The sequence below is a fragment of the Variovorax sp. VRV01 genome (assembly GCF_014852545.1).
GTDB lineage: Bacteria > Pseudomonadota > Gammaproteobacteria > Burkholderiales > Burkholderiaceae_C > Variovorax > Variovorax beijingensis_A.
Window position 1 is genome coordinate 225,574 of sequence record NZ_JACVBS010000002.1, and the last position, 113,910, is coordinate 339,483.

At 63.7% G+C, this 113,910-nt stretch carries 111 protein-coding genes and 2 pseudogenes (2 of these 113 cut by a window edge); 44 read left to right on the top strand and 69 right to left on the bottom strand.

The annotated features are described in order from the left end of the window. The 28 genes and pseudogenes from IB278_RS04745 to IB278_RS04880 all read right to left on the bottom strand — a co-directional run. Positions 1-108, bottom strand: a pseudogene (locus IB278_RS04745) (IS5 family transposase); its annotated part reaches 764 nt to the left of the window's first position; the annotation flags it as partial. A 473-nt stretch (positions 109-581) separates the two neighbouring features. Beyond that, a complete protein-coding gene (locus IB278_RS04750) occupies positions 582-845 on the bottom strand; it encodes a DUF2274 domain-containing protein (RefSeq protein WP_192322808.1) in 264 nt (87 codons plus the stop codon). Then, complete coding sequence (locus tag IB278_RS04755; protein ID WP_192322809.1) at positions 842-2,155, bottom strand: TrbI/VirB10 family protein; 1,314 nt, start codon at positions 2,153-2,155, stop codon at positions 842-844. Before IB278_RS04755 ends, IB278_RS04750 begins: the two co-directional genes overlap by 4 nt. Beyond that, positions 2,152-3,192 carry a P-type conjugative transfer protein TrbG gene (trbG, locus tag IB278_RS04760; protein ID WP_192322810.1) on the bottom strand — a complete coding sequence of 347 codons (1,041 nt, stop codon included), beginning with the start codon at positions 3,190-3,192 and terminating at the stop codon, positions 2,152-2,154. Before trbG ends, IB278_RS04755 begins: the two co-directional genes overlap by 4 nt. Next, complete coding sequence (gene trbF / locus IB278_RS04765; protein ID WP_192322811.1) at positions 3,189-3,905, bottom strand: conjugal transfer protein TrbF; 717 nt, start codon at positions 3,903-3,905, stop codon at positions 3,189-3,191. Before trbF ends, trbG begins: the two co-directional genes overlap by 4 nt. A 26-nt stretch (positions 3,906-3,931) precedes the next feature. Further along, a complete protein-coding gene (trbL, locus tag IB278_RS04770) occupies positions 3,932-5,266 on the bottom strand; it encodes a P-type conjugative transfer protein TrbL (RefSeq protein WP_192322812.1) in 1,335 nt (444 codons plus the stop codon). Positions 5,267-5,270: 4 nt separating this feature from the next. Next, positions 5,271-5,579 (bottom strand): EexN family lipoprotein, encoded by a 309-nt coding sequence (locus IB278_RS04775; RefSeq protein ID WP_192322813.1) that lies wholly within the window; start codon positions 5,577-5,579, stop codon positions 5,271-5,273. 9 nt (positions 5,580-5,588) lie between these two features. Then, positions 5,589-6,353, bottom strand: a complete 765-nt coding sequence (gene trbJ, locus IB278_RS04780; protein ID WP_145745749.1) for a P-type conjugative transfer protein TrbJ — start codon at positions 6,351-6,353, stop codon at positions 5,589-5,591. After that, on the bottom strand, positions 6,350-8,848 hold the full coding sequence (gene trbE / locus IB278_RS04785) for a conjugal transfer protein TrbE (protein WP_192322814.1): 2,499 nt from the start codon (positions 8,846-8,848) through the stop codon (positions 6,350-6,352). Before trbE ends, trbJ begins: the two co-directional genes overlap by 4 nt. A 19-nt stretch (positions 8,849-8,867) precedes the next feature. Then, positions 8,868-9,152 carry a VirB3 family type IV secretion system protein gene (locus IB278_RS04790; protein ID WP_145745751.1) on the bottom strand — a complete coding sequence of 95 codons (285 nt, stop codon included), beginning with the start codon at positions 9,150-9,152 and terminating at the stop codon, positions 8,868-8,870. Next, a complete protein-coding gene (locus IB278_RS04795; RefSeq protein WP_192322815.1) occupies positions 9,149-9,481 on the bottom strand; it encodes a TrbC/VirB2 family protein in 333 nt (110 codons plus the stop codon). The genes IB278_RS04790 and IB278_RS04795 overlap by 4 nt, the downstream gene beginning before the upstream one ends. Beyond that, positions 9,478-10,533, bottom strand: coding sequence for a P-type conjugative transfer ATPase TrbB (gene trbB / locus IB278_RS04800; protein ID WP_410000808.1), 1,056 nt, complete (start codon positions 10,531-10,533; stop codon positions 9,478-9,480). Before trbB ends, IB278_RS04795 begins: the two co-directional genes overlap by 4 nt. Beyond that, a complete protein-coding gene (locus IB278_RS04805) occupies positions 10,517-10,984 on the bottom strand; it encodes a CopG family transcriptional regulator (protein ID WP_145745753.1) in 468 nt (155 codons plus the stop codon). The genes trbB and IB278_RS04805 overlap by 17 nt, the downstream gene beginning before the upstream one ends. Continuing rightward, on the bottom strand, positions 10,981-12,981 hold the full coding sequence (locus tag IB278_RS04810; RefSeq protein ID WP_192322816.1) for a conjugal transfer protein TraG: 2,001 nt from the start codon (positions 12,979-12,981) through the stop codon (positions 10,981-10,983). Before IB278_RS04810 ends, IB278_RS04805 begins: the two co-directional genes overlap by 4 nt. 263 nt (positions 12,982-13,244) lie before the next feature. After that, entirely contained in the window at positions 13,245-14,180 is a 936-nt protein-coding gene (locus IB278_RS04815; RefSeq protein ID WP_225612720.1) for a LysR family transcriptional regulator, read from the bottom strand. A 73-nt stretch (positions 14,181-14,253) separates the two neighbouring features. Then, complete coding sequence (locus IB278_RS04820; RefSeq protein WP_192322980.1) at positions 14,254-15,717, bottom strand: APC family permease; 1,464 nt, start codon at positions 15,715-15,717, stop codon at positions 14,254-14,256. Positions 15,718-15,913: 196 nt separating this feature from the next. After that, positions 15,914-16,510 (bottom strand): nitroreductase family protein, encoded by a 597-nt coding sequence (locus IB278_RS04825; RefSeq protein ID WP_192322817.1) that lies wholly within the window; start codon positions 16,508-16,510, stop codon positions 15,914-15,916. Between the two features lie 6 nt (positions 16,511-16,516). Next, positions 16,517-17,992 (bottom strand): NAD-dependent succinate-semialdehyde dehydrogenase, encoded by a 1,476-nt coding sequence (locus IB278_RS04830; RefSeq protein ID WP_192322818.1) that lies wholly within the window; start codon positions 17,990-17,992, stop codon positions 16,517-16,519. A gap of 25 nt (positions 17,993-18,017) precedes the next feature. After that, on the bottom strand, positions 18,018-19,445 hold the full coding sequence (locus IB278_RS04835; protein WP_192322981.1) for an NAD-dependent succinate-semialdehyde dehydrogenase: 1,428 nt from the start codon (positions 19,443-19,445) through the stop codon (positions 18,018-18,020). A 13-nt stretch (positions 19,446-19,458) separates the two neighbouring features. Next, on the bottom strand, positions 19,459-21,141 hold the full coding sequence (locus IB278_RS04840) for a bifunctional 3-(3-hydroxy-phenyl)propionate/3-hydroxycinnamic acid hydroxylase (RefSeq protein ID WP_192322819.1): 1,683 nt from the start codon (positions 21,139-21,141) through the stop codon (positions 19,459-19,461). A 26-nt stretch (positions 21,142-21,167) separates the two neighbouring features. Next, positions 21,168-21,464, bottom strand: coding sequence for an NIPSNAP family protein (locus IB278_RS04845; RefSeq protein ID WP_145745758.1), 297 nt, complete (start codon positions 21,462-21,464; stop codon positions 21,168-21,170). Then, a complete protein-coding gene (locus tag IB278_RS04850) occupies positions 21,461-22,330 on the bottom strand; it encodes an alpha/beta fold hydrolase (protein WP_145745759.1) in 870 nt (289 codons plus the stop codon). Before IB278_RS04850 ends, IB278_RS04845 begins: the two co-directional genes overlap by 4 nt. Positions 22,331-22,339: 9 nt before the next feature. Next, positions 22,340-22,945 carry an amino acid synthesis family protein gene (locus IB278_RS04855; protein WP_192322820.1) on the bottom strand — a complete coding sequence of 202 codons (606 nt, stop codon included), beginning with the start codon at positions 22,943-22,945 and terminating at the stop codon, positions 22,340-22,342. A 50-nt stretch (positions 22,946-22,995) separates the two neighbouring features. After that, the gene (locus tag IB278_RS04860; protein WP_145745761.1) at positions 22,996-23,475 is read right to left on the bottom strand and encodes a VOC family protein; all 480 of its coding nucleotides are present in this window, start codon (positions 23,473-23,475) and stop codon (positions 22,996-22,998) included. Further along, on the bottom strand, positions 23,468-24,523 hold the full coding sequence (locus IB278_RS04865; RefSeq protein WP_145745762.1) for a WD40/YVTN/BNR-like repeat-containing protein: 1,056 nt from the start codon (positions 24,521-24,523) through the stop codon (positions 23,468-23,470). The genes IB278_RS04860 and IB278_RS04865 overlap by 8 nt, the downstream gene beginning before the upstream one ends. A 23-nt stretch (positions 24,524-24,546) precedes the next feature. Beyond that, positions 24,547-25,341: an SDR family NAD(P)-dependent oxidoreductase gene (locus IB278_RS04870; RefSeq protein WP_192322821.1), complete on the bottom strand. Its 795-nt coding sequence runs from the start codon at positions 25,339-25,341 to the stop codon at positions 24,547-24,549. A 52-nt stretch (positions 25,342-25,393) separates the two neighbouring features. After that, the gene (locus IB278_RS04875) at positions 25,394-26,953 is read right to left on the bottom strand and encodes an acetolactate synthase large subunit (RefSeq protein ID WP_145745764.1); all 1,560 of its coding nucleotides are present in this window, start codon (positions 26,951-26,953) and stop codon (positions 25,394-25,396) included. Positions 26,954-26,966: 13 nt separating this feature from the next. Next, positions 26,967-27,956, bottom strand: a complete 990-nt coding sequence (locus tag IB278_RS04880) for a Bug family tripartite tricarboxylate transporter substrate binding protein (RefSeq protein ID WP_192322822.1) — start codon at positions 27,954-27,956, stop codon at positions 26,967-26,969. Between the two features lie 321 nt (positions 27,957-28,277). Here IB278_RS04880 and IB278_RS04885 point away from each other — a divergent pair, with 321 nt between their 5' ends. Further along, positions 28,278-29,012: an IclR family transcriptional regulator gene (locus IB278_RS04885; RefSeq protein WP_145745766.1), complete on the top strand. Its 735-nt coding sequence runs from the start codon at positions 28,278-28,280 to the stop codon at positions 29,010-29,012. A gap of 68 nt (positions 29,013-29,080) precedes the next feature. Here IB278_RS04885 and IB278_RS04890 read toward each other — a convergent pair whose 3' ends face one another. From IB278_RS04890 to gstA (IB278_RS04900), 3 genes are read right to left on the bottom strand one after another with little or no spacing between them, the layout of a single operon-like run. Beyond that, complete coding sequence (locus tag IB278_RS04890) at positions 29,081-30,079, bottom strand: Bug family tripartite tricarboxylate transporter substrate binding protein (protein WP_225612721.1); 999 nt, start codon at positions 30,077-30,079, stop codon at positions 29,081-29,083. A gap of 52 nt (positions 30,080-30,131) precedes the next feature. Next, positions 30,132-31,187 carry a cyclase family protein gene (locus IB278_RS04895; RefSeq protein ID WP_192322823.1) on the bottom strand — a complete coding sequence of 352 codons (1,056 nt, stop codon included), beginning with the start codon at positions 31,185-31,187 and terminating at the stop codon, positions 30,132-30,134. Between the two features lie 21 nt (positions 31,188-31,208). Continuing rightward, the gene (gene gstA, locus IB278_RS04900; protein WP_192322824.1) at positions 31,209-31,835 is read right to left on the bottom strand and encodes a glutathione transferase GstA; all 627 of its coding nucleotides are present in this window, start codon (positions 31,833-31,835) and stop codon (positions 31,209-31,211) included. 213 nt (positions 31,836-32,048) lie between these two features. Between gstA (IB278_RS04900) and IB278_RS04905 the strand changes: the two genes are divergently transcribed. The 21 genes from IB278_RS04905 to IB278_RS05005 all read left to right on the top strand — a co-directional run bounded on the left by IB278_RS04905 (position 32,049) and on the right by IB278_RS05005 (position 53,198). Continuing rightward, positions 32,049-32,879: an IclR family transcriptional regulator gene (locus IB278_RS04905; protein ID WP_192322825.1), complete on the top strand. Its 831-nt coding sequence runs from the start codon at positions 32,049-32,051 to the stop codon at positions 32,877-32,879. A 114-nt stretch (positions 32,880-32,993) separates the two neighbouring features. Next, complete coding sequence (locus IB278_RS04910; protein WP_145745770.1) at positions 32,994-33,980, top strand: Bug family tripartite tricarboxylate transporter substrate binding protein; 987 nt, start codon at positions 32,994-32,996, stop codon at positions 33,978-33,980. A gap of 119 nt (positions 33,981-34,099) precedes the next feature. Continuing rightward, complete coding sequence (locus IB278_RS04915) at positions 34,100-35,080, top strand: tripartite tricarboxylate transporter substrate binding protein (protein ID WP_145745771.1); 981 nt, start codon at positions 34,100-34,102, stop codon at positions 35,078-35,080. Positions 35,081-35,162: 82 nt separating this feature from the next. Continuing rightward, positions 35,163-35,810: a glutathione transferase GstA gene (gene gstA, locus IB278_RS04920; RefSeq protein ID WP_145745772.1), complete on the top strand. Its 648-nt coding sequence runs from the start codon at positions 35,163-35,165 to the stop codon at positions 35,808-35,810. A 426-nt stretch (positions 35,811-36,236) separates the two neighbouring features. Then, positions 36,237-37,691 (top strand): aldehyde dehydrogenase family protein, encoded by a 1,455-nt coding sequence (locus tag IB278_RS04925; protein ID WP_192322826.1) that lies wholly within the window; start codon positions 36,237-36,239, stop codon positions 37,689-37,691. A gap of 36 nt (positions 37,692-37,727) precedes the next feature. Further along, positions 37,728-38,399, top strand: coding sequence for a cytochrome b (locus tag IB278_RS04930; protein ID WP_192322827.1), 672 nt, complete (start codon positions 37,728-37,730; stop codon positions 38,397-38,399). A gap of 89 nt (positions 38,400-38,488) precedes the next feature. Beyond that, on the top strand, positions 38,489-40,609 hold the full coding sequence (locus IB278_RS04935; RefSeq protein WP_225612722.1) for a TonB-dependent receptor: 2,121 nt from the start codon (positions 38,489-38,491) through the stop codon (positions 40,607-40,609). 215 nt (positions 40,610-40,824) lie between these two features. Next, the gene (locus IB278_RS04940; protein WP_209499599.1) at positions 40,825-41,172 is read left to right on the top strand and encodes a DUF6152 family protein; all 348 of its coding nucleotides are present in this window, start codon (positions 40,825-40,827) and stop codon (positions 41,170-41,172) included. A gap of 61 nt (positions 41,173-41,233) precedes the next feature. After that, complete coding sequence (locus IB278_RS04945; RefSeq protein WP_209499600.1) at positions 41,234-42,001, top strand: hypothetical protein; 768 nt, start codon at positions 41,234-41,236, stop codon at positions 41,999-42,001. Positions 42,002-42,073: 72 nt separating this feature from the next. Beyond that, positions 42,074-43,555 carry an alpha/beta hydrolase domain-containing protein gene (locus tag IB278_RS04950; protein ID WP_209499601.1) on the top strand — a complete coding sequence of 494 codons (1,482 nt, stop codon included), beginning with the start codon at positions 42,074-42,076 and terminating at the stop codon, positions 43,553-43,555. Then, positions 43,545-44,111, top strand: coding sequence for a DUF6644 family protein (locus tag IB278_RS04955; protein WP_318646669.1), 567 nt, complete (start codon positions 43,545-43,547; stop codon positions 44,109-44,111). The genes IB278_RS04950 and IB278_RS04955 overlap by 11 nt, the downstream gene beginning before the upstream one ends. Positions 44,112-44,150: 39 nt before the next feature. Further along, positions 44,151-44,642, top strand: a complete 492-nt coding sequence (locus tag IB278_RS04960) for a DUF6644 family protein (RefSeq protein ID WP_145745778.1) — start codon at positions 44,151-44,153, stop codon at positions 44,640-44,642. 119 nt (positions 44,643-44,761) lie between these two features. After that, positions 44,762-45,412, top strand: coding sequence for a hypothetical protein (locus tag IB278_RS04965; RefSeq protein ID WP_192322830.1), 651 nt, complete (start codon positions 44,762-44,764; stop codon positions 45,410-45,412). Continuing rightward, entirely contained in the window at positions 45,409-46,341 is a 933-nt protein-coding gene (locus IB278_RS04970) for a metal ABC transporter solute-binding protein, Zn/Mn family (RefSeq protein ID WP_192322831.1), read from the top strand. The genes IB278_RS04965 and IB278_RS04970 overlap by 4 nt, the downstream gene beginning before the upstream one ends. 13 nt (positions 46,342-46,354) lie before the next feature. Continuing rightward, positions 46,355-47,032, top strand: a complete 678-nt coding sequence (locus IB278_RS04975; RefSeq protein ID WP_192322832.1) for a metal ABC transporter ATP-binding protein — start codon at positions 46,355-46,357, stop codon at positions 47,030-47,032. A gap of 11 nt (positions 47,033-47,043) precedes the next feature. Beyond that, entirely contained in the window at positions 47,044-47,949 is a 906-nt protein-coding gene (locus tag IB278_RS04980; RefSeq protein ID WP_145745781.1) for a metal ABC transporter permease, read from the top strand. Positions 47,950-47,959: 10 nt separating this feature from the next. Beyond that, entirely contained in the window at positions 47,960-48,949 is a 990-nt protein-coding gene (locus IB278_RS04985) for a metal ABC transporter substrate-binding protein (protein ID WP_209499602.1), read from the top strand. A gap of 28 nt (positions 48,950-48,977) precedes the next feature. Further along, positions 48,978-49,298, top strand: a complete 321-nt coding sequence (locus IB278_RS04990; protein ID WP_192322833.1) for a hypothetical protein — start codon at positions 48,978-48,980, stop codon at positions 49,296-49,298. Between the two features lie 8 nt (positions 49,299-49,306). Then, positions 49,307-50,134: a DUF4198 domain-containing protein gene (locus IB278_RS04995; protein ID WP_225612723.1), complete on the top strand. Its 828-nt coding sequence runs from the start codon at positions 49,307-49,309 to the stop codon at positions 50,132-50,134. 46 nt (positions 50,135-50,180) lie between these two features. Continuing rightward, complete coding sequence (locus IB278_RS05000; RefSeq protein WP_192322835.1) at positions 50,181-51,710, top strand: PepSY domain-containing protein; 1,530 nt, start codon at positions 50,181-50,183, stop codon at positions 51,708-51,710. Positions 51,711-51,890: 180 nt separating this feature from the next. Next, positions 51,891-53,198 (top strand): alginate export family protein, encoded by a 1,308-nt coding sequence (locus IB278_RS05005; RefSeq protein WP_192322836.1) that lies wholly within the window; start codon positions 51,891-51,893, stop codon positions 53,196-53,198. Between the two features lie 190 nt (positions 53,199-53,388). Here IB278_RS05005 and IB278_RS05010 read toward each other — a convergent pair whose 3' ends face one another. Further along, a complete protein-coding gene (locus tag IB278_RS05010) occupies positions 53,389-54,354 on the bottom strand; it encodes a helix-turn-helix domain-containing protein (protein WP_192322837.1) in 966 nt (321 codons plus the stop codon). Positions 54,355-54,641: 287 nt separating this feature from the next. Between IB278_RS05010 and IB278_RS05015 the strand changes: the two genes are divergently transcribed. After that, positions 54,642-54,896 (top strand): transposase domain-containing protein, encoded by a 255-nt coding sequence (locus tag IB278_RS05015; protein WP_192322838.1) that lies wholly within the window; start codon positions 54,642-54,644, stop codon positions 54,894-54,896. A gap of 286 nt (positions 54,897-55,182) precedes the next feature. Here the strand turns inward: IB278_RS05015 and IB278_RS05020 are convergent, their stop codons facing one another. The 12 genes and pseudogenes from IB278_RS05020 to IB278_RS05070 form a co-directional block, all read right to left on the bottom strand. Then, complete coding sequence (locus IB278_RS05020; protein WP_192322839.1) at positions 55,183-55,719, bottom strand: GNAT family N-acetyltransferase; 537 nt, start codon at positions 55,717-55,719, stop codon at positions 55,183-55,185. A 499-nt stretch (positions 55,720-56,218) separates the two neighbouring features. Further along, entirely contained in the window at positions 56,219-57,589 is a 1,371-nt protein-coding gene (locus IB278_RS05025) for an aspartate aminotransferase family protein (protein WP_192322840.1), read from the bottom strand. Positions 57,590-57,806: 217 nt separating this feature from the next. Then, positions 57,807-59,777 (bottom strand): DUF3363 domain-containing protein, encoded by a 1,971-nt coding sequence (locus IB278_RS05030; protein WP_192322841.1) that lies wholly within the window; start codon positions 59,775-59,777, stop codon positions 57,807-57,809. Between the two features lie 453 nt (positions 59,778-60,230). Then, positions 60,231-60,743, bottom strand: coding sequence for a S26 family signal peptidase (locus tag IB278_RS05035; RefSeq protein ID WP_192322842.1), 513 nt, complete (start codon positions 60,741-60,743; stop codon positions 60,231-60,233). Next, positions 60,740-61,270, bottom strand: coding sequence for a DUF2840 domain-containing protein (locus IB278_RS05040; RefSeq protein WP_192322843.1), 531 nt, complete (start codon positions 61,268-61,270; stop codon positions 60,740-60,742). Before IB278_RS05040 ends, IB278_RS05035 begins: the two co-directional genes overlap by 4 nt. Further along, the gene (locus tag IB278_RS05045) at positions 61,267-61,530 is read right to left on the bottom strand and encodes a chromosome partitioning protein ParB (RefSeq protein ID WP_192322844.1); all 264 of its coding nucleotides are present in this window, start codon (positions 61,528-61,530) and stop codon (positions 61,267-61,269) included. Before IB278_RS05045 ends, IB278_RS05040 begins: the two co-directional genes overlap by 4 nt. Then, positions 61,527-62,288, bottom strand: a complete 762-nt coding sequence (gene parA / locus IB278_RS05050) for a ParA family partition ATPase (RefSeq protein ID WP_225612724.1) — start codon at positions 62,286-62,288, stop codon at positions 61,527-61,529. The genes IB278_RS05045 and parA overlap by 4 nt, the downstream gene beginning before the upstream one ends. Before the next feature lie 200 nt (positions 62,289-62,488). Next, positions 62,489-63,313 (bottom strand): annotated as a pseudogene (locus IB278_RS05055) (replication initiator protein A); the annotation flags it as partial. A 26-nt stretch (positions 63,314-63,339) separates the two neighbouring features. Continuing rightward, positions 63,340-63,636 (bottom strand): helix-turn-helix transcriptional regulator, encoded by a 297-nt coding sequence (locus IB278_RS05060; RefSeq protein ID WP_225612725.1) that lies wholly within the window; start codon positions 63,634-63,636, stop codon positions 63,340-63,342. A gap of 92 nt (positions 63,637-63,728) precedes the next feature. Further along, the gene (locus tag IB278_RS05065; RefSeq protein WP_261380369.1) at positions 63,729-64,271 is read right to left on the bottom strand and encodes a DUF2285 domain-containing protein; all 543 of its coding nucleotides are present in this window, start codon (positions 64,269-64,271) and stop codon (positions 63,729-63,731) included. 67 nt (positions 64,272-64,338) lie between these two features. Further along, complete coding sequence (locus IB278_RS33825; protein WP_225612727.1) at positions 64,339-64,524, bottom strand: transcriptional regulator domain-containing protein; 186 nt, start codon at positions 64,522-64,524, stop codon at positions 64,339-64,341. A 125-nt stretch (positions 64,525-64,649) separates the two neighbouring features. Continuing rightward, entirely contained in the window at positions 64,650-64,991 is a 342-nt protein-coding gene (locus IB278_RS05070; RefSeq protein WP_192322846.1) for a DUF2958 domain-containing protein, read from the bottom strand. Positions 64,992-65,135: 144 nt separating this feature from the next. Between IB278_RS05070 and IB278_RS05075 the strand changes: the two genes are divergently transcribed. Next, positions 65,136-65,453 carry a helix-turn-helix domain-containing protein gene (locus IB278_RS05075; RefSeq protein WP_145745795.1) on the top strand — a complete coding sequence of 106 codons (318 nt, stop codon included), beginning with the start codon at positions 65,136-65,138 and terminating at the stop codon, positions 65,451-65,453. A 12-nt stretch (positions 65,454-65,465) separates the two neighbouring features. Here IB278_RS05075 and IB278_RS05080 read toward each other — a convergent pair whose 3' ends face one another. Together IB278_RS05080 and IB278_RS05085 are read right to left on the bottom strand one after the other, a co-directional pair. Continuing rightward, positions 65,466-65,813, bottom strand: a complete 348-nt coding sequence (locus tag IB278_RS05080) for a DUF2958 domain-containing protein (protein WP_192322847.1) — start codon at positions 65,811-65,813, stop codon at positions 65,466-65,468. Positions 65,814-66,407: 594 nt separating this feature from the next. After that, positions 66,408-66,716 carry a DUF736 domain-containing protein gene (locus IB278_RS05085; protein WP_145745991.1) on the bottom strand — a complete coding sequence of 103 codons (309 nt, stop codon included), beginning with the start codon at positions 66,714-66,716 and terminating at the stop codon, positions 66,408-66,410. A gap of 175 nt (positions 66,717-66,891) precedes the next feature. Here IB278_RS05085 and IB278_RS05090 point away from each other — a divergent pair, with 175 nt between their 5' ends. Continuing rightward, positions 66,892-67,275: a hypothetical protein gene (locus IB278_RS05090; RefSeq protein ID WP_145745796.1), complete on the top strand. Its 384-nt coding sequence runs from the start codon at positions 66,892-66,894 to the stop codon at positions 67,273-67,275. 138 nt (positions 67,276-67,413) lie between these two features. On the opposite strand, the gene IB278_RS05095 is transcribed toward IB278_RS05090, so the two are convergent. Further along, positions 67,414-69,474 carry a ParB/RepB/Spo0J family partition protein gene (locus tag IB278_RS05095; RefSeq protein ID WP_192322848.1) on the bottom strand — a complete coding sequence of 687 codons (2,061 nt, stop codon included), beginning with the start codon at positions 69,472-69,474 and terminating at the stop codon, positions 67,414-67,416. A gap of 81 nt (positions 69,475-69,555) precedes the next feature. After that, entirely contained in the window at positions 69,556-70,389 is an 834-nt protein-coding gene (locus IB278_RS05100) for a DUF932 domain-containing protein (protein ID WP_192322849.1), read from the bottom strand. A gap of 543 nt (positions 70,390-70,932) precedes the next feature. Here IB278_RS05100 and IB278_RS05105 point away from each other — a divergent pair. Further along, entirely contained in the window at positions 70,933-71,745 is an 813-nt protein-coding gene (locus IB278_RS05105) for an NYN domain-containing protein (RefSeq protein ID WP_192322850.1), read from the top strand. A gap of 45 nt (positions 71,746-71,790) precedes the next feature. On the opposite strand, the gene IB278_RS05110 is transcribed toward IB278_RS05105, so the two are convergent. The 5 genes from IB278_RS05110 to IB278_RS05130 all read right to left on the bottom strand — a co-directional run bounded on the left by IB278_RS05110 (position 71,791) and on the right by IB278_RS05130 (position 79,160). Next, positions 71,791-71,931: a JAB domain-containing protein gene (locus tag IB278_RS05110; RefSeq protein ID WP_261380355.1), complete on the bottom strand. Its 141-nt coding sequence runs from the start codon at positions 71,929-71,931 to the stop codon at positions 71,791-71,793. Positions 71,932-72,357: 426 nt separating this feature from the next. Then, positions 72,358-74,418: an acetoacetate--CoA ligase gene (locus tag IB278_RS05115; protein ID WP_192322851.1), complete on the bottom strand. Its 2,061-nt coding sequence runs from the start codon at positions 74,416-74,418 to the stop codon at positions 72,358-72,360. Then, positions 74,415-76,730 (bottom strand): LamG domain-containing protein, encoded by a 2,316-nt coding sequence (locus IB278_RS05120; RefSeq protein WP_192322852.1) that lies wholly within the window; start codon positions 76,728-76,730, stop codon positions 74,415-74,417. The genes IB278_RS05115 and IB278_RS05120 overlap by 4 nt, the downstream gene beginning before the upstream one ends. Beyond that, positions 76,727-77,704, bottom strand: a complete 978-nt coding sequence (locus IB278_RS05125) for a Bug family tripartite tricarboxylate transporter substrate binding protein (protein ID WP_192322853.1) — start codon at positions 77,702-77,704, stop codon at positions 76,727-76,729. The genes IB278_RS05120 and IB278_RS05125 overlap by 4 nt, the downstream gene beginning before the upstream one ends. A 46-nt stretch (positions 77,705-77,750) precedes the next feature. Beyond that, positions 77,751-79,160 carry an aspartate aminotransferase family protein gene (locus tag IB278_RS05130; protein ID WP_192322854.1) on the bottom strand — a complete coding sequence of 470 codons (1,410 nt, stop codon included), beginning with the start codon at positions 79,158-79,160 and terminating at the stop codon, positions 77,751-77,753. A 71-nt stretch (positions 79,161-79,231) separates the two neighbouring features. Between IB278_RS05130 and IB278_RS05135 the strand changes: the two genes are divergently transcribed. Then, positions 79,232-80,149: a LysR family transcriptional regulator gene (locus IB278_RS05135; protein WP_192322855.1), complete on the top strand. Its 918-nt coding sequence runs from the start codon at positions 79,232-79,234 to the stop codon at positions 80,147-80,149. A gap of 84 nt (positions 80,150-80,233) precedes the next feature. Here IB278_RS05135 and IB278_RS05140 read toward each other — a convergent pair whose 3' ends face one another. The 3 genes from IB278_RS05140 to IB278_RS05150 all read right to left on the bottom strand — a co-directional run bounded on the left by IB278_RS05140 (position 80,234) and on the right by IB278_RS05150 (position 83,027). After that, positions 80,234-80,692 (bottom strand): RidA family protein, encoded by a 459-nt coding sequence (locus IB278_RS05140; RefSeq protein ID WP_225612729.1) that lies wholly within the window; start codon positions 80,690-80,692, stop codon positions 80,234-80,236. A gap of 78 nt (positions 80,693-80,770) precedes the next feature. Beyond that, positions 80,771-81,286, bottom strand: a complete 516-nt coding sequence (locus IB278_RS05145; RefSeq protein WP_145745806.1) for a GlcG/HbpS family heme-binding protein — start codon at positions 81,284-81,286, stop codon at positions 80,771-80,773. 820 nt (positions 81,287-82,106) lie between these two features. Next, a complete protein-coding gene (locus tag IB278_RS05150) occupies positions 82,107-83,027 on the bottom strand; it encodes a LysR family transcriptional regulator (RefSeq protein WP_145745807.1) in 921 nt (306 codons plus the stop codon). Positions 83,028-83,150: 123 nt separating this feature from the next. On the opposite strand from IB278_RS05150, the gene IB278_RS05155 reads away from it, so the two are divergent. The 13 genes from IB278_RS05155 to IB278_RS05215 all read left to right on the top strand — a co-directional run bounded on the left by IB278_RS05155 (position 83,151) and on the right by IB278_RS05215 (position 94,297). Next, the gene (locus IB278_RS05155) at positions 83,151-84,134 is read left to right on the top strand and encodes a Bug family tripartite tricarboxylate transporter substrate binding protein (RefSeq protein WP_192322856.1); all 984 of its coding nucleotides are present in this window, start codon (positions 83,151-83,153) and stop codon (positions 84,132-84,134) included. Positions 84,135-84,187: 53 nt separating this feature from the next. After that, positions 84,188-84,907: a DUF1028 domain-containing protein gene (locus tag IB278_RS05160; protein WP_145745809.1), complete on the top strand. Its 720-nt coding sequence runs from the start codon at positions 84,188-84,190 to the stop codon at positions 84,905-84,907. A 31-nt stretch (positions 84,908-84,938) separates the two neighbouring features. Next, complete coding sequence (locus tag IB278_RS05165; RefSeq protein ID WP_186454224.1) at positions 84,939-85,922, top strand: tripartite tricarboxylate transporter substrate binding protein; 984 nt, start codon at positions 84,939-84,941, stop codon at positions 85,920-85,922. A 33-nt stretch (positions 85,923-85,955) separates the two neighbouring features. Continuing rightward, positions 85,956-86,681, top strand: coding sequence for a DUF1028 domain-containing protein (locus IB278_RS05170; protein ID WP_192322857.1), 726 nt, complete (start codon positions 85,956-85,958; stop codon positions 86,679-86,681). 179 nt (positions 86,682-86,860) lie between these two features. After that, positions 86,861-88,030, top strand: coding sequence for an MFS transporter (locus tag IB278_RS05175; protein WP_192322858.1), 1,170 nt, complete (start codon positions 86,861-86,863; stop codon positions 88,028-88,030). A 149-nt stretch (positions 88,031-88,179) separates the two neighbouring features. Further along, the gene (locus tag IB278_RS05180; RefSeq protein WP_192322859.1) at positions 88,180-89,022 is read left to right on the top strand and encodes an intradiol ring-cleavage dioxygenase; all 843 of its coding nucleotides are present in this window, start codon (positions 88,180-88,182) and stop codon (positions 89,020-89,022) included. A gap of 5 nt (positions 89,023-89,027) precedes the next feature. Then, the gene (locus tag IB278_RS05185; RefSeq protein ID WP_192322860.1) at positions 89,028-90,122 is read left to right on the top strand and encodes a maleylacetate reductase; all 1,095 of its coding nucleotides are present in this window, start codon (positions 89,028-89,030) and stop codon (positions 90,120-90,122) included. 46 nt (positions 90,123-90,168) lie between these two features. Then, positions 90,169-90,555 (top strand): RidA family protein, encoded by a 387-nt coding sequence (locus IB278_RS05190; protein WP_125966973.1) that lies wholly within the window; start codon positions 90,169-90,171, stop codon positions 90,553-90,555. A 295-nt stretch (positions 90,556-90,850) separates the two neighbouring features. Continuing rightward, entirely contained in the window at positions 90,851-91,156 is a 306-nt protein-coding gene (locus IB278_RS05195) for a YciI family protein (protein WP_145745815.1), read from the top strand. Between the two features lie 17 nt (positions 91,157-91,173). Next, a complete protein-coding gene (locus tag IB278_RS05200; protein WP_209499604.1) occupies positions 91,174-91,488 on the top strand; it encodes a Dabb family protein in 315 nt (104 codons plus the stop codon). A 36-nt stretch (positions 91,489-91,524) separates the two neighbouring features. After that, entirely contained in the window at positions 91,525-92,067 is a 543-nt protein-coding gene (locus tag IB278_RS05205) for an NADPH-dependent FMN reductase (protein ID WP_192322862.1), read from the top strand. A 3-nt stretch (positions 92,068-92,070) separates the two neighbouring features. After that, positions 92,071-92,424, top strand: coding sequence for a DoxX family protein (locus IB278_RS05210; protein WP_145745818.1), 354 nt, complete (start codon positions 92,071-92,073; stop codon positions 92,422-92,424). Between the two features lie 394 nt (positions 92,425-92,818). Further along, positions 92,819-94,297, top strand: a complete 1,479-nt coding sequence (locus IB278_RS05215; RefSeq protein ID WP_225612730.1) for an amidohydrolase family protein — start codon at positions 92,819-92,821, stop codon at positions 94,295-94,297. Between the two features lie 115 nt (positions 94,298-94,412). On the opposite strand, the gene IB278_RS05220 is transcribed toward IB278_RS05215, so the two are convergent. The 3 genes from IB278_RS05220 to IB278_RS05230 all read right to left on the bottom strand — a co-directional run bounded on the left by IB278_RS05220 (position 94,413) and on the right by IB278_RS05230 (position 97,589). After that, positions 94,413-95,213 (bottom strand): enoyl-CoA hydratase-related protein, encoded by an 801-nt coding sequence (locus IB278_RS05220; RefSeq protein ID WP_192322863.1) that lies wholly within the window; start codon positions 95,211-95,213, stop codon positions 94,413-94,415. Beyond that, positions 95,210-96,190: a Bug family tripartite tricarboxylate transporter substrate binding protein gene (locus tag IB278_RS05225; protein ID WP_192322864.1), complete on the bottom strand. Its 981-nt coding sequence runs from the start codon at positions 96,188-96,190 to the stop codon at positions 95,210-95,212. Before IB278_RS05225 ends, IB278_RS05220 begins: the two co-directional genes overlap by 4 nt. 235 nt (positions 96,191-96,425) lie before the next feature. Beyond that, on the bottom strand, positions 96,426-97,589 hold the full coding sequence (locus IB278_RS05230; RefSeq protein WP_192322865.1) for a CaiB/BaiF CoA transferase family protein: 1,164 nt from the start codon (positions 97,587-97,589) through the stop codon (positions 96,426-96,428). 211 nt (positions 97,590-97,800) lie between these two features. Between IB278_RS05230 and IB278_RS05235 the strand changes: the two genes are divergently transcribed. Then, positions 97,801-98,625 (top strand): IclR family transcriptional regulator, encoded by an 825-nt coding sequence (locus IB278_RS05235; protein WP_225612731.1) that lies wholly within the window; start codon positions 97,801-97,803, stop codon positions 98,623-98,625. A gap of 55 nt (positions 98,626-98,680) precedes the next feature. Here the strand turns inward: IB278_RS05235 and IB278_RS05240 are convergent, their stop codons facing one another. From IB278_RS05240 to IB278_RS05270, 7 genes are all read right to left on the bottom strand, one after another. Then, entirely contained in the window at positions 98,681-99,442 is a 762-nt protein-coding gene (locus tag IB278_RS05240) for an SDR family NAD(P)-dependent oxidoreductase (RefSeq protein WP_192322867.1), read from the bottom strand. A 28-nt stretch (positions 99,443-99,470) separates the two neighbouring features. Beyond that, positions 99,471-100,466: an acetamidase/formamidase family protein gene (locus tag IB278_RS05245; RefSeq protein ID WP_192322868.1), complete on the bottom strand. Its 996-nt coding sequence runs from the start codon at positions 100,464-100,466 to the stop codon at positions 99,471-99,473. A 50-nt stretch (positions 100,467-100,516) separates the two neighbouring features. After that, a complete protein-coding gene (gene urtE / locus IB278_RS05250) occupies positions 100,517-101,251 on the bottom strand; it encodes an urea ABC transporter ATP-binding subunit UrtE (protein WP_192322869.1) in 735 nt (244 codons plus the stop codon). 5 nt (positions 101,252-101,256) lie between these two features. Continuing rightward, positions 101,257-102,003: an urea ABC transporter ATP-binding protein UrtD gene (gene urtD, locus IB278_RS05255; RefSeq protein WP_192322870.1), complete on the bottom strand. Its 747-nt coding sequence runs from the start codon at positions 102,001-102,003 to the stop codon at positions 101,257-101,259. Beyond that, entirely contained in the window at positions 102,000-103,097 is a 1,098-nt protein-coding gene (gene urtC, locus IB278_RS05260) for an urea ABC transporter permease subunit UrtC (protein WP_192322871.1), read from the bottom strand. The genes urtD and urtC overlap by 4 nt, the downstream gene beginning before the upstream one ends. Before the next feature lie 3 nt (positions 103,098-103,100). Continuing rightward, positions 103,101-104,753 (bottom strand): urea ABC transporter permease subunit UrtB, encoded by a 1,653-nt coding sequence (gene urtB, locus IB278_RS05265; RefSeq protein ID WP_225612732.1) that lies wholly within the window; start codon positions 104,751-104,753, stop codon positions 103,101-103,103. Positions 104,754-104,814: 61 nt separating this feature from the next. Continuing rightward, complete coding sequence (locus IB278_RS05270) at positions 104,815-106,065, bottom strand: urea ABC transporter substrate-binding protein (protein WP_192322872.1); 1,251 nt, start codon at positions 106,063-106,065, stop codon at positions 104,815-104,817. A 369-nt stretch (positions 106,066-106,434) separates the two neighbouring features. On the opposite strand from IB278_RS05270, the gene IB278_RS05275 reads away from it, so the two are divergent. Both IB278_RS05275 and IB278_RS05280 read left to right on the top strand, forming a co-directional pair. After that, a complete protein-coding gene (locus IB278_RS05275; protein ID WP_192322873.1) occupies positions 106,435-107,607 on the top strand; it encodes a transporter substrate-binding domain-containing protein in 1,173 nt (390 codons plus the stop codon). After that, positions 107,604-108,206, top strand: a complete 603-nt coding sequence (locus tag IB278_RS05280) for an ANTAR domain-containing response regulator (RefSeq protein WP_192322874.1) — start codon at positions 107,604-107,606, stop codon at positions 108,204-108,206. The genes IB278_RS05275 and IB278_RS05280 overlap by 4 nt, the downstream gene beginning before the upstream one ends. Before the next feature lie 372 nt (positions 108,207-108,578). Here IB278_RS05280 and IB278_RS05285 read toward each other — a convergent pair whose 3' ends face one another. Beyond that, positions 108,579-109,538 (bottom strand): aromatic alcohol reductase, encoded by a 960-nt coding sequence (locus tag IB278_RS05285; protein WP_192322875.1) that lies wholly within the window; start codon positions 109,536-109,538, stop codon positions 108,579-108,581. A 188-nt stretch (positions 109,539-109,726) separates the two neighbouring features. On the opposite strand from IB278_RS05285, the gene IB278_RS05290 reads away from it, so the two are divergent. Further along, entirely contained in the window at positions 109,727-110,626 is a 900-nt protein-coding gene (locus IB278_RS05290) for a LysR family transcriptional regulator (protein ID WP_192322876.1), read from the top strand. A 106-nt stretch (positions 110,627-110,732) separates the two neighbouring features. Here IB278_RS05290 and acnA read toward each other — a convergent pair whose 3' ends face one another. Together acnA and IB278_RS05300 are read right to left on the bottom strand one after the other, a co-directional pair. After that, complete coding sequence (gene acnA, locus IB278_RS05295) at positions 110,733-113,513, bottom strand: aconitate hydratase AcnA (RefSeq protein WP_192322877.1); 2,781 nt, start codon at positions 113,511-113,513, stop codon at positions 110,733-110,735. Between the two features lie 41 nt (positions 113,514-113,554). Next, positions 113,555-113,910, bottom strand: the final stretch of a protein-coding gene (locus IB278_RS05300; protein WP_318646670.1) for a Bug family tripartite tricarboxylate transporter substrate binding protein. 604 nt of this gene lie beyond the right edge of the window; only the last 356 of its 960 coding nucleotides appear in the window; the start codon falls outside the window, past its right edge — the gene reads right to left on this strand; it ends in the stop codon at positions 113,555-113,557.

The window sequence follows — 113,910 nt, forward strand, 5'->3', positions numbered from 1 at the left end:
CAGCCGGTCGCGGTTCTTGGAGAAGGTGGAGTGGTCCCAGACCTCGTCGTCGATGGCCAGACCGATGAACCAGCGGTACAGCAGGTTGTAGCGCACCTGCTCCGTCAGCTATCGGGGCTTTCGACAGATGGCCGCCAAGGGCGGAAACAGCTGAGTGACATAGCCACTCAACGAGCTCATGTCGCGTCCATCACACGTCCCTGGATGCGAGAGATGAATGCGGCACGCTCGGTGACAGCACTCATGGAGGTGCGAGGTTTTGGGTCGGCGGTTCGTCCATCCTAGGGTTAGATAGCGCACCGCCATCGGCACTTCGAGCCGATCTCGGTGACCTGCGGGACCACACCGCGTTTTCGCACATGATGTTCGAGGACCCGTTTGCGCGATGCAAGATCCTGTGAAGCGCGAATTCAATTCCGCGCTGAACTGACTTTCCCGGAGAGGACTTTCGAGAGAACTTGGTTCCCGGCGGTCGCCATCTGCCGCAGGATCACTGAAGGGATGTCTTCCAAGGCCGATTTAAGCAGCAAGTAAATGTGCGAGAGCCATGCAGCAACTGCATCAACCTCCATGCCCAGCTTTCAAAGGTAGCAATTCACAGTCTCCCCGCACTGAACATCCGACAACGGATTGGCCGCCAACTTTCTAAACTCCCTGTCGCGAGCCATGAATGTATGCAGCATGTGAGGGATCAGCGCAGTTGCATCGACGATCTTTCCATATTCCCGGCTGTGCAGTTCCGCGTACCGATCCAGCGTCGTTTTCAGTTCAGCAGACACTGAAATCGTCAGCTTTACCACCTCTGCTTTCGGTAGTGGGCCCAGCCGAAGCCTGGTTTTTTTCATCGCAACCCCCCGCGTTTGAAGAACGGCGACTTATGCGGTCGGAGGACGAGGTCCTTGTTCACCATCACCCCCATCGGAAACCCCGGGCGGATCGTCAGTGTCGGCTGGATGCTCGCGTTGCGCTTTGTGATCTCCTGCCCGACCTGGTTCACCGTGTCTTGTGCACCCTCGCGCACGGCGATCACTAGGCGATTGCCGTCCGGATCGGTCCGGCTCTCTGGCGCCGCCAACTCGGCCCCCACGCCAAGCAGCGTCGACAGCGCCGCACCGGCCAGGATGCGATCCCAATGCCAGTCAACACCGTCCTCCAGCCCGGCGTAACCGGCCGGATCGATCCCCGGCAACCGGTCCAGCGCCACCGACGACGTGTCCGGCAGGATCAGCCGCGTCCACACCAGCAGCACGCGCCGCTGCCCGAACGCCACCTGGCTGTCGTAGCGACCTATCAGCCGCGAGCCCTGAGGGATCAGCAGGTGGCGTCCCGTCGCCGTGTCGTAGACCGCCTCGGTCACATTGGCGATCACCTGCCCCGGCAGGTCGGAGTTGATGCCCGTCACCAGCGCCGCCGGGATGACGGTTCCCGCCATCACCTGGTAAGGCGAAGCCGGTAGCTGGAGGCTGCCCGGATTGCGCGTGGCCGTGTCACCGGCATTCGCGAGAAAGGCTTCCTTGCGGTCCTGGCGGTTCTGCGCCATCACAGGATCGGTCGGCGAAGCCACGGCAGCGTTCATCGCGCCCAAGGGATGGAACGGCTGCTGACCCGCCGTCAGCCCGGACGGATCCGCGGGGGCAGCGGGCATGGTCCGCTCGGCGGCCGTCCCCCGCTTCACGGTGGCTCCGTCGCCGCTGCGCCGGAAGAACACCGAGGACCGCGCCGCCTCTTGGTCTGCCAACCGCTCGGCCTGCTCTGGATCGACGCCCTCCCCCGCCCTCGCCTCCATCAGCGGCTGCGCCTTCGCCATGGCCGACCCGAGATCTCCCGGCAGCGGCGGCCCCAGCACCGGTGGCGCCGGCTTCGGCGCCGCCGGCACCCCGACATAGTCCTTCGGCAGTTGGTCCAGCCCATCCGCCCGGGCCACGCGGTCCACGTTGTACAGCTCGGCCGCCGGGTTGCGCTCGCGCTTGTGCGACTGCAGCGACCACATCGTGCCGCCGAGCACGGCCGCGGCCAGAGTGCCGGCGCCGACCGCCAGCATGCGGCGGTTGAGCCGCACGACCGACCGGGGCTGCGCGCGCAGGGCCACCGCCTCCGGCGCGACCTTGGGCGGGACCTGGGACGATTGGGGCGGCAGGATGTCATCCGCACTCATGATCCATCGCTCCGTGCCCCCTGGACGCTGCCGTTCGCGCCATCCGTGCGTTCGATGCGCACCACCTCGGCCTTGCCGTCCTTGAAGCCGCCCAGACGCAGCTCCGCCGCGCCGAAGAGGCGGTCGACCACGTAGTACGGCGAGCGGAAGCGGTAGTTCACAAGCTGCCCGTCCCCCTGAGGCCCGATCACGAACAACGGCGGCAGCTCGCCCTGCGCGATGCCGCCCGGGAACTGGATGTAGACCTTCTGCCCGTCGTCGAAGGCGCGCAGCGGCTTCCAGGACGGCGCATCGCCGCTGATCGCGTAGCGGAACCGGATCTGCTCCACCGACAGGCCCGCATCCACCGGCGTCGCCGCCTGCGACTCCTTCGCCTGCTTCTGCAACGCCAGCATCTGGTCCTTCGGATAGGCCCAGGACACCGAGGCCATCCAGGCCTGCGACGTCGAGGAGAGTTCCAGCAGATAGGTGCGCCGATTCGTCGTGATGACCAGGTTCGTCTTCAGGCCCACGCGCGTGGGTTTCACGAGCACGTGGACCCGCTGGTTCGCGCCGCTGCCGCTGACCGTGTCGCCCACGATCCAGCGCACCGTGTCGCCGGCCGACACCACCACCAGTTCCTCCCCGGGTTGCAGCGCGATGACCGTCACGCGGCCTGGGCTCGTGTAAACCTGATACAGCGCGCCGTCGGCATACGGCCAGACCTGGATCGCATTGATGTAGCCCTCGCGCGTCGGCGCAATACGCGCCTCTTCGTTGGCCCGCGAGACCCGCACTTTCTCGTCGGCGGGCTCGGGCGCCAGCTTCGCTTCCGGCTCGCTCGGCAGCGGCTTCATCTGCCCGGGCAGCGGCAACGGCTTCGGCACCTCGACCACCTCGACGGGCGGGGGCGGGTCCGGCAATGGCTGCGCAGCGACGGCCACCGGCTCGTCCAGCGGGATCGCCGGCGGCGGCTTGTCTTGTGTGGCACAACCGGCAACGATCGCCGCCCCCATCAGGACCGGCGCCAATGCGTGTTTACGGAAATCCGTCTTCATGGCTTGGTTCCTTTCGTTGCAGCGTCCGTCGCATCGAGCTCGCGGCTCCAGGACAGGCCGTTGACGTAGATGCCCAGCGGGTTTCGGCGCAGCCGCTCCTCGGTGCGCGGCGCCTGCAGCACGATCGCCAGCACCGCGGTCCAGCGCTCCAGCCCGGCCGCTTCGCCGTTGACGTAGCGGCGCTCCGTCCAGCGCACCTGGAACGAGGCATCGCTCGCACGCACCACGCTGTTGATCTGTACCGCCACCGAGCTCTGCCCGATGCGCGAGAACGGATCGTTCGCGCGTGCGTAGTCGTTCAGCGTCGCGGCGCCACGGTCCGTCGTGTACTCGTAGGCCTCGAGCCAGTTCTGCCGCACCACGATCGGATCGATCGAAAGGGATCGCACGTCGTTGACGAAGCGCGCCAGGTGGTGCGCGATCTGCGCGTCGCTGGGCTTGTAGGGCGTGGCCGCCTCGCCGACCGCGCGCACTTGGCCGGCGCTGTCCACTTCGACGACGTAGGGCGTCACGATGGACTGCGCCGAGCGCCAGACCAGGCCACCGGCCATCAGCAGCGCCAGCGAGAGGCAGCCGAAGGCCATGACCCGCCAGTTCTTCGCCTGCACTCGCGCGCTGCCGATCCGTGCGTCCCAGACCTGCGCCGCGGCCTGGTAGGGGGTGACGGGCTCGGGTGTGTCCGAGTACCGCACCTGGGGTCGCTTGAATCGCATGGATGGTTCTCCTCAAAGAATCCGGGTCAGGCGCTGCTGTCGTCGCGCAGGCTCGGGCCGGTGCCGCTGCCCCCGTGGTCGCCTGAGCGCAGCACGTGCGCCGTCGTCGAGGCCGCGTGACTCAGCTGCTGCTTGCGGCGCATCTGCCGGGCCCAGGCAGGCTCGGGGGACGGCGCGCCGGCCTCGTCCGCACCGGCGGATGCCGCATTTCCCGCAGCGGCGGGCACTGTCGCATCGGCCACGAAGTTCGCCACGCGGTCCTTGACCGCCTGGGCGCCGGACGCGACGCGCTGGCCGACAGCACCGGCACTGGTTTTCGCGAGATGGGCCAGGCCGGCACCGGCTGCGCGCACGCCGTCACCACCCGATGCCGCGGCACCCACTTGATAGGCCGACTTCGCACCGCCGCCGATGGCCGCACGCGTCGCGCCAGGCGCCATGCGCGCACCCGCGGCCACGGCGGATCCGGCGCTCGCCACGGCCGCACCACCGGCGACGGCTAGGCCCGCCGCACCCAAGGCCGTCCCCGCGGCCGCACCTGCACCGAGTTGCGGCGCACCCGACACCAGTCCGGTCGCGATCCCCGGCCCGAAGATCCCCAGGCCCAGCATCGCGAGCGCCGCCAGCATGATCGTCAACGCATGGTCGATGGACGGCTCGGCCCCGGGCGGTGTGCGGAACTCCGCGAGAAGGCCCGTGCCGATCCCCACGATCACGGCCAGCACCAGCACCTTGATGCCGGCGGACACCACGTTGCCCAACACCTTCTCGGCCAGGAACGCGGTCTTGTTCCAGAGCGCGAAGGGCACGAGCACGAAACCCGCCAAGGTCGTGAGCTTGAACTCGATCAAGGTGACGAAGAGCTGCACCGCGAGCACGAAGAAGCTCACGATCAGCACCAGCCAGGCCAGGAACAGGACGGCGATGGCGTCCAGATGGGCGAAGGTTTCGGGGAAGCCCGTCATCTCGCTGATCTGTTCCATGATCGGCCGGCCCGCATCGATGCCGACCTGCGCGAGCCGGCCGGGCTGCAGGAACTGCGTCTGTGTCAGGCTGGAGCCCGACGCCACCAGACCGAGCCCCGCGAACGAACGGAACAGGACCCCGGCCAGCTGGTTGAAATTGCCGATGATGAAAGCAAAGGCCCCCACGTAGAGCACCTTCCGGACCAACCTTGCGATCACGTCGTCGCCCTGCCCCGCCGCATGGCTCATGGCCCAGAACAGCCCGGCCAGCGTCATGTCGATCACGACCAGCGTGGCCGTGAGGAACGCCACCTCGCCGTGCAGCAGGCCGAAGCCCGAATCGATGTAGCGCGAGAAGACATCGAGGAAGCGATCGATGACCGCGACATCGTCCATGGCGTCAGTCCTTGGCGTCCGCGCCAGCCGGCGGTGAGGCAGGAGCTACCGGCGGCGGGACCGGCTCGCTCGCGTAAGGCGCTTGACCGCCCCTCATGAAGCGCTGGCGCGTGGCCTCGGCCACCGCATGGCACTGCGCGTCGCCCATCCTCGCATGGTCGGCCTTGCACTGCGCGCGCAGTTCCTTGAGGCGCTCGGGATTCGCGACCAGGGATTCGACGGACTCGATCGAGGACCGGGAAGGTTCTGACTTGCCGCAGCCGGCGAGCACCAGGACCACAGCGGCAGTGACGAGGAGGAGAAGGTTCTTCATAGCTGCCCCTCAGTGGCCGTAGAAATTCACGCTGTAGGGCGTGTACGGCGTGCCGCTGCCCATGAAGCGCCGGCGCACCTCGCGCGCGCGCTCCTGCACCGCCACCTGCCTCGCCTGCTCCAGGGCCATTGCGCGGTCCTGCGTGATCTGCAGCTGCTGCGCCTGGATCGCCTGGCGCGACTGCAGCGCCAGCAATTGGTTGGTCGCCTGCATCGCCTGCAGGGCCCCGGTGGCCGACTGGCTGCGATTCACAAGATCCGTGAGCGCCTTCTCGTCCGACGCGAAGTTCTGCATGGCCCGCGACTGCACCTGTGTGGCGGTGCGCAGTGCTTCCAGCGAGTTGCGCCAGCGTTGACGCGCATCGCCGGCCATCTGGGCACCGGACAGCGCCGCCGAAAAGGACTCGGGGTACAGCCGCTTGAACTCCTCTTCCATGCGCGAGACGTTGAAGGCCAGCCCCTGTGCCTGCTGGATCAGCTGGTTCGTGGCCGCCAGGGTCGACTTGAGCTCGGACAGCGCGCTGAAGTCCAGGCTCGTGAGGTTCCTCGCCTGGTTGCTCAGCATCTGCGCCTCGTTCTGCAACTGCTCGACCTGATTGTTGATCTGCTCCAGCGCGCGGGCAGCCGTCAGCATATTCTGGATGAAGTTGGAAGCATCGAACACGGTGTCGCCGACGCCGAAGAGCGCATGCGCCGGCGGGGCCACACCGAAAGCGATCGCGCCGGCCGCGACCAGCGCGGCGATCCGGGGTTTGAGTGAAGATTGGAGGTTCATGGCAACGGCTCCTGCGGGGTTGAGGAAGGGGATAGGGATGCAGATGAAAACGAAGGGATGAGGTCGGCGGCCCAACCCAAACCACGGTGGCGCAGCCAGGCTGCCGCGAAGACCGAAGGCATTCGCGTGAACGGCGACTGCAACACCGAGGCCTGCACGCGGTCGAGCGCGCGCTGATCCTCGGGCGAGGCCGCACCCGCGAAGGCCAGCGCCACCGGCCCGAGCCCGAGCTCGAAGACCCGATTGCCCAGGCGCGACTGGTAGTAGTAGTCACGCTTGGGCTGCGCCGTGGCGACGATGTCGATCTGCCGGCCGTTGAGCCCGAAGCCCTCATAGATCACGCGGATCTGCGGTTCGGTGGCCTGCGGGTTGGGCAGGAAGATCCGGCTCGCGCAGCTCTCCACAATGGCCGGCGCGATGCTGGAGTTCTGGATGTCGGCCAGGCTCTGCGTGGCGAAGATGACCGAGACGTTCTTCTTGCGCAGCGTCTTGAGCCACTGCCGGATGCGCGCCGCGAACACCGGGTCGTCGAGAAACAGCCAGGCCTCGTCCAAGATCAGGAGCGTCGGCGCGCCGTCGAAGCGTTCGTCGAAGCGCGCGAAGAGGTAGCCGAGCACAGCCAGCACGGCCGCCTTGCCGTGCATCAGCTCCTCCATCTCGAAACACTGGACGGAGGAGGTCCCCAGCCGATCCCGGTCCGCGTCCAGCAGCCGCCCGTGCGCACCGCCGAGCACGTAGGGCGCCAGCGCCTGGCGCAGGGCGTTCGACTGCAGCAACACCGCCAGGCCCGTCATCGTGCGCTGCTCGGGCGGCGCGCTGGCGAGGCTGGCCAGCGCGGACCACACCATCTCCCGCTCGGCCGGCCCGACCTCGAGGCCCTCCTGCCGAAGCCGTCCCTCCACCCACTCCGCCGCCCAGGTGCGGTATCTGTCCTGGTCGATGCGCGCCAGTGGCTGAAAAGCGATCTCTCCATCGGTACCGAGGTCGTAGTGCTCGCCGCCGAGCCCGAGGACCGTGGCGCGCATCGAGCGCCCCATGTCGAAGGCCAGGATGCGCGAGCCGGCATAGCGGCGGAACTGCAGCGCCAGTGTGGCGAGCAGCACCGACTTGCCCATGCCGGTCGGCCCGACCACCAGCGTGTGGCCGACGTCGCCGATGTGCGTGACCAGCCGGAACGGTGTCGCGCCATCGGTGCGCGTGACGATCAGCGGTGGCCCGTCGAGGTGCGCATTGCGCTCGGGGCCTGCCCACACGGCTGACACCGGCAACATGTGCGCGAGGTTCAAGGTCGAGATGATGGGCTGGCGCACATTCGCGTACGCATGGCCCGGGATCGACGACAGCCAGGCCTCGACCGCATTGAGTGTTTCAGGGATCGTGACGAAGCCCCGGCCCTGGATCGTGCGCTCGACCGCACGCAGCTTCTCGTCGGCCGCCGTTGCGTCGGCATCGAGCACCGTCACGGTGGCGGTCACGTAGCCGAAAGCCACCTGGTCGCTGCCGAGCTCCTGCAGCGCCGCGTCGGCATCCGCCGCCTTGTTCGAAGCGTCGGAGTCGACCAGAGGGCTCTCCTGCTGGAAGATCGTCTCGCGCAGCAAGGCTACGATGTTCTTGCGCTTGGCGAACCACTGGCGGCGCAGGCGCACGAGCTCCTTCTCCGCCTCGGCTTTGTCCAGGCACAGGAAGCGCGTGCTCCAGCGGTAGGCGAAGCCCAGGCGGTTGAGGTCGTCGAGCAGGCCCGGCCAGGTCGAGGTGGGAAAGCCGCGCACTGACAGCACGCGCAGATGCCGGCCCCCGAGCATCGGCGCCAGCCCGCCCGTCAGCGGCTCGTCGGCCAGCAGCGCATCGAGGTGCATCGCGACCTCGGGCACTGCGACCGCATGCCGACGCGTGGACACGCAGCCGTGCAGGTGGGTCAGCGTTTGGGCATCGTCAAGCCAGCCTATCTCGGGCATCACGTCTTCGAGCAGGCCGAGGAAGCGCTCTGTCTCGGAGACGAAAGCTTCCAGCCGTCCTCTCCAGTCCGACCCATTCGAGGCATCCGATCCCGACTTTTCTTTCGTCCCGGCGTTCTCGTAGAGCAGGCCCGTGGCGCGTGCCTTCGACTCCTCGGGCGGCAGGCACAGCAGCGTCAGGTGGTAGCGGCTCTCGAAGTGGCTGGCGTCCTCCTCGAAGGCCGCGCGGCGCTCCTCGTCGACCAGCCAGGAGAGCGCCTCGGGGAACGAAGACTCGGGATAGCCTGCCGCTTCGCGCCGCTCGGCCTCCACGAACAGCGCCCAACCCGAGCCGAGCCGCCGTAGCGCGTTGTTCAAACGCGCCGAGGTGGCGACGAACTCGCCCTGCGTGGCGCTGTCCAGGTCCGGCCCGCGAAACCGCGCCGTGCGCTGGAACGATCCATCCTTGTTGAGCACGACCCCGGGCGCGACCAGGCCGGCCCAGGGCAGCCAGTCGGCCAGCAGCGCCGGCCGCTTTCGGTATTCGGCGAGATTCAGCATCGCGTCTCCCCTTCCCGCCTTACGCGTCCAGCAGCGGACGCTGCTTGATGTGCCGCGCAAAGACCTGCATGAACTGCGGATCCAGCCTCGCACCCCAGACAGCCAGCGCGTGGCCGACGATCCAGAGCGCGACGCCGGGCAGCCAGAGCTGCAGTCCCAGTCCCACGGCAGCGGCCAGCGTGCCGTTGGCGATCGCCACGGTACGCGGCGCGCCGCCCAGCAGGATCGGCTCTGTGAGGGACCGGTGCAGCGGGATCTCGAAGCCTGGCGCGACGCCCGGCGAGAAGACAGTCGGCGCGTTCATGCCAGCACCGCCCCGCCCGAGAAGCTGAAGAAGGTCAGGAAAAAACTGGACGCAGCGAACGCGATTGACAGGCCGAACACGATCTGGATCAGCTTGCGAAGGCCCCCACTGGTGTCGCCAAAAGCCAGTGTCAGGCCCGTCACGATGATGATGATCACCGCGACGATCTTGGCCACCGGCCCCTGGATCGAGTCGAGGATCGACTGCAGCGGTGCTTCCCAGGGCATGTTCGAGCCTGCAGCCCGCGCGGGCAGCGCGACGGCCAGTAAGAGCGCTGCCGCAGCAGCCGCGTGCAGAAGCGGCTTTACGGAACTGCGTGGAATCGTCATGACGGTTCTCCAGAAGACGAAGGGATGGAAGGAGCAGAGAGGGACGAAGAGAGCAACGGGAAGCCGGGCACCGCCGAGGTATCGAACTGGTAGCCTTCGCTGTCATGGCCGACGACACGCGCGATTTCGCGCACCCGCCGGGCACGGCCGCGCCCGGCGATGAAGACGATGACGTGGACCGCCTCGGCAATCAGGGCGCGCGGCACCGTCACGGAGACCTCCTGCACCAGTTGCTCCAGCCGCGTGAGGGCGCCCTGCGCGGAGCCGGCATGCACGGTGGCGATCCCGCCCGGATGCCCGGTGCCCCAGGCCTTGAGCAGGTCCAGCGCCTCGGCGCCGCGCACCTCGCCGACCACGATGCGGTCGGGCCGCAGCCGCAAGGTGGCGCGCACCAGGTCGGCCATGGTGGTCACGCCCGGTTCGCTGCGCATGCTCACGTGGTCGTCGGAGCGGCATTGCAACTCCACCGTGTCCTCGAGGATCAGCACCCGATCTCGGGTGTCGGCGATCTCGTCGAGCAACGCGTTCGCGAGCGTCGTCTTGCCCGTGCTGGTGCCGCCGGCCACCACGATGTTCAGGCGGTCGCGCACCGCCCGCCGCAGGAACGCGGCTTGCGCTTCGGTCAGGATGCCGTCGGCCACGTAGTGCGCGAGGGTCATGATGCGCAGCGCCCGCTTGCGGATCGCGAAGGACGGCGCCCGCACCACCGGCGGCAATACGCCCAGGAAACGCTCGCCGGTCTCGGGCAGCTCGGCCGAGAGGATCGGCATACCGGCATGCACCTCGGCGCGCACGTGCGCGGCGACGAGCCGGATGATGCGTTCGGCCACAGGCGGCGGCAGCGCCGCGTCGGTCGGCGCGCGGCCGCTGCCGAGCCGGTCCACCCACAGCGAACCATCGGGGTTGAGCAGCACCTCCACAACTTCCGGATCGGCGAGGGCCGCTGCGATTTCTGGCCCCATGGCGGTGCGCAACATGCGGATGCGCCGGGCCACCGCGTTGTCCACGACGCCTGGCGACGAGCCGGAAGAACGATCAGACGGCTGGACCATCAGCGGCCTCCTCCGGCTCCTGCCCTGCGTGCATTGGCGCCGCTTCAGGCTCGATCTCCTCATGGACCTCGCGTACCAGACTGCGCCCGCGCTGCAGGTGCCGCCCGAGCTGCTCGATGAACTGCACATAGCGGGCCCGCCCCTGCGCGCGTGCGGCTTCCTGCTGGCCCTCGGGCACCGGGATCGAGACGGTGAGGAAATAGCGGACATAGAGCGCGACCGTTTCGATCAGGATGTTCTGGTCGCGCTCCAGCCGGTCGAACTGGCGCGAGAGCCGGTCCAGGCGTTTGGCGATCGCAGCCTCGCGCTGGTCGCCGCCATCGGGCGACAGGAACGACGCCAGCGCCGCGGCGATCACGGCAGATTTCGAGACACCCTTGTGCACCGCCAGCCGATCCAGCCGTTTGGCGTGCTCCGGCTCGATGAAGATGTTGAGGCGAGCCCGGCTCATAGGGCGATCCCGTCGTCAGGGTCCAGCGCGGCGAGGCGCGCAGTGCGCGTGAGCTGACGACCCACGTCCCGCGGCCCCAGCGGTACGTCGTCCTCGTCATAGAGCACCAGCAGGCTGTCGTCCTCCGGCAGCGCCGGCGTGTCGCGCACGACTTCCAGCTCGGGCTTGAGCTGGTAGCCGCCCTCGTCGGCAAAGCCACCCGCATCGACTGACGACAAAGACTCAGGAGCGATCAGCGGCGCCAGTCCGCTCCAGTCGTCGGGCCGTGTCGCAGGACGATCCGCGTAGAAGCCCGCAGCCAGCGCCGGTGGTGGCAGCACACGCCGCGTGAAGTTGCGGTCCTGGTAGTAGCGCAGCTTCCTAGCCTTGATCGGCGGATGGCCGGAGACCATCACCACCGCGTCGTCGGGTGGCAGCTGCATCACCTCGCCCGGCGTCAGCAGCGGCCGCGCCGTCTCTTGGCGCGAGACCATAAGGTGGCCCAGCCACGGCGCGAGCCGGTGCCCCGCGTAGTTGCGCTGCGCGCGCAACTCGGTGGCCGTCCCCAGCGCCTCCGAGATGCGCTTGGCCGTGCGCTCGTCGTTGGTGCCGAACGCAATGCGCACATGGCAGTTGTCAAGAATCGCGTGATTCGGGCCATAGGCCTTGTCGATCTGGTTCAGGGACTGCGCGATCAGGAAGGCACGCAGGTCGTAGCCGGCCATGAACGCCAGCGCAGATTCGAAGAAGTCCAGTCGGCCCAGCGCCGGGAACTCGTCGAGCATCAGCAGCAGTTTGTGGAGCCGTGCGATGCCATCGGACCCGTCGAGCGATTCGGTGAGGCGCCGTCCGATCTGGTTGAGGATCAGGCGGATCAGCGGCTTGGTGCGGCTGATGTCCGAGGGCGGGACGACCAGGTACAGCGAGACCGGGTGTTTCGCCGAGATCAGGTCGGCGATGCGCCAGTCGCAGCGCGAGGTGACTTCAGCCACCGTCGGGTCGCGATACAGCCCCAGGAAGGACATGGCCGTGGACAGCACCCCGGAGCGCTCGTTGTCGCTCTTGTTGAGCACCTCACGGGCAGCCGAAGCAACGACCGGATGGATGTCCTCACCCAGGTGCCGCGTCGTCATCATCCGGTGCAGCGTGACCTCGAAGGGGCATGCGGGATCGGAAAGGAAGTTCGCCACCCCACGCAGCGTCTTGTCCTCACCCGCGTAGAGCACATGCAGGATCGCCCCGACCAACAGCGCATGGCTGGTCTTCTCCCAGTGGTTACGCCGCTCGAGTGCGCCCTCAGGATCGACCAGGATGTCCGCGATGTTCTGCACGTCGCGCACCTCGTGCGCGCCGCGGCGCACTTCGAGCAGCGGGTTGTAGGCAGCCGAGCGCGCCTCGATCGGATTGAACAGCAGGCAGTGCGAGAAGCGAGCGCGCCAGCCAGCCGTGAGATTCCAGTTCTCGCCCTTGATGTCGTGGATCACGGCCGAGCCGGGCCAGGACAGCAGTGTGGGCACCACGAGCCCGACGCCCTTGCCGGAGCGCGTGGGCGCGAACGCCATCACATGCTCTGGGCCCTCATGACGCAGATAGGCGCCGCTCTTGTCCGAAGTCTTGCCGAGGAACACACCTGCCGGCTTCGTCAGTCCGACCTTGTCGATCTCCTCACGCTCGGCCCAGCGCGCGGAACCGTAAGTTGTGACGCGCTTGGCCATCCGCGCGCGCCATACGGCCATCGCAATGGCTGCGCCCGTCGCCGACATCCCGCTCAATGCGGCTATGACCCCACCACGCTTGAACACCTGGGGCGCATAGGTCTCGTAGAAGTACCACCACGCGAACAGCTTCCACGGCTCGTAGACTGGCACGCCGGAAACCTCGAACCACCAGGGCCCGAGCCTCGATTGGTAACCCAGCGCGTGCGCCGTCCACTGCGTGGCCGCCCACACCCCGCCCAAGGCGACGCCGAGCACCACGAATATCTGTCCGAACAGGATGCCGGTCGCTGCTGTCGGCATAGGGCGCCACCTCCCAGGCGTATGAGTTCCAGCACATGTGTGCCGCTGCGGCACGCAGGCATGAGTCTGGAATCAAGCCGCCGGGCGGCACACCCATGGGGGCGTGGCGTGGCGTACGTTGGCGTGGGACTGGCTTGCGACTCCTTCTTCTGCTGAGTGCATGAGCCTTCAGGCTGTCATGACGGGAGCATTCCACGGGCAGCTCGACAACTCCATGGCTGTTGGAGCGAGGCAGTTCGCCTTGCAATCCCGCACCGTAACGTTCAGTTCAAAGCTGTGGCGTGGGTAAGAAACCGTTGCAGCGATTCGGGCAGGCCATTGCGCCGGTGCTTGTGCAGCACGTAGGTTGTGAAGTGCACCGGTTCGGCGAGCGGCACGACCACGACGTCCGTACGTCGCAGTGCCCGCATGTGGTCAGCATCTGCAACCCCAACCCCCTGACCTGCCGCCACACGGGTCAGATAGCCTGTCAGTGTGCGAGCCTCCCCGACGATTGTCGGAGCTACAGAATATCGCCGACGTACTGCCTTCATCTGCTGACATAGTCCTGGATGGTAGGAAGCACTGCAGGCGATGGCGGGGAAGGATGACAACTCGGCAAGGGAAACCACCTCGCGGCAGGCGAGTTCATGTGCTCTTGGAAGCAACGCCACGATGGGGCTCATCCAGGCCACATGTTGTGCGATGGCTTCACTATCTGGCAGGCCGAAGGAGAACCCTGCATCCATCTCCTCGCTGCGCAGCGCGGCCAAGAGTTCTGCCGGGCGCATTTCCGTCAGCTCCACTGGGATATCGGGGACAAGTTCCCGCCAGCGGGTCAGGCATTCGGCCAGCCTGGGCTGCACCGTGCTGTCGTCCGCGCCGATGCGCAAGGGCTCGCGATAGCGTGCATCGGTTTCGCGTATGACGCGTTTAATGCGCTCCAGACGCAAGAAAAGTCCTCGCGCATGATCAAGCAATTTGGCACCTGCGGGAGTGAGCTCGAGTCTGCGGGGCTTTCGAATTAAAAGAGCCACGCCCATTCGGTCTTCCAGGTCACGGACGGTTCGCGACAGTGGAGTCTGGTCGATATGGACTCGCTCGGCGGCGCGACGGAAGCTCAGTTCCTCTGCAACGGCCATGAAATGGCGAAGGTGGCGCAGTTCGATCATCTGCGCGCGAGCAATGAGGCAAGACAGAACTCGGTCACGGGCGGCCATGGTGCCGATGTCGGAGCGAGCCGCTTCGAACTTTCGAGTTGCGGTGCCATCTCAATCAACCGATCAAGTCATCCTAGTCGCGATCTTGGCCGAGATTCGCGAAACGCGCGGGGTCACGGCGCTTGAGTCGACCTGCCGCCAACCACCCGACAGACGCTGCGATCGGCAACAGACCGATCAAAGCGAGAGCACTCCTTTCGCTGGCGCCCGTCAAAATATGGAAGTTCGCAACCGCAAGCACCAGGACCACGCAAAGCCCCATTCCCGCCAACGCCGGCAGCAGCAGGATCCGGACCTTGCCATAACCGTGCGATGCGCGGCGAAAGAACCTAATCACCGAGATCGCGGTGGCGATCATCAGCAAGAGCACACAGACCGTGGCCAGGTTACTCAGCCACGAGAACATCGTCAGGACCGGATCTGCACGGGCCACGGCGAAGCCGATCACCACGGCGGCGCACAAGGCCGTCTGCAACAGCGAAGCAATATGCGGGCTCTTGTGCCTGGGATGTGTCCAGCCGAGCCGTGATGGCAGCAAGCGTTCACGTCCCATCGAGTAGAAATAGCGCGCGGTCGAGTTGTGAAATGCGATCAATCCTGCATAGATACTGACGATGAACATGCCGCGCAGGATCATGGTCAAATGCGATCCCGCATAGGTATCTGACAAGGTGTACAGGAAATTCGTTGGGTCACCCAAGGCAGCAACCGTGGCAGCGACCTTGTCAGTGCCGGCACCCAGCACCAGGCACCACAGCGAGAACGAGTAGAAGCCGCCCACGAGCAACAGCGCGGCGTATGTGGCGATCGGGATGCTGCGTTTGGGATCCTTGGCTTCCTCGCTGTAGATAGTCGTCGCCTCGAAGCCTATGAAGGCCGCAAAGCAGAAGAGCAATCCGATGAACGGGTTTCCGCCAGCGATCACCTGCGGGGCGAAGGACTTGAAGTTGATACCGTCCGCCCCTCCCTGGCTGAGAATCAGCACATCAAGAATCAGCACCACCGCATATTCCGCAACGACGAAGCCGGCCAGCACCTTCGCGGAGAAGTCGATCTGGCGATAGCCGAAGTACGCTACCGTCGCCATGGCTGCCAGTGCGCAGGCCCACCATGGAACACTCAGCCCAAACTGGGCAAGCAAGGCCTCGGACGAGACAGCGCCCAGCAGGCCGTATAGCCCGAATTGCAGTGTGAGGTAGCCCAGGATCGCCACCATCGCCGCAGCGCCGCCGGCGCTTCCACCAAGGCCGCGGGCAACCATGGCATAGAAGCCCCCTGCACTTGTGACGCAAGTGGCCATCGCCGTGTAGCCCACGGCGAACAGCAACAGCAGCGCCAGCGCCACAACAACCAGCGCGGGCGTGCCGGCACCGTTGCCCAGCATGATCCCAAGCGGAAAGCCGCCAGCGACAACGCTCAATGGGCTTGCCGCCGAGATCACCAGCAGTGTGATAAACCCCGCGCTGAGCGTTGAACGGCGCAGAGTGGTGGAGCGGACTGCGGCAGCCTCCTGTGGCCGCTCCAACAAGGTGTTCATAACTTCCATGTACTGTCTCCTGACTCGGCATGCGATGTTCGAAGCCGGAATTGCGGGTGGGCGCGAACCTGCTCGGTTGCAGCAGAGGGGTGGCCGGCAGTCTATGAATAGAAGCCTGCTGCGCGGTATCCCGGATCGGCAAGCCATTGCGCGGCCGTTGTGCGCGAGACCAGTCGTGGCACATCCAGCCGATGCTTCATTCGCTGAAAGTGAACCGCCCCTCGGCTGCCAATTGGGTCAGCGGCAGTCGTCCGTTGGGCATCTCGCGAGCGCGCAGCCCCTCGGCAAGCAAGGCCTTGTCGCCCTGCTTGCCAATCGCCAACACCGCTTCCAGCGCGTAGGTGTCTGGAATGCCTGCGGCCTTTCGCAGCCGATCTGCATCGAAGCCCGCCATCCCATGGGCGGACCAGCCCGCGAGCGTGGCCTGGAAGGCGATGCTGGCCCACGCCGCGCCGGCATCGAACGAATGCCATGCGTTGGGCGCGGCATCTGTCTGCCCTGGAAACACGGCTTGCCTGGCCGACACGATGACCACCAGTGCAGCTGCATGCTGGGCCCAGCCTTGGTTGAATTCCACCAGCGTAGCAAAGATCGGCTCCCAACTGAGGGTCTCGCGCTGCGCATAGATGAAGCGCCATGGCTGCGCGTTGTATGCCGAGGGTGCCCACCGAGCTGCTTCCAGCAGGCTCAGCAGCATGGGCTTGGCAATCGGCTCGCCCGTGAATGCGCGCGGCGACCAGCGGTCGACGAACAGGGAATTGATCGGGTGATCGGGCTGGCGTGCTTCAGTCATGGTTTCCTAGTTGAGTTGATTCGTTCGCGGGCTCTCGATTCCCGCCATGTTGATGTACTTGATGACCAAGTAGTCCTCGATGCCATGGCGCGATCCCTCGCGTCCGAGGCCCGATTGCTTGACACCGCCGAACGGCGCCACCTCGTTGGAGATCAGCCCGGTGTTCACGCCAACCATGCCGTACTCGAGGCGCTCCGCGACACGCCACACGCGGCCGAGATCGCGTGCATAGAAATAGCTTGCCAGGCCGAATTCGGTGTCGTTCGCCATCGCGACGACTTCGTCTTCTGTCTCGAAGCGAAACAGGGGCGCGAGCGGCCCGAAGGTCTCCTCGCGCGCGACGCGCATGGCCTGGGTGACGCCCACGAGCACGGTCGGCTCGAAGAAGCTGCGCCCCAGCGCATGCCTGCCGCCACCGGTGATCACCTGCGCCCCTCTTTCTAGCGCGTCAGCCAGATGTTCCTCGACCTTCCGCACGGCCGCGTCGTCGATCAACGGCCCGATGCGTACGCCCTCCTCCTCGCCGGACCCCACCTTCAGCGCCTTCAGCGCGTCCGCCAACTTGCGTGCAAACTGGTCGTAGACCTTGGAGTGCACGTACAGCCGGTTGGCGCATACGCAGGTCTGGCCTGCATTGCGGAACTTGGACACGATGGCCCCTTCCACCGCGGCGTCGAGATCTGCATCTTCGAAGACGATGAAAGGTGCATTGCCTCCCAGTTCCATCGACACCTTCTTTACTGTCGCCGCGGTCTGCTGCATCAGATGTCGCCCGACTTCGGTGGAGCCGGTGAAACTAAGCTTGCGCACCAACGGATTGGTCGCCAACTCCGTCCCGATGTCGCCAGCCGACCCGGTGACTACCGACAGCACGCCCGAAGGAATCCCTGCACGTTCGGCCAACGCCGCGAGAGCAAGCGCCGTCAACGGTGTCTGGCTCGCCGGCTTGACGACCATGACGCAACCCGCGGCCAATGCCGGTCCCGCCTTGCGCGTGATCATCGCAGCGGGAAAATTCCAGGGCGTGATTGCCGCGCACACACCCACGGGCTCCTTGGTCACCACGATCCTCTGGGTGGAGATCGGCGAAGGAATCGTCTCGCCGTAGACCCGCTTGGCCTCCTCGGCGAACCATTGGATGAAGGACGCCGCGTAGGCAATCTCGCCGCGCGCTTCCGCCAGCGGCTTGCCTTGCTCGGCAGTCATGATTCTGGCGAGGTCGTCCTGGTTCTCCAGGATCAGCGCGTGCCAGCGCGCCAGCAGCGCCGAGCGGTCATGGGCCGTGCGCGCGCGCCATGCGGGCCACGCACCATTCGCGGCGTCGATCGCCTGGCGGGTTTCGGTGGCACCCAGGCGCGGTACGTGAGCCACCACGGCGCCACAGGCGGGGTTGGTGACGGCGATGGTTCGGGCGGCAGATATCCACTGACCCGCCACGAAGCATTGCTCTCGAAGCAGAGAAGGGTCTCGCAGGTTCAACATGGTGCAGGAACTCGGGGTTGAGGTTTCAGATCTGGGTGATCAGCTTGGTCACCAGGAAGCTGTCGAAGGACTCGGTGCCGCCCTCGCTGCCGAAGCCGCTGTCCTTCACGCCGCCGAAAGGCAGCTCGGGATGCGCCATGCCGGAATGGTTGATGTTGACCATGCCGGCCTCCAGTTCGTTGGCCACGCGCGTCGAGGTCTGGGTCGACTGCGTGAAGACGTAGGCAGCCAGGCCGAAAGGGAGCGCGTTGCCCAGGCGCAATGCATCGTCCACCGTATCGAAACGCGCGAGGGCGGCCAGGGGTCCGAATGGTTCCTCACGCATGACGCGAGCGTGCTGCGGCACGTTAGCGATCACGGTCGGCTCGTGAAAATGGCCGCGCTCGCCCAATGTGCCGCCGCCTGCGAGCACCTGCGCGCCCGCCTGCACTGCGTCGTCCACGAGTTCGCGTATGGCTTGCAGGCGCCTCTCGTGGATCAGTGGCCCCATTTGGACGCCCTCTTCCAAGCCATGGCCCACCTTCACGCCGCGCATCGCATCGGCGAAACTGGCCACGAAGCGGTCGTGGATGCCTGCCTGGACAAAGAAGCGCGAGGGCGAGACGCACACTTGGCCGGCATTGCGGGTCTTCAGTCGCGCAAGCAGAGTCGCGGCCTGCTCTACGTCAGCATCATCGAATACCAGAACCGGCGCATGACCGCCGAGTTCCATGTTCATTCGCTTCATGTGCGAGCCCGCGAGCGCCGCGAGATGCCTGCCCACCGGAACCGAGCCGGTGAACGAGACGACCCGCACCAGGGGCGATTCGATCAATTGGCGCGAGATCTCGCTTGGCACGCCCCACACGATGTTGAACACGCCTTCGGGCAGTCCCGCGTCGTGGAACAAGCGAGCCATCGCCACAATGGCGCTTGGCGATTCTTCCGGCCCCTTGAGCACGACGGTGCAACCGGCGCCGATCGCGGCCACGACCTTCTTCATCGCCTGGCCAAATGGAAAGTTCCAAGGGCTGAATGCGACGCAGACGCCTGCCGGCTCGCGCACCACGAGCTGACGCACCGCGGGAGTGCGCGATGGCACGACACGGCCGTAGATGCGACGGCATTCCTCCGCGTGCCATTCGATATGCTCGACGGCGTTGAGCACCTCGGCCACTGCTTCCGGCAATGGCTTTCCGTTGTCCAGCGTGATGCCATGCCCGATCTCGCTGGCGCGCTCGCGTGCCAGCGCTGCCGCCTTGCGCAACACCTCGGAACGCTCCATCGGCGAACTGCGCCGCCAGGACTGGAACGCCCGGTGTGCGGCCCTCAGTGCCGCATCGACGTCCTCGCGCGTTGCCCAGGGCAGGCGCCCGAGCAGATCAAAGGTGGCGGGATCACGCACGTCCTGTCCTGGACGGCCATCGCCATTCAGAAAGCGGCCGCCGACATAGAGGGAAAGCTCGGGATACAACATCATGGTTTCCTCAGGCATGCGCCGGCAAGCGGGACTGCTCGGAGGCGCTCGCCGAGCCGGCGAAAACAGAGCCAGTTGGCGGCAGTACGGTTTCGCAAAATGTCGAAAGCTGCGGCACCGAATCGCCCGCCTTGCCAGCGGCCGCGATGAAGCGGTCCGGGCGGATCAGCACCCAGTCGACACCTTTGGCCTGGAACCAGAAGTGCAGCGTGTTCTCCACGTCCTCGATCACTGTTCCCGATGGCTGGACCGGCACGTGAGAACAGGCCTCGCTCCTGATGCTGCGCGAGCGCACGCCGACATAGTGGTCGCAGCCCAGACGCTCGAGCTGCTCCCGCAAACAGGCGGGTGCACCCGCCAGTGCGTCGCCGCACCAGCTCAGCAGCGCGAAGCGCGCACCGACCATATCGTCCAGGCGCTGGGTGCGCCCGGCTTCGCGCTCGACGTTGGGTTGGATGAACATGCGCCCCACCAATTCGTCGCTCCGCGCATCGCCACTGTTCAGGACAACACCTTTTGTAAAGCGCGGCATGGGTTTGAACTTCATCTGCAGCACGTAGTCGCGCACGCGCGGAATGTTCTTGATGGACAGGAAGAAACGGTCACGCATCCAGGCCACGAAGCGGTTGCGCTGGGACAGCACGGAGCCGAACAAGTCCGCCAGATCGATCATCGCCTTGGCGTGCGCGTGGCGCTCTTCGTGATAGCTCGCCAGCAACTCGGGCTTCATCCGTCCCTGCAGGATCCAGGCTAGCTTCCAGGCCAGGTTGAAGGCGTCGCGCAGGCCCGCATTCAACCCCTGGCCGATCCATGGCGGCGTGATGTGTGCAGCATCCCCGGCCAGGCAAACGCGCCCGACGACGAACGCGCCGGCCACGCGAGAGTTGTGCGTGTACACGCGGGCGCGGATCACGTTGAGCTTGTCGGGTTCTGCCACATGCCGGCCCAGCAGTTCTCGCACCTTCTCAGGCTGCAGCATCTGCTCGCCGTCTTCGCCCGGAAACAGCATGAACTCCCAGCGCCGCAGCCCATAGGGGAGCCTCAGGCACACGTAGGGCCTTTGAGGCTCGCAGTGCAACGCGGTATAGGGCGCGTCCAGGGGATCGTGGTCGCATTCGATCACCACCCACTTGGCTGGATGCGTGCGCCCTTCGAAAGGCAACTTGAGGATGCCTTCGCGCACCATGCTGCGTCCGCCGTCGCATGCCACGAGGTAGCCTGCGCGCACCCGGTGCTCGGCCCCCTCTGCGTCGCGCAAGGTCGCCGTCACGCCCTCATCGTCCTGGACCAGATGAACCAGCTCCACGCCGGGACAAAGGTTCACGTGCGGGAAGCGTTCGAGCCCCTGGCGCAGCGTCAGCTCGCCGAGCGGCTGTGAAAAAAGATTGCGACGAAACCAGCCGAACTCGCGCGTGCTCGGCAGGATCTCCGCAAAACAGCGCTTGCCGGCGGTGTACATGCGCATCGGCACGTTTTGGATCATGTCGCGCAGCATCGCCTCGGCCAGGCCGGCCGCCTGGAAGGTGCGCAGCGCCTCATCGTCGAGGCCCACCGCGCGGGGATAGTTCAGCACCTGCAGGTTGCGCTCGACGACCAGGCAAGCGGTGCCGTAGTGGCCCAACAGGTTGGCGATGGAGACGCCGACCGGGCCCGCGCCGACGATCAGCACCGGAATGTCCGTGGGGATTTTCATAGGTTCTTGTCTCCGTGCCCACCGACTCAGGCGGCGGTGAGAAGGCGGCTGTCCTGCCGGACCAGCAAGTGGCGCACGCTCTTGCGAAACTCCGTGAAGCTGGCGTCGGCCATCAACTGGGCACGTCGACGCGCGCGCTCTTCATGGCTGTCATAGGCCCAGAGAAAGACAAGCTGATTGAGATCACCACTCTCCGGCGTCATCAGCGTCACCAGGTTGCCCAGCATGCGGGTCTGCAGCGCTCGCGCCGTCTCGTTGTAGATGCGCAAGTACTCGCGCGTGCCGCCTGGTACGAGGGTATAGGTTCGAAGTTCGTGGATCACGGTGCGCCCTTTCCTGCATGGAACAGACCCCGATCGAGAAAATCGGAAACCGCCTGCTGGAACAAGGCCGGCTGGTCGTCATGCACGTAGTGGCCGGCGTCCGGGATCTCGATGCTCGCGATGCGCGGATTCAACGCCTGCATGCGCTCGACCATCGACGGCTGCAGGTAGTCGGATCGCCCCCCGCGGATTACCAGGGTCTCGCAACCGATGGCCGACAGGCACGGCTCAAGATCAACGACACGCGCCGGGTCGGGGTTCAGCCGCGTCGCCGCAATGCCGGCATGGTCGTAGCGCCAGGTGTAGCCGCCCTCGCGCAGGGGCTTGAGCATGCTGTGCAAGCGCTGCTGCCGGGCCTCTTCGCTCACCGTGGGACGCAGCGCCCGCATGAATTCGCCGGCGGCCTCCCAGGACTCGAAGCGCTCCGGCGTCGTTGCGAGTTCCTTGCGGATGCGTGTCGCGCCGTCGCTCGTCTCGAAGGCGCCGGGGCCGGCGTCCTCGATCACCAGGCGCCGCACACGCCCGGGATGGCGCGCGGCATAGACGATCGCGTTGATGCCTCCCATGGAGTGACCCAACAGGTCGAAGCGGTCGAGCCCCAACTGTTGAACGATGGCCTCCACATCCGCCACGTAGGCGTCGGCATAGTAGTTGTGAGCGGGGTCCCAGTCAGAGCCGCCGCGCCCGCGCTGATCGAACGCAATGACGCGGAAGCCGGGATGCAGGGCCGCCGCGATGCCAGCGAAGGTCTCGGCGTAGCCGCGAATGCCGTGGAGCATGACGACGGGCCATCCCTGTTCCGCCCCCCACTCGCTGACGTGGAAGTTCAGCCCCGACAGGGCCAGCGTGTAGTCGCGCCGCTCCATGTGCGTCTTTCAGTACAAGCCGTCCTGGCCCTTGACCTCGGAGGCCTTCAGGCCCCCCAGCCGCGCGTTGAGGCGTCCGCGGGTGGCGAAGGCCCAGCAGACGATGACCTCGTCGCGGTTGGGGCCGTCGCTGAACTGGGCGGTCACGGTGTCGTAGTGCGAACGCACGTACAGCGCGTCCTTGTGCGCCAGCGGGATGTCGATCGCGGCGCCGGGACCGCCACGCTTTCCGGTGGAAGGCACCCAGGACTTGCCGCCGCCGAGTGCGTCGCGGATCGGGTTGGCTGCCGGATTGGTGAGCAGCGCGTTGCCATGCTCGTACTCGCCGTCGATGCCCACGAGGCAGGCCTTGCCGTAGCTCTCGATCGCGCGGCCCTGGGCAGCCTCCTGGATGCGGCGACCGAACTCGCGCCCCAGTTCGGGCGACGGCTCGATCCAGGCAGACAGGTCCTGGACGAACCTGCCGGCGAACGGGTTGTGGATGGAAGCCGCAATGACGATCTTGCGCAGTGGGTCGCCATCGGCCGGCGCGCCGGTTTCGCCTGCGAGGGTGTCCTCGATCTGCAGGTACCACTTGCGGATGTGAAAGACGCTGAAATTGGCTGACTTGGTCATGAGAATGATGTGTGAATGTTGAAGAACAGGAAGGGGAAAGCGCGCCGCACTCAGTCGTACAGCGGCTCCAGTTCGAAGTGGTCGCTAGGCGCGTTGTAGTTATGCAGCACTCGCTTGCCCTCCTCATCGTCGTGGACGGTTTCGCAGAAGAACTCGAAGCGATGACCATCCGGGTCGTTGAAGTACAGGCCGTAGCCCACCTTGTGGTCGGTGGTCTTGACCACCTCCACTCCGGCCTTGAGCAGTTGCCCGTAGAGCCGCCGCAGTTCCGTGATGTCGCCATCGATTTCCAGGCCGTAGTGCTGCAGCGCACAGCCGCCCACAACGATGCCCGGCTCCGGGCGGATCAACGCGATGTCATGGTGCTTCTGTCCGAAGCTCATGAACACCCACTGCTCGCCGCGCGCGGTTTCCTGCATGCCCAGCACGCGCTCGTACCAACTTGCCGATGCGAAGGGGTTCGACACAAAGAGCGAGAGGTGCGTGCGGCGAATCTTCGGGCGCACGGTCCGGGTCGTCGTATCAGTCATGTGGCTTCGCCCCGAGAGTGGATTTCGGGTGCGCCTTGACGGCGGCGACGACCGGCGTCCATGCCACTGCGGTGATCTCGCTGAAGTCGCGCCAGTCCTTGAACCAGGTTTTTCCCGCGTCCATGGAACGGAAGAGGTGACCGTATTTGGTGCCGGCCAACACAAACTGAGGGTCTGCGGCGTGCGTTCCCAACGCCCAGAACGTGGAGTTGGGCACCGCATGAAGCAGTGCCGCCGACCATGTCGCGCCACGGTCGAGCGAGCGGTAGATCTGCGTGCGCGTGCCCGGCGTGCCATCGCCGATGGCCACCAGCAGCACGTCCTCCGCGCCCTCCAGAGGTGCGAGCGTGCGGGTGTAGTACATGCCATCGAAGCGATCGGCCGAACTTTCCGCGGCCCACGGCCCGTAGCCACCGTCGCGGTTGGTATAGACCGAATTCACCGTGGCGAGCAGATGGGTCTTGGGCCGGCCGCCGCGGGCCGGAAGGATGGTGATGGCGTGGATGTCGCCGTTGAGGATGCCGCTTTGCGCATCGTCCGCGCGGCGCCAGGTCTCGCCCTGGTCCAGGCTGTGCCAGGCACCGCCCTCCTCTACGCCGAACCACACCGCGCCGTCATCGGCGTCCACGCAGATGGTGAGGATCCGCGGACGGTTTACGCCGCCGCAGAACTCCGGCAATTCGATGCCAAGCCGCGTCCAGCTCTGACCCCCATCGAGCGAGCGGAACATCGCGGCGCGAGAAGGCGCGCCCGTTCCTGCGTAGATGACATTGGAGTCGCGCGGGTCGATCGCGATGGACCAGACATGCATTCCGTTCGCGGGCGATTCGAGGCGCCTGAAATGCGCACCCGCGTCTTCGCTCAGGCAAATGCCGGCGTCCGCACCCGCGAAGATCCGGTTCGGGTCCCGAGGGTCCACCAGAAGACTTCGCACGACGCCATCGAACTCGATGGCTTCCTTCAACCCGAGGCGATGCCATGTCGCGCCGTCGTCTGCGCTGCGCAGGATGCCCTGCCCCGCGGTTCCCACAAGAATCGTTCCTTGCATGATTGAGTGCTCCTTCGCTTTGCTCAGATGAAGATGCCGCGCGTGATGCCGCCGTCCACCGCGATCGACTCTCCGGTGATCGCGCCCGCTCGTTCGGAGGCGAGGAACAGCACGGCATCGGCAATCTCGTTGGGCTGCAGCACGCGGCGGATGGGCGTGGCCCTGGCGTAGTTCGCCTCCACCTGATCCGGCGTGAGGCCCTGTAGCTTGGCCTCCTTGGCGTAGAGCTCGTGGATGTGCGGTGTTTCCACCACGCCGGGATGGATCACGTTGACCGTGATACCCGACGGGCCGAGTTGGTCGGAAAGCGTCTTGGTCAAGTGGCAGATCGCCACGTTGCGCATGCCCGAGAGTTGCTTGCTGCCGCGGCCCGTGAGGCCGCCGATGTTGATGATGCGGCCGAAGCCGCCATTGCGCATGTGGGGCGCGGCCGCCTTGGCGCAGCGCATGTAGCCCACCACCTTGATGTTGATGTCTTCCAGCAGCCCTTCGGGGCTGGCGTTCTCGATCTCGCTGCGCACCAGACCGCCCGGGTGGGCAGCCCCATTGACGAGAATGTCGATTCGGCCGAAATGCGCCGCGACCCTGCTCATCATGGCGTCGACCTGCTCGGTGCTGCTGACATCCGCGGGCGCAGCAAGAATCTCGATGCCGGTTTGTTCGCTGATTTCGCGCGCCGCCTGTTCGAGCGGCTCCTTGCTGCGCGCCACGATCGCCACGCGCACGCCTTCGGCCGCCAGCGCCTGCGTCACGGCCCGGCCAATGCCAAGGCTGCCGCCGGTCACGACCGCGACCTTGCCCCTGAGTTTCAGATCCATATGTTCTCCTTGATTGATGCAGGCCGCCTGCCGGCGCCCTGACGTTGCGCCCTCAAAGGGCCATTTCGATGAGCGCAGGGCCGCTTCGCCCGAACGCGCGTTGAAGTTGTTCGGTCAGTTCTTGGGCGGTGTGCGCGCGCGTTGCGGGGACGCCGTAGGCCTCGGCAAGCCCCACCCAGTCGATGCGCGGGTGATCCAGCGCAGTCAGGGCCTCCGCCCGTGTGCCGAGCGCCGCGCCATCGCGCCGCAGTTCGTTGCGCAGGATGGCGTACTGGTGGTTCGCTGCGATCAGCACGACCACGTCGAGGTTTTCATGCGCGAGCGACCACAGCGTCTGGATCGTGTACTGGGTGCTGCCGTCCGACAGCAGCCCGACCACCTTGCGCTCCGGGCAGGCGATGGCCGCGCCCATCGCCACGGGAAGCCCCTGCCCGATGGCACCTCCGGTGTTGGTGAGCGTGGTATGCGGACGGGCGGCCGAAGACGCCGCATAGAAGGGGTAGCCGCAAGTCCCGCCCTCAACCGAGACAATCGCGCCCGCCGGCAATTCGCGCGCCAGAACCGCTGCGATCCTGGCCGGCGTCAGCGCGCCCTCGGGCGCGTCCGGCAGCGACGACACGGCCGCCTGGTAGGCCGGCGCCCCCAGGGCATCGGCCATTTCCTCGAGCCGCCCGGCCACTGGCTGCCCCGGCTCGCTGATGACCAGCAACCGTTCGGCATCGACCAGCAAACTCGGGTGACCCGCATAGCCGAAGTACGTCACCGGCGGCAGCGCGCCGACGAGCACGACGAGTTCGGCCGCATCCAGCACTTCGCGCGCCGGCTCGGGAAAGTAGGGCAACCGATCGAAGGCCGGCAGCCCCTGCCCGCGCTCTGAACGCGACGGAAAGGTCTCGGCATAGGCCTGTGCGCCCAGCAGCGTGCACAGGCGGGCCGTCGCGCGCTGAGCGCGCTGACCCAAGCCAGAGAGTTCTCCGCCACCGCCCAACAGGAAGACCACGCGCCGCGCTGCGCGCAGGCGCTCGATGCATTGTGCTGTGTCGGGGCCGCCCTCGGCGCTCGTGCTGGTGGCGCCAGGCCTTTCGATCTTGGCGGCCTGCGTGACATCGCCCGCCTGAAAATCGGCGGGGAAGATCAGCGTCGTGCCGCGCCCACCTGCTGCAACGCTTTGTCGCACAGCCTCGGCGGCCGCGGCCGCGCTGTCGTCGACACTGTCGATGCGGTGCACCCAGCCAGAGACGGGCCGCGCGAGCGATTCGATGTCGGAGGTCAGCGGCGCGTCATATGGCAAATGCCAGCTGGCGTGATCGCCGACGAGGTTGACGATCGGCGTGCGTGCGCGCCGCGCGTTGTGCAGGTTCGCGATGCCGTTGGCAAACCCCGGCCCCAGGTGCAGGAGCGTTGCCGCGGGACGCCCGAGCATGCGGCCGTACCCGTCGGCCGCTCCCGTGCAGACGTTTTCCTGCAGGCCGACCACGCATCGGATTTCATCGCGCTGCTCCAGTGCACGCACCAGGTCGAGTTCGGTGGTGCCCGGATTGGCAAAGCAGGTGTCCACACCTTCGCCTGCAAGCGCGAGCCAGAGCGCCTCGGCGCCGGTCATTTTCTTCATTGCCTTGTTCCTCTTATTGCACCTTGATGCCGCGCTCGCGCACCAGCTTGCCGACACGCTCGGCGTCGACGGCGATCTGCGCGTCGAGCTCCGCGGGCTTGGAAGCCCCGGCCCGCAGGCCTCGGGCGGACGCCCAGGCCTGCAGGTCGGGAGCGGCCAGCACCTTGGCCAGGGCTGCGTTCATTCGCGCCAGGATTTCTGCAGGGGTGCCTGCCTTGGCATGCAGCGAGTAGGAGGTGGACAGCAGCATGTCGGACCCGCCGGCCTCGGTGATCGTCGGCACATTCGGTGCCACCGGCGTGCGCGCGCTGGCGCCGACAGCCAGCAGCTTCAGGCTGCCCTTTTGCACATGGGGCAGCAGAGCCTCCACGCCGCCCGACGTCGCCACCACCTGGCCACCGAGCATGGCGGGAATGACTTCCGCGAGCGCCTTGTACGGCACGTGCAGGAACTGCACGCCGGTGCCTGCTTGCAGCAACTCCATGTTCAGGTGCATGACGCTGCCAACGCCGCCGGTGCCGAACGGCACCTCCCCGGGATGCGCCTTGACGTAGGCGATGAAGGATCTGAAATCGTTGGCAGGCACCTGCGCACTGGCCACGAGATACAGATTCACGTCGGCGATGTTGCTGACCGAGACGAGATCCTTCCGGGGGTCGAACGGCAGCGGCTGGTAGAGCAGCGGATTGACCGTGAGGGTGAGCCGGTCGACCAGCAGGAAGGTATAGCCGTCGGCCGGCGACTTCACTACCTCCGACGTCCCGATGATCGCGTTGGCCCCCGCCTTGTTTTCCACGACGAAGGCGGTCTTGAGCTCCTTCGCCATTCCTTCCGTCACCAGGCGAGCCATCACGTCCGGCCCCGTACCTGGCGGGTACGGAACGACGATGCGGATCGGCCGGGATGGCCAACCGCCCTCGGCCCAGGCTGGAGCCGGGGCCAGACACGCGGCGAAAAGCATCACCAGGGCGGCACATGTTTGCCGAAAGCAATTCCTGTTCATCTCGAACTCCTGAACACCCCGACTGACGACGTGCGGCTTCGAGCGGGGCGTGCGCTCGCTGGGCCGGGGCCAACGGCCCGACTACCCCTGCCAGAGCTCTTTCATTCTGCGAGGAATTTTGCAAGTTTATCGATTAGCCAAAATAATGCAATATTATTTGTCATTTTCACGCGTATAACATGCATATTTTTCTCAATATGAGATATTGATCGATCATTTCGAAGCGAGCAAGAAGCCGACAACGGCGCCGATGCTTCGATTAACCTTCCGGGTTTGCCAAGACATGCCGCCCACCCATGACGCCACGCGCTGCCAACGCCCATGAATAGCCTCAGTCGCATGCTCGAGGTGCTGAATCTGTTCAAGCCGGAACAGCCCGTGATTGACATCGAGGTCATCTGCTCGCAGTTGGGTTACACGTCCGCGAGCGCATACCGCTATGTGAAGGAGCTGTCCAACGCGGGCCTGCTCGTTCGCCTGCCCCGCGGTTACGCCCTGGGGCCGCGAATCATCGAACTCGATCGGCACATGACTCAGTTCGACCCATTGCTGGCAGCCAGCCGCGACATCGTGGGCGACCTGATCGCCCAGACCCATCTGGAACTGCTGATCAGCGAGCTCTACGACTCGACCGTGATCAACATCCTGCAGCGCTCCGGTGCCGACGAGCAGGCGCTGAACTTCGGACGTGGCAGACCCATGGACTTGTTTCGCAGCGCGACGGCCAAGGTGATCCTGGCGTACCTGCTGCCGCGTCAGTTGAAGCGGCTCTTCGACAACGCCGCGCCAGGAGACCTGGAGCGCATCGGGCTGACCTGGAAAGACTTCTCCAAGGCCATGCTGCGCATCCGCAAGGACGGCTACTGCATCAGCGAGGGCGAACTCGATCCCGGCAAGAGTGGTATCGCCGCGCCGATCTTCGACGAGAAGGGACGCATCCTCGGCAGCATCACCCTGGCGGGAAACTCCGAACGGTTCAATGCCTTCAACCGGGAGTTCCTCTCGACGCTGATGATCGACGCCGCGCGCAAGATCACGTCGCGGATCGCTGGCTAGGGCGGCCAACTCGGCACTCCCTTTAGCTCACGAACGCACCGAGTCTGGCGCAAGGTTTGTCATGGCCGTCAATCGGCCACCTTGATCTTGCGCTCCGAGACCACGCGCTGATAGGTCGCCTTGCCTTGGGTGATTCGCGCCTGCATCTGTTCGGGAGTGCTGTAGGCCGCGGTGAAACCCAGGTTGTCGAATGCGTGGCTGACCGCGGGCGCCGCAAGCGCCGTCTTCATGGCACCGTTGAGCTTCGCCAGTACTTCCGGTGGCGTCCCTCCGGGCGCGAGCAGGCCGAAGAAGCCGGTAATGGCCAGGTCGGGCAGCCCCACTTCCAACGCGGTGGGAATGGACGGGAACAGCCGGTCGCGCGTGTCGCCCGTGATGAACAGCGGCACCAGTTGATTGGAGCGCAACGCGCCGATGAGCGGCGAGACGACCTCGTCCATCAGTTGGGCATCACCCTTCAGAAGCCCCTCCTTCGCCGAGGCGGCCCCTCTGTAAGGCACGTGAACCAGTTGGATGCCGGTGACCGACATGAGTATTTCGCCCAGCAGATGATTGCTCGACCCCGTCCCGGCCGATGCGAAGTTCAACTCACCAGGCCGTCGCTTTGCCAGCGCGACAAATTCAGCCAGCGTTTTCGCGCCGGTGGCAGGCGTCGTCACGAAGACAAAGGGCTGGGTCGCGCCAAGGCTGACGGGAGCCAGGCTCGCCGCATGCCCCTGGTCCGGATAGAGCACTGGCCCAGCCGTCAGGGTGCTCCCGCTCCCCCAGAGAAGCGTGTAGCCGTCGGCCTTCGCCGAAGCGGCGTATTTCGTCCCGATACGCCCCCCTGCACCCGGCTTGTTGTCGACGATGACAGGCTGGCCCAGGGCGACCGAGAGTTCCTGCGCAACCGCACGGGCAGAGATATCAGTGGAGCCCCCTGGCTCGAACGAGACGACGAGCGTGATCGGCCTGGACGGATAGGCCTGGGCACCGGCCGGCTGCACGAGGGACAGCGCAGTGGCAAGGACGCAGCAAGCCAGGAAGGCCATGCGCAAAAGCGCCGGGTGCAAGCGATTCATCATCATGGGCAGCCTCTTCAAGTGAAAGGGAACGCCGAAGCCCCGCGCCGAGGCGCGCTCAAACAGTGGCAATGGGCGTGACAGGCGAACCTGCGGCACCGGGAAGATTCAATGGCGGCGCAGTCAGAAGGAAACGGCTTCGCTCGTTCTTTCTCAGCCAGCGCGCGAGTTCGCCCAATCGCCACAACTCGCCCAGGTGGATGCCGTTCTTGAAAAGGCAGTGCTCGTGAAGCGGCAGCATTGCGTGCCTGGCGCTCTGACGCATGGCTTTGGGCATCAACTCCACCGCGAAGTTGTCCGAGATCAGCGCAGCAATGCCTGTGTCGGTGATCCACTGAAGCAACCGCTGGTCGCCGCCATTCAGGCCAGCACAGGAATGAAGCAGTTTCTCGGCGACGGGCTTCCTGTTCATGCCGAGGATCAGGTCGTCGAGGCCGGTGTAGAGGCAGACCATGTCTCCGCGCTCTATGACCACCCGATCCTCCTGCAGGATTCGCATCAGGTCCGCATAGCCGACGGGATGATTCTCCTCGCCGTAGTGGCGATTCAGGTCGATCATGACCGCGCGCCCCTGCACGCCGTGGCTGGCCAGTTGCTCGATGCCAAGCGCGCTTGCCGTCGGGTCCTCGTAGATGTCCCATCGCACGGCGCCTTCGGCACGGCGTGCCGGCTTGACGTGCTCTCCGCCCCGGTAGCCGTTGTAGAAGACGATCTCGTCGACGCCATCACCGTCGGCGTCAAACTCCGCGCCGACGTGCGCCAAGCCGTCCCACTGCGTAGAGTACTGCGTGTGCAGGACCACGACGTCATCCGAATAGACGTCGGAATAAAAAGGATTCTCGCGGGAGAGCGCAAAGCAGAAGCACTGCTCGCCCTCGTTCTTTCCGCCCCGCAGCGTGGCGAAGCGCCGAGGGGCATGGCGGCGCGGATGCAGTGCCGTGCCGCCGGGGTAGTCCAGCGGAAGCGACAAGCTGAATGTCAGCCCCTCTTTCGCCTCCTCGAGCCCCTTCAGCACTTGCGGCCGGCCAACGAGGTTCATCGATCCGCGCTGATCGTCGTTCCCGAAGAGGCCCCAGTTCGAACCCGGCGGCCTTTGCTTCCATCGGTTCGTCATGGCGATCTTTCTTCGGGAGCCTCAGGCGGCGGCACGGGCGGCGATCTCCTGCCGCTCCGCATTCAGTGCCGCCCGAACGCTCTCACGTTGCTCGATGCGTTCGAGATAGGCATTCAGGCTGGGCCATTGCGAAAGATCGATGTCGTGGACGTGGCTCCACATGACGATGGTGTAGCAGTAGGCGTCGGCAACCGTGAAGCGATCGCCGTGCAGGTACTCGCGCCCCGACAGCGCGGTGTCGAGCCAGGCCAGCCGCTTGTTCAGGTTCTCTATCGCCAGCACCCGATACGCGGGAGGCGTGGTCGATCGGAACAACGGAGTGAAGCCCTTGTGCAGTTCCGAACCGATGAAGTTGAGCCACTCGATGACACGGTATCGGTCCATCACGGCACCGGCAGCCAGCAACCCGCTTCCCGGCTTCATGTCGGCCAGGTACTGCACGATCACCGGGCCTTCGGTCAGCAACTCCCCTGCGTCGGTCTCCAAGGTCGGAACCTGTCCCTTCGGGTTGATGGCGAAGTAGTCGCCTCCGTCTTTGAGCTTCTTGGCGCGCACATCCACCCAGATCAGTTCCAGCGGGATACCCGCTTCTCGCGCCACGATGTCGACGGCCAGCGAGCATGCGGTGGGTGTCAGGTACAGCTTCATGTGTTTCCTCAGTCAGTTGCGGGGGTCTCGCGCCATGCCAGCGCCGCCAGGTCAAATTACCATTTTCCCATATTCCGATAATTTATTGATTTCGTCAACACATCACCCACGAACCCGCATCGGCCATCCACCGGAAGGCCGGGCGCAGCCTCGAGCGACGCGGCCCCTAGAATTCCCAGCCATCGCTCAGCCGAAGGGGGAGGAGACCCATACATGCCGCCTGCAAACACAAAGACCAAGCCCCTCAAGGCGACTCCCAAGACGGCCCGCAAGGCGCGCTCGGTCGCCGTCAAGGCCCGCGATTCGGAGCAGGACTCCTCGAGCCTTTCCCGGATGCTGAGCACGCTTCAACTCTTCACGCGCGAGCACCCGGTGCTGTCGGCCGAGGAGATCGCCAAGGGCGCGGGCGTTCCCACCAGCACGGCCTATCGCTACGTGAAGCAGTTGGCAACGGCCGGCTTGTTGGTTCGCTGGAAAGGCGGCTACACGCTCGGGCCCAGCATCATGGAACTGGACCTGCAAATCAGGGAGTGCGATCCGGTCATCCGTGCGGCGTCCGAACCCATGCGCACACTGTGTGCACAGACAGGCCTGAACGCGCTGCTGACCAAGCTCTATGGCAACAAGGTCATGACCGTGCACATCGAATCCACGAGCGACACGGGCTCGCTTGCCTACGGCCGGGGCCGGCCGCTGCCCCTGTTCCGAGGCTCCAGTTCCAAGGCCATCACCGCCTTCCTGCCGGCCGCCAAACTGCGCCGACTCTTCGAGGACGGCGAGGCGCAGGGCGACGAACAGCTCAACGACTGGGAGAGCTTCCACGCCAGCATGTCGAACATCAGACGCCAGGGTTTCGCCCTCTCCGTCGGAGAGCTCAACAGCGGCATCGAAGGCATCTCCGCGCCCGTCTTCATCGAATCCCGGCAGGTCGTGGGCAGCATCACCCTCATTGGCGATGCGGCGCGCATGGCACTGCTGCGCGAGGAGGTCGTCATCGAAATGGTGAAAGCTGCGGCAGCCACGGTCAGCAGCGCCCTGCAGTAACGCGCCGGTAAAGCACCGCGCTTTCGCGCCCCGGAAAAGCCGGCATTTCTTTTTTGTTTGATTTTTTCCCAAAATATGAGAAAGTTCTTCTGACACAACACTAAAAGGCCGACCATGGTGCTTCGCTTGCTCCGAGACGCGCTGAAGATCGGACTTCTGGCTGCAGTGCCGCTCTCGGCCTGGACTCAACCTCAGGCGCAAGCGTTTCCCGCAAGGCCCATCACCATGGTTGTCGGCTTTGCCGCCGGCGGAGGCACGGACACGGCGGCGCGCTTGCTGGCGCAGAACCTGGCCGCCGAGCTGGGACAGCCGGTAGTGATCGAAAACAGGGCGGGCGCCGGAGGAATGATCGGAGCCGCCGCCGTAGCCAAGGCATCTGCGGATGGCTACACACTGTTCTTCGGGTCGGGCTCGGAGTTGACCGTTTTGCCGGCCCTGAAAAAGGCGGTGCCCTATGACACGCTGAAGAGCTTCAAGCCCATCACGCAAGTGGGCACCGTGTCGTTCATGCTGGTGGCGCATCCATCAGTCCCAGCCAGCAGCGTCGGCGAGTTGACCGCCCTTGCCCGGGCGAAGCCGGGGCAGCTGAGCTTCGCGTCCTACGGCGCAGGTTCGACCAATCACCTGATCGGTGAACTCTTCGCGATCAAGACGCAGACAAAACTGCTGCACGTGCCCTACAAGGGAAGCGCAGCTGCCGCGACGGACCTGGTCTCCGGCGAGGTGCAGATTGCGTTCGATACCGTGTCGGTGATGCTTCCGTATGTGCAGGCGGGAAGGCTCAAGGCACTTGGTGTCCTGTCTGCTCAGCGCACCACCCAGGCCCCCAATCTTCCAACGATGGCCGAGGCGGGTATCCCGGACCTGGTGGTTGACGGCTGGCTTGGTGTCATGGCCCCGGCGGGAACATCCGACGCCATCGTGCAACGCCTCGACAAGGCAATCGGAAACGCACTTGCCAAACCGCAGGTCGCAGAGGCCTTGGCGCAGCGCGGCGTGAAGGTATCCGGCGAAGGTCCAGGACCGTTTCGAGCCTTCATCGAACGAGATCAGGACAAGTGGCGAAGCGTTGTCCAGCACGCTCACATTCAACTCGAGTAGCCACTCCAACCCGACAGAGCACTTTTGCCGAAACCCGCATCGACGCCGGCACACGGTCGACCACCGCCGATCGACGACCCGGACCCGGCGCCGCCGAGCGCCTTCTTACTCCACTTGCCATGCTCAAGAAAATACCTCTCGCAGCGCTTGCACTGTTTACCGCTCTCGCATCCCTCAGCGCCCAGGCCGCTCCTGCATTCCCCGCAGATCGCCCGATCGCGTTGGTCGTGCCGTTTTCCGCCGGTGGCGGGACCGACATACTTGCCAGACTTGTGGCGGCCAAGCTGGGCGCGATGATTCGGCAATCCGTTGTTGTCGAGAACAAGCCGGGTGCCAACGGTGTTCTCGCGAGTCAGTATGCCGAACGAGCGAAAGCCGATGGCTACACGCTGATGTTCGGCGGCAGCTCGACCCACGTCCTGTCGCCGCTGCTGTCTCCGAAGAAGCAGCAGATGGAACAAACCCGCAAGAACTTCTCGATGGTCGGCATCGTGGCGGAAACACCGCTTGTACTGGCCGTGAACGCCAAGTCTTCGTTCAAGAATCTCGATCAGCTGCTGAAGGCTTCGCGCGACCGCGAGCTGACTTTCGGCACCTTCGGCTCCGGGTCGTCTCCCCACATCATGGGGGCGCTGCTTGCGGCGCGAACCAATGCGCGTCTGCAGCATGTTCCGTACAAAGGCTCTTCGCCCGCGATCACCGAGTTGCTCGGCGGTCACATCGACAGCGTGTTCCTGACAGTCGCCGCGCTCAGCAGCCATGTCGAAGACAAGGAAGTGCGCGCCTTGGCGGTGACCGGGGCCCGCCGCGTGCAGACATTGCCCGACGTTCCCACATTCAAGGAAGCCGGCGTATCGGGTTTCGAAGACTCGGGTTGGTTCGCTGTGTTCGCACCCGCCGGGACTCCGGAGCCTGTCATGGACTTTCTTCACGATGCCATCGGGCGCGTGATGGCAACCCCGGAAGTTCAGGCCAAGTTGGTGGAGCTTGGATTGCGCAGCGCGAACAGCAGCCGTGCGCTCCAGATGGCCGTGTGGGAGCGATCCATCGTCGCCACGCAGGGCATCCTGACTCAGGTCAAGATCGAAACGGACCGGTAGCGAACCGTCGCATGAGATTCGACTCAATTCCTGGTCGGCACGACGCTGGCCATTTATGCACTAGAAGAAGATGAGAAATGTCATGAAGCTTTATCACGAGGTGCGCGGCTGCTCGCTGGCTGTCGATATCGTTGCGCGCGAACTGCAAATCCCTCTTGAGCTTGAATGGGTCAACATGACCACCAAGCGTCTGAAGGACGGCACCGACTACTTTCAGGTCAACAGCAAGGGAACCGTGCCCACTCTCGAAATGGCCGACGGGCAGTATCTCAGCGAAGGCGCGGTCATCATGCAGTACTTGGCAGACCAGAGCCCGGGCAGTTCGCTGCTGGCGCCCCCGGGCACGCTCGAACGGTACCGGACGCTCGAATGGATGAGCTTCATCGGAGCGGACCTTCACAAGGGTGGCTTCATGCCGCTCTTCAAGGCGGCGACTCCTCCTGAATACAGGAGCATCGCTCGCCAATACCTCAATGGCCGACTGGGTTGGCTGAACACGCAGTTGAGCGACAGGAACTACCTCATGGGGTCCATCTTCACGATTGCGGATGCGCATTGCTACACCATTGCCATGTGGACAAGAGCCCACGCTATCGACACTGCGCCATGGCCCCACCTGGAAGCCTACCTCACCCGGACCGGTTCACGGTCCAGCGTGAAAGCGGCCGAGCAGGCAGCGCGCGAACAAGGTGAGCGTGAAAGCGCAGAGAGAATGCACAACACTCACTAACCGATTCGCGCACGCGCTCATCGCCGAGCCGACGGACGAGCGTGATCGCCCCCGTCACGGCCATCGCGCTTGAACTGGGTTACGCGATTGCGAGTGCGCTCGTCGGCGTGTCTACCGCACCTTCGAAGAGACACGCGCATCCATCGGGTGCATCGCTGGCCCGCATGCACCTCTTGACTCTATTCAATTGTCGCGGCGCTGCGCGCGCGTCTTTCGGCGCAAGTCGATGTGCCGCTCGCAGGCGGTCAAATTCAAGCGGCACTTGACGCCGCCCGCTCCGCTGGCGACTTCGTCCAGTTGCTGATTTGGGCTAACGCGGGTGACACAGGCAAACGCACACTCGCCATGCGCCCAGAGTTCGGCGCGACTTTCTTCAACCTGCCAGAGCCTCTGGCATTTGTGCGATTTTCATCTGGCAGATCACCCATGACCCTGCAACTGAATCACTTTATCGAGGGCGCTTTGGTCCCTGCCTCGGACCATGCCCGCATGAGCCTCGTCAGTCCTGTTGACGAACTGGAATATGCCACCGCAGCGCGCGGCACGTCCGAGGACGTGCAGCGCGCCGTAGCGGCTGCGCATGCCCAATTGGAAAGCGGCGCCTGGAAGCTACTCAGCGGAGCGCAACGCGGCCACCTGCTGAGCAAGCTGGCCGACCTCGTCGAACGCGACACTGCGCTGTTGGCCGACATGGATGCCAATGCCATCGGACGCTCGCCGATGGAGCCCCGCATGATGGACGTTCCCAATGCCGTGGCCAACTTGCGTGCCGCAGCGGGCTGGGCCAACCAGCTTGAAGGCCGCGCCATCCCTACGGGCGGCTATATGGGGAATCGGACGCTCTCATACACGATCCGGGAGCCGATCGGCGTGGTCGGTGCCATCCTGCCGTGGAACTCGCCCCTGATGATCACGACATGGAAGCTGGCCGCTCTGTTGGCGGCGGGCTGCACCGTGGTGGTGAAGCCGTCAGAGGAAACGCCCCAATCCGCGCTGCATCTGGCTCTCCTCGCGCAGGAGGCGGGCTTTCCCGACGGCGTGATCAACGTGGTCACGGGCTACGGTGAGGTGGTCGGCCGTGCGCTTTGCGAGCATCCCGACGTGGCGAAGATCAGCTTTACTGGAAGCCCCGAAGCGGGACGGGCCATCCAGCGCATCGCAGCTCCGTTGTTCAAGCGAATCACACTGGAACTGGGTGGCAAGAGTCCGCAGATCGTATTTGATGATGCCTCCATGGAGGAGGCACTGCGCGGCTGCGCCATGGGCCTGTTCGTGAATCAGGGGCAGGTATGCGCGGCTGGATCGCGGATCCTCGTGCAGCACGGCATCGCCCGCGAATTCGCGGCTGCATTGGCGGAGGCGGCGAATTCCATCACCGTGGGGGATCCGCGCCAACCCGGTGTGCAGATGGGCCCAGTGGCCAAGAAGGCGCAGTTCGACCGTGTGAATCGCTACGTGCAGATTGGCCTCGACGAAGGCGCCGAACTCCTTGCCGGCGGTGTGTCGCAGCCTGAGAGAGGATGGTTCGTGAAGCCCACCATATTCGCCAACGCAACAAACTCAATGACGATTGCGCGGGAAGAGATTTTTGGTCCCGTGGGGACGATCATCGTCTTCGACACCGAGAAGGAAGCCATCGATCTGGCCAACGACTCCGCCTATGGCTTGGCCGCCACAGTGTGGACCGGCCACCTCGCGCGCGCTCACCGCGTCGCAGCCGCCCTCAAGGTCGGAGCCGTTGGCGTGAATTGCTGGAGCCCTCTGGATGCGAACCTGCCATGGGGTGGACTCAAGACGAGCGGCATTGGCCGCGAGGGCGGGTTGTCCGGTGCCCTCGCGTATACCGAAGAAAAGGTTGTCACTGTGCTGTTGCCAAACTGACCTTGGTGCTGCAGTCAAAAGAAGAAGGAGATTGCGATGGGTTGGCGCAACAGAATCGACGCTTACGGAAATGCCTCAATGCTGTTCCATTGGTTCACAGCGGGGGCATTCATCACCGCCTATGTGATTGCGTACTATGTGATCTGGATAGTCGATCCGGAAACAAGTATCAAGCCGGCACTCTTCGGCATCGCTCCGGAGCCTGACCGGGTCATCCCGCTCCTCAATATCCACTGGATTCTGGGTATCTCCATCGGCGTGCTCACGCTGCCGCGGCTCGTCTGGCGGCTCTGGGGAGGCGTCCCCCACCACGTCCCCGGTTCACGCCTGGAACATCTCGCCGCGGACGTGGCCCATTGGGCGCTGTACGCCTTCCTCATCCTTATGCCCGTGACAGGCTACATGACGACGTATCACCCGACTGATTTCGGGCTCTTCGTGATTCCGGCATGTCGAGACACGGCCTTTGCGGCCTGGGTCCGGGACCTCTTCGGCCTGAGTGTCAAAGACCTGGAAGACATCATGTGGTCGATTCACAGCTTCTGCGGCAAGTGGCTGGCATGGCCGCTGGTGGTGCTGCACGTCGCTGCGGCTCTTGTGCATCACTTCGTTCGCAAGGATGCCGTGCTGCGGCGGATGCTGCCGTTGAAGCCGCGACCCCAGGTCGTTCCGGCGCACGCCCACCCGGAAAAACGCTGCAACCCCTGATGTGCAAGAGCTCCGGCGCGGTTCGACCGGCCGATGCCCGGCGCGGAAATGGACGGGGTCAGAAGACCGGGGTCATGGAGGATCGTTTCATGCAAGAAGCTCGGAACCTGCTGTTCCTGTCCGCGGTGGTCTGCATTGCGCAGACCAGCTTGGCACAGCCCTCTGTTGCTCAACTGCCCACCGTGCAGGTGACGGATACGCAGGCCGAGGCCGGCAGCACCCTGTCGCTCGATGCGCCCAACAGCACCGGCTCCCGCCTGGGCCTCACTGCACGCGAGACACCGGCCAGCGTCAGCCGTCTGGAGGCGGCCGACATCGCCGAGCGTGATCTCACGCGTGCGCAGGACGTGGCCGTGCGCATGCCCGGCATCAGCGAAGCGCCCGCTCCGGGGAATGGCGGAACCAGCTTGATTGCGCGCGGCTTCGTCGGCCACAACTCGGTGGCCCAGTTGATCGACGGAACACGCCTCACCGTCGCAGCAGGCACCGTCACCTATCCCTTCTCGACCTGGCCCATGGAGTCAGTCGAGGTCCTGCGAGGCCCTGCGTCGGTGCTCTATGGCGATGGAGCCATCGGCGCGGCCGTGAACTATGTGACCAAACGCCCCGGCTTCGAGCGCACCCAGCGCGAGGCCTTCCTGAGCGTTGGCTCCTTTGGCGCTGTGCAAGGGGGCGTGGGCCTGCGCGGCCCCATCAACGATGTGCTGGCTTATTCGGTCTACCTCGATGCAGAAAGAAGCGACGGCTATCGCCAGTTCATGGATGTGCAGCGCCGCAACTACGCGCTGGCACTGGCGGTGCGCGCGAGCCGCGACATGAGCGTGACCCTCTCCCTCGACGGCGGCGTGAACGACGACGCGCGCTACTTTGGTACACCGCTGCGCAATGGTGTGTTGGACCAGCGGCTGCGCCGGACGAACTTCAACGTCTCCGACTCAGTGGTCAAGTACAACGACCGCGTCTGGCGCGCCAAGGTGGACTATCAGGTCGCCGCCGGCCTTCGCCTGCGCAACGAGACCTACCACCTCACCACCGCCCGGCACTGGCGCAACGCCGAGGACTACAGTTTCAGTACCCCGGGAACCAGCGTGGACCGCAGCGATTACCTGGAGATCCTGCACGACCGGGAGCAGACCGGCAACCGATTCGACGCGACCTTCGACGGCACGCTGGGCGGCTTGAAGAACCGCTTCATCGTGGGCCTGGACTGGTACCGTACCCGGCTCGTGCACACCAACAATTCGCCCTATGGGGGCGCCAGTGCGGTAGACCCCTACAACTTCGCGCCTGGCGTCTTCATCAGTCCTGTTCCCACCATTCCGGGCCGCGCGTCAGAGCTGGAGACCACCGCCTTGTTTGCCGAGAACGCGCTCGACCTGAATCGGGAGTGGAGGCTGGTGGCCGGCCTGCGCAGCGACCGCATGGAACTTCACAGCACGGACCTGCGCCGCGGCGTGAACCTGGTCAAGAAGTATTCGCCCATCACCGGCCGTCTTGGCGCCGTGTGGTCGCCCAGCGAGGCGCTCTCGCTCTACGGACAGTTCGGCACCGGCACCGACCCGCTTTCGGGCGCACTGTCGCTGCCCGGAGGCGGCAACACCTTCGATCTCACGAAGGGCCGCCAGGTCGAGGTAGGCGCCAAGGGCGCCGTGCCCGCCGTGCGCGGCGAATGGACGGTGGCACTGTACAAGATCGCAAAGCGCAACCTGCTCTCGCGCGATGCCGGCAATCCCAACGTCACGCAGCAGATCGGCCAGCAGTCGTCCACCGGCATCGAGCTGGCCTTCGCGGCCGAGCCCGTGCGCGGCTGGACGATCGACGCCAATGCCGCCTTCCTGCGGGCGCGCTACGACGACTTCAGGGAACTGGTCTCGGGCGCCCTGGTCTCGCGCGACGGTATGACGCCCACCGGCGTGCCCGAGCGCACGGCCAGCATCTGGACAACGTGGCGCTTCCTGCCGCAATGGCAGTTGGGCTTCGGCGCGCGCTACGTGGGTGAGAGCCAGGGCAACACCGCCAACACCACGAAGCTGCCGTCGTACGTGGTACTCGACGCGTCGCTGGCCTACGAACATTCACCCAACCTCAGGTTCAGCCTGTCCGTGAAAAACCTGGCCAATCGCGACTACGCGCTGACAGGCACCGCCAATACAAGCTGGCTGCTGGGTACTCCGCGCACAGTGCAACTCACGGCGCGAGCGAGCTTCTGATCCGCGCCTGCTGTACGGCAGGCGCGGATTGGGGAATTCCCTAGCCTCAGGACGAACTGCCGTTTTGGGCTAAGGCCACATCACGAAGCGGCCTAACCTTGGCATGCATCGCGATGGCGCAGTGGCATTTTGAGAAGCCACAGATCAATACAAGAGTGGAGACACCCGCAATGAGACATCCGAGGTTATCGCCGTCCTCAATCAGAAGGCGCCTCGTGCTGGCAGTGATCGCATCGGGCCTGCTGCCATTGACTGCATCGGCACATCACTCCTTTGCCATTTTCGACAGAACCAAGACCACCGCGGTCAAAGGCCTCGTCGGTCGGTTCGACTGGACGAATCCCCACGTGACGATCTACGTGGATGCAGAGGGAACGCCGGCCCAGCGATACAAGGTCGAGACCGGAAGCATCAACGCCCTGGCCAGATCGGGCTGGAAATCCGATTCGATCAAGGTTGGCGACAAAGCAGAGGTGTCGTTTCACCCGCTGAAGAACGGTGATCCTGGAGGGTTGCTCATCGAGATCAAGATCGGCAGCGTGGTTCTGACGGGGGGAGGATGATGACGCGCCACCCAGCCCTTTGTACTGAGACCGACGACATCCGCCGGGTGGAGATATCGATATGACAATGACACGACGCTCTCGTGCGGGCTTGCTGGCCCTGTTCATCGCCGCAGCTGCCGCAGTGACGTTCATCGCCTCCGAACGCGGTGGTGGTCCTTCAGAAGCGCAGAAGCTCGGCATCAGCGGAACGTGGGAAAGAACACCGGACGACTGGTTTGGCGAGGATCCGGACAACCCTGTATTGCCAGGCGGAAAGATCGACCTGAAAGATCCCTTCCTCAGTGAATACGAGACGCTGAAAAAAAAGCAGGCTGAGGCCAACGAAGCCGGGACCCCGCTTGCCACAACGAGCAGCAAGTGCCTCCCGGAGGGAATGCCCACGCTGATGGCGGCGCTTTTTCCGATCGAGATTATTCAGAACAACAAGCAAGTGGTCGTGCTCGGCGAGTATCTCCAGCAAGTACGTCGCATCCTGTTGACCGAACCGATGCCGTCAAAGGACAACCTGGAGGCCACGTTCCAAGGGCAATCGCGCGGGCGGTGGGAGGGCGACACGCTCGTGGTGGAGACCCAAGGTATTCGGCCCGAGGCGCGGCTGTACGACGTTCCGCATGGGAAGGACATGAAGATCACGGAGCGAATCCGGCTCAAGGATCCCGATCATCTCGAGAACCAGATCGTGATCGAGGATCCGGAAGTTCTTAACGCGCCGTATCGCTTCACCTTCGAATACAAGAGGTCCGACTACAGGATCCAGGAATACGTCTGTGAGAACAACCAGATCGTGATCGACAGCGAGGGAAAGACCGCCCTTCGTCGCAACTGACACCGCCGCCCTGCCCCCTCACTCCATCCCAAGAGCGGACGTACTGAAATGAATTGGATCTCGAGCGGTCTGATGCGTGCCGTGCTGCAAAGCGCTTTGGTTTCGCTCAGCGTTTCCGGGCTGTCGTGGGCGGAGGTTCCCACCACGCCCACGATCGTGGCAGTCCCCCCCTCCGGCAAGGCGCCCTTGTCTTCGGCGCAGCGCAGGGGCACGGAGTACATCGACCTGGCGCGCCACGGGTATGTCGAAGAGGAGTACTACCTTTCGGGCATCGCGCCAGCCATCACCGCCGCAGGCGAGACGCTGCTGCAAGCCCCATATACCACGCGCATTCTCGTGCGCAAGCCGATCGACCCGGCACGCTTCAATGGAACCGTGGTGATCGAACCGTTCAGCTGGTTCGGCGAGCGTGGAGCCGGCTGGATCCTCACCCGCGACTACCTGCTGCGGCGAGGATACGCCTACGTCGGCTACACGCTGAACATCAACAAGCCAAAGCGTGATCCCAAGTTCATCTCCGAAATGGCGGCGGAGGAAGCCGACGGCATCAGGCAGTACGGCCGGATCGTGAACTTCGACTTCATGCGCCGGTACGACTACGCACGCTACGCACCGCTGGGCACGTACTCCGATCCCGAGCGCTTCAAGCGCGGTAGCGTTGCCGATCCCTTCGTTCCGCAATCGCAGGCCATTGCGGCGCAGCTTGCGATGGCGTTGAAATCCAATGCGCCACAAAGTCCGCTCACCGGACTCGAAGTTCATCGCGTGTATGTCAACAGCTGGGCCGTGACGGCCCAGGTGTGGATGGACTATCTCGACCAAGGGCGTCACCAGCAATGGCGGATGCCCGATGGTGGTCCCCTGATCGACGCCTACATGACTGGCCGCATGGCCTACGGCGAAGTCGGGGGTGACGCCATTCGCGTACCTCGCAAGATGCCCGACGGCGTGCCATTCGTGACGGTCTACAGCCAGTCCGAATTGATGCACGACGCGATCGAGGGCATCGAGCTGCCGCCGGACACGGACAGTCCGAAACTTCGCTACTACGAAGTGACCGGCATGCCGCATCTGCGCCTGGCGGACCTCGGCACGGAGCATTCGGAGCGCCTGGCCGCCGATGTCGGCAAAGGTCGCGATCCTCGCTGCCAGACCTTGTACGACGAGCCGGTCGAAATGCTTGCCTCGGCCTTGCTCGACGGCATGGACCGCTGGGTCCGCGAAGGTACAGCGATGCCCAAGGCGCCACGGGTGGCACGCAAGGGCAAATCGGTGGTGCGCGACCCCGCAACCGGCAACATGCTCGGCGGCGTCCGCCCCCCCTGGATCAGCGTGCCATCCAGCCGCTACATGACCGACCAGGAGACCCGCTGCGGCCTGATCTACGACACCAAGATTCCGTACTCGCGTACGCAGCTGCGCAAGCTCTACGGAACCGGTGAAATCTACGCAAAGAAGTTCGAGGAGGCCAAGGCGCTGTCTGTCAAGGAGGGTTATCTCCTTCCCGAAGACGCCGCGAGCTTGCGCCCGATCGCGAAGCCAGGTGACTTCTGACGAGAAGTTCCATGGTCCCGGCCTGCCAGGCAAGCCAATCCTGATTCTTTTCATTGAAAGGCGACAGATGTCCTCGGAGACCTTCATCGCGTGGCTCTATGAGTCCGCGCCCAGCACCATGATCCGGGACGTGTCCTGGATCGTTCCGACCGTGCAGTGCATCCACATCATTGCGATCGCCGTGATCTTCGGCTCGGCATTCGTTTCCGATCTGCGCCTTGCAGGCGTACTGGCCACGGATGAGTCCCCGGGCAAAGTCGTTCGCCGCTATTTCCCGTGGATGTGGCGCGCGCTCATCGTGCTGCTCCTCACCGGGCTGGTCATGAGCATCGGTGAGCCTGAACGCGTTCTGACGAACTCGACGTTCTGGCTCAAGATGGTGCTGGTCGTTGCCGCCTTCACGTTGACCTGGCTCGCGCGGCGTCCGCTCCTGTCTCCGGACGCGGAGGGCAGTGGCGCTCGATGGGCACACCTCGTCAAGCCGATCTCCTGGCTATCGCTTTTCCTGTGGTGCTGCGTGATCGTCTGCGGCCGATGGATTGCCTACACGATCTAGGTCGCCTCCTCTTTGACGCAACGCTCACCGGTACCTTCCATGGTCATTCAATCCATCCTCCAAGCCGTTCAAGATTCCCGGCTTTCGACTTTCATCCGAGAGACCGGTGTGGCATTTCCGGCGCTCGAGTCAGTGCATGTGATTGCGATCACGCTGGTGCTCGGAATCATTGCCATTGTGGATCTGCGGCTCATCGGCTGTGCCTCGCACCGCTGCAGCGCCCATCGGCTGATGCAAGAGCTGCTGCCATTTACCTGGGTGGCCTTCATCGCCTCCGTGGCGACGGGCCTGCTCATGTTCGCATCGAATGCCACTACCTACGCCGAGAACAGCCTGTTCTGGTGGAAGATGACCATCCTGGTCTTCGCCGGCATCAACATGGCGATCTTCCATCTGGGCATCTATCGCCGGATCGGCGAATGGGACGAACTGCTGCCGCCGCCGCGCGCGGCGCGCGCCGCGGGATTGAGCTCGATGGGGTTGTGGATCGTTGTGATTGTTCTCGGCCGATGGATAGGATTCTCCTCGTGAGCGCGGGAGGCAGTCTCGTGGGGCGCAGCATCCGGCGGGCGTTGGGTGACTCGGCCTTGAAAGGTGGGAGCGCTCGACTCTGGACCGTGCGTCCCCTCACCGGCAGGCTTGAAACGCTCATGATGCCTCTGCTGTTCGTGGCGATGGTCGGCAGCCTGGCAGGCTACGTGCTGTTGCGCCCCGCCCATCCTGACCCCCCGAAACCCCTCAGCTGGCAGATCAGGTCCTTCGACGGCCTCGGGCCCGCCGACCAAGCCATTCACGGCGCGCTGCTGCCCGCCTCGGAAGAGATCATCTGGTTCAACAACGACACGGGCGGCTGGATCACCCTCGCGGACGCCCAGCGGATGCTGCTCCCGCCCTTCTATCAGGACACCTTCTGGAAGGCGAATGGGGAGGTGCATTGGCAATTGATCCTCCCCGGCGCTCACCAGCCCCATGCCAGCCAGCCCGGCGCAGAGAGCGGCCATCGTGAGACGCCTGCCGCGGCGGCGCCGAACGCTGTGTCCGAAGGCACGCAGGGTCAGGGTGCCACCGTCTACTACGGCTCTGCTGGCAAGGCGCCGGCCCAAAGCGCCTACCTGCTGGTGATCGGACATGCGCACGCGGGGGTGATGTGGGCGAACCAGGCCACCATCTGGATCCATCCCGATGCCCTGGCGCCCTACCCCGAGATCGTCAAACCCGAAGCACTGGTCGGCAAGGGATGGCGGCAAGTCATCGCCTATAACGGCGCGAGTGAAGTCGAGCGCATCAAGGAGGCTCGATGACGGCCACGTCGAAGAAGCTTTCGCTGCGCCGGCGCGGGACGACGATGTGCCTGCTGCTTCTAGGGTGCGGATTGGTCGGCCCGGCACTGGCCGCGGGTAAAAAGCTCAAGGTGGGCGTCACCTTGCACCCCTACTACAGCTTCGTCGCCAACATCGTCGGAGACAAGGCAGAGGTGGTCCCGCTCATCGCGGGAGATGCGAATCCGCACAACTATCAGCCGCAGACGGAAGACATCACGCGTGCCATGTCACTCGATGCGCTGGTGGTCAACAGCATCGGGCACGACGAGTGGGCCTTCGAGATCGTCAAGGCAGCCGGACGCAAGGGGACGCTGCCGCTCATCTACGCCAATGCTTCGGTGGCGCTCATACCGATCGCGGGGGACCAGGGCGACGCCAAGGTCGTCAATCCCCACACCTTCGTGTCCACCACCGCGGCCATCCAGCAAGTGTTCGAAATCACCCGGCGCCTGGGAGAGCTCGACCCGGACAACGCCGCCGCGTACCGGCGCAATGCCGCCGCCTATGCGGCGCGGATCCGGGGGCTGCGTGCGGAGTTCATGACCCGTTTTGCCAGTCTCGACCTGTCGTCGTTCCGATGCGCCACGACACACGCGGGCTACGACTACCTGATGCAGGAGTTCGGCCTGACCGTGACGGCGGTCATCGAGCCGCGCCATGGCGTTGCGCCGACCGCGCGCCAGCTCGCCAACACGGTCGATGCCATCAGGAAGGCGAACGTCCGCGTGCTCTTCGCTGAAAAATACTTCTCCATCGGCCTGGGCAAGCCAATCGAGGAAGCCACGGGCGTGAAGATCTTTGCGCTCTCTCACATCACCGGCGGACCGTACACCGCGGACCGGTTCGAAGTGGAGATGCGCGAAAACCTCCAAACTTTGGCCTCGGCCATCGAGTCCACGCGCCGTTGAAGGAGAAAGACCGATGCGTGGCCCGGCCCTGGTATTCGAGCATGTCACCCTTCAGTTGGGTGGAACGCGTGTTCTGGACGACGTGACGTTCCGCGTCGAGGCCGGTGCGCTGCACTGCCTGGTCGGCCCGAACGGCGGCGGCAAGACCTCATTGGCCCGCGCCCTGTTGGGCCAGATGCCGCATTCGGGGCATATCCGCCTCGAAGGTGATGTGGTGGGTCCGATCGGCTACGTTCCTCAGTTGCCGGAGTTCGACCGCAACTTGCCGATGACGGTGGATGACGTCATGGCGCTCCTCAGTCAGCGCAGGCCCGCCTTCATGGGCGCCTCCCGACCGGGCCGGGAAGCATGCGCCGCGGCCCTGCAGCGAACCGGCGTCCAGGTCTCAGGCAGGCGCCCCTTCGGAGCCCTCTCCGGCGGGGAGCGGCAGCGCGTCCTGTTGGCACAGGCCCTGAATCCGGCGCCATGGCTGCTGGTTCTTGACGAGCCCACCACCGGTGTCGACAGGCCGGGCATGCGGCTGCTCGAGGATCTGGTGGCCGAACTGCATGCGCGTGGGGTCACCATCCTGTGGATCAATCATGACCTGGATCAGGTGATGCGTCTCGCCCAGTGCGTGACCAGCATCAATGGTCAAGTCCTTTTCCATGGCTCTCCCGCCGAAGCACTCGACTGGACGCATTTTCGGTAAGAGACCAGCCAATGACGCCCGTATACGAATTCATTCGCAACCAGTTGCAGGCACTCGCCGAACGAGGTGCCTTGCCAGAGCCGTTCCAGTATGAGTTCCTGATCAATGCGCTGCTGTGTACGTTGCTGATCGGCCCGCTGCTGGGGGTGCTGGGCTCGATGGTCATGATCAAGCGGATGGCATTCTTCAGCCAGGCTGTCGGCAATGCAGCCATGACGGGCGTGGCCATCGGGGTGCTCATCGGCGAGTCCTACACGTCGCCCTATGTCTCGATGTTTGCCTTCTGCCTGCTGTTCTCTCTGACGCTCAAGTACGCACAGCACCGCACGACGTTGTCCAACGACATCCTGATCGGCGTCTTCCTGTCGATCTCGCTGGCCCTGGGGGCCTCGCTGTTGCTGTTCGTGTCCGCAAAGATCAATACCCACGTCATGGAAAGCGTGCTGTTCGGCTCCATCCTGGCGGTCGACCACACCGACATGAACGTGCTGCTTGTCGTCACGGTGATCTGCGCCTGCATTGGACTGCCGATGTACAACGCGATGCTGCTGGCCAGCATCAACCCGAGCCTGGCACATGCAAGGGGCGTGCGGGTGCGCTTTGTGGATTATGTATTTGTCGCCATGGTCACGCTGGTGACCGTGGCCTGCCTGAAGATCATTGGTGCCGTGCTCGTCGAAGCTCTTCTTCTCATTCCGGCGGCGGCAGCCCGCAACGTCAGCCGCTCACTGGGTGAATTGGTCGCGCGCTCGGTCGCCATCGCGACGGTGTCCTGCGTGCTCGGCATCCTGCTGCCGATGCAGCTGCATATCCCGGTCCCCACGGGCGGGGCGATTGTCCTCGTCGCTGCGGCGATCTTCGTCTTTACCTCCGTCGTTCGAGCCCGCGCGCCCCGGTTCCGAAGCGCTGGCATCTAGAGCGCACTCCATGGCTTTCCGAAACTGGTTGACGATCTTGGTGTTCGCGTGGGGCGCCCCTCTTGCGGCACATGCAGGCGCCGGCGGTGAAAAATGCCGCGTGCTTACGGCACTTCCTGCACTACACGCCCTCACCTCCGCCCTCACCGAAGGGACAGACATCGAAGCTATACGCCTGCCTGAAGGTGCTGCAGTGCCAATGGAAGCACAGGGCAACGCGCTCGCACGCTTGCAGGCCGACGCGTTCATGAAGGCAGAAGCGGTTGTCACGCTGCGCAACCTGTGGCGCGCGGACCCGCTGTATCCGACGGCGCGCCGGCACAACCTGCGCATCATCGAGATCGATGCATCGCGCTCGTGGGATGCCGCGAAGCCGGGGTTGTCGGTGCTCGAAACACCAAGGAACAACGTCCCCTGGGTTGAGGCAGCTGGCCCGGATGCGGGGCCGTCGCCCTACGCTTGGCTCAGCCCCGACAACGGCATGCGCATGGCGGCACTGATCGCTGCCGACCTGGAGCGCTTGTCGCGTCCGGATGCCAACCGGATACAGCAGAACCTCGCCGCCTTCGAAGGGCGCTTGCGCCGATTGAAAGCCGAATATGGCGCACGCATGGCGGCGCAGCGCGACCCTCGCGTTCTTTCGCTGGCCAGCGAGTTCGCCTACATGCTGGGCGACTTCGGCGTGTTCGTCGAAGGCTGGTATGTCAAACAGGATGTCGACTGGAGCGATGGCGATCGCTCGGCGCTGAGCCGCTACTTGCGCGAGCGAGACATTCGGCTGGTTGTCCACAAGTGGAAACCGGACGAGCGGATCGTCAAGGCCATCGAGAAAGGCGGCGCGCGGCTGCTGGTACTGGATGCGGGCAACCCCGGCATTCTCACCGACGAGGCCGGCGCCTACGAGGCCCTTCTGAGGTGGAACATGAATGCCTTGTCGACGGCTCTAGCAGAAACCGCCGGCGACGCAATGAAAGACACGGACCGCTCGCCCCGGCGTTGAGCGGCATGTGAATGAAGGAAAAGACTTGATGAAGCCATTGCTCTCGCTTCGTGGGACGTCGGTTGCTGGAATTCTCTCCGCGTGCGCGGCGGCGCATGCGCATGCGCCCGTCCTTGACTGCTACATCAAACAAGACCAGGTGCAATGCGAAGCTGGTTTCTCGGACGGCAGTTCCGCCGCCGGAAAAAAAATCCAGGTGCTCGACGCCAGGAACAAGGTGCTGCTGGAGGGCGTCCTTGACAACGCCGGCACCTACGTATTCAAGCCATTAGGCGTCGATTACCACGTGGTCTTTCTCGGTGGCGACAACCACCAAACCACGCTGTACAGCTCCAACATCACCAAATGAGGACTTTGATGAACTTTCTTCGCCGAGCCGGAGTGCTCACGTTGGCCGGTTGCCTGGCCGCACTGCCCGTGCAAGCCCATTTTCAGACACTGTATGTCCAGGAGTCGACACTCGAACGCGGCACAGATCTGGAATTCGCGCTGGTGTTCACCCATCCCTTTCAAGGTGGACCCACGATGCCGATGGCAGAGCCGCGTTCCTTCAGCGTGACCACCTACCGCGCCGGCGCGGAGCCGGTGAAGACCGATCTCAAGAAGTACCTGCGCCCCGTCGAATGGAAGGCCGGTGGCCGGCGGGCCGCAGCGTTCCGGGCCTCCATCCCGCGAGAGATGGTGCGCTCGCTCGGAGATCACGTGTTCGTACTCGAGCCCGAGCCCTATCTCGAGACAGAGGAAGACCTGTACATCCAGCAGTTCACCAAAGTCGTTGTGAATGTCGGCGGCGTGCCCAGCGGTTGGGCCAACACGCAGGGCCTTCCGGTCGAGATACAGCCCCTCACGAGACCGTACGGCATCTGGACCGGCGGCGTTTTCCGCGCGATCGTTTTGTCGGACGGCAAGCCGGTCCCCTTTGCCCGCGTGGAGATCGAGTATCTGAACCACCCGGTCGATCTCAAGACGGGGGCATTCGGACGAAAGGCGCACGTGACGGCGCCTCATGCCGCATACGAACGCCTGAGCGTTGTCGCCGATACCGAAGGCGTCATCGCGGTCGGCTTGCCCAAAGCGGGATGGTGGGGCATTGCGGCCTTGGACATCGGTACCGCGAGAAGCCACAAGGGAAAGATCATGTCGCAGGACGCCGTGCTGTGGGTCCAGGTCAAGGACATGAAGTGACATCGAGTGGCAGATGCCCAAGAGGTCCCCCTGGGCGGCAAAGCTCATGAAGCGCGCGCTGATCTTCGTTCACAAGTGGCTCGGCGTTGTCCTGGCGCTTTTTTTCCTGATGTGGTTTGCCTCCGGCATGGTGCTGCACTATGTGCCGTTTCCCAACCTGTCGCAGGTGGATCGGCTCGAAGGGCTCGCGCCGCTGCGGGTAGGGCCGGGCTGCTGCTTGACGGCGGAAGCGATCGCGCAGCGCGCCGGCATCGGCTTGGGCGCTGCAAGGCTGGGCATGCACGCCGACGTGCCTGTCTGGCGCATCCTGGCCGGCGAGGCCGAGGGCCGCGCCCCCGTCTGGCGGACCTTCGACGCGGAAAGCGGCGCACCGGTCGCGCCGCTGACTGCGCAACAGGCCGCGCTGGCCGCCCAGGCCTTCAGCGGCCGCAAGGCTGTAGACACCGAGGAACTGGAGCGCGACCAATGGACGGTGCCGCAGGGACTCGATCCTTATCGTCCGCTGGTGAAGGTCAGGCTGGCCGGCGACGACGGCCTTGAGTTATATGTGTCACGCGGCAGCGCCGAAGTGGTTCGAGACACGCGCCGGGCCGAGCGTTTCTGGAACTGGATCGGCGCGGTGCCGCACTGGATCTACCCGACAGTGTTGCGCCAGTTTCCGCAGGCATGGAACCAGGTCGTGGTCTGGCTGTCGATTCCGGGCGTGGTGCTTGCGGCCACCGGGCTTGCGCTGGGCATCTGGCAGATCTTCCTGAATCGCACCCGCTGGATTCCCTATCGCAAGTTCTGGATGCGATGGCATCACATCGCGGGCCTTGTGGCCGCAGTCTTCACGCTGACGTGGATGTTCTCGGGCTTGATGTCGATGAACCCGTACGGCGTTTTCGGTCCGCGCAGTGCCCAGCCTTCCGAGCAAGCGCGTTGGTTCGGTGCGCCATCGGTCGCACAGCTTCAACCGCGCGACGCACTTGCCGCGCATGCCCGAAGCTCGCCGAACGCCGACGCCCTGGAACTTGAGCGTGTGCAGTTTGCAGGGCACACCTGGTATCGCGTCCATACCCGCGTGGGCCAAAGCGTAATGCGCACCGATGCCGCCGCGCCGGCTCCGGTGTTGCACGCCAGGTTTCCTGAGGAAGAGATCGCGCGGGCGCTGGGAGGCATCCGGGGCGCCGGGCATGTTCCGGCCGAGTTGCGGCGGATCGACGCCTACGACAGCGCCTACTACGCGCAGAACGCCGCGTCCTCCGACGTACGGGATACGCGTCCGCTGCCGGTGTGGCGAGCCCGATGGGCGGACGGGATCGACCTGTATGCGGATCCGCTGTCGGCCAGGGTGCTGCTGCGTATCGCCCCCTCGGGCCGCTGGCAGCGTGTGCTGTACCAGGGCATGCACAGCCTGGACTTCGAGGCATTGCGCAACCGGCCGTTGGTGCGCGACAGCGTCGTGATGATGCTGTCGCTTCTCGGCCTTGCGCTGTGCATCACGTCGTGCGTGATCGGTCGGCGAATTTTCGCGAGCAAGGTCAGGCCGCGCCGCATGCCCAAGCTCTATGAGCCCTGGTCGCCATCTTCTTGAATTCCTCGCGATTGCTGATTTGGGCTACCACCCCACCCACGGGCAACAGGACACTCGCCCCGCTTGTGGTCGACTCCCTGTCTCCATGGCGCGGTCGTCGTCGAACGACGACAACGCGCACGCTCTGCCGCCGCATGGGCGCCCATCACAAGTCTCTCACGACACAACACAGGAGACACCATGCGTTCGATCCGCAGCCTACCCTTCATTTCACTCACCGCCCTTTGCGTGCTCACGCCTGCGGCCCATGGCTATGAACTCTACGCCGAAAGCGAAACGACTCTGAACGCAGAGCTCAAAGCGGGCTACGGCATGTTCGGCACCCGGCGCAACTATGTGGGTCGACCCGGCGGTTTCCGATGGCAAGAGGGCTTCGCCAAGTACGGCCTGAACGGCTCCACTGACCGGATCGGCAGCGGGACGCTCTACGGCGCACTGAGTGCGATCAGCACGGCTACATGGGGAGACGGGGACCCCGGCGGCATTACTACGGGCCGGGAACACCGCACACGGTTCGAGGACGCGTACGTGGGATGGAAGTCGGGTGACTTGTTTCCCGCATTGGGCAAGGACGGAATCGACTTTTCCGCGGGCCGCCAGATTGTGAAAGCCGGCTCCGGCTTCCTGGTCAACGACGACGGCGTGAATCCCGGCAAAGGCCTGGCAGATGGCCGCTATGACCGCGGCGGCGCCTACTACTTCGGCCAGCGCCTGGCGTTCGCCAGGACGGCTGTCCTGCGTCTGGGCGGCACTGAGGGACTGCACGGAAGCGCGATGTGGCTCAAGTCGAACACGCGCCTGCAGGCCAACACGGAGATCGCGGTCGGGACGCTCGACTACACCGCCCCCGAAGGCACCGTCGGATTCACCTTCATCCGCGGCCTGGACGTCGATGAGCGATACGCCATTTCACCGACGCGTCTGGAGCGCAAGGGCATGAAGATCTATAGCATTCGCGCGGACGGCAACGCCGGAATTCCGGATGCAGACTTCGCATTCGAGTACGCCTACCAAAAGAAGCGCTCTCGCAACGACAACGCATGGTACGCCGAGGCGGGCTATACGTTTTCCGACGTGGCATGGCAGCCTTCGCTGAGCTACCGCTACACCCGGTATTCGAAAGAATTCGACTCCCTGTTTCAGGGTGGCTTCCGCGGGCGGTACCAGGGCGAGGTCGCGTCGAACTATGCGTTCTCGTACAACTTCAACACCCGCATCCACGATGTCGCACTCACCGTTCGGCCGCTTGAGAATCTGGCAGCGACGCTGATGTTCTTCGACTTCAGGACGCTCGCCGACCGCTCGACGCTAAACCTGGACGCGCGCGAATTGGCTCTTTACCTGGATTGGGCCATCACCAAGAACCTGACTTTCTCGCCGATCATTGGGATCTACAAGCCTCGCAAATACGAGGGCAACGGGGGCAATCAAAGCGGCAGCGCCAAGGCCAATCCCTATCTCAAGCTGATGGTGGTGGCAAGCTTTTAAACGGTGCACCACGCCGCGTCGTGCCCAGAAAGGGCCGGGAACGTATGCGGCGGGGAGTGCTGCACATGATGGGCTGGCGTGCAGACTGCTCTTCTGGCGAGCGATGCCATCGGCGACGCCAATGAACTCCACGATCCTGTGGGCACCGGAGGTGCTTTCTGCCACCAGCGCGACGATTCGACGCGCTGCTTCAGGCAGCGTATGCCCGGGCCTCTTCCGCCCGCTTGGTCTGGGACGGCAGGACACCGAACAGTTCCTGGTATTCCGCTGCGAAATGGCTCAGGTGGAAGAAGCCCCATCGGGAGGCCGCGTCGCCAATGGAAAGCTCGGAGGCCGGAGTCGACATGAGAGTCCGACGTACTCCGTTCAGGCGCACGGAGCGCAGGTAGTTCAAAGGCGTAGTCTCAGCGACCAAGCGAAAGCTGTTTTGGACAGTGCGCCGGCTCACATGAAGGCGTTGGCACAACTCGATCACGCTGGGCACGTTGATCGTCTCCGACATCGCCAATCTGTGGCACTTCTCAACGATGAAACTGTGCGTGGAGCTGCCGCTGCGCTGCCGCCTGTCGCAGGCCGGGTCGGTCATCAGCACCAGAAGTTCATCCAGCATGGCCTGTTCCAGCTCGCGCTCGCGCGCCTGCGTATTGCCAAGCTCCTCGTTGACAAGCGCTTCGGAGAACATCGTGAGCAAACGCTGGCGACACTCTGCAAGACGCGGCGGCGGCACCTTGATTACTGGTTGCCGAAGCAAGGTCTGGATCTCGCTAGCCGAAGCGGTGTCGCCCAACGCGGCTTCGAAGAATTCGCGCTCGAAGGTAATCGCCAGCATGTCCATGCCTGTTGGCATGTGGAACATGAACTCCTCTCCGCCACGAAGAAAAAAGATGCTGCTGTAGTCCGCCTCGCGTCCCTGCATCCGGATCGCCCCCGGGATCGCAAGTGGCACCGCGAAACACACCCTGCCCTTCGGCGCCTCCCCGTGCTGCACCACCCGCTGGTTGATTTGCTCCCGAAAGACATGGCATCTTGCACTCGTGAGTTGCATGAGTGAACTCTCGAGCGACCCCGCAGTGATCTGGCTGTAGGTCTGGTTCCACTCCTGCACCGAGACCGCGTGGGCATGTATGTCTTGAAAGCGATGGATGCTTTGATTCACCGGCTGGCACTCCTTGAAGGACGGCTGCTTTTTTCTATGCCAAATTCTCACATAGACGAAATTTTGCACAGATCGATCAGAGCTTCATAGAGGGGAAACCCCTTTAGGCGAAGGACAGCTTCGCGGCCAACGCAAAGGCGGTGCCGATCAAACGCCGTTGACCTGTTGAATGCTTGTCCAATGCGGAGCGCCTTGGCGTGCAGTCCGTCCGATCCTCCGCAGCTCGTCAGAGAGATTGCACAAGGCAAGGCCCGTTGCCGATGCATTGCACGTATGGAAACAACTGGGTGGAGGATCAGATCTGTCCAATCAGCGTGGGCAGAGGCACCCGAGGCAACTGGCTGTTCGCGGGTTCACCGTGCGCGGATCGGCACGGCGGCCGCAGCGATGAACTTGATCCGGTCGACAAGTCGCCCAAGCTCAATCAGCTCGATCCGTACGCGTACTTGAAGGACGTCCTGCTTGTGCCTGCCACACACAAGGTGTCGCTTGTCGGCGAACTGCTGCCGCATCGCCGCCAGCCCGGGGCATCCGCTGCCTGACAGTCGTACGTGTGCGGCCAGCGTCAGGCGCAGAGGGTCGCGATGTTCCGCGAAGTACTGAGCCTCCTAAAGGAACCCACCTCAGGCACGATCGCTTGTGGGATCCCAAAAAACCCAAACGCCGACGTATGTTGGCGCATCTGCCGACCGGCTCCGGAAGCGAAACCCCGGCCAGCGCGGAAAAACGGTTTGCCTGGCCAAGCGAGATCGAGCTGCAAGGCCATCGTGCTGATCCAAGCGCAGTTCGGCGTGCTGGTTACGACGCGATTTACCGAACAAGCGCCCCCTAAACCATGAGCTTCTCAAACCTGAACATGTCCCACCTCCCGGGGAGACCTGCAGGCTGGGGATGCTCGGGATCGGGATGGCGCCGGTTGTAAAACTCTACGATTTTGAATCCGCATTTGTTCACGTAGAAGTGGATATTGCGTTTCTCAAAATACGGCGTGTGCGTTTCCCAGACTTTCGTCTCAGGATAACGAGCCTCGATGACCTTCCAGGCCTGGAGTCCGACGCCACGGCCGTGAGTGCCGGTCGACACAAAAAAGAGGTCCAGCGAGTTGTACTGGGTGGCGTCGTCAATTCTCAGTACTACACCACCGACCCGGGCTCCATTCATCAAGATGTGACAGGTGACGGCACCCGTCGCGCCAAACGATTTCTCCATGTCCTCATCCGAGGGGATGGGCTCGTCCGGGCTGGTGCCCAGGGCTTCGACCATGCCTGCAGCAAATGCTTTCTGCAGCTCCCGTTTGAATCCCCGCAGATCCTCCTTGCGAGCAATCTCGAGTGTCAGGCAGATCTCCTGCCAATTTTTCTTCACGACTTCTGCTCCTGTGCCACTCGCCGCAAGGCAATAGTGATAGAGGTCTCATTCATAGTGGTTTGAAGCCACTTCGCCGAGCGCCATCACGCAGGGGATTTTTTGACTTGCGAGATTGTTTCATCCGCCGTCATCGATGCACGATCGCGTCAGCGACCACGGCGCCCCCCCGTTGGGCACACAGCGGAGCACCTGATCGTGGCGTCCGGCAACGCAAAGCTCACAACCAGTTCGCGGCAGCTTGGCGATGGACAAGCTGCGTCCCACCTCACCGCACTCCCGGGCCGCGCTACATGAAACCCATAGTCCGAAAACAAGCTGGCTCTTCTGCGCGCAGGCTAGGCCGATCGGGAAAGAATCTTGGTGCGCGGTGTGCAGATACCCCAGCAACGAAGGCCTCGATCATCCGCGTGCGGCACCATGACCTTTTCGCAGCCACGCAGCGTCTCCCTTGCCGCTGGCAAGGTGGCGCATATCGGCTCGTCGCGTTGCGGCCCCGTCAAAGCGTGGACAAGCCCCGTCCAAAGATGTCAAGCGCCTTGAACAACAGCGATCGCGGAATCGTGAGCGACGGCATCACGCGCATCACATTGCCATAGCGCCCGCATGGCACCATCATCACGCCGTGGCTCAGAACATAGCCCATCAGCTCGCCAATCTTCTCGTGGCTCAGGGGCTCCTTGGTCGCCCGATCCTGCACCAACTCGATACCGATCATGAGCCCCAAGCCGCGGACTTCACCGATGAACGGACTGTTGAGGCCTTGGATGTACTCCTTTGCCTCGTGACCAAGCGAGCGAGCGCGATCCAGCAGACCCAGCGAAGGATCCTGCAACAGACTGATGTTGGTGAGCGCAACGGCGGCGGAGACCGAATTGGCTGCGAAGGTATTCGGTACTGATCCGTCCGGAATCTTTGCCGCTAGGTCTGAGCGCATCACGAGTCCTGCCATAGGGACATCGCCCCCGATGCCCTTGCCGAAGGTGAGCATGTCCGGCTTCACGCCAGAGTGCTCCACCGCCCACATCTTGCCGGTCCGACCTGCGCCGGCTTGCACCTCGTCAACAATTAGCAGCGCGCCACTGCGATCACAGGCCTTGCGCAATATTTGCAGGAACTCCGGCGCGGGCGGCACGTATCCGCCTTCGCCCTGCACAGGTTCGACAATCACAGCTGCAACATCGTCGGCGGCCGTGTATGGCGTATTCAGAAGATAGTCGACGTACTCACCTGCGATCTGTTCGGCACTTTTTTGATTGGTGTCGAATGGAAACCGATAAGCATAAGGATAGGGCGCGTGAATTACGCCGCCCATGAAGGGAGCGTAGCCCTTGCGATAGGCTGTACCTGTAGTCAGCGCCACGGAGGCGTTCCACACACCGTGATAGCCCCCATGGAAAGCGATGATCTGGTGCCGTCCCGTGACGCGCTTGGCAAACTTCACTGCTGCTTCGAGCGCGTCGCTGCCGCCCTGCGTGAAGAACGTGATGCAATCGCCTCGCAGTCCTTCCGGCATGATCTCAGAGATCTTGGTCGCCAACTCCGTGCGCTTCGTGCTATTCACCTCCATGGCATGCATCAGCACTTCGGATTGCTCGCGCATCGCTGCGACCACCTTGGGATGGCAACGTCCCACACTGCTTACACCAACGCCAGCCGACAGGTCGATGAACGTATTGCCGTCGGGGTCCTTGAAAGTCACGCCGAAAGCGCGATCGATCACCACGGGTGCTCGACCGGCACCGCGCGCCATGGATTCGGTACGTGCCGACTGGGCCAGCGCATCAGCCGACTTCGGGCCAGGGAACTCGGCTGACACCATTTTCGGTGCGTCGGGGAAATTGAGGGCTTCCAGATCGGTCTCGGTCATAGTCATAGTCATAGCTTTTCGGTCGGATTTGGGGTTGAGCAATCGCCGCATCGCTGCGACGGACAAGGACGGAGCGGACAGCTTCGTGAGGCGGCTAGGCCGCGAGGCGGCGGCTCTGCATTCATGAAATACGGTCCGACAACGCTTGGTCCAACCGATGTTGGCCGAGATCACCTCGGCTCGGTAGCCCGAATCGGCAATGCACGCCGGGCGGTCGTCATACGGAGATGCCCCGCTGCCGCCCCAACTGCCAAGTCACCGATTGGCCACGGCTGACGGCGGAGACCTGTTGACCCAGGTGCTGTTCAATCACAGGTCGCCAAGGCAGCAGGGCGAAACCCACCCCGTCATCGAGCATGGCGAAGCGACCACTGGCAAGCTGAATACTTCGGCGATAGGTGCCGCTGGCCCGCTCGCCGTCCTTCAGTCTCCGGTAGCTCCGGCCGGTCTGATCCTGCAAGGATTTGGCAGCTACCGCCAATTCCCGATCCCGCAAGGTCGACAGCAGGTCACGTGCGAGCGCGAAACGCCGACCTCGACGTTCGGCCAGGCCCTGTTCGATCAGGAACTCCGCGCGGCTGCGCATTGCATCGCGTACCTGGGTACCGAAGCCTTGCGCTACCAAGCCGCGGCCCCCATCGATCAATTGCCTGTCCAGCCAGGTGGCGCCGATGGCGCGTACCTGCTGATCGATGCGCAGGTGGGAGTGCAACTCGATGGTCGGTCCTGCAGCTTTCTGCGCATCGTGTTGTCGCGCTTTCACCGTCAGATCCGACGGCACCTTCCAGACGCCATCGGCCACACGCTCCACGACGCCCGCACGGCGCAACGCCTCAAGTCGGCGCACGTGGACATCTACGGCAGATCGAGGATCCGGATCGTTGGCCAGCTCGAGATGGGCCAAATGCTCGGCGGTCCTGTAGACGCCATCTCTCGAGACCGCCGCGATGTTGCGGTCCACCGCCCGCTCCTGCGCCGGCGGGCTCGCCTCCACAATCCCGCCCATCGGAAGCGCCGACAAGTCGGCGCCGACCGGCAGCTTCAGGTAGTGCGCCCGTCCGTCGACGCCATCGACCACCAGATAGCCTCGCCCGTGCAGTTCGTCGGCCAAGCCCTTGCCTGTGATGCGCCCGACGATGGACATTGTCGGGCTCGCCTCAATCACCAGCTCGCGCTTGTCGCCCTTCATTGCCCGGTGCATCGCGCGCAGGATGTCTCCGCGCGCGCCCATCGCTGACAGCGATCGCTCCACGCCCGGCGCCAACCGCCAGTGGTTCGCGTCGAGCCGCTCGGCCAGCCCCATGGCTTCGAGCCGCTGCAGCCGGGCACGCAGCAGGGTCTGGCGCTGCCGCAGGTTCGCGGTCTTCTCTGGCGCCTGGGTCAGGTCCACCACATCGGCCGCCGCTTGCCGCAACAGCGTCCGGTCGAGGCTAGTCAGCCGCTCCTGCTCTACCTCTCGCTGCAGCCCTTGCCGGATCTCCAGCTCGGTACGGGGCCCGAGCCACTCGGTCGCGATCTCGCTGGCACGCAACCGCATGCCGTGGGCCATGTAGTCCGGGGCGATGACCAGGTCCCGGCTCGCCCTCCCCTCGCCGACCTTGCCGCGCAACACGACGTGGGTATGCGGGTTGTCCGTGTCCCAATGATCGACCGCGACCCAGTCCAGCCGCGTCTCCAGATCCACCTCCATGCGCCGCATCAGCTCGCGCGTGTAGCCGCGCAGGTCTTCCAGCTGCTCGGCGTCTTCGACTGAAACGATGAGACGGAACTGGTGCCTGTCGCCTCGGCCTCGTTCCTCGAAGGCCTTGAGATTCGCCTCGTCCGTGGCCGCACCGTAGGCTTGGCCGCGCTGCCCATCGCGCGTGACACCGTCGCGCTCGATGTAACGCAAGTGCGCGGCGACTGAACTGGCGCCCGCTTTCTTGAGGACCACGAAGCGGGACTTGATGACCACGCGCCGGGCGTTCGCCGGGAGCCGGTGGCCAGCCATGCCGGCAGCCACGCGGCCGCGGCCGAAGATGGATGCTGGCCGCCCAATACGTACACCTGAAGCATTGGCGCCGGCCTTCGAGGCCGCCTTCAGGACATGCGAGACGAAGCGCTGCGAACGTGGCCCGGCGCGCGACCTCGGCGCCGCCGGCCTGACGCGGAAACGCTCGCCATCCTGCGTATCTTTACGCGAGGCCATGGCGCAAGCTCCAGCGCAACACAACACAAAGCAACGCAGACGGCACGCAGGCATGCTTGGCGGCGAACCGCGTTGCATGCATGCGCGGCACAGGCACTGCAAGGTGCCGTGCCGCGCCAAACCCACGTGCAAACTGGATCGGCAGGCGAAGGCGTGCCGCCCCTTTTATCTTGCCCTCCGTCTCCGCCTCCCGCATCCGCTCCCGGCTCCAACCCACCGCCAGCCGCGCACGAGGTGCGCAACGCTGCCCGAAGGGCAGCGGCGGTGCAGCTGGCGCTGCACGCTGGCGGCAGGATGTCTGTACGGCAGAATGCAGCCCGAGCGCCAGCGCGGCGGCCGTTCGGAAGCACGGGCTACGCAGGGCCAGGCACGGCTGTGGCGCATGTTCAGTGCAGGGGCCGTGCACCCACCAACGCAATGCGATCTCCGCCTGGAGGCGAGACGGAAGAACACTCACCGCGTGTTCCAAGTGCACAGTGCGTGCGCGCTGCCGATCACCTCAGACGCATGGACAGGACCGAAGTAGCGACTGTCAAACGACGCAGGATGGGCATTGCTGAGCAAGAACAGTTCGCCCTCCGCGAGCGTCCTGCACTGCGTCCAAGTTGGCATGGGGCGATGCGTGCCGTCCTGCGCCAGCACCGCCGCCACGGCTGCGCCGTCGATGCGCACGACGCTTCCTCGCACACATATCGATTGCGGCGCCACGGCACCGATCCGCTTGAGCAAGGGAACGCCCTCCGGCAGGTAGCCCCGCTGCGCCGCGAGAGCAGCCGCATCAGCCGGAAGCCGTACCAGCACGATGCTGCCAACGTGCGGCGACTCAGACGGCTCGATGCGATACCAGCCACGCGCCACGCTGTCGCTTGGGTTGTAGACCAGGCGCACCGGAACCTGCACCATGGCCGGCACGCACAGTGCCGCAAGGCTGATGCCCATGCAGGCGAAAACCATGCGGTGCATCATTGCAGCGCCTCGCGCGCGAGATGCGCCGCATGTCGCTCGGCCGTGTAGACGGGCAACGACTGCCGTGCGGCCAGCCGGTTGCCGACAGTGCGCCAGTATGTGGTGGCGGCGGCGCACGGGTCGATGCCCAGCGCCTCGACGGCGTCAATCACCGCGAGCACCGCCTTGACCTGCAGCTCGCCATCGGCGCGCAGCAGTATGCGCGCGCCGGGTGCCACGCCGGCAACGCGCTGAGCGTCGTCAAATAGTGTCGGCGCCTGCAGCACCATGAGCTGCCAGAGCGCCGTGCCGTAGTCATTCCCGATCCACTTCACGCGGCAGCAGACTTTGCGTGGCGTGAACATCGCCACGCGCCGCCAACGATCCAGCACGATCTCCGCGGTTGGCTGACCAAACCGCAACCAGACGTTCACCCGATGCTCGACGAAAGCGAGCGAAACCCGCATCCCGGTGGGCCAATGCGGCGCCACCGCCTGCAGAGAAGCCTGCGAGACGGTTGGCGTCGGATGCGAAGCCGGCGCCGTCATGCCGCGTCCTCCGGGTACTCACGCTCCAGCAATTCGCGCAGCATGTCCGCCGCCGTGAGGTCGCGCCGGAATGCCACCACCTTGATACGTCCGCGCAGCGCCGGCGTCACGTCGATGGTGAGCCGCGCGGTGTAGATGGAGGCCTTGGCTGGCAGCTCGAGCGTTTCCGCCTGCCGCACCCAGGCCGATGCCGGATCGGCACCGGGCCTGCGGCCAATGGACGCCCGGCGCGGCTTCGCGGATGGCAGGGGCTTGGTCATCGCAGCATCTCCCGCACCGCCTGCGCGAGCGCCGCGATCTCGCGCGCGGCCGCGCACTGCGGCGCCACTTCGCAGGCCAGGCGCCCCGCGGCGACGCTGTCGGCGAACACGATGCGCTGCGAGACTTCCGCCGTCAGCGCGGCGAACGGCTGATCGGCGAGCGCGGCGCGTGCCTCGCGGCCGATCACCGTGCCGACCACGCGCCGGTTGATGACAAAGGCGGCGCGCAGCGCAGGCCGGAACACCCGGGCCTCTGCAATGAGCTGCACCATCTCGTGGCTGGCCCACACGTCGTAGGCGCTCGGCTGCACCGGGATCAGCACGAGGTCGGCGGCCAGCAGCGCGGAACGCGCAAGGGCCGCGACGCGCGGTGGCCCGTCGATCACCACGAAATCCGTCTGCAAAGCGATCTGCGGCGCCTCTTGGTGCAGCGAGTCCCTCGCCAGCCCGAAGACGCTGTACAGCCGCCCCTGCCTGTTCTGAAGCCGTCGTTGCGCCCAGTCGAGGGCCGACCCCTGCGGGTCGGCATCGAGCAGCGTGACGCGGCTTCCCTGCAAGGCCAGCTCGCCAGCCAGGTGCGTGGCGAGCGTTGTCTTGCCTGCGCCGCCTTTCTGGTTCAGCAGCGCGATCACCTTGCCGGGGCGGCTGTCTTCTCTTGCCGGGAGGCAGTTCTCGGGTATTGGATCTGCCTGATTTGCAGTCGCTGAACCATTGCCCATTTTTTGGGCATCCTCCACTCGCGCGCGCGTGACTTCCATTTATGTATCCCTTTAGATGTTTAGGGAGCCCCGAAACCGTTGCTGGGCGCGGCTCGCGGGGTGTTTCGCGCCGGTGATCTACCGATAGAAGCGCCGGTGATACCCCGAGTCGCGCGCCGGTGATCCACCGAGTCCGTCCACACACGATCCACAGGTTCTTCAACAGAAGCTGTGGACAAGTCGCCCCTCACGACGACGTCCGGGCAATGGCGGAACGCCAGCCATTCGCTGCCGCCGCTGCGCTCGATGAAGAGGCGATAGCCCGGCAGCGCCTGGCGCAGAGCCAGGCCGCGCACATGCGCGGCGAAGTCGCGGTAGCGCTGCAACGCGCCGGACTTCAGATACAAATGGCGCATATCGAATCGCCAGCCACCGGGCTGCCGGCCGCCATGCTTGCGCACGAGCCGGTACAGCCAGCGCTCGATGCCTCCGGAAAGCCGGAAGTACGTGGGGTCCAGAGTGAGCACCAGGGCCTCGTCCATCACCCCCGAGAAGAACCAGTCGGCCAGGATCAGCTCGATGCCGTCGGAGCGGCCATCGAGCCGGATGTACTCCTTCCACTCGTTGATCCAGGAAAAGCGGTGCGTGCGCCTGGCTCCGTTGGGGCGCTCCCGCTGGCGCAAGGTCGTCGAGACGGTGGTGGACTGCAGCCGGTCCAACGCGGCGCGCAGCGCCAGGTAGTCGCTGCGGCCGGTGCCGCGCTGCGCGAAGCGCAGGATTTCGTAGGGCGTGGCCACCATCAGGCGCGAAGGCGCGATGCCCTCCTTCTTGGCCTGGACGATCTGGCTCGCGGCCCAGATCAGCACGTCGGCATCCCAGATGGTGGCGATGCCGTGTTCCGGGACACCCTCCACGGTGAGCGACACGCCGCCGGCCTCGAAGCGGATCGGCACGGTGCGCGGCGACTTGGCCAGCGAGAAGAACGGGTAGGCCATCAGGTCCTGCGCGTCGCGCAGCGCCATGCCGCCGCCCGGCAATGCGCGGAACAGTGACAGCTGTTCGCGTTCACTCGGGCGCTTCGACATAGAGACCGGCCCCTGCCCTGCATCGATCAGCGGACCGAGTCGCGCTGCACGTAGCCGGGATCGGAGGTCATTCCGTAGGCGCGGCTGTTGGCCCAGGTGCGCAGGTCCTCGACCGCGTAGACCACACGCGCGCCGAACTTGCGGAAGCGCGGGCCACCGCCCAACACGCGCTGTTTCTCCAGCGTGCGCGGCGACAGCCGCAGGAAGGCGCCGGCCTCCTCGGTGGTCAGGAACTCGGGGTTAGCTGGCGCGGCGGGTACCGCTTGCGCCTTTAGCGATGGCGCAGGGGCGCGGGTGGGATACAGGGAACTGGCACTCGCCATGACGGCCTCCATCACTGTCGGTGAGCCGCAAACCATTTGCAGCCCGATGGAGGCAGTCTCGGGAGTAAGGGCCTTCCTGCGCAGGGAGAGATTCAGCGCATCGGTTCGTCTCCGGGGGACTGTGCTACGGTGCGCCTGGCCCCCGCCAGGACCAGATAGCCGCCCCTCATGTACGCCTCGGCGCGCCGCAGCAGGTGCCGGACCTGCGCTCGCAGTTCACCATCGGCTTGCCAGCGCAACGCCACGGCTTCGAGGCCGAACAGGGCCTGAGCGATGTCGCGATGCGACGCGCCGGCCTGCGTGCCGTCGAGCGCCTGCAGGGCGCGAAGATGCAGCAGTTCGGCACGGCTAGCAGCCCGCACGCCCCCTGCCGCGGGTGAAAGGCCCTGCAGGGCCTGTGCCTGCACGGTGAATGTGTCGAGTTGCCCACGCAGGGCAGGGCCGAGCGGAACGGTGACGGCGTAGGCCGTCCCGTCGGCGAGGTCACCAGCCAGTGACGCATGCAAATGCTGCGCGGACACCTCAGCCAGCAGCGTCAGGCCTGCGCCGCCCAGCGCCAGGCGCTTGCGTCCAGGCACACGCCACAGGTCGAAGGACTGCTGGTCAGATGCGCTGCGCGCAGTCAATGCGCGCACGTGCAGCAAATCATCAGTCGCCGTGATCCAGAGCGGATGCGCCTCACGCGCGTCGAGAGTTGGATCTTCAGCGCCGTCGCAACCCCCATCGCTCGAACGATGCACCGCGCCGTGCCCAGTCCCTCTGGTACTGCGGATGGCGGCGCAGATACTCCCAAGCGAGTGCGGGACCATCGAGGCTCAGCGTGTACAGATAGGCGGCCGACACGCCCCAGGGTGCGTTCGGCTGATCTTCAATATTGCGGCCAGTCATGGCGAAACTCCGTTTTTCTTGCCTGGGAGTACGCTGCCACAGGTATGGCTGGCATGGCTGGCTTTTGCGGCGGTGCGCTGTCGCGCACGCGGCGACGCTGCCGCGCGACCCAACCGTCATGAAGCTCAGTCGTTGATCGACCCGTCGCGCTGTGCGTCTGCCACATAGGCTGACAGCGGCTGACGCGCGTTGAAATGCGGATCGGCCACGATGCGCAGGCCCTTGGGGCCGCGCATGCTCTCGAGCGCCGACAGGCTCACTCGGCCCAACTCGGGGAAGCCGGTGCCGGCATCGGTAAGCCCGTAGGCGCGATCGCCATCGGCATCGAGCTCGGTCAGTAGCCAGCAGGCGGGCGCGTCCAGCGTGTACAGCTTGACGATGGGATAGGGATCGATGGCCTGGCCAGTGGCGCGGGCCGCGCCGTTGGCCAGCAACTGGGTGCGCTGTTGTTCGGTGAGGAGGGTCATGGTTCCTCCGCAAGAGGGGTTGAAGCTACTGCCGTGAAGGGGGGAAAGGACGCAGGTAAGTACTTCCAAGAGGCATTAATTAGACGCCGGATTGAGTTAAAGATAACGTGGTTTAAATTGTGCTGAACCGGGACGCTTCTGTCCATGCAGAAGCGAACCATCCAGCGTGGACGGCCGGCCGGCGCGACGACCTTCGAGGTCGCGCCCGCGCTGGCGTTCGGTGCCGTGGTGCGCGCACTGCGTACCGCGGATGGTGTTGCCCAGGAAACGCTGGCGCACCTGGCCGGCATCGAGCGTTCGCACATGGGCAAGATCGAGCGCGGCGAACACATGCCCACGCTGGTCCTCGTGCTCAAAATAGCCCGGGCACTCGACCGCAGCGCGGGCGAACTGCTGCTGGAGACGGAGGCCAGGCTTCCGAAGGAATGGCACCAGCCGCCCGCCGGACAAGCCGGCGACTGATGCCCGCGGCGCCTATGCCACGATGCGCCCCGCCAGCCGGGCTTCGCGTGCATAGGCGCTGATGGGCTTGTCACCCTGGAAGTACAAGTCGCGCTCGATGGGCAGACCCCAGCGCCCTCGCAAGCTCTCCAACTCTTGAAGGCTCACGTAGCCCAACTCGGGAAATCCTTGCCCCAGATCGCACAGGCCGAAGGCGCGGTCCTGGTCATCCGGATCGATTTCGGTCAGGAGCCAGGTCGCACCTGCATTGGGCGTGAACAGCTTGACCACGGGATATGGATCGAATCCGTCGTTTTCGATGGATCGCCGGCCGTTGGCCAGCAGCTGCGCACTTTGTTCGTCGGTGATGAGCTTCGTCATGGTCTTTCTCCTTGGAAGGAATCCGGGCGGAATTGCCCGAGACCGGACGCAGCACGGCGCAGCGCAGCCGTCAGGGTTCGAAGACGGCCGCCAGGACGCCAGCGCGCAAGGCACGCGCCGACCTTGACGGCGAGAACGGCGTGCAACGATGAAGGGAACAGCAAGACAGTCCCCCAACCACGGCATCCGCATCGCAAGCGCAGCGCGCAGCACCGCAGGTGCGAAGGCGTCAGCGATGGAAGCCCGAACGGGGCGAGACGCCATGGGCGGCTCGATGCGCAGCACGAGAGCGCGGTCCGGCATCGCTGGAGACGCACGGAATCGTGAAACCATGGAAGCGCATCAGCTGAAATCCGAGGAACCGTCATTCCGACTCCACACATCGACGTAAAACCGCAGGTCAGCACAAGCACGGAATCGGCTCTTCGACAAAGCGCAAATGCGGAGTTGCGCTTTTGGGTATATCCGCACATGCACAAAAAAGACGAGCCGCGAACACGAACGCCAACACGACGACGCCCGCGAACCTTCGCGGGCCATCGGTGCGTTCGGCAGAGAAAGCGCCCCGCCGAAGCGGGGCGCCGAGGGCGACGCTCAGTCGCCCTTGCTGCGCGACCAGATCAGGTTGTGCGCGCCGTCCTCGCCTTCGACCAGGCGGGCATAGATGGTCGCCGGGAACGACGGGTCATCCAGCGTCACCGACAGGTAGGGCCGATCCGCCTTGCTGACCTTCTTCCACGCCGCGCCGATCTCCAGGCCGTTGCCGGCGATGACGCGGAAGTCAGGGGCGTTTTCACTCGTCTTGTCGCTGGCGGCGATCTTGACCTTGACATTCAAGGTCAGGGTGCGAACCGTGCCGGTGTAGCCGTTGCCCGAAGCGGTGAAGTTACCAATGGTGCTCATGATGAAGTCCTTTCGAGGTTGATCCAGGTCCGCGCCGATCGCGGCCTTGGCGTGATCCGGACGGCGCGGGGCCGGGCGCGCCGCACCCCAGGCGAAGCAGGGGCCGCAGCGCAGCGAAGGACCGGAAGGCACGAGAAATTTGCCTCGCGAGGAATCTGCGCAGCAGAGGGGAAATTTGTCGGGCCGCACGGTTGCGGCGAGGAAGCCCGAGGCGAAACGAAACGAAGAGCAGCGCCGCCGTGCCCGCGCCAGGATTCACGGCAAATACAAGGCCGTGGGCGTGGACCTGTTCTCGCAAAGGACGCATGAGCCTGGTACCCGCTCGAAGCAACAGCATTCCGGCATGGACCCGCCCGCACCCGAACGCCAAAGTAGCCGCCTCGCGAAGACCAGAAAGAACGCACCGCCGCATCGCAGCGGCATGGAAGTCGGCATCGGCGAAATGGAAGGGCATGGCGGACGGCCTGTCGAAGAAGGCCTCCGTCGTTCACGGTGGCCTGCCGCCAGCGTCGAGGACGACGCTGCATTCCGGAACCCAGCGCAGCCAAGCCTGTCGTGAACCCGCTCCGCCCATCGGCGGGGCGCACTCCCGGAAGGTCTCAGCGGCGCAGCCGCTGGATGTCAAAACGCGCGCGGCACACCTGCCGCGCGCGTCGCGCCGATTCAAAAGCCCCGGCCCGAAGGCCGGGGCTCATGTTCACGCAGTAGCGTGCTCGCCCTCTTTGGCCACCGCCTCGATGCTGCCACGGCCTACGGCTTCGGCCCTGACCTCACTCTCCGGCACGACACGCGTTTCCGCTTCGGCTGCGACAGCAGCGTCCTGCCTCCGGAACATCACAGGCAACCAGCCCGTACCCACCGCCAACCGCTCGGCTTCGCTCGCGATCTCGGCCTTCTTGAGCTTGCCCAGCCGGTTCACCTGATCCGGCGCGAACGCCTGCACCGCTTCCAGCGCCTTGGCTTTCGAGACATGCTCGAAATAGCCCGCAGCGGTCGGCGTCCACCAGTCGTGCATATCGAGGTTCACCGCCCGCGCGAGCGCGGCGGCGGGCACCTCCTCTTCGTGCGAAGCCAGCACGCTGACCGTGGAGGCCACGCACACCGCCAGCAGCGACAGCAGTTCCTGCAGCGGCAAGGTCAGCAGTTCGGCGAACAGTGCTTCCGGGTTGTCAGGCAGGCGATCGGCCCAAGCCTGTCGAACCTTCGTCATGCCGATGGCTGCAAGCGACTGCGCCACGTCCGGCGCATGCAGCCCCAACCCGTCCTGCGGCGTGGCGCTGATATCGACCGGCGAACCGCCCGAGCCGTAGCTGTCCACAATCACACGCATAGCGAGACGATGCACCAAGGCCACCAACGCGACTTGCGGGTGCCGCGCCACCTCGGCCTGCAAGGCGGCGGTCCGATGCGCGCTCAGGCGCTTCGCCAGCTTCTCCGAGATGCCGGGCTTGGCCGGTCCGTCGCTATCGACTGGGTTAATGCCTGCCCCGCCCTCTTCCTGCCGCGCCTGCTCCCGCAAGGTCTTGGCCTGTTCCTCGCGCATCAAGCCGCGGTGCACGACCACGCCGCCCATGTGATCGACCGACACCACGGCCCCGGCCAGCGCCACCACGGAGGGCGAGTATTCGACCAGCTTCTGCTCGATGGCATCCAGCTCGTTGCAGAGCTCGTCCATTTCCTCTTGCAGCGCCTGCGCCTGTTCGTCGGTTATGTCGTCGTTCTCGTCGTCCAACCGCGCCTGCAGCTTCGCCTGTTGGTCTTCGAGCTTGGCGATTCGTTTAACTTCGGCCTTGCAGGGTTCGCGCCGCGTGCTGCGCGCGCGTTGGAACTGGTACAGGTCGGATGACGTGGCGCGCGGCGCGGCATCCACCCAGGCCCAGCCTTCCGCCCGCACCTGCTCGACGGTCGTTGCAAGCCTGTCTCGCGCCAGCGCCTCCAGCAGTGCGCCATCGGTCAGGAAGATGCCGTTCTGCTCATCCGCGAACAGGTCGCGGCGCACCCCGCCGCCCGCCTGCTCGTAGGCTTCCACCCCCACGAAGCGCGCCACCGCATCGCGGCCGGCGTCGATCTCGTCGCCGGTCAGGTGATCGCGCAGCGCCTCGGGGCTGCGCTGCCATTGCGGCGATTCGTAGAACGCCGCTTCCTGCGCCGCATGGTCGTCGGTAATGGCCAGCGCCATCAACTGCTCCAGCGTCACGGCCTGCATCCCGAAGTCAGCCAGCAGCCGGGGCGAGATGTTGGCGAGCTTCAGTCGCCGCTGCACCACCATGGGCGTCACGCCGAAGTCGGCCGCGATGTCCTCCACCGGACGGCCCTCGGCCACAAGGTCCTTCCAGGCGAACAGTTCCTCGATGGGCGACATGGCCTCGCGCTGCACGTTCTCGGTCAGGCTCACGGTGCGCGCCGCATCATCCAGCACCAGCAGGCAATGCACTTCATGGCCCTTCGCCAGCTTGCGGCACTTGACCAACATCTTGAGCGCGGCCAAGCGCCGCCGCCCGGCCACCACCTCGTAGTGCTCGCCATCGGGGGCGGCCACCACGGTGAGGTTCTGCAGCAAACCCACGCGGGCGATGCTCGATGCGAGTTCGGGAATCGAGGTGCCACCGCTCTTGCGCACGTTCCGGCTGGAAGGCCGCAGCTTGGACAGCGGAATGAGCAGCAGTTGCTGCGAGGCCGCGACGGCGGAGGCGCCGCCCGTGGCAACTGCCACGGCTGCGGCGATGGCGGTGGTTTCTTGAAAAGTAACGGTATTCATGATGTGTCCAATCGGAAAGTTGGAAAAACGAAAAGACGTAAAAGAGGGAATGAATGGAGGGGCTGCGCCCCTCCGTGGTGCTCAGGCCTTGAGCTGGCGCATGCCATCGGCCAGCAGCCACAGGGCGCGGTTCAGCCGCAGGTTCTGGTCGATGCCCTGAACGGGCCGCGTGCTCTGGCGGCGTCCGTTGCTGGCGCGGGCACGCAGGCCGCCCTTGATGAGGTTTTCCTGCGTGCGGTTGAACACGCTCCACAGGTCGCGGCGCTCGTCGTCCGTGCGGCGCGGCATCAGGATTTGCGCTTCCGTGATGGGTGCGGGCTTGTCCGGGTCGTCGTACTTGAGGGTCAGCGCGGCGCGGGCGAACACCTCGGATTCCCCGGCGTCCAGCGTGACGGTCTGCATGGATTCGCGCGAGGCTTGCGCCTGTCCGAAACCTTCCAGCACGGCATAGGCGCCTTCGATCACATAGCCCGCCACGTCGCCCTTGTGGGGCACGCGCACGTCGGCCACGGTATCGCCGCACACCAGCCCATTGCTGCACACGAAGCGGAACATGCCCGCCAGCATCTGGTAGCTGCTGGTCCCGTCATGGGAATTGAGCAGGATGATTTCGTTGGCCTCCTGACCATTGATCTGGCTTGCATGGCGCAGCCGGATCATGTGCTTGGTGAAGTCGCGCCGCCCCTCCTGCCGCACACGGGTCTGGCACACCATGAAGGGCTCGAAGCCCTCCCCTCTCAATTCCCGCAGCACGCTGGCCGTGGGTATGTAGCTGTAGCGCTCCGAGCGGCTGCCGTGCGGGGCCTGCGCGAAGATGGACGGCGCGACGGTCCGTATCTGGTCATCCGACAACGGATGTTCCGAGCGCAGCACCGGCGAGTGGTCGGCGAAACGGAAACGGGATGCAAGTTGCATGGTCTTTCTCCTGACAAGGTTGGCTGTTGAAAAAGCCTCACCGGATTCCTAGATTCGGAGCCCTCTTCGGGTCTTCCGGTGGGGTCGGCACGAAGAACCCGGTCGGCCTCGTTGCCACCGTCTTTCCTGAGTTCATCGCCCGCGGCCAACAGGAGCGCGCGCCGGGGCGCCGTCAAGGAAGAAGCGCCAGGGCTGGTGCGGCCCGCAGCCGAAGGCGAGGACACGGCCTGGCGCGCCTTGACGGCGCCCCGGTGCGGGCTACGGTCGCGGACAAGGTGATGAGGGAAGGAAAGATGGCTGGACTGGCAATGGCCACTCTTCACGCCGACCCCACGCAAGCGAAGCGCGCAGGCCCGGATCAACGAGCCGGGCCGAAGGCGTCAGCCGAGCGGAGCGAGGGAACGATGGAAGCCCCAAGGGGCGAGACGCCAAGGGTGGCTCGATGCGCAAGCACGACAGCGCGGCCGGCCATACCTCCATGGCCGGAGACGCCCGGAATCAGCTACTGTTGCGAGCAATTCAACCAGCAACGCGAAACCCCGGATGAACACTGCCCCAACCGCAACAGAGACACGTGTGGCCGTCCTGGTCGACTGCGACAACGTGCCGCCCGATATCCTCGAGCACGCGCTGCGCATGGTGGCCCAGTTCGGCCGCGTCGTGCTGCGCCGCGGCTACGGCAACCAAGGCACGCTGGCCAATAAATGGCAGGATGCCCTGGTGCGCTTGGCCTTCACGCCGTGCCTGCGGTACCAGTACGCCGCCGGGAAGAACACCGCTGACATCGCGCTGGCGTTGGACGCGCTGGAAGCGCTCTTCGACCACCGGGCCGACACCTTCTGCCTGGTCACCAGCGACTCTGACTTCGCCTACCTGTGCCGCAAGCTGCGCGAACGCGGTGCCACCGTGTGCATCGTCGGCGAGCCCAAGACGCCCGACGCCCTGCGCAACGCCAGCGACCAGTTCTTCGAATGGGTGCGCCCCGAGGCCCCGGCGGAAGCAGTCGTCGAGGCCGCGCCGAAGGCCACTGCGAAGGCGGAGCCGGTCAAGGCCGAGCCGCCGAAGCAGGAACCGCCCAAGCCGGCGCCGAAGCGCCGGCCACGCTTCCTCGTCGAGGCCGTGGCGCTGCTGGCCAGCGACACCTCCGAAGGCAAGGTCGGCCTGGGCGTCCTCGGCCAGTACCTCAAGCGCACCGACCCAGCCTTCTCGCCCCAGACCTATGGCCACTCGGGACTACTGAACATGGTGAAGACCTACGACCTGCTGGCCCCAAAGCAGGAAGAAGGCGGCCACTGGTCGGTAAGCCTGCTGCCCAAGGCCGAGGGCGCGGCGGAGGCCGACGTGCCGCACACATAGGACGTGCAGCGGCACATTGACGCAAAGGCCTGAAAGGCCCCGGCTTCACAGAAGCGCGCGCTCGGCCATCGAGAGGACCGTGCCGCCCGAGACGGTCAGGAGATCCAGCACCTGCACGTCAACCAGCGTCAGCGCTGCCACGAGTGTCAGGGTCAGAGCCTTGTCGGACCGCGACGGCTCGGCCACGGGAGCCGCTAACTGATTCAACGCGAGTATTCGCGTGAATTCACCGGTTTTCTCAGCCCGCTCGCTTCTGGACTTTCCTTCGCTCTAGATACTCAACCATTGCTTCAACACTGTTGGATCCATCTGTTTCGGCTGTGCCAAGTGCCTCTGGCGTGACATCGGGCTGCGGCAATACGAAGTTGTCGCCCCAATCGAGACATTTGAGGTCCATGACCGCGCCCGTGAGGCCGTCGGTCAGGCCACCGACTTGGCACTTGTAGAAGTGATTGATGACCCCAGCACAGAGGTCTGCCAATTGAAGCTGTGGGTGTTGCTTCGAGTCCCCTTGGGTCAAAGAAAGTGCACGGAGCGGAAACTTTGTCTTCCTGCGATCAGTCCCGATGGTTTGGGATCCCTCATCTGGTCCAGCCATCATGCACATCCGCATCAGCCTATGCGACGGCGGTACCTTTGGGCGAAATCCACGTACCAGTCGATGCTCCCAGGCTCCGCCAGCGCATCGCGGCTCACGACCTTCTCGAGCGCGTGGCCCAGCAGCAGCTTCTTGACGGGCAACTCCAGCTTCTTGCCAGTGATGGTCTTCGGGATCGCGCTCACCTGGACGATTTCGTTGGGGACGTGGCGTGCCGACAGACCCGTGCGCAAGGCCTGCCGGATGCGCTGCGCCAGCGGCTCGTCCAACTCGATGCCGGGCCGTAACTGGATGAACAGCGCCATGTACGAATCGCGCCCGAGGTACTCCAGGTCCACGACCAGGCTGTCCAGCACTTCGGTGATGCCTTGCACGACACGGTACAGCTCGGATGTTCCCATGCGCACGCCTTGGCGGTTGATGGTGGCGTCTGAACGGCCGTAGATCACGCCTGCCGTGGCTTCCGGCCGTGGCGCCAGTCGCAACCAGTCGCCATGCCGCCAGACGTTGCGGCCCCGGCTGTCCTTGAAGGTCTCGAAGTAGCTCTCCAGGTACCGCCGATTTCCCTCGTCTCCCCAGAAGTACAACGGCATCGAAGGCAAGGGCCTCGTGCACACCAGTTCCCCCACCTCGTCCAGCACGGGCTGGCCGGCCTCGTTCCACGCCTGCACGCAGGCGCCCAAGGTGCGGCATTGCATCTCGCCTGTGTACACCGGCAGGGAGGGGAGCCCCACTAGGAAACCGCCCGCGATGTCCGTTCCGCCGGAAACGATGTTGAGCCAGAGATCTTGTTTGACGGCGCTGTACAGCCAATCACAAGCCTCGGGTGACAACGGAGAGCCAGTGGACGACACCGTGTGCAACTGCCGCAGGTCCGCGATCTCGCGCGGCACGATGCCGGCCTTCAGGCAGGCGTGGTGGATCGCAGCGCCGGCGCCGAAGACGTGAATGCCCAGCCGTCCCGCCAGCTTCCACAGGTGGCCCCAGTCCGGCTCGGCACCGGCGCCGGTCACGGCGCCGTCGTACAGCACGAGGGTGGCGCCCCCCAGCAGCCCCATGACGTGCGCGTTCCACACCATCCACGACGTGTTGGCGGCCCAGAAGACGCGCTCGCCCGGGTGCAGGTCGCCATGCAGGACCATGTTCACCATGCCGTTCGCGAGCACCCCGCCGTGGCCGTGGACGATCGCCTTGGGCAGCCCCGTCGTTCCCGACGAATAAAGGATCCACAGCGGATGGTCCGCCGGCAGCGCCACCGGTTGCCAGGCCGCCTTGCGTGCGACGGCCTCCTGCCAGCGCACCGTCGTACGGCCCGCGGCCTGCCCGGGTGGATGCGCTGCCGCGTCAAGATGCGGAATCCAGAGGACGCCGGTCACTGTGGGCAGCTCGTGCAGGATCTCGTCCAGCGCGCCGCGGCGGTCGAACGGCTTGCCGCCGAAACGATAGCCGTCCACCGCGACCAGCACCTTGGGCTCGATCTGGCGGAATCGGTCGCCCACGCTCACCGGCCCCATGTCCGGCGCGCACAGGGACCACACCGCGCCCAGGCTGGCGGCGGCCAGGAACGCGACGACCGCCTGGGGGATGTTGGGAAGGTAGCCGGCCACCCGGTCGCCCTGCTTCACACCCAGGTCGCGCAGTGCCTGGGCCACCGATGCCACCTGGCGCTGGAGCTCGCCCCAGCTCATCGCGCCGCTGCCCGAGGCCTCGCTTTCAAAAACGATCGCGGGCGAGGCAAGGTGAGCGTGGCGGAACACCTGGTCGACCAGGTTGAGCCGGGCGCCTTCGAACCAGCGGGCGCCCGGCATGTCTTCACCGGACAGAACGCGCGCATACGGTGCTCGCAACGGAAGCTCGAAGAAGGCCAGGACGGCGCTCCAGAAGCCCTCCAGGTCGGTCACCGACCATTGCCACAGCGCCTCGTAGTTCTCGAAGCGAAGACCACGCTCGCGATGCAGCCAGGCCTCGAAGTGGGTGATCAGGGCCCGCTCCTTGCGGCCTTGCGTGGGTGTCCACAAGGGCGCGTCGGGCGGCGCGGACGCCGTGGGCGTGGTGAATTCCGGGTGCGTAGTCACGGTGCAGCCTTGGAGGTGAGAGTTCGCGCGAGATTGCTGGGTGCCACGCCGAAACGATGCAGCACGTTGCCAAGCAGTTGTCCGAAAAGCGGGTCGTTGCCGATCACCCAGGCCGCGCCGACGGCGCCTGCATGAAACACGCGCCCGCCTTGCGGCCGCTCCCAATAGATCATTTCGGCCGAAAGCCCGTCGAGCGATTCGGTGGGCCTCGAGTAGTAGTCGAGGTAGGCATCCAGCTTGCCCGGGACGCGCCGGATGCCCTTGGCGATGACCTGGATGCCCTCCTGTGCGACGGGAAGAGAAGCACCCGGGGGGCAGCACTTCGTCATCTTCGCGAGGGTCGAAAGAGTCAGGTCCCACTCGTGTCCGATGGCGCGCGGCAGGCCACCGCCGGGTGCGTGGCCGAAGGTTTCGCCCTTGCCGAGGCCCAGCGGCTGCGGCTCGTTGAAGAGCGCATGCGCCGGCAGCTCGACGTGATAGACGCCGAAATCATCGCCGTCGGCGAAGGCCCAGCCGGCAGTTTCGAGGCCGATGATCTCACCAGCCGGTCGGCCCGATGCCTTGAGCCTTCCGCCGCGCGCCCAGTCCTGGCTGTGGTACTGCTCGCCGAACGCGCCTGCCGGTGGGCCGACGGGCGGCCTGGCGTCGTCGTGATCGGGCCCGTTCACCTTCCGCTGCTCCATGACGGTGAACTCCTCGTCGTAGCTCACGCGCAGGTACATGGTGTTGCCCGAGAGCACGATCGCGCTGCCGCCACGCTTCAGGAAATCGTCCAGTCCCTCCACGCCGGGCAGCGACCAGTATTCGCTGTGGCCGTTGATGAAGACGGTCTTGTAGCGCGCGAGCAGCGACGGATCGCGGTGCAGGTCAATGTCGCCGATCACGTCGTAGTCGTAGCCCTGCTTGTCGAGCCACACGTGCAGGTGGCGTTCGAGCCGCGTCCACTGGCTGAAGCCGCTCGCGGCCGGGTCGTAGAGCGCGTTGGGGCTGGCATTGGGCCAGGGCATGCGCAGGCCGACCTGGTAGCAGGGCTGGCCGTGGCGGTGGTAGACGTAGCTGCTGAAGGCGGGCGCGTCGGAATGGCTGTTCTCCAGGCCCTCCGAACGGCGAGGCCACACCGGATCGTCGACCACGTTCTTCGCGAATGGCGTGGTGGCGTAGGCGAGCCAGCTGTTGACGGCGCACAGCACCAGGATGGGGGCGGGTGCCACGTGCGCGGGCTTGCGCACGATGAAGGTGATGTCGTAGTCCGCCTTGCGGCCTTCGATGTCGAAGCGCGCACGTCCGACGTAGACGCCCGACCTGGCGTCGTCGGGAACGCGGAATTCGTGCACCGCGTCCCAGCGGCAATCGTAGAGATCATCGCCCGCGAACCGCAGGCCGTGCCCGCGCGTCGGATCGTGCAGCGGGTCGTAGGGCGATTCGTCTTCTTCGTACTGGCCGACCTTGCCGGGCTCGAAGGCCGGGCCGACGATCATCCAGGTGGCGTGGTTCACGATGCGTCCCGTGCGTTGGTATCCGCTGGCATCGGCCACTTGCGAGCCGCGCTCTTCCCGCAGTGGCCAACAGGCGAGTACCGAACGGCCCGTTGCGATCTGCAATCCGCGTTGTCCATGGCGGGCGGCGATCTCGCTGCCCGACAGCGCCCGGTCGTACAACGCAGGCATGACGAGGTCGGCTTCGAGGAACAGGTCGGCCAGGCCGTCGATGGCGCTGGCGCCGAGCCGCAGCGGCGCGGCCGCGGGCTCGACGGCCTGCAGCGCGGGCCACTCCGCGACGCACACCCCATCGATGCAGAGCGTCGCGAGCTCGCCGTTCCACGTGGCGGCAATGTGCTGCCAACGACGCGTCGCGAGCCGGCCGTGCGATGGTGCGGCGTTGTCTCCCAGGTGGAACGAGAGTGCGCCGCCCGGTTCGATGAAGAGCGCAAAGCCGCGGTGCGCGGGGTCGTCGTATTGGCTGACGATGGTCTGCCTGACGTCGACCGTCCAGGGCTTGACCCAGCATTCGAAGCTCAACCCGCGCAGCGGCAGCCCGGCCGGCAAGCCGCGCTCGACATGCACGTAGGAGCCGGGGTGGATCGGCTGCACGCGTGCCGGATGCGGCGCGAACGCTTCCAGCGCCACGTCGTCGCTGCGTCCTTCGACGTCGCTGCCCAGCCGGCAGACCGCGAACTCGTAGGGCACGTCGCTGCTGACGTGGAAGCGGACAAGTTCACCCGCTGCCACGGTCTTGGCATCGGCGTAGCCATGGAGGCCGGGCAGTTGCAGCGGTTTGTGCGGCGGGATCGGATGCGGGGCGATCGCTGTCATTCCGACGTGAATCCCGAGGCCTTCACCACCGGTCCCCAGCGCTTGAGGTCGTCGGCGATGAGGGCCGAGAGTTCTTCTGGCGTGCTCGGATTCGGATCGCTGCTGAGCTTCAGCAGCCGTTCCCGCACGTCCTTATTGGCAAGTGCCTTGCCGAGCGCCGCATGCAGCTGGTCGACGATGGGCCGCGGCGTGCCGGCCGGCACGAAGAGGCCGGTCCATTCCAGGTTGTCGAAGTGCGGCTGGCCGAGTTCCTTGAGCGTCGGCACGTCGGGGAGCAATGCGGCGCGTTTGGCGCCATTCACCGCCAGCACCTTGAGCTTGCCCGACTGCTGGTGCGCGACGAGATCGGCAATGGGCATGATGCCGGCCGAGATCTGGTTGCCGAGCAGGTCCTGCACCAGCGGTGCGGCGCCTCGGTAGGGCGCGGCGACGAGGCCGGCCTTGGCGTCGCTGCCGAGCCGATAGCCCATGAACTGCGAGACGCTGCCCGGCGCGGGCACACCGTAGTTCGCCTTCTTCGGGTCTTTGGCGGCGATGTCGAGCCACTGCTTCACATCCCTGGCCGGCAGCTCGGCGGGCACCGCAATGCCTTCGTAGAAGCTCACGATGCGGCCGACGGGCTTGAAGTCCTTGACCGGGTCGTAGCGCACCGACTTCGTGGTGAGCGGCAGCATGACCATCATGTGCATGTTGGCGAGCAGCACGGTGAGCCCGTCCGCCGGCGCCGTGCGAACGTAGTCGGCTGCGATCGCCCCGCCTGCGCCGGTGCGGTTGTCCACGACGACGGTCGTGCCGAGTTCGGCCGCCAGCTTGTCGGCGAGCGTGCGCGCCTGCACGTCGGCCGAGCCGCCGGCCGGGTAGCCGACGATGAGCTTCAGCGGGCCGTGCGCGGTGTTGATCTGTGCCCCCGCCGCCGCGGCGAAGGCCCATGCCGTGCACGCGAGCGCGGCCCTGAGATTGAACGAAATTTTCATCGGAGGCTTTCCTGGGTGGGGTTGCGAAATCGTGGGGTTGCCGGGTTCAGCGCGCGAGGCCCTTGCGCGCGACCTCGTCGGCGAGATCGGCCAATGACTTTTCGAGCAGGTCGCCCAACTCGTCGATCTCCGCTTCGGTGATCGTGAGCGGTGGCGTGATCATCTGGAAATCGCCGAAGGCGCCCAGGTTGGCCCGGCGGTTGTAGAGCGCGATGCCGTGCTTCAGGCCATGCTCGGTCAGCCGGGCGGGCGCGTTGAAGGCGACCGGCAGCTGGCTGCGCTTGCCCTTGTCCGAGACGATCTCGATGGCAGTGAGGAGGCCTTTGCCGCGCACGTCGCCCACGATCGGCGAGCGCGACGCGATGTCGCGCAGGCGTGCCAGCAGAAGTTCGCCCATGCCCTGTGCGCGCGTGACGAGGTCTTGCCGCACCACCTCCTCGACCACCGCACGGGCCACCGCGCACGACAGCGGATTCGTGAAGTAGGTGTGGCCGTGCACGAAGCCGCCGGCGCCCGCGATCGCATCGACCATCCTGTTCGGTGCGAGCAGGCAACCGAGCGGCGTGTAGCCAGCGGCCAGGCCCTTGGCCAGCGTGACGAGGTCTGGGCGTGCGCCCTCCCAGTGGTGCGCGGCCAGGAAGGCGCCGGTGCGGCCGGCGCCGCTCATGATCTCGTCGAAGATCACCAGCACGCCGTGGCGGTCGCAGATCTCGCGCACGCGTTGGAAGTACGCAGCCGAGGAGACCACCGCGCCGGTCGAAAGACCGCCGATCGGTTCGAGGATGAAGGCCAGCACCGTCTCCGGGCCCTCACGCAGGATGGTCTGCTCGAGCGCGTCGGCGCAAGCCTGCTCGTACGACTCGACCGAGTGGCCCTCGGGCACGCGGTACGACAGAGGCGCCGGCACCTTGGGCATCGGGCGGACCATCGGACCGTACAGGCCGAGCGTATTGGCGTCGCCGGTGACCGCCAGCGCGCCGAGCGTCGAGCCGTGGTAGCTCGGATCGCGCGAGATCACCTTCGAGCGGCTGCCCTGGCCGGTCACGACCGCATACTGGCGCGCCAGCTTGATCGCGGCCTCGTTGGCCTCCGAACCGCCCGAGACGAAGAATGCGCGGTCGAAGCCGTCGCCCGCAAGCTCGCAGACGCGGTCGGCCAGCGCGATGTTGTGTTCGCTCTCGAAGAAGCGCGGGTACGCGAAGGTCACCTTGGAGGCCTGTTCGGTCATTGCAGCCAGCACGCGCGGATTGCCGTGGCCGATGTTCGCGACGACGGCGCCGGCCGTGGCGTCGAGATAGCGCTTGCCGTTCGCATCCCACAGGAAGATGCCGTCGCCGCGGGCGACGCGCGGCGGGCGGGCTGCCCCCTTGGGGGCGTAGAAGCCGAGGACCGAGCCGCCTTTGGGGCTGTCGCCGATCCGGGCAATGCCGGTCGCGGGGAAGTTCGAAGTGTTCATGGCCCGACGATACGAACCGGAGACACTTTCCGCTAGACGCATGGCGTGATGAAGTGCTATACGTTAGGCGTATGAAGCACGTACACGACCGGCTCGACCTGCTCGACACTTTCCAGAAGATCGGCGAAAGCGGATCGCTCAGCAAAGCGGCGCGGCTGCTGGGCACGACGCAGCCCACGGTCAGCCGGCGTCTGCTCGAGCTGGAGCGGCTGCTCGGCTGCAAGCTGGCACTGCGCACAACCGCGAGCTTTTCGCTCACAGACGAGGGGCGCTCGCTCCTCGTCGAGGCCCGCGACCTTGCCGACCGCTGGTCAGGCCTGTCGCAGCGCCTGAAAGGCGGGCAGAGCCGGCCTGAAGGCACGCTGCGCGTGATCGGGCCTTCGGGGTATGGGACGGGCTTCCTGACCGACGCGGTGACTGACCTGCGCGCGGCGCATCCCGCGTTGCGTGTTGAACTCACGCTGACCGATCGCTTGCTCGATCTGACGGCGTGGGGCGCGGATTGCTGGGTCTGCGTGGGCGAGGTGCGTGATCCTGAATTGGTGAGCCGCAAGCTCGGCACGATGGAGCGCGTGCTGATCGCCACGCCCGAGTTGCTCAAGAAGCTGGGGCCAGTCAGCATCGCGCGCCTTTCGCAGTTGCCCTGCGTGGGGCTCATGCCCTACGTGAACGGCAACGTGCGCATGCTGGACCGGGCGGGACGCTCGCGCATGGTGAGGCTCGACACGCCGATCCAGACCGACAGCCTGTTGTCGAGCTACCGCGCGATCCTCAACGGAGCCGGCATCGGTGCGGCGGCCCCCTGGATGTGCCAAGAAGACCTCAAGACGGGCCGGGTGCAGCGGGTGCTGGCGAACTGGTGGCTTGAGCCGATCGCCATTCACGTCGCGCTGCCTCCGGGCATCTACAGGCCCGCGCGCGTGACCGCATTCATCGAGGCCCTCAAGGCAAGGATGTTTGCGCTTTCCGGATTCAAGCCATCGCACTAAGAAAAGCAAACCACCAAGACGTCCCCAATGCCCTTGCAATCCGGCGGACGGGATCGGACCATCATTCGCCGCCAACAGGAAGGTCTATTTATCACCAATGACCGCGATTGCAGACACCTCGATCATCATTCCCACGAAAGGCAGACTGTGTACCGTGATAGAGGTACTTGCAGGGAAGTTGCCTTCGGGCCAGAACTCGTGGCGGATCGGAATGAGCGGCTCCAGCAGCCTGGGGTCGGTCAGATAGACAGTAATGTTGACGACATCTTTCATGCTGCCGCCGGCGCGTTTGACCGCTGCGTCGATGGCTCGGAAGATCACGCGGGCCTGGCCTTCGAAGTCGCCGGCCATCGATTTGCCTTGTTCGTCCCTTATACCGACTTGACCCGATATCCAGAGCGTCTTTCCGCCTTGCGTCGCCACCGCGGTGGAATACCCACGGGGCTGCCCAGCTTCCGATTTGAGGTACTCGCGGGCATTCGCATTCATTGTCAGAAAAAGCGAACTGCATACTGTGGCGAGCAGTGCATGGCGAAATTTCATATCCACTCCTAAGTTGACGAGCCGGTTTCAATAGGGCATGCAGGTACATGCGCACTTGTTAGCGATGTCGGCAAGGCCTCATCGCCCCATCGCTGCCACGCCACCAGTCGCCACGACCGAGTCCTGATCTGGAGAGCCGCCTGAGGCGCCGATCGCTCCGACGATCATGCCCGCTTGCATCAGCGGAATGCCGCCTTCAACTGCGTTCGCATGGGGCAGGGTAAGAATGCGCAGGCCGGCGTTGCCAGCTGCCAGCGCATCCTGAAACGCTTTGGTCGGACGACGGTACATCGCGGCCGACACCGCCTTGTTCTGGGCGACCAGAATGCTGGCGTTCTGAGTGTTGTCCATCTTCTCGAATGCCACGAGGTTGCCCCCGGTATCCACCACTGCCACCGCCATGGGAACGTTGATTCGGCGAGCCTCGGCAAGCGCAGCACCGATAGCGTGGCGGGCCTGCTCGAGATTGATGTTGTTTCCGTACTGCGGGACTGAGACCGCGGCGGGCGCGGGCGCCTGCGCGATGGCCGGTACGTTTCCCCCGTATACGGCAAGCGCAGCGATGAGGGATGCGATATTGCGGACAGTAACCATGGTGAATTGCTCCGGGTATAGAAGAAGCGCGCGCACGCATGCGCACCGCAGGGTGGTACCCGCTTCCCTCTGTTGATATGAGTTGTCCAGTTGCGAACTGCTGTCGAAATATCTTCGACGTTCAGATTTCGCACACGAAATCGACCGCATGAATAGGGATCATGTGCAGGTCCCTAGAGCGTCGGCGCTGCAGACTCCAACTCTGTCCTGAGCTTCTGCGCGATGCTCTTCATGAGCCGATGCAGTCTAGGAGACTAGGCGAGCCCACCAGTTCGAGGCTGGCGATCGCCAATTGAATGAGGTTGTCTGATCGAGGGTCCGCATATTCGACTTAGGCGTGAGAGATGAACTGCACTCTATAAATTCATCGATCGTGTGCAAAGAGAAATTTCTGGAAATCACATTTCCTTGAGATGGAAAATTGGACTAGTTCACCAAGCAATCGCTGTGTGCCCAGGTTTCGGAGCAAGGCAACCTCAGCGGCGCAGCCACAGCATTAGGGCTTTCGGACACCACGGTGATACTCCGCTGACCGCGCGCTCAGATCGGGGACGAGAGACGGCGCCAGCGTAAGCCGTCAATCAACTACGCTCTTGCGCGCGATACGCGCGCGGACGTTTGCGCGACGATTCATGCGCCGCGGAATCGTATGCTCCAAGGCAGCAGTGCCCCGTAGTCGTCGTGCCGGCCAGCGCGCCGCGCTCGGTAACGAACTCAGCGCTTCCGACCCAGAGTTCTTTGCCGGTTGCATCTCTAGTTGCTGGACGCATAGGTGCACGAGACGGGTAGGTCCAAGCTCTTGGTCCCGAAAGCCCGACCGTCACATCCGTCCGGTCCACTTCCGCTCGTATTCATGGTCGGCAAATTCATCAACCATGAAGTTGATGAACGCGCGGACTTTCGCCGACAAGTGCTTTCGATTGGGGTAGGCGATATTGATCGTGAGTTGCGGCAACTCCCACTCGTCCAGTACAGGCACCAAGCGACCGGCAACAACGTCGTCGTAGAGGATGTAGCTGGGCTGCACGAGTATTCCATGGCCGTTCAGTGCAGCCGCCCTGAGGACCTGGCCATCGTTCGACTCGAGCAAGCCATGAACCGCCACTGATTCCCGCTGCGCCCCGCGGGTGAAACTCAGCTCATTCGGGTTCTTCGCATAGACGTATAGCAAAAGCGCGTGCCGTGACAGCTCGTTCGGGTGTTGCGGCACGCCTCGGTTCGCAAGGTATGCCGGCGAAGCCGCCAAGAATCTCCGTGTGGTCCCCAGCCGGCGAATAGTGATGGTGCTGTCCGGTTCCAGTTCGCGTGTTCGGATTGCGACATCGATCCCGTTGTCGATCATGTCCAAGTACCTGTTCGCGGTCTCTATGTGCACCCGCAGCTGCGGGTACAACTGTTGAAAGCGTGGCAAGCGAGGCGCGATGATTTGCATCGCGAAAGACAGCGAGGCACTCACTCGTAGAACGCCCGAGGGATTGAGCGTAGCGCTTTGGAGTGCCGATTCCGCGTCTTCCAACTCACTGAGGATGTGCCTCGCACGCTCAAGAAATTCCTGCCCCTCGCGTGTCAGGTACAGGCGACGCGTGTTCCGCTCTACCAGCCGCACCTTGACACGGTTCTCGAGCGAAGCCAAGGTGCGACTCGCGGCAGGATTGGACAAGCCCAACGCCTCGGCGGCCTTGCCAAGCCCCCCACGCTCAGCAACCTGAATGAAGAGCGATAGCTCAGTGAATCGATCCATTTTTCCGACTTTTGGAAATGTGAATTCCGGGCTGGGTGGTTTGCGTCCTAATTGTGAAATTCTAAAGTGTGGCTCACCGGTTCGGTACATGGGTCTATCCGAATCGCCCACTTTGGAGAAAGCATGAGCATCAATCGTTTCCGTGCGGCTCTTTCCCGCCGTACCGCGTCTGTACTCACGGCAGCAATGCTCGTAGGCGGATCTGTCTTCGCCCAGACAGCGTTTCCGACGAAGCCCATTCGGCTGGTCGTCGCCACGCCAGCGGGAACGTCACCAGACGTTTCGGCCCGTTTTGTTGCCGAGCGCCTCTCCAGGGATCTTGGACAGCCAGTGCTTGTAGACAACAAGCCGGGGGCAAGCTCGATCATCGGCGCGGACACAGTGGCCAAGGCTCCCGCCGACGGATACACGCTTTTCTACGGCACAGCTCCCGCGATCTCGCTCAATCCGCATTTGTTTACCAAGCTGCCATACAAGTCGTCAGACTTTGTGCCGATCATTCACCTCGTCGACGTTCCCTTTGTGCTGAGCGTTCGTGCGAGTTCCCCGTACAAGACAGTCGACGAGGTGTTGCAAGCCGCCAAGCAGCAGCCCGGCAAGCTGACCTATGCGTCTCATGGTCCGGGTACCCCCAACCATGTTGCGATGCTGGAGCTGTTGCAGAAGACCGGCGCGACGATGACGCACGTGCCATACAAAGATGGAGGCATTCTCGACCTCATGAGCGGAGTCGTGGATTGGGCGTTCGTCGCTTCGGCGGACGCCATTCCTCAAATCAAGGGAGGGAAGCTGCGCGCGCTGGCGGTATCTGCGAACGGACGTATGCCAAGTCTTCCTGGCATACCCGCCCTATCTGAGAGCTTCCCCGGCAGCCAGTTGTACTCGTGGAACGGCATCCTGGCGCCGCGTGGCACTCCTGCGGAAGTGGTGGATCGCTTGTCTGCGCCGCTGCAGAAGATCGCGGCATCGAGCGAGTTTCGGAAGTACCTGCTCGAACTTGGATTGATTCCCGCCGGGGGAACGCCTGCAGAGTTTCGTTCGTTCCTGGCCAGGGATTTCGACAACTGGGGAGCAGTGGTGAAGCAGAACAGCATTCGACTCGATTGACTCAGCCAAGCGGAAAGCGTCAATCTCATCAATTCAACAACGGAGTTTTAGTCATGACTTTCACGATCATTGCGCGCGACAAGCAGTCGGGTGATTTCGGTCTCTGCATTTCGAGCTTCTCGCCGGCGGTGGGTTGGATAGCGCCGTTCGGGTCGGCGCAGGCCGGCGTGCTCTCCTATCAATCCTCCGTGGAACCGCGGCTGGGCAAGGTGGCGCTGGGCTTGCTTGAAAGAGGATATTCAGCCCAGAAGGTGCTCATCGACATGGAGCAGATGGACAAACACTGGGAATACCGGCAGGTCGGCGTCCTCGATGCACGCGGCGGGATGGCGGTCTTCACGGGCAAGAAGAACTATCAATGGGCGGGGCACCGCATCGGGCCCGACTTCATCGCCTTCGGCAACGTGCTCGCCGGCGAGAAGACCATCGATGGGATCTGCGAGGCATGGGAGAGCAACCGAGCTGCGAGTTTCGACGACCGCTTGCTGCGCGCCATCGAAGGTGGCCGCGACGCCGGCGGCCAATTGGAGGGCCAGACCTCGGCGGCAATCAAGACGTTCGGCCGCAAGGGCACGGCGCGGCTCGATCTGCGCTGCGACCACGCGTCCGAGCCGATCGCGGAACTGCGGCGGATCGTCGACTGGTACATGCCACTGGTGGAGTATTACGAGGCGTTGGTCGATGACCCGTCGGTCATGCCCCGGCACAAGGACTGGCTCAAGGAGCGCGGTATCGAACGCGAGTACGGCAAACCGCCGTCGCACCTGGCCTGAACTTCAACCCATTCCTTTCGTAGAGCCAGACATGAGAATCAATCTTTTTCGTTGCGCCGTTTCACGCCGCACCGCGTCTGTATTCGCGGCAGCGGCACTCCTGTCCGCGTCCGCCTTCGCCCAGACGCCGTTTCCGACAAAGCCGGTGCGCCTGGTCGTCCCCTGGCCGGCAGGAGCCTCTCCGGATGTCACGGCCCGCTTCATTGCAGAGCGCCTTACCAAGGATCTTGGCCAGCCGGTCCTCGTCGACAACAGGCCAGGGGCGAGCCAGATCATTGGCACGGACCTTGTGGCCAAAGCTCCCGCCGATGGACACACGCTTCTCTTTACCGCGGCTCCGTCGGTCTCGCTCAATCCACATGTGTTTACCAAGCTTCCATACAAGGCATCCGATCTGGTGCCGGTCATCCATGTCGTGGAAGTTCCTTTTGTGATGATCGTTCGCGCTAACTCCCCGTTCAAGTCGGTCGATGAGTTGGTGCAAGCCGCCAAACGGGAACCGGGCAAGCTGAACTACGCGACATACGGAGACGGCACGCCAAGCCACATTGCTGCCCTCCAGTTCGTGCAGAAGGCGGGCATTGCTATGACGGCAATTCCATACAAGGATGGAGGCATCCTTTCTGTCATGAGTGGGGACGTGGAGTTTTCGATGGAAGCGTCAGCTGCCGCCATCCCTCAGATCAACGGAGGCAAGCTGCGAGGGTTGGCAGTGTCTGCAAATGGGCGTGTGCCGAATCTGCCAGGTGTCCCTGTCCTGTCGGAGATTTATCCCGGCAACCAGTTGCATTCATGGAATGGAATCCTGGCGCCGCGCGGCACCCCTCCGGAAGCCCTGAATCGTCTATCAGTGGCATTGCAGAAGATCGTGGCATCGAGCGAGTTCCAACAGAAGGCGCTCGATCTAGGCTTGATTCCAGTGGGTGGAACACAGGCGCAGTTTGCTTCATTCCTGGCCAAAGACTTCGAAGAGTGGGGAGCAGTCGTGAAGCGCAACAACATTCGCCTTGACTGAGCCTATACCTATTACCCTGACAAAAAATTCATCGTGACCTACACAGTAATCGGGCGCTGCCCTCGGACTCACCAGATCGGCGTCGCCGTTGCGACGTATTCAGTTGCCTTCGGGTCGTTCACGCAAGGAGCGCACGGTGCCTATGGCGTCGTGATGTCACAGGCCAACGGGCGCAGGCGGAATGCCCCTCTGGGGCAGAGCCTGCTGCGGCAAGGGCTAACGAGCAAAAGCGTGCTTGCAGCGCTGGTCCAGGATGACGTCCACGAGAGCCTTCGCCAGATCGCCGTGATGACACGAGACGGTTTGGGCGTGGTTCACACGGGCTCGCGCGTCACGGGTTGGGCCGGAGACAAGACGGGGACGGACTACACCGTCTTCGGGAACGTACTAGCAGGCGAACACGTGCTCAATGCGATGGAGGCCAAGTTCAATGAAGATGCGACCTGGCCGCTGGTTGAACGCCTCATCAGCACGCTGGAGTCCGGCAGGGACGCAGGTGGCCAGACCGCCAACGACCGACATTTGCCCGAGCGATCGGCCTGTGTGGTCGTGATGGATCGCGAGAGCTATGCGGCATGGGACCTGCGCGTCGACATGCACGGGACCGCGGTGGAGGAACTGCGTCGCATCTACAACCTGTACAAGCCGTATCAGCCTTACTACGAAGCACGGGAGGTCGACCCCACCAGCTGCCCGACCCAGTTGGCATGGGAGCGCGAGAGCCTGAGCGGCGCTCACCTCCAAGAAACGCTGAAGTGATCAGAGGGCAACTGCCGGCCCTTTGTGCCGCCTCTCCGAACGCCTTGCGCAATCGACGAAACCCCTGACCTTTCCGTCTTCATGAACTTCGCTGGCAACCTCGGCCAGGGTAACGGTGAAAGCCGGGCAGCCGGCCCATCCACTGTGAGCGGACACCCCAAGCGACCGCCAGTGGCGCCATGACGGTCCCCCTCTTGGCTGGCGCAGCGTTTTTCAGCGCGGCCGCCTTGCGCATCTGCGACGCGATGCTGCCGCGCTTGGCCAGCGACTTCAGCGTGACGCCGGGTACAGCCGGGCAGGTCATCATCTGGTTTGCCGTCGCCTACGGCCTGGTGCAGTTGCTGTTCGGACCGATGGGCGACCGCTATGGCAAGGCACGTTTGGTGCGTCTGGCGCTCGCCGGTTGTGCGGGGGCATCCTTGGCGTCGGCGCTTGCGCCCGACTTCCAAGTGCTCGTCTGGACCCGCGTCGCATGGGGCATCGCCGCCGCGGGCGTGATCCCGCTGGCCATGGCCTGGATCGGTGACACCGTCCCCTACGACCAGCGCCAGGTAACGCTGGCGCGCTTGCTCACAGGGACCATCTCGGGAATGATGGCAGGCCAGTTGGCCGGCGGATTCTTTGCCGAATCGGCCGTCGGCTGGCGCGCCGCCTTCCTCTGCTTGAGCGTGGGGTACTCCGTTGTGGCGCTCCTGCTCATGGCGCAAGCGCGGCAGATACATGCCTCGATCGCCGCGCCCGTCGCTGCTGCTTCTCGGGTGCCGATGTCGCAGCAGTTGCTGTACGTTCTGCGCCTGCCTTGGGCGCGTGTCGTGCTGCTGGCGGTACTGGCAGAGGGGTTCTTCCTACTAGGGCCGCTAAGCTATCTACCCACCTACCTGCATGTGCGCCACGAACTGCCGCTGTCCACGGCTTCTGCCCTGGCAGCTCTCAATGCGGTCGGCGGCTTGGTATACGCCTTCACCGCCAGGCACATCGTGGCCCGCTTCGGGGAATGGCGCATGGTGCTGGCAGGTGGCTGGCTGATGGGGATCGGCTTTCTGGCTTGGTGGGTTTCTGCGGTGCCTCTGCTTTCTGGCCTTATCGCCCTGGTGGTGGGTTTCGGAACCTTCCTGTATCACAACACCCTGCAGACCCACGCAACCCAGATGGTGCCTGCGGCACGGGGGACATCCGTGGCCGTATTCGCGTCTTTCCTGTTCACCGGGCAGGCGCTGGGCGTGACCGCCGCCGGGTATGTCGTGGACCGCTTCGGCTTTACTCCAGTCCTGTTGTCGGCGGCTGTTGCCTTGCCTTTCGTGGGCCGAAGTTTTGCGCGTGGCCTTCAGCGCCGGTCGGCTGGCGATTGAGTGCGCCCGGTTTCAATGGCGAGCCACGGTAAAGCGATCCATTTTTCCAAACTCAGGAAATATCATTTCCATTTCAGCGACTTTTCATCTACTTTGTGAAAATTTAAAGTTCGACTGCCCCACGCGGAAAAACGCGCTTCTTGTGAACCATGCGAAACCTCAATCAAGACAACATCACTCAGGCCGTGATCGCCAGCTTCGCAGAGGCCGGGACTCCTCGTCTCCAGCAGATCATGACGAGCTTGGTGCAGCATCTCCATGCTTTTGCACGTGACGTGAAGCTGACAGAGGAGGAATGGTTCCAGGGAGTCGACTTCCTCACGCAGTGCGGACACATCACGGACTCGAAGCGTCAGGAGTTCATCCTGCTCTCCGACGTGTTGGGGTTGTCCATGCTCACGGTTGCGATGAATACCGAGAAGCCGCGAGGATGCACAGAATCGACTGTCTTCGGACCCTTCCATGTCGAAGGTGCGCCCCGGTATGAGCTCGGCGATGACATCGCCAACGGGGCGAAGGGTACGCCTTGCCTGGTGCGCGGGACCGTCCGCGACATCGCGGGTAAAGCCATCCCGGGCGCCGTCTTGGATGTATGGCAATCCGACGAAGACGGACTTTATGACGTACAACAAGAAGGCTTGGACCAAGCCCAGGCGAGGGGCGTATTGACGGCGGATGGTGACGGCACGTTCTGCTTCCGATCCATCCTCGCTGTTCCATACGCAATTCCTCACGATGGTCCCGTGGGTCGCTTGCTGGAAGCCACAGGACGCCATCCTTGGCGCCCTGCGCACCTTCATTTCATGATCAAGGCGCCCGGCTACCAGACGCTGGTCACGCATGTCTTTCGCGACAAGAGCGACTATCTCGATTCGGATGCCGTATTCGGCGTGCGGCAGTCGCTGATCTGCGAGTGGAAGGAGCAGGCGGATGGCAGCTACCTGCTGGAATTCGACTTCGTGCTCAACCCGACTCGGGGGCACTCAGGTTGATGGACATGAGGGACTTCGTCTATACCGCACAGCCCTCCCGAGTGGTTTTCGGCGCAGGAAGCCTGTCGCATCTCGAGCGGGAGATCGATCTGCTGGGCGCCAGGCGAGCGATCGTTCTTTCGACTCCCGAGCAGGCCGAACAGGCTCGCGCGATTGCCGAGCGCATCGGCAACCGAGCTGCAGGGGTGTTCGCACGTGCGGTGATGCATGTGCCGATCGAAACCGCGCGGGAAGCCCGTGAGTTCGCGCGTCAGCTCAATGCCGATTGCGCCATTGCGATCGGCGGTGGATCCACGACCGGACTGGGCAAGGCGATTGCACTCGAATCTTCCCTCCCTGTGCTTGCAATTCCGACGACCTACGCTGGAAGCGAGATGACGCCGATCTATGGCATCACTGAAGCCGGACTCAAAAAGACTGGCAAGGATCGGCGCGTGCTGCCTCGCACCGTGATCTACGACCCCGAACTCACGCTGACGCTTCCAGTCGGCATGAGCGTCACCAGCGCGATGAACGCCATCGCGCATGCCGCAGAGGGTTTGTACGCGCAGGACAGCAATCCGGTCATGGATCTGATGGCCGAGGAAGGGATTCGCGCACTTGCACAGGCGCTGCCGGGAATCCGGGCGGACGCCACGGAGATAGCAGCCAGGAGCGACGCGCTGTACGGGGCATGGCTGTGCGGCACCGTGCTCGGAACGGTCGGCATGGCGCTGCACCACAAGCTTTGCCACACGCTTGGCGGAACATTCAACTTGCCCCACGCTGAAGTCCATACCATCGTGCTGCCCCACGCGATAGCTTTCAACTCGACCGCGGCCCCACAAGCAATCAGACGCATCGAGCGTGCGCTTGGAAGAAATGGGGTGAGCGCAGCGGCTGGCCTTTTCGACCTTGCGCAGCAAAACGGTGCCCCGGTGGCATTGAAGGATGTTGGCATGCGGCACGAGGACCTCGACAAGGCCGCTTACATCGCAGTTGCAAACCCATATTGGAACCCGCGTCCGATCGGCAGCGCCCAACGCGCCGAAATCCGCGATCTGCTGCAGCACGCCTATGAAGGCGTGAGGCCGAGTTCGATTGGCGCACAAGTGCCTTAACCGCCTGCCTCTCAAGGCAGTTTTAACCAACCTTTAGGAGAGCAACATGAAGAGAACCGTCATTCACACGAACAAAGTCCCGCCAGTGAAGGTACCGCTGTCACAAGGCATCAAGGTTGGCGACTGGATCTACACGTCCGGCATGCTCGGTATGGATCCCGCCACGGGGCAACTGGCTGTGGGCGGCATGGAGGCGGAAACGCGCCAGGTCTGTGAGAACCTGAAAGCCGTTCTCGAAGCCGGTGGTTCGTCACTTCAAGATGTCCACAAGGTCGTCATCTATGTTGCGGACCTTGCGGAAATGCTGCCGATGAACAAGGTGTTCAGCGAGTATTTCCCGAACGATCCGCCGGCGCGTACGACGTTCCAGGCGGCAGCGCTGGTCATGGGCGCCCGGGTGGAGATCGAGGCGATCGCCACCGTCAAGGACTGACCGGGCCAATCGAAGCCCCGCCGACGGGAGCCATGAGGCTTCATTCGGTGGTGATTCGATACACCGGCATGCCGCGAGCACCATCAACGCCCAGGTTCCACGACCTCGGGTAAAGGGACCTGGACGAGTCAAGGCAAGCAAAGTCGATCGGTGTCCGATATCCGGTGGCTTTGTTTTCCCCGAAGAGCTGCGCGGTTGAACGCCGCGCTCTTGGGGCTTCTTCGATATTGCGAGCGTCAACCCGCCGACTGCGATGTTCCCTGTCCACGGCACTTGCGAGGATGCGATATCCAAAATGCTCTACACATTCTTTTTGATCGACAAGCCTGGTTCGAAGGAGCTACGCCTGCAACTTCGGCCCGCCCACAAAGCATATCTGGCCCAGGTAGCTGACCGGATCGCCTTTGCCGGCCCCCTTCTCACGGACGACGGAACGTCGATGATCGGTAGCTTGCTGTCGATCGAGTTCGCCTCCCGGGACGATGCACTCACATGGCTCAATGACGAGCCGTTCACGCACGCTGGCGTCTATGCATCAAGCAGTATCCATGCCTTCCAGAATCTATGGCCTCAGAAGGCGGGCTTTCCGCCCGCAAAGTAAGCGTCATGGAGAGCAATGTGATCAAACACATCGTCATGTGGAAGCTGCGCGGCGAAACGCCTGAACAGCGTCGGCAAAACGCTGGCCAGCTCGCGGAGAGCTTCCACAGCCTTCGCGGGCGAATACCCGGCCTTCTGCACCTGGAAATTGGAATCGATACAAGCGGCGTGGACTATGCGTGCGACGTCGTGCTGTACAGCGAATTCGCCTCCCAAGCAGACCTGGAGGCCTACGCGGGTCACCCCGAACACCTGCGCGTGAAGCGCGAAGTTGGCAATCTGCGTATCGCGCGGCACCAGGTGGATTACTTCACTACAAGACTCGCGGCATAGGTCCGCGGACCTCGTCTAATTTCGACTGGAAACCCGATGAACATTCTTGGCCTGTCCGGCAGCCTCCGCGCCGGCTCTTACAACACGCTGGCACTCAAAGCAGCTCAGAAACTCGCGCCTTCAGGAATCAGGATCGAGATCGCAAGCATCGGCGATGTTCCCATCTACAACGACGATCAGCGCGCTCAGGGTGAACCCGCCGCCGTCGCAGCGCTGAAGGAAAAAGTGCGCCGCGCGGATGGACTGCTGATCGCCACACCAGAATACAACTTCTCCATCCCCGGAGTGCTGAAGAACACTCTCGATTGGATGTCGCGCCCGCCGGAGCCCCCCTTCACAGGCAAAGTCGTCGGCATCATCGGCGCGAGCCCCGGGCCAGTCGGGACGGCGCGCGTGCAGTACGACCTGCGCAAGGTCCTGGTGTTCATGGATGCGTTCACGGTGAACAAGCCCGAGGTGTTCATCAATCATTGCGCGGACAAGTTCGATGCGCAAGGACAGTTCACCGATGAGGGTGGCAGCAAGCTCATCGTTGATTTGCTGCTTGCCATGCAGGCCCTGAAACAGCGGCTCGGCTAAGCCATGATCGACGATCCAGTACGGCTGCTCTCCATCCTCTGCGGATTGATGTTCATCCCGCACAGCGTTGCGAAGTTCACTGCGCGCCAAGCCGTGGACAAGGTCTTCGAGTCCGCAGGATTGCGCCCAGTCGCCTTCTTCGTCATCGTGTCGCTGATCATTGAAATCATTGCGACTATCGGTCTCGTGTTCAACCTGCTGCAGCCATACACTGCGTGGCTTGGGGCATTGTTCATGCTTTCCGCGGGAGCGGCCTCGTACAAGATCTCGGGCGGTAAATGGAACTGGAGCCTGGGGGGCTGCGAACTGCATGTCTTCTGGGCACTCTGCATGGTGATCGTCGCCATCCATGGCTGATGTGGCGGGCCAATCCGTTCCCCACTTGTCCGTCGCGACGTCAACTGCGCCCTTTACCCGTGCGGCGTTGACCAGGATCTCGTGGGGATCGCCTTCCAATTGAACGGTCGGAGCCGATCTTGTGATCTGCAATCTACAGATCGACGGCGGATCTCAGCTTTTTCAAGCTGGTGAAACCGTCGGGTCCGATGTCCTTCCTGGAAATATCAGGGCTGAGGACTTCGACCTGGAAGGAAACGCGCGGTTGACGAGCTGACTCAATTCTTCCGATCTTCGTAAATCTCAATTCCAAGTTCCGTTCTTCTCTAAAGAATGTCGAAATCATAGATTCCGTCCCATGGCGCCAGTTATGGCACATCGCATTCCCATCCAACCATACGATCATGAGGTCAGAATGAGTTCTGCTATCACCCGCCGTACCGCATTTGCATTTGCCGCGGCAACATACTTGACTGGAGCCGCTGGCGCCCGTGAAAGATCAGCAATTTTCGATCGGGGCGCCGAGCTGATGGCACCGCTGGTACCGCCCGCTCGCAAGCTTCTGATTCGAGGCGCCACGATCATCAGCATGGATGACAAAGTCGGCAATATGCCCAAGGGAGACATCCTGATTGCCGACGGCACCATTGCTGCCATCGGCGTGAACCTTGATGCTGGCGGAGCCGAAGTAATCAACGCCGCGGACATGATCGCCATTCCAGGCATGGTCGATACTCATCGCCATTCCTGGGAAGGCCAACTGCGTCGCATTAACCCCAATGCGGCAACGCTTGAGGACTATAGCAACGCTACCCACCTCTCATTTGCCAAGTACTACCGCCCGCGCGACATCTACGTAGGCAACATGATCACGGCGCTGGGTTGCATCGATGCCGGTATCACTACCGTGGTCGACGATTCGCACAACAGCCGTACGGCCGCGCACTCCGACGCCGCAGTTGACGCACTGCTCGAGTCAGGCATCCGGGCGGTGCACGTCACCGGGGCGCCGGTCGCGGGCGATTGGGATACGGCACATTGGCCGGGCAACCTTGCACGTCTGCATGCCAAGTACCTCGCCAATCGGCCTGCAGGCTTGTTGACACTTGGCGTGATGGACGCCTTTCCAAAGCTTGAAACGGACCAGTGGGCCATTGCACGGGAACTGGGCGCTGTCATCGTGACCGAGTTCATTGGCGCCGACCTGGCAGCCCAACTTCCGGACCTGCACCGCAAGGGGCTGCTACGTAGCGACAACATCTTCAACCACTGCATCGGCCTGCCGGAATCCGCCTGGAAGATCTTGCGCGAAGCAGGTGTGCGCGTCAGCGTGACCCCACGTTCAGATGCCCACTACGGCATCGAGGATGGCATGAATGCGTGGCAGAAGGCGCTCGAGCATGGCATTCGCCCTGGCCTGAGCGTCGATAACGAGACCTCCTACAGCGGTGACATGTTCATGGAGATGCGCGTGGCCTTCTATCTGCGACGGGTGCTGGGACACGGTGGCAATCCCGATGTGGCGACATCGACAAATGCCTCCCGGTTGCTGCAGGCCGCCACGATCGACGGCGCAGCAACTGCGGGACTGGAAAAGCGCACTGGCAGCCTGACACCGGGCAAGCAGGCCGACGTGGTTCTGATCCGAACGAGGGACCTCAACATCTACCCGGTCAACAACGCGATCGGTACCGTGGTGCACGCGGCTGAGCGCAGCAATGTCGATACCGTCATCATCGGTGGGCGGCTGCGCAAACGTGATGGCGTCGTGCTGGGCGTAGATCGAGCAAAACTGCGCGCCGCGATCGATGAGTCCCGCGCTTATCTGTTCAATGCCGCCGGCTACAAGCCAGATCCATTTTCGGAATCGTTCATGCCGCTCCGCCGTATGTAAGAAACGCCTGGGGACATCGCAGCGCTGGTTTCCTCTATCGTCGGCTCGAATTGTCTGGCTGTAATGGCCTTGTTCAGCAACGCTGAGGTGAAGTCAGCGATTGTTCATGCCACGCTTATCGGCCTGACCAAACTGGACTTCGCTTCTCAGCAAAGGCTCTTGGGCCTTCGATCCGGTCAGCGCTTGCGTAGAGTGCAGCGACCGCCGGCAACTGCTTTTGCCTTGGATAGGTTTCACTCATGGCTGGCTCGGATAGTCCGGCTTGCACAAGCGCTTTGGAGGCCCTGATGGCGAGCGGCGATGCTTTGAGGATTTCCTCTGCCCACCGCAGTGCTGTCGCTAGCACCTGATCCTTCGCGACCACTTCGTTGACAAAGCCCAAGGATTTGCCTTCTGATGCCTTGACACGCCGGCTGGTCAAAATGATCCCCATGGCTTCTTTGTAGGCGATCTGCTGCGAGAGCCGCAGGAGCCCTCCACATATGGCTGCCAAGCCTACACGTGGCTCAGGCAACGCGAATTCTGCGTCTTCTGATGCAATGATCAGGTCGCACGCCAATGCAATTTCGAACCCTCCGCCCAGGGCGACGCCGTTGACAGCGGCAATCACCGGCTTTTGCAGATTGACTCGCCCGGTGATACCTCCGAATCCGCTCGGCGGCCAGGTGTTGTCATTACCGGCAGCCTGGAACTTGAGATCGTTACCGGCGCAGAATGCCTTGTCACCTTCCCCAGTGATGATGGCCACCCAGGATGAAGGGTCAGCCTCGAATCTGTCGAAGATCTTTTCGAGTTCCAGACAAGCTGGCCGATGCAGCGCATTGCGCACCTCGGGCCGACGGATCGTGACGATCAAGACATGACCGCGCCGCTCCACGTCGCAATATTGATAGTGCTGCGTGTTGTTGTCGCTCATTCCTTGAGCCTCGCAGTTTCCGAAAGCGCTCGGATGGCGGCCTGGTCGGCTTCCAGGCGCTTGGCAAATGCTGCGCCGCTTGTGCCGACGCCGGTGATCCCAAGAGCCGCGACCGATTTTGCGAACTCCGGAGTCTTGACCACATTGATCGAAGCTCGCTCGAGTGTTTGCAGAATCTTCGCAGGGGTCTTTGCGGGCGCGACGATCCCGTACCAGACGTTGAAGTTCATGTTCTTGAGGCCCAGTTCATTGAACGTCGGCACCATGGGCAGCAGGGCCAGTCGCGAGTTTCCAGTGACAGCCAACGGACAAATTCGCTTGCTGACAATATGCGGCATCGCCACCGGGCTGACAAAGGTGTACTCGACTTCGCCGCCAATCAGACCGGTGATGGCAGGAGCCTCACCTTTGTAAGGAATGTGCGCAGCCTTGATGTTCGCGCTTTGATTGAACATCTCTCCGACCAGATTGCTGGCACTGCCGTAGCCGACCGAAGAGTAGTTGAGTGCGCCTGGCCTTGCTTTCGCGGCCTCGATCAGTTTCGCGACGTCTTTGGGCCCTTTCTGGCACTCCACCACGAGGAGCCACGGGAGGTCGGTCGACAGACTGACCATTGCGAAATCTTTCAGTGGATCGAATCCAGCCTTTTCATTCAGTACCGGTTCCGCAGCCAGCGACGATGTGCTCCCGAACAGCAGCGTGTACCCGTCCGCATCCGCTTTTGCCACGTATTTCGTGCCGATGGCACCGGACGCTCCGGCCTTGTTGTCGACAATGACAGTGGCGCGAAGCTGCTCCTGCAGACCTTTGGCGACCAGGCGGGCCTGCACATCCGTGCTGCCTCCCGGAGGAAAAGGGACGACCAGAGTGATGGGCTTGCTCGGATATTCTTGTGCGGAGGTTGTCAGTGCGAGCAGGGCCAACGTCGTCGAGATGACGATCTGCTTGCCTGACAGGAAGTATTTGAGATGGATCAACGCTAGTCTCCTTAGTTGTGTAGACGTAATGCCTGCGAAAAATGTCGATGAGCTGGCGGCTTTCGTGGTGCCCGATTTCCGACGTTCAAATGCCGGTGACTGAATGGCCGAATCGCGCCGACGCCGTTCCGTTTTGCCGCAACGGGCGCACCGCGCGCGTCGGCGATGCGCGTGAAAGAGATGGCAGAGACGGTGAGTGGCTGAATCAGCCCTTGAGCGCGCGAAGATCTAGCGTTCAGCTACTTGTGGTCGCCGGCTCTGCGGGGATTCCGAATCGAGCGAGAATTTCGGCGTTGTGCTGACCGATGCTCGGCGGCAGCGATCTCAATCGTCCGGGTGTACGACTGAGCTTGATAGGAATGCCCACGCCGCGATACCCATCCCTATCGAGAAGCATTTCTCTGTCCGAGGTGTGTTGCAGCTTGAGGGCCTCATCGACTGTCAGTACAGGAGCGCAAGGCACGCCCGCTGCCATGAGTTGGGAAAACAGCGTCATGCCATCCTGCTCGGCCAGTTTCTGCGACAAGCGCTCGGTCACTTGTGCACGATTGGCTATTCGGCTGACGTTGGTGGCGTACTTCGCATCCTGAATGACATCCTCGAGACCAAGATGCCGGCAGAGCGTCACAAACTGTCGATCATTGCCTACCGCAATGAAAATCGGGATAGTGGCCGTTTGATAGAGGTCGTACGGCACCAGATTTGGATGGCCATTTCCTGTCCTGGTGGCCTCGCCACCATAAAGCACATTCGCCGCGTGGGGATGCAGGAGCGATAACGCAGTGTCGTACAGCGTCGCTTCCACCATTTGTCCTTTTTTCGATCGCTCACGTTCGTAAAGCGCAAGCATGACGCCGAGCGCGGCCTGAACGCCCGTAGCTGCATCGACGAGCGGAATGCCGATCCGGGCCGCCTTGGCTGCAGGATCGCCGTTTGTACTCATGAGACCCGACATGGCCTGGATCGCGGCGTCGTAACCGGGCAGCCCGCCCATCTGACCCATTTCCCCGAACCCAGAAATCCGGCAGTGGACCAGGTTGGGGAACTTGGCGGCCAGGGTCGACAGGTCGTCGATGCCCCACTTTCGCCACGTGCTCATCTTGAAGTTCTCGATCAGCACGTCCGCGCACGACAGGAGTGAGAACAGCGTATCGAGCCCGCTGTCCGCGCTCAGATCCAGCGCGACATTTTTCTTGTTGCGGTTCAGACCCAGGAAATAGGGTGCGCTGCCATCGGCGACCGGGCGACCGTACCGCCTCGTGTCGTCACCATCGAAGGATTCCACCTTGATGACCTCTGCGCCGTGGTCGCCAAGGATCTGACCAGCGTATGGGCCGGCTAGCACCCGTGACGCATCGATGACAACCACGCCATCAAGCGCAGATTGCTTTCCACTCATAACCAGTCTCCAAATTCTCCGAGTCGCCTCAGGTGCCGGGATCGGCGCCCCCTGAGCCTTCAGCAAATTCTAAGAAGTCTGCCGTCTATGTGTCAACACGCAGTAATGATTACTGCAATGCAGTAATTTCCATGGCATTGAACTTGGGTCCAAGCAGCAAGCGTGTGACCGGTATGCTTCGCGCCATCGTTTCGCTCTTGGGATGCACGTATTGGCTCGAACATCAAACCTTCTCACCGACCTGAGCACGACGCTTGAGGAGAAAAAGGAATCGAGACACTTCGTCACGGCGCTCAGTCGAGGGCTGGACATCCTTGCGCTGTTCACCCGTGACGTGACCGCTTTGGGCAACGAGGACATTGCTCAAAGCACGGGGCTGGCGAGATCGACGGTGACGCGGATGACCTACACGTTGTCCATCACCAAGCACCTGGTGTATGACAGTGCGATCAAGAAATACCGGCTTGGTCCTGCGACGATGGCATGGAGCTACGCCGTCATGGACAGCGTGGCCGGCGTCCAGTCGCTAACGCCGTTTCTGCAGGATTTCGCGAACCAGATCGGAGCGTCGACTGTGGCGCTGAATATTCAAGCCGGCTCCGAAGTCATCTATGTGGCTCACGCATCGGGCCCAGCGCAAGTACAGGTCCGAACCGGCGTCGGGACTCGGCTGAAGCTTTGGCAGGCGGCGGCGGGCAGAGTCTTCTGGTCCGTGTCCGATGACGCGAAGAAGCACGAGGTCGAACAGGAATGGCTCAATTTTCCGGCTGACGTCCGGGCCAGGATCGCTGAAGAAATGCGCGCGGCTCAGGCTGAATGGGACAGCTATCGATTTTGCACAAGCATTGGTGCGTGGCGCCTCGGAATCAACGCGGTCGCATGCACTTGTGGCGACGGCTCTGGAAGTGGCTGGAAGTACGTGGTGTCCTGTGCGGGCATGAGCGCGGAATTCGATCTGGAAACGCTCAAGCACAGAATCGCACCGCAATTGAAGGACTTTGCGAATTTTCTAGCGCCAAAGTTGACCTCACTCTGATTCGGGCCAACTGGGTCACTTCTGGATGGAAATCAACATACCGGCGAGCTCTACGTCAAAGTTGAACTCCACGCGTTAGCGCTCCGTCAACTACCAAGTTGGTCCCGGTAATGAAGCTCGCCGCCGGACTCGCGAGAAACACCGCCGCATTGGCCATTTCCTGAGGCGTTCCCATCCGCCCTGTTGGATTCAGCGCAAGCGCTTCCGCAAACAACTTGGGATTGTCAGTTTCGATCTGCGTCCAGACACCGCCGGGAAAGTAGGTGTTGCCCGGTGAAACGGAGTTGGCACGGATGCCCTTGCCCGCCAGATGAAAAGCCAAGCCTTGCGTGTAGTGCACGATCGCGGCCTTGAAGGCGCCGTATGGCCCGGAGGCAAAGTCGATTTCTCGCGCGGAGACACTGGCTATGGTGACCAAGGCCGCGTGTGCACTCTTTTCCAGCGAAGGCATGGCCGCGTCAACCAAACGGACCGTGCCCATCAAGTCCACCTCGAACCCGTTGCGCCAGGCAGCTTCGTCGTGCGAAATGGCGAGCGCACTGACATTGGCGACGACAATGTCTATGCCGCCAAACTCGGCGTTGACCTCGGCGACCCAAGCTTTGAGCAAGTCGCCATCGCTCACATCCAGTGCGTGGCCCCGGACTTTCGCGCCGCCGGCCGAGAGTTCGGCTTGCACTTGTGCGACTTCGGCGCCGTGGCGCGCGCAAAAAGCGACCCTTGCCCCCTCCGCCAGAAGCGTTTTGACAATCGCTCGTCCAATCCCCTTGGTGCCGCCGGTGACAACGGCGTTCAATCCTTGCAATCGCAGGTCCATATCGATCTCCTATGTCTGAGCAACGGATTCAAGCCAGGTCAGCGAGGTATTTCTTCTCCACGCCGGCAGCCACCGAGTACTTGGGGTCCACAAAGTTGCCCAGGCGAACCTTGCCGCACTGACTGAGCATCATGTAGGCATCCCATTGGTCGTAGCCGTACTCCTGGGCCATCCAAAGCACCAGTTCCCGGTAGGCGATGCGGGTAGCGTCCTCAAGCGGCCGCGCACTGCCGATCACCATGATCTTGTGCTCGGTTTCCAGGCGAGGCCAGTCGATCTCCCAAGCCTTGATGAGGTCGACGTGAATCGTGGTTCTGCTGGCGTATTCCACCGCCGTGCCGCAGACCTCGCCGTCGCCCTGACAGGCATGCGCATCGCCAATGAACAGCCGCGCGCCAGGCGAACGAACCGGCAGGTAGGTGATGCTGCCCGGCCCCATGTCGGGGATGTCCATGTTTCCCCCGTGGTTGTCGGGAGTGAGCGAATTGATGGAGTCGATCTCGGGCGAGAGACTCAGAGTGCCAATGTGCGGCCGGTAGGGCAGCGTGACGCGTCGGCTCCAGTACACCCCTTCTTCATCCAGGTCGATCTTGCGAGTGATCTCCGGCAGCGGATCGTTGAGCAGTGCAGTGAAATCCGTGGCTGCGAGTCCGCCGAAGCGCGGGATCAGGCAACAAGTGCCTCGGGGGTTGGCGCCGCGCGGCAACATCGACTCGATGTGGACAGCTACCACGTCGCCCTTTTCAGCACCCTCGATCATGATCGGGCCGCTTTGGGGATTGAGGAACGGCACTTTCAGCTTTTGGCTCGGAAGATCCTTTTCGGTCTGGATCTTCCCGTCGAACGCATCACGGGTGTCCACAACGATACGGTCACCTGGCGCGACTTGCATCACCGGCTGCGAGTACGGGCCGATCGTGTAGTGAAAGGTGCCCTGGCGGGCCTCGCTCAGCTCATGAGTCTGCCCCACTTGACCGCGGGCGACACCTCGCATGTGCATGATCGATTGTTTGAGCCAGTCCATTTTTTTCCTTACTGTGTTGAGTTGAAATAGGGGATGGTCTGCCGGGATGGTCAGACCGAGATCAGGGCACGAATGTCGCTAGCCGCCATGTCACAGCCTTCACCACTGGCCACGACCTGTCCTCGCACGAGCACGGTGAAATGGTCGGCCACCGACTCGGCAAAGTCGACGTATTGCTCCACCAGAAGAATCGACAACTGCCCCTTGAGTGAGGCAATGACGGCCTGGATCTCCTGCACGATGGAGGGCTGGATGCCTTCCGTGGGTTCGTCGAGGATCAGCAGCCTCGGTTGGGTCAGCAGCGCCCGTGCAATGGCCAACTGCTGTTGTTGACCGCCCGAGAGATTCCCGGCCAGCCGCTGCCCCATGCTCTTGAGCACGGGAAACAGGTTCACGACGTCTTCGTAGGTGTGGCGGGGCCGGCGATCCTGTCCGGCACCGTCTCCTGGCCCTGCCAGCCGGCGCCGCCGCTCAGCGGTGATTTCACCCACGAGCAGGTTTTCACGCACCGTGAGCTCCGAAAACACCTCGCGGCCCTGGGGAACATAGCCCATCCCTGCCTGCGCGCGGGCTTCGGGTGTCCACGATGCCACCTCCTGACCACCCAACATCACCTGACCCGAACGAATGGGCAGCAGTCCCATGAGGCAGCGCAAAAGAGTGGTCTTGCCGACGCCGTTTCGTCCGAGCAGCACCGTGCAGCCTCCGTCAGCTACCTGCAGGCTCACCTGCCGCAGGACATGGCTGCTGCCGTAGTACTGATTCAGTCCTTCAATCTTGAGCATCACCATCACCTTCCCAGATAGACCTGAATGACCTTCGGGTTGGTTCGCACCGCCTGCATCGACCCTTCGCCCAGCAGCTGCCCCTCGTGCAGCACGCTCACCAGATCGGCCACACGATCGACAAACTCCATGTCGTGCTCGACGACCACGATGGCCCGGGCGGGGGAACGCAGAGACGCGATCAATTCGACCGTCCGCTCGGTCTCCGCCTCTGTCATGCCGGCCACCGGCTCGTCCAGCAACAGCACCTTGGGCTCGGCCACCAGCAACATGCCGATCTCCAGCCACTGCTTCTGGCCGTGCGAGAGCTCGGCCGCCTTGCGCTGACGCTCTTCCTGCAAGCCGATGGTCACCAGCACTTCCTCGATGCGCTCCCGCTGCGCGACGCTCAGCCGCGACATCACCATCTCGCCCCAGCCCAAGCCGCGCCGCACAGCCAGCTCGAGGTTCTGCGATACCGGCAATGCCTCGAAAACGCTGGGTTTCTGGAACTTGCGCCCGACGCCGCTGCGCGCGATCTCCGCCTCGCCGCGCGTGGACAGATCCAGCGTACGGTCCAGAAAAACCTCGCCACTGTTGGGCCGTGTCTTGCCGGTGATGACGTCCATCAAGGTGGTCTTCCCGGCACCGTTCGGCCCAATCAGGGCACGTGTCTCGCCGTAACGGATTTCCAGTGTGAGATCGGTGATGGCCGCGAAGCCTCCGAAACGAACGTTCAGCCCGTTGATGTACAGGGCGGTCGTCTGGCTCATGACGCCGCCTTCCAGATACGCAACTTTTGCAACCCGCCCCAAAGCCCGTGTTGCAAGGCCACCGTGATGAGCAGCGTGATGCCCGCCAGCACGAAAGGCCAGGCGCTGGGAATCTCGGCGCTCAGCCAGAACTTGAGGCAGCTGAGAACGACCGCCCCGAGCACTGCACCGGTCAGTGTTCCGCGCCCACCAATGGCGACCCACACCGCAATCTCGACCGAGAGCGTGGGCGAGACGATGCCAGGATTGATGATCCCGACCTGTGGCACGTACAGCATGCCGGCCAGCGCGGCCACGGCGGCCGATAAACACCATGCGGCAAGCTTGATGCGGTCGGTCCTGAAACCCAGAAAGCGCAACCGCGCCTCATCGTCCCGTACAGCCACCATAGCTTGCCCGAAGCCGGAAACCGCCAGTCCGCGCAGCAGGACGAACACTCCCGCCAGCACGACGGCCGACAGACTGGCCAATGCCACCTGGGTCGACTCGTGGGCCAGATGGAAGCCTGCCAGCAGCGTGAAACCCGTCAACCCATTGTTGCCGCCGAGACCTAGGTCGTTGTTGAACAGCAGAAGCATCAACGCGTATGTCAAAGCCTGGGTGATGATGGAGAAATACACACCGTTGATGCGTGACCGGAACGCTGCCAAGCCGACCACTCCCCCCACGAACACCGCCAGCAGCAGCCCCAACAGCACGGCCACAGGTAGTGCGGCGAAGGGCTGCAGCGCCGCGGGGAACGTGCTCCATCCCATGAACTGCATGAAATCCGGCAACACACGCGTGTCTACATAGGCTGCGTTGAGAAGGTGGAATCCCATCACGTAGCCGCCTATGCCGAAGAAGATGCCGTGTCCCAGGCTCAACACGCCCAAGAGACCCCACACGAAGTCCAGCGCCAGCGCCAGCAGCGCGAAGCACATGATCTGCCCCACCAGATTCACAACGAACAATGACAGGTGCAGCGGGTGGCCGGGCGGAAAGACCGCATTGAAGAGCGGCAGCACAAGCGCCGCGCACACGAGTAGCACAGGCAAGCCGATGTGGCTGGTTGTGCGAAAAGGGGATCGAAGGGAAGAAACGGAATTCAGCATGGGTCAACCCCGGGTCTTGAGCGCAAAGAGGCCCTGTGGGCGGCGCTGGATGATCAAAACGATGAGCAGCAGAACAGCCACTTTGGCAGCCACAGCGCCATGGAACGGTTCGATCAACTGGTTGACCTCGCCCAAAACCAGGGAGGACACGGCCGTACCCACCAAACTGCCTGCCCCACCGAGCACTACCACCATGAAGGCATCAATCACGAAGCTGGTGCCCATGGAAGGATTCACGCTGGCGATCTGCGTGAGCACCACACCAGCCAGGCCGGCCAAGCCGCTGCCCAGGCCGAACGCTAGGCGGTCGATGGAAGGCGCAGGAATGCCCAGCGCCCGCGCGGTATCCCGTCGCTGCGTGGTGGCGCGGATCAACAGACCGAACCGTGTTTGGCGGATCAGCACGTAGGTAGTCGCAAAAATGACCAACCCCAGCGCGATGGCGAACACGCGATTCCAGGTGACAAAGAAACCGGGATACAACTGCACCCCTCCCTGCAAGAACGACGGTGTGATGAACTCGACGTTCTGCGAGCCGAAGAGGATCTGTACCAGCTTGATCAAGGCGATGCTGACCGCCCACGTCGCCAACAGCGTCTCCAGCGGCCTTTTGTAGAGGTGTCGGATGATGGTCATCTCGAGCACGATCCCGATCAGCGCACACACGAGGAAAGCAAAGGGAATGGCGAGGAACACATATGCATCGAACCAACCAGGCGCGTGAGCCTGAAGCCATTTTTCGACCACATAGGTGGCATAGGCACCGATCATGATGAATTCGCCGTGCGCGAGGTTGATCACACCGAGCAAACCAAACACGATCGACAGACCCAGTGCGGTGATGAGAAGAACCCCCGCATAGCTCAGGCCGCTGAAGAAGATCGAAGCGGCCTTCCCTACCTCCAGTGCACGATCAATCTGCGACAGTGACTGCGTCAGTGCCGCGCGCTCGCCGGCACTCATATCCGGGCGATCCTCTTGGTACTTTTGCAAGAGAGAGCGTGTGCTTTCGCTGGGCGCCTTACCCATGGCGCGTATGGCTTCGACGCGCACTTCCACTGACCCGCTGGCGAGGCTGCGCTTGGCCAGGGCGAGCTCGAGCGTCGCGATGACTTCAGGGTCCGCAGCCTTGGACAATGCCAACCGCACTAGGGGTTCGTTGATCTGTGCGTATGCCTGGCTCATCCGCTGGGCCGCCGCTCGGCGAATGAGCACATCGGGACTGAAAAGCTCTATCTCTGCCTGCGACGTTTTCAGCAATCGCGCCAACACCAGCGTAGGCACCATGGGCAATTCGTCGACGGCCTCGGTGACGGGTTCGAGCGTAGCCGCGTCCACAACGCCGTGGTCCACCTTGAACACCGGGGCACCTTGCGCGCGGCAGATCACCGCCACGGCTTGAAGCCGCTCCAGCAATGTCTTGCCCCAGGCCGCGTCCTCCGAAGAGGTGCCAACCACCGCTTGAACGATGCGATCCAGGGCGCCGCGATACGCCCCAGGATCGGTACAGATGGACGCGACGATTGAGCTGCGCTCTTGCGCGGGCATGGCTGCTTGTGCCTGCAGCAATGGTCCGCACAGGCACGCGAGCATCAGATGCTGGAACCAGCGGCGCCAACGCGCTGTTCCGCGCAAGGGTTCGAACAAAGACTTCATGAGAAAGCTCCACAGTCAGGAGATCCGACGTGCCGTGCACCTCGGCCACGCCCAGGCGCGATCACGCCTTGACGAAAGGGCTGTAGGGAACCGGCGCAACGATGTCCTTGGACTTCCAGAGAATGTCGAAGCCTTGCTTGGCGTTGATGGAGCCGATCATGGTGCCGCGCCACAGGTATTGATTGGTCGCATCCATCTTCGCGACGTAACCTGCGGGATCCGCGACCGTCATGCCCGCCATGGCTTTGCGTACGGCCGCGGGCTCGAACGACTTTGCTTTGGTAGCAGCCTGCGCCCATAGTTGGATTCCCATTACCGTGCTCACCATGGGGTCGATCACCATGTCAGGGCGGTGCTTGAGTTGTTTGGCCTTGACATAGCTCGCCCAGTCGGACTTGAGCTGGCGATTTGCAGGGGTATCGATGTTCTGGAAGTAGCACCAGCAACTCAGATGCCCCGTGAGTGGCGCCGTGTCCAGACCTTCGAGATCGCTGTCCACCACGTCCAGGCCAAGGATCGGGATGTCTGTGGCGCGAATGCCCTGGCTGATGGCCTCTTTGAACATCGCGGGAATCGAATCTCCCACCACTGTCAGCACCACGATGGCCTGGCCGCCGGGCTGCGCCGCGAAGGCCTTGATGTCGCGCACGATCGACTGAAAGTTCGAATGACTGAAGGGAACGTACTGTTCGCGGATAGCGCTGTCGGGCACACCCTTGGTCTTGAGGTAGCCCTTGAGCATCTTGTTGATGGTGCGCGGCCAAACATAGTCGCTGCCCAACATAAAGAATCGCTTGGCCTCACCGCCTTGGGGGGTCATCAGGTATTCAACTGCAGGAAGCACAGAGCTGCTGGGTGGAGAGTTGAGGTAGACGACGTTCTTGGATTGCTCCTCGCCCTCGAAATGCAGCGGATAGAACAACAGGCTGTCTTGTGCCTCCACTACAGGCAACACCGACTTGCGCGAAACCGAGGTCCAGCAACCGAAGATCGCCGCCACCTTCTCGCTGAGGATCAACTGCTTGCTCATCTGTGCATACATCGGCCAGTCGCTCGCGGGATCCACCACGACACCTTCGACCTTGCGCCCCATCACGCCACCTTTGGCGTTGATCTGATCGATCGTCATCAGGGAGATGTCCTTCAGCAACGACTCGTTGTTCGCCATGGCGCCAGATTGCGAGAACAGCAGACCCAGCTTGACTGGACCACTGCCCGAAGGTGTCGCCGCGAGCGCGGTGTGGGAAAGATTGCCAGCCGACACCGCCACGACACCCGATCCCACTGCAGACAGAAAATTGCGTCTTTTCATTGCTTCACTCCGACTGAAGAAATTCGCGAACAAAAAAAAGAGCCCGCACCCCTCGGAGGGGTCGGGCTCTTTTGCCGTTGTCGCCATGGACGCCTTTGTCCGCAGCAACGTGTCCTGGGTGCTTGAAGATGGTGCGCATCCCAGAGACTGCTTCCATGATGCAAACGGCGTGCCACCTTTCAACACGACTACATGCAAGTAGTCCCCACCTCGCGCGTCTGTGTGCTTCTTTCACAGGTGGACCGACGGGAGCCGGTGGCTCGCTTCTTGCGCCGAGGGCCGCTTCACAGCGGCATGCACCGCGTCCGCACACCTACACCGCACCATCGCGGTGCTGCATGGTGAACCCAGCACAGCACATTCATACACATGGCACCCATCGAGATTGGCGTTCTTTATTCTTCAACCGGCGTAACGGCAGCTGTCGAGGAAACTCAGCGCAGAGCCGTGTTGATGGCCATAGAGGAAATCAACGACGCCGGCGGCGTGCTCGGCAAAGAGATTGTCCCGGTGTGTGTCGATCCCGCATCCGACCCGCGTCTGTATGGTCAGTTGAGTGAGCAACTCATCATTGAAAGCGGCATCCGACTGTTCCTGGGTTGCTACATGTCGAGCAGCCGGAAGGCAGTCATTCCGTTGGTGGAACGACACGACGCGCTGCTGTTCTACGGCACGGCCTACGAGGGCTTCGAGTTCAGCCGCAATGTGTTCTATGGCGGTGCAGTGCCCAACCAGAACATCTTGCCGCTCGCGGGTTACATGCTCGAACGCCATGGCAGCCGCGTCGCGCTGATCGGATCAGACTATGTCTGCCCCCACGAAGCCAACCGCGTGATGAGCGAACTCATTCACGAGCGCGGCGGCAGCAAGGCCCTGGAAACCTACCTGCCGCTTGATGCCGGTGCGCTTGACTACGAAGCAGCGGCCCAGGCCATCCGGCGCAGCGGTGTCGATTTCATTTACTCCACCGTGGTGGGTGAAGGTATGGCCCGACTGCACCGAGCGCTGGAACGCGCCGGCATCGGTCGTCAGAGGGTGCCGGTCGCCAGCCACATGAGTTGCGAGGCCGACGTCCAGACCATCGGCACCGAACTGGCAGAGGGGCTGATCACCTGCTCGACCTACTTCGAGTCTGTGGACACGGAGGCCAACGGCAAAGTCATCCAGCGTTATCGCCAGCGTTTTGGGGCCGACGCACGCACCAATGCCTCCTGGGAGGCGGCCTACGTGCAAACCCATTTGCTCGTCCGAGCCATAGGCGTAAGCGGCAGCACGGAGCCGGTTCATATCTCGCGCGCCATGGCGGGCCTGGAAATGGACGCACCGCAAGGACGCATCTGCGTGGACGGCAGCAACCACCACACCAACCTGAACCCTCGCATTGGACGATGCAATGCCAACGGCAGTTTCGACATCCTGGCGGAAGCACCCGAACCCGTGATTGCGGACCCTTACGTCATGTCGCATGTCCCACCCGCGTGGGCGGGCCGCCCGAACCCGCGATTCAGCGGCACAGGCAAGGTTGCAGTGGGGGCCGCATGACCAGAATCAACGACAGTCAGGCCATCTTCAAAGACATCCGCCTATTGCGGTTGCTGGTAATCCACCCCGATGACGCAGACCGCGAGGAACTCACGGCCCAGCTTTCGCGCATTGGGTGCTCGTTCAGCTGCTCATGGCCTGCGCTAGACACTCTGCCGCAGGGTACCGACATGGTCCTCATGTCCGTTCACCCCGACACACTGTCGCAGCCCTGCCCGTGGCTTGAAAGGCCAAATGCACCTCCCGTCATTCCCATCGTTGCGTTCGAGAATCCCATCACCCTTGCGGCGGTACTGCACTTGAACGCATTCACGACGATTGCTTCGCCCGTGAGGCCAGCCGGGGTGCTGACCGCGCTCGCGCTGACACTGCATCAAAGCAAGCAACGCCGATCAAGGGAGCACTACATACAGCGCCTTGAGCAGAAGGCGGCCCACCAGCAAGTCATTCACAAAGCCACGCGTGCACTCATGGATGCGCGTCGGCTCAAGGAAGACGAAGCCTACGAGGTCCTGCGCGAGCGAGCCATGCTGCAGCGCGAACCGATCGAGAGTGTGGCGCGCCAAGTTCTGAAAGCCACCGAGGCGCTGGGAATGTGATTCTGCAGCGCGTCCCTTTCCCCAAAGACTGCTGGTTCGCCGCCATTGCCGAGCCCAACCCGGCCGCCAAGCTCGCCGTATCGGCGCCCTCCACGTGGGCCATATGGAGGGTGCCCGCGCCGTTGCTGCATCAACGCCGATCGCGAAGTTGCCTCGGGCGGTGACCGACGCGCTTTTCGCCGATTTACTGACCTTGCCAGACTGGCTTGCGCTTCTCCGCAAAAGGCTTGGGGCCTTCGATCCTGTCGGCGCTGGAGTACAGAGCAGCGATCGGCGGCTGTCGTTGACGCGCTTACTCGCGAGCGTTCAGTCGCGCATTGAGCTCGTCGATGTCGAAGGCACGAGGATCGAAGAGGCGGCCGATGACCGAACTCACGACCGATTGCCGCGGCCCGACACGAGGTTGGCGCTGATCCAAGATGCCACGTCGGTGACCGGAATGCCGCGCTGTTGATTGAAGGTCCCGCGCTTGTCCCATGCAACACCGCGCCCTTGAGCAAAGGCCGCACGGTACTTGCGCATCATGTTGGTCGGGTCACGCGCCAGTTCGTCCAGCAGATACTGTTCGCTCCATTCCGAACGGCTGAAGGAGCGGCCGAGGCCCGCCTGCAGCTTGTCGGCGACCTCACCGTAAGTCACGGTGTCACCTGCCAGAAACACAATCTCGTTCCGGATACGGGGCGTGGTGAAGACGATCTCGGCAGTCAGCGCTCCGATATCATCGGGAGTGGTCAGCGTCACGGCCGTGTCGAGGCTGCCGATCGCGTGGACCGCGTCGTTCTGCAGGTCGACCACGCCGAATTCCGGCTCGAACAGGTAGCTCATGAACATGCCTGTAGAGATGATGACCCACTCGGTCTGGTGCTGGCTGCGCAGCAACTCGCGCACGTCCAGTTGTGCATCGAAGATGTCCTGCGGGCTGCCGCGACCGATCACGTCGAAATCGACTCCGAACTGCCATGGGAAGTACCTTGGAATTCGCGCCTGCAAGGCGGCCCGCGCCAGCTTCATCGGCGTGTCGATTCCGGCTGCATAGCCCGCGCAACCGATGACCGTGTCATATCGCGCGAACACCACGGCGAGCTCGTCGATGGAGCTCTTCACAAGATCGCCAATGACGATCTCGATTCCGAGACCTTTGAGTTCCGCGATGGCTTGCTGCTTATCCGGTGCACTGGACTCCACGGCGCTTGCACGCAGCAGCACGCTGAGCTTCGCACCCTCCACGGCTTTCGCCCGTTTCGCAAGGCTGCGCAGCACCGGGAGGCCGAGTTCCCCGGCGCCGAGTACGAGAATGTTTTGAGAGGTCGAGTTAGGATCGGTTTGGTTCATCGTATGGCTCAGTGGCATTAGAAGTCGCGGGCCTTGATCAGACGTCGTTGATTTGGCCGTAGGCATCATGTGGACGCACTTTAAGGAGTGCAGCAGCGCAGAAAAAGGAGCCCGGGAGGTTTTCATCATTCAGGAAACCCGAACAATGGGTTGTGACGCCGCTTGCTTTACCGCTATTGGGACAAGATATGGATCGCGTACAAGCAATGCAGGTTTTCCTTCGCGTGGTCGAAAGCGGGAGTTTTGTGCGCGCAGCGGAAACCCTGGGCTTGCCGCCATCGTCCGTCACAGGCCTCATCAAGAGGCTTGAAAGACATCTGCAGACGCGCCTTCTGAACCGCTCCACCAGAAGCCTCAGCCTGACACCAGAAGGCGAGCGATACTTCTCTCGCTGTCGCGAAATACTTGAGCTGATCGAGGACACCGAATCCAGTTTGCGCCATGACGAGCGCCCGCAAGGGCGACTGCGCGTAGATGTGCCGGGCGGCATTGCACATGCCTTGATCCTGCCGCAGTTGGGTCAATTCCGGCGACAGTACCCGGATATTTACCTGGCTATCGGTGTCAATGATCGCCAAGTGGACTTGATCCAGGAAGGCGTCGACTGCGTAATCCGCACCGGCAGCCTCAATGACTCGGCTTTGGTCGCTCGACGCTTGGGCAATCTGCGTTGGATCACGTGCGCGGCTCCTTCCTATCTGGAAGCCAAGGGCATCCCGGAGGTGCTGGGAGACTTGCAACGACACCGAGCGGTCCATTACTTCTCCAGCACGACTCGAAGGGGCAGCGAGTTGCATTTCATCGAAGAGGGAGTGAGCTTCGACGTCCCAGTCCCCGGTACTGTGGCGGTCAACGAGACTGCGCTGTACATAAAGCTTGGCCTCGCGGGCCTCGGCTTGATCCAGCTACCTGAAATTCTTGTGGCGGACCATCTGCAGTCAGGAGATCTGGTCGAGGTGCTGGCAGGCATGCGGCCCGAGTCTGTGCCAGTATCGCTTCTGTACCCCCATCACACTTTTCTTTCGCCGGCGATGCGAGCGTTCTCTGATTGGGCGACCGAACTGTTTGGCGTGCCCGGGCTGAAGTGAAGTGAGCCATCAGCCGATGCCATGAAGCTCCCGAGCCACGAACAAGAGGTCAGCGGGCTTGCTTCGAAAGGGAGGAAAAGGAAGGGCAGAAGGCCTTCCTGCCAGGTCAGCCTAGGGTTGCGCCTTGGCTTGCACTGGGCACGTCACTGCCCGGCATGGCGTCGGGCAGCTCGTGCTGGGGTCCTCCGATTTCCGGCTGCAGCCGTTTCGCCGAATGAGACACATGCTCTTCGGACTTGCCGGACACATAGTCACGCCACACCAGCGGCAGGATGCCGCCGTGACGCCAGTAGTCCACGTCCTCTTCAGTGTCGAGACGGATGATGAGTGGGACGGTCGTGGTGGTTCCGTTGATGCGGCGCACGATGGCCTCAATGCGGCCGGAGACCTCGAGATGCTGAGCGAGCGCTGGTACGTCGATGGTTTCGCTGCCGTCCAGGTTCAACGATTCCGCCGTGGTGCCTGGCTCAAACTGCAGCGGCAGCACGCCCATGCCCACCAGGTTGGTCCTGTGGATGCGCTCGAAGCTCTCGGCAATCACTGCCTTCACTCCAAGCAATGCAACGCCCTTCGCGGCCCAGTCGCGGGACGAGCCGCACCCATAGTTCCTGCCGGCGATAACAGCAAGTGGCACCTCGCGACGCAGATACTCTTTCGCCGCTTCGAAGACCCGCATCTGCTTGCCCTCAGGCATGAGCTTCGTCTCGCCCCCTTCGACGCCAGGAACGATGCGGTTGCGCAAGCGGATGTTTGCGAACGTAGCGCGTACGGCCACGTCATGATTTCCACGGCGCGTCGTGTAGTTGTTGAAATCGCGGCATTCGACGCCCCTCGACAGGAGGAAGTCGGCGGCGGGCGTCCCGAGGCTGATGGCCCCGGAAGGAGAGATGTGGTCTGTCGTCACTGAATCACCGAGGATGACCAAAGGCCGCATTCCTGTGATGTCCTGAACGGGAGCAGCTTCGCGCGAGAGCCCTTCGAAATAAGGGGGCTGGAGGATGTAGGTGCTGGCGTCATTCCAAGGGAACCGCTCGCTTCGCTCGCCGGCCAGAGCATCCCATGGCTCTCCCCCTTCGAACAGGTCCGAGTATTTCTGGCGGAAGATTTCCGGCTCGTAGGCCCCGTCGACTGCCGCTGCGATCTCGGCTGAAGTGGGCCAGATGTTGCGCAAGTACACAGGTTGACCGTTGCTTCCGGTTCCGATGGGCTCCTTGGTCACATCGACCGACAAGGTGCCGATAAGCGCATAGACCACCACCAGTGCCGGCGAACCGAGGTAGGCGGCCCGAACATTGGGATGGATACGGCCCTCGAAGTTGCGGTTGCCGGAGAGCACTGCGGTACCGACCAGCTTTTCTGCTTCGATGGCCTCCACCAAGTGCTCCGGAAGTGGACCGGAGCCGCCATTGCAGGTCGTGCAGCCGAAGCCGGCAACATGGAAGCCGAGCGCATCAAGCGACTGCTGCAGCCCGGCTTTTTCAAGCACGGCGGCCGTCACATGGCTGCCTGGCACCAGAGATGTCTTCACCCACGGCTTTGCCTTGAGGCCCAGTGCCACGGCCTTCTTCGCGACGAGGCCTGCGGCCATCATGTTTACGGGGTTGGCTGTGTTCGTGCAGCTGGTGATGGCTGCAATGAGCACGTCGCCATCGTGCAGGGAGAACTGCTCGCCCTTCACGGGGGCGACATGCTCGGGGTCGAGGGGCCGACCGGCAATCTCCTGATAGTGCTTCACGAATGCGCTGGGCACTGTCTCCAGCGGCAGATGGTCCTCGGGGTTCCGGGGGCCAGCCAAGCACGGGCGAATTTCATCGAGGTCGATGGTCACGACGGCGTCGAAAACAGGTGCGGGCGTTTCGGCGCTGCGCCAGAGCTTTTGCGCCTTGGCGTAAGCCTCCACGAGTTCCACCTGCGCGTCCTCGCGCCCCGTCACACGCAGATAGTCCATCGTGCGCTCGTCAATGGGAAAGTACACGGCAGTCGCTCCGTACTCCGGCGCCATGTTGGCAATCATCCCGCGGTCACCCAGGGACAGGGCCTCCAATCCGTTGCCGAAGAACTCGACGAACTTCCCGACAACTCCGAGTGCGCGCATGCGCTGCGTGATGGCGAGGACCAGGTCGGTGGGAAGAACGCCTTCACGCAGCTTGCCCTTGACCTCGATGCCGACCACTTCTGGAAGCGCCAGAGCGACGGGCTTGCCGACCATGACAGCTTCGGCTTCGATGCCGCCGACGCCCCAGCCCAGCACACCGAGGCCGTTGATCATCGGCGTGTGGCTGTCCGTGCCGACGCAGGTGTCAGGAATCGCCAGTTCGCCCTGGCCGTCCTTTTCGGTCCAAACCACCTTGCCGATGTACTCGAGGTGTATCTGGTGCATGATGCCCTTGCCCGGAGGCACGATTCGTACACCTTCGAAGCTGCTGCTGCACCAACGTAGAAAGGCGAACCGTTCGGCATTGCGTTGGTATTCGCGCTCCAGGTTGACTTTGCGCGCAATCGGAGACGCCCAACTGTCCACCTGAAGCGAGTGGTCGATGATGACGTCGACCGGCACCTTGGGGCCAACTTGCGAGGCATCGCCGCCGGCTTCGGCTACTGCGTCGCGCATGCCGGCCATGTCGACCAACATCACTTGCCCAAGGATGTCCTGGCCATACACACGAGTCGGGTAGAAGCTCAAGCCGGCGCCAATCTTGCGACCGAGGAGCGCATCGATTTCGGCTTGGGTGTCCACGCCGCGCGTCGCAGCCTGACGCAGGAGGTTCTCCAGCAGGATACGGAACGAAAAAGGAAGCTGGTCCACGCCGGCCACATCGGCGATGGAGACATAACGCACCGCCCGATTTGCCACGGGAAGCTGCTTGATCTGGGGGGTGGCATTCATCTGTTTTTCCTTTGTTGGGGCGAGGGGCGGTGCTGAAGTATTCAAATCAGCCCGACGTTGGTCATGACGGTGCGAAGCCGGTTGTGCTCCTCATCGACAAATTTGGAGAAGTCATCGCCGGTCATGACGCTGGGCGACCAGGCATTGGTCTTCAGCGCTTCCTGCCAGACCTTGGTCTTCGTCGCGGCAATGACGGCGTCGGTCAATTCCTTGCGCTGAGCGGGCGTCAGATTGGCGGCGCCGTAGACCCCGCGCCAGTTCCCGATCTCCATGTTGTAGCCAGCCTCTTTCAACGTCGGTGCATCCACCCCCGGGATACGGGTGGGCGAGCCCACCGCCAGTACGCGGAACTGACCCGACTCGATGTATTTGGCGAGCTCGGCGTAGCCCCCGCCGA

Bases quoted from the DNA above. Each gene is read 5' to 3' on its own strand.
- IB278_RS04750 (WP_192322808.1), bottom strand. From the start codon at position 845: ATGAAAAAAACCAGGCTTCGGCTGGGCCCACTACCGAAAGCAGAGGTG.
- IB278_RS04755 (WP_192322809.1), bottom strand. From the start codon at position 2,155: ATGAGTGCGGATGACATCCTGCCGCCCCAATCGTCCCAGGTCCCGCCC.
- trbG (WP_192322810.1), bottom strand. From the start codon at position 3,192: ATGAAGACGGATTTCCGTAAACACGCATTGGCGCCGGTCCTGATGGGG.
- trbF (WP_192322811.1), bottom strand. From the start codon at position 3,905: ATGCGATTCAAGCGACCCCAGGTGCGGTACTCGGACACACCCGAGCCC.
- trbL (WP_192322812.1), bottom strand. From the start codon at position 5,266: ATGGACGATGTCGCGGTCATCGATCGCTTCCTCGATGTCTTCTCGCGC.
- IB278_RS04775 (WP_192322813.1), bottom strand. From the start codon at position 5,579: ATGAAGAACCTTCTCCTCCTCGTCACTGCCGCTGTGGTCCTGGTGCTC.
- trbJ (WP_145745749.1), bottom strand. From the start codon at position 6,353: ATGAACCTCCAATCTTCACTCAAACCCCGGATCGCCGCGCTGGTCGCG.
- trbE (WP_192322814.1), bottom strand. From the start codon at position 8,848: ATGCTGAATCTCGCCGAATACCGAAAGCGGCCGGCGCTGCTGGCCGAC.
- IB278_RS04790 (WP_145745751.1), bottom strand. From the start codon at position 9,152: ATGAACGCGCCGACTGTCTTCTCGCCGGGCGTCGCGCCAGGCTTCGAG.
- IB278_RS04795 (WP_192322815.1), bottom strand. From the start codon at position 9,481: ATGACGATTCCACGCAGTTCCGTAAAGCCGCTTCTGCACGCGGCTGCT.
- trbB (WP_410000808.1), bottom strand. From the start codon at position 10,533: ATGGTCCAGCCGTCTGATCGTTCTTCCGGCTCGTCGCCAGGCGTCGTG.
- IB278_RS04805 (WP_145745753.1), bottom strand. From the start codon at position 10,984: ATGAGCCGGGCTCGCCTCAACATCTTCATCGAGCCGGAGCACGCCAAA.
- IB278_RS04810 (WP_192322816.1), bottom strand. From the start codon at position 12,981: ATGCCGACAGCAGCGACCGGCATCCTGTTCGGACAGATATTCGTGGTG.
- IB278_RS04815 (WP_225612720.1), bottom strand. From the start codon at position 14,180: ATGGCCGCCCGTGACCGAGTTCTGTCTTGCCTCATTGCTCGCGCGCAG.
- IB278_RS04820 (WP_192322980.1), bottom strand. From the start codon at position 15,717: ATGAACACCTTGTTGGAGCGGCCACAGGAGGCTGCCGCAGTCCGCTCC.
- IB278_RS04825 (WP_192322817.1), bottom strand. From the start codon at position 16,510: ATGACTGAAGCACGCCAGCCCGATCACCCGATCAATTCCCTGTTCGTC.
- IB278_RS04830 (WP_192322818.1), bottom strand. From the start codon at position 17,992: ATGTTGAACCTGCGAGACCCTTCTCTGCTTCGAGAGCAATGCTTCGTG.
- IB278_RS04840 (WP_192322819.1), bottom strand. From the start codon at position 21,141: ATGAAAATCCCCACGGACATTCCGGTGCTGATCGTCGGCGCGGGCCCG.
- IB278_RS04850 (WP_145745759.1), bottom strand. From the start codon at position 22,330: ATGGAGCGGCGCGACTACACGCTGGCCCTGTCGGGGCTGAACTTCCAC.
- IB278_RS04855 (WP_192322820.1), bottom strand. From the start codon at position 22,945: ATGACCAAGTCAGCCAATTTCAGCGTCTTTCACATCCGCAAGTGGTAC.
- IB278_RS04860 (WP_145745761.1), bottom strand. From the start codon at position 23,475: ATGACTGATACGACGACCCGGACCGTGCGCCCGAAGATTCGCCGCACG.
- IB278_RS04865 (WP_145745762.1), bottom strand. From the start codon at position 24,523: ATGCAAGGAACGATTCTTGTGGGAACCGCGGGGCAGGGCATCCTGCGC.
- IB278_RS04870 (WP_192322821.1), bottom strand. From the start codon at position 25,341: ATGGATCTGAAACTCAGGGGCAAGGTCGCGGTCGTGACCGGCGGCAGC.
- IB278_RS04875 (WP_145745764.1), bottom strand. From the start codon at position 26,953: ATGAAGAAAATGACCGGCGCCGAGGCGCTCTGGCTCGCGCTTGCAGGC.
- IB278_RS04880 (WP_192322822.1), bottom strand. From the start codon at position 27,956: ATGAACAGGAATTGCTTTCGGCAAACATGTGCCGCCCTGGTGATGCTT.
- IB278_RS04885 (WP_145745766.1), top strand. From the start codon at position 28,278: ATGAATAGCCTCAGTCGCATGCTCGAGGTGCTGAATCTGTTCAAGCCG.
- IB278_RS04890 (WP_225612721.1), bottom strand. From the start codon at position 30,079: ATGATGATGAATCGCTTGCACCCGGCGCTTTTGCGCATGGCCTTCCTG.
- IB278_RS04895 (WP_192322823.1), bottom strand. From the start codon at position 31,187: ATGACGAACCGATGGAAGCAAAGGCCGCCGGGTTCGAACTGGGGCCTC.
- gstA (WP_192322824.1), bottom strand. From the start codon at position 31,835: ATGAAGCTGTACCTGACACCCACCGCATGCTCGCTGGCCGTCGACATC.
- IB278_RS04905 (WP_192322825.1), top strand. From the start codon at position 32,049: ATGCCGCCTGCAAACACAAAGACCAAGCCCCTCAAGGCGACTCCCAAG.
- IB278_RS04910 (WP_145745770.1), top strand. From the start codon at position 32,994: ATGGTGCTTCGCTTGCTCCGAGACGCGCTGAAGATCGGACTTCTGGCT.
- IB278_RS04915 (WP_145745771.1), top strand. From the start codon at position 34,100: ATGCTCAAGAAAATACCTCTCGCAGCGCTTGCACTGTTTACCGCTCTC.
- gstA (WP_145745772.1), top strand. From the start codon at position 35,163: ATGAAGCTTTATCACGAGGTGCGCGGCTGCTCGCTGGCTGTCGATATC.
- IB278_RS04925 (WP_192322826.1), top strand. From the start codon at position 36,237: ATGACCCTGCAACTGAATCACTTTATCGAGGGCGCTTTGGTCCCTGCC.
- IB278_RS04930 (WP_192322827.1), top strand. From the start codon at position 37,728: ATGGGTTGGCGCAACAGAATCGACGCTTACGGAAATGCCTCAATGCTG.
- IB278_RS04935 (WP_225612722.1), top strand. From the start codon at position 38,489: ATGCAAGAAGCTCGGAACCTGCTGTTCCTGTCCGCGGTGGTCTGCATT.
- IB278_RS04945 (WP_209499600.1), top strand. From the start codon at position 41,234: ATGACAATGACACGACGCTCTCGTGCGGGCTTGCTGGCCCTGTTCATC.
- IB278_RS04950 (WP_209499601.1), top strand. From the start codon at position 42,074: ATGCGTGCCGTGCTGCAAAGCGCTTTGGTTTCGCTCAGCGTTTCCGGG.
- IB278_RS04960 (WP_145745778.1), top strand. From the start codon at position 44,151: ATGGTCATTCAATCCATCCTCCAAGCCGTTCAAGATTCCCGGCTTTCG.
- IB278_RS04965 (WP_192322830.1), top strand. From the start codon at position 44,762: ATGATGCCTCTGCTGTTCGTGGCGATGGTCGGCAGCCTGGCAGGCTAC.
- IB278_RS04970 (WP_192322831.1), top strand. From the start codon at position 45,409: ATGACGGCCACGTCGAAGAAGCTTTCGCTGCGCCGGCGCGGGACGACG.
- IB278_RS04975 (WP_192322832.1), top strand. From the start codon at position 46,355: ATGCGTGGCCCGGCCCTGGTATTCGAGCATGTCACCCTTCAGTTGGGT.
- IB278_RS04980 (WP_145745781.1), top strand. From the start codon at position 47,044: ATGACGCCCGTATACGAATTCATTCGCAACCAGTTGCAGGCACTCGCC.
- IB278_RS04985 (WP_209499602.1), top strand. From the start codon at position 47,960: ATGGCTTTCCGAAACTGGTTGACGATCTTGGTGTTCGCGTGGGGCGCC.
- IB278_RS04990 (WP_192322833.1), top strand. From the start codon at position 48,978: ATGAAGCCATTGCTCTCGCTTCGTGGGACGTCGGTTGCTGGAATTCTC.
- IB278_RS04995 (WP_225612723.1), top strand. From the start codon at position 49,307: ATGAACTTTCTTCGCCGAGCCGGAGTGCTCACGTTGGCCGGTTGCCTG.
- IB278_RS05000 (WP_192322835.1), top strand. From the start codon at position 50,181: ATGAAGCGCGCGCTGATCTTCGTTCACAAGTGGCTCGGCGTTGTCCTG.
- IB278_RS05005 (WP_192322836.1), top strand. From the start codon at position 51,891: ATGCGTTCGATCCGCAGCCTACCCTTCATTTCACTCACCGCCCTTTGC.
- IB278_RS05025 (WP_192322840.1), bottom strand. From the start codon at position 57,589: ATGACCGAGACCGATCTGGAAGCCCTCAATTTCCCCGACGCACCGAAA.
- IB278_RS05030 (WP_192322841.1), bottom strand. From the start codon at position 59,777: ATGGCCTCGCGTAAAGATACGCAGGATGGCGAGCGTTTCCGCGTCAGG.
- IB278_RS05035 (WP_192322842.1), bottom strand. From the start codon at position 60,743: ATGATGCACCGCATGGTTTTCGCCTGCATGGGCATCAGCCTTGCGGCA.
- IB278_RS05040 (WP_192322843.1), bottom strand. From the start codon at position 61,270: ATGACGGCGCCGGCTTCGCATCCGACGCCAACCGTCTCGCAGGCTTCT.
- IB278_RS05045 (WP_192322844.1), bottom strand. From the start codon at position 61,530: ATGACCAAGCCCCTGCCATCCGCGAAGCCGCGCCGGGCGTCCATTGGC.
- parA (WP_225612724.1), bottom strand. From the start codon at position 62,288: ATGGAAGTCACGCGCGCGCGAGTGGAGGATGCCCAAAAAATGGGCAAT.
- IB278_RS05060 (WP_225612725.1), bottom strand. From the start codon at position 63,636: ATGGCGAGTGCCAGTTCCCTGTATCCCACCCGCGCCCCTGCGCCATCG.
- IB278_RS33825 (WP_225612727.1), bottom strand. From the start codon at position 64,524: ATGACTGGCCGCAATATTGAAGATCAGCCGAACGCACCCTGGGGCGTG.
- IB278_RS05070 (WP_192322846.1), bottom strand. From the start codon at position 64,991: ATGACCCTCCTCACCGAACAACAGCGCACCCAGTTGCTGGCCAACGGC.
- IB278_RS05075 (WP_145745795.1), top strand. From the start codon at position 65,136: ATGCAGAAGCGAACCATCCAGCGTGGACGGCCGGCCGGCGCGACGACC.
- IB278_RS05080 (WP_192322847.1), bottom strand. From the start codon at position 65,813: ATGACGAAGCTCATCACCGACGAACAAAGTGCGCAGCTGCTGGCCAAC.
- IB278_RS05085 (WP_145745991.1), bottom strand. From the start codon at position 66,716: ATGAGCACCATTGGTAACTTCACCGCTTCGGGCAACGGCTACACCGGC.
- IB278_RS05095 (WP_192322848.1), bottom strand. From the start codon at position 69,474: ATGAATACCGTTACTTTTCAAGAAACCACCGCCATCGCCGCAGCCGTG.
- IB278_RS05100 (WP_192322849.1), bottom strand. From the start codon at position 70,389: ATGCAACTTGCATCCCGTTTCCGTTTCGCCGACCACTCGCCGGTGCTG.
- IB278_RS05105 (WP_192322850.1), top strand. From the start codon at position 70,933: ATGAACACTGCCCCAACCGCAACAGAGACACGTGTGGCCGTCCTGGTC.
- IB278_RS05120 (WP_192322852.1), bottom strand. From the start codon at position 76,730: ATGACAGCGATCGCCCCGCATCCGATCCCGCCGCACAAACCGCTGCAA.
- IB278_RS05125 (WP_192322853.1), bottom strand. From the start codon at position 77,704: ATGAAAATTTCGTTCAATCTCAGGGCCGCGCTCGCGTGCACGGCATGG.
- IB278_RS05130 (WP_192322854.1), bottom strand. From the start codon at position 79,160: ATGAACACTTCGAACTTCCCCGCGACCGGCATTGCCCGGATCGGCGAC.
- IB278_RS05135 (WP_192322855.1), top strand. From the start codon at position 79,232: ATGAAGCACGTACACGACCGGCTCGACCTGCTCGACACTTTCCAGAAG.
- IB278_RS05140 (WP_225612729.1), bottom strand. From the start codon at position 80,692: ATGAAATTTCGCCATGCACTGCTCGCCACAGTATGCAGTTCGCTTTTT.
- IB278_RS05145 (WP_145745806.1), bottom strand. From the start codon at position 81,286: ATGGTTACTGTCCGCAATATCGCATCCCTCATCGCTGCGCTTGCCGTA.
- IB278_RS05150 (WP_145745807.1), bottom strand. From the start codon at position 83,027: ATGGATCGATTCACTGAGCTATCGCTCTTCATTCAGGTTGCTGAGCGT.
- IB278_RS05155 (WP_192322856.1), top strand. From the start codon at position 83,151: ATGAGCATCAATCGTTTCCGTGCGGCTCTTTCCCGCCGTACCGCGTCT.
- IB278_RS05160 (WP_145745809.1), top strand. From the start codon at position 84,188: ATGACTTTCACGATCATTGCGCGCGACAAGCAGTCGGGTGATTTCGGT.
- IB278_RS05165 (WP_186454224.1), top strand. From the start codon at position 84,939: ATGAGAATCAATCTTTTTCGTTGCGCCGTTTCACGCCGCACCGCGTCT.
- IB278_RS05175 (WP_192322858.1), top strand. From the start codon at position 86,861: ATGACGGTCCCCCTCTTGGCTGGCGCAGCGTTTTTCAGCGCGGCCGCC.
- IB278_RS05180 (WP_192322859.1), top strand. From the start codon at position 88,180: ATGCGAAACCTCAATCAAGACAACATCACTCAGGCCGTGATCGCCAGC.
- IB278_RS05185 (WP_192322860.1), top strand. From the start codon at position 89,028: ATGAGGGACTTCGTCTATACCGCACAGCCCTCCCGAGTGGTTTTCGGC.
- IB278_RS05190 (WP_125966973.1), top strand. From the start codon at position 90,169: ATGAAGAGAACCGTCATTCACACGAACAAAGTCCCGCCAGTGAAGGTA.
- IB278_RS05195 (WP_145745815.1), top strand. From the start codon at position 90,851: ATGCTCTACACATTCTTTTTGATCGACAAGCCTGGTTCGAAGGAGCTA.
- IB278_RS05205 (WP_192322862.1), top strand. From the start codon at position 91,525: ATGAACATTCTTGGCCTGTCCGGCAGCCTCCGCGCCGGCTCTTACAAC.
- IB278_RS05210 (WP_145745818.1), top strand. From the start codon at position 92,071: ATGATCGACGATCCAGTACGGCTGCTCTCCATCCTCTGCGGATTGATG.
- IB278_RS05215 (WP_225612730.1), top strand. From the start codon at position 92,819: ATGAGTTCTGCTATCACCCGCCGTACCGCATTTGCATTTGCCGCGGCA.
- IB278_RS05220 (WP_192322863.1), bottom strand. From the start codon at position 95,213: ATGAGCGACAACAACACGCAGCACTATCAATATTGCGACGTGGAGCGG.
- IB278_RS05230 (WP_192322865.1), bottom strand. From the start codon at position 97,589: ATGAGTGGAAAGCAATCTGCGCTTGATGGCGTGGTTGTCATCGATGCG.
- IB278_RS05240 (WP_192322867.1), bottom strand. From the start codon at position 99,442: ATGGACCTGCGATTGCAAGGATTGAACGCCGTTGTCACCGGCGGCACC.
- IB278_RS05245 (WP_192322868.1), bottom strand. From the start codon at position 100,466: ATGGACTGGCTCAAACAATCGATCATGCACATGCGAGGTGTCGCCCGC.
- urtE (WP_192322869.1), bottom strand. From the start codon at position 101,251: ATGCTCAAGATTGAAGGACTGAATCAGTACTACGGCAGCAGCCATGTC.
- urtD (WP_192322870.1), bottom strand. From the start codon at position 102,003: ATGAGCCAGACGACCGCCCTGTACATCAACGGGCTGAACGTTCGTTTC.
- urtC (WP_192322871.1), bottom strand. From the start codon at position 103,097: ATGCTGAATTCCGTTTCTTCCCTTCGATCCCCTTTTCGCACAACCAGC.
- urtB (WP_225612732.1), bottom strand. From the start codon at position 104,753: ATGAAGTCTTTGTTCGAACCCTTGCGCGGAACAGCGCGTTGGCGCCGC.
- IB278_RS05270 (WP_192322872.1), bottom strand. From the start codon at position 106,065: ATGAAAAGACGCAATTTTCTGTCTGCAGTGGGATCGGGTGTCGTGGCG.
- IB278_RS05275 (WP_192322873.1), top strand. From the start codon at position 106,435: ATGGCACCCATCGAGATTGGCGTTCTTTATTCTTCAACCGGCGTAACG.
- IB278_RS05280 (WP_192322874.1), top strand. From the start codon at position 107,604: ATGACCAGAATCAACGACAGTCAGGCCATCTTCAAAGACATCCGCCTA.
- IB278_RS05285 (WP_192322875.1), bottom strand. From the start codon at position 109,538: ATGAACCAAACCGATCCTAACTCGACCTCTCAAAACATTCTCGTACTC.
- IB278_RS05290 (WP_192322876.1), top strand. From the start codon at position 109,727: ATGGATCGCGTACAAGCAATGCAGGTTTTCCTTCGCGTGGTCGAAAGC.
- acnA (WP_192322877.1), bottom strand. From the start codon at position 113,513: ATGAATGCCACCCCCCAGATCAAGCAGCTTCCCGTGGCAAATCGGGCG.